Source organism: Mediannikoviicoccus vaginalis (assembly GCF_928097925.1).
GTDB lineage: Bacteria > Bacillota > Clostridia > Tissierellales > Peptoniphilaceae > Mediannikoviicoccus > Mediannikoviicoccus vaginalis.
Map to the genome: position 1 here is coordinate 1,038,085 of NZ_CAKMRI010000001.1, position 115,343 is coordinate 1,153,427.

At 35.4% G+C, this 115,343-nt stretch carries 105 protein-coding genes, 1 tRNA gene, 1 other RNA gene, 1 pseudogene and 3 other annotated features (1 of these 111 running past the window's edge); of the genes and pseudogenes, 22 read left to right on the forward strand and 86 right to left on the reverse strand.

Annotated elements, in window-relative coordinates; translation table 11 throughout:
- Positions 1-790: 790 nt before the first annotated feature.
- The 8 genes from ffs to L6651_RS04885 all read right to left on the reverse strand — a co-directional run bounded on the left by ffs (position 791) and on the right by L6651_RS04885 (position 8,888).
- An RNA gene (gene ffs / locus L6651_RS04850) (signal recognition particle sRNA large type) lies at positions 791-1,057 on the reverse strand.
- Positions 1,057-1,147: transfer RNA gene (locus L6651_RS04855), tRNA-Ser, on the reverse strand. The genes ffs and L6651_RS04855 overlap by 1 nt, the downstream gene beginning before the upstream one ends.
- Before the next feature lie 134 nt (positions 1,148-1,281).
- Positions 1,282-3,453, reverse strand: a complete 2,172-nt coding sequence (locus tag L6651_RS04860; RefSeq protein WP_237036870.1) for a cell wall-binding repeat-containing protein — start codon at positions 3,451-3,453, stop codon at positions 1,282-1,284.
- Positions 3,454-4,802: 1,349 nt separating this feature from the next.
- Positions 4,803-5,117, reverse strand: a complete 315-nt coding sequence (locus L6651_RS04865) for a type II toxin-antitoxin system RelE/ParE family toxin (RefSeq protein WP_237036871.1) — start codon at positions 5,115-5,117, stop codon at positions 4,803-4,805.
- The gene (locus L6651_RS04870; protein ID WP_237036872.1) at positions 5,107-5,391 is read right to left on the reverse strand and encodes a type II toxin-antitoxin system RelB/DinJ family antitoxin; all 285 of its coding nucleotides are present in this window, start codon (positions 5,389-5,391) and stop codon (positions 5,107-5,109) included. The genes L6651_RS04865 and L6651_RS04870 overlap by 11 nt, the downstream gene beginning before the upstream one ends.
- Before the next feature lie 2,023 nt (positions 5,392-7,414).
- Entirely contained in the window at positions 7,415-7,969 is a 555-nt protein-coding gene (locus tag L6651_RS04875) for a hypothetical protein (RefSeq protein ID WP_237036873.1), read from the reverse strand.
- A 52-nt stretch (positions 7,970-8,021) separates the two neighbouring features.
- A complete protein-coding gene (locus tag L6651_RS04880) occupies positions 8,022-8,633 on the reverse strand; it encodes a PepSY domain-containing protein (protein ID WP_237036874.1) in 612 nt (203 codons plus the stop codon).
- A gap of 15 nt (positions 8,634-8,648) precedes the next feature.
- Entirely contained in the window at positions 8,649-8,888 is a 240-nt protein-coding gene (locus L6651_RS04885; RefSeq protein WP_237036875.1) for a glutaredoxin family protein, read from the reverse strand.
- Between the two features lie 152 nt (positions 8,889-9,040).
- On the opposite strand from L6651_RS04885, the gene L6651_RS04890 reads away from it, so the two are divergent.
- Entirely contained in the window at positions 9,041-10,510 is a 1,470-nt protein-coding gene (locus L6651_RS04890; protein ID WP_237036876.1) for a UDP-N-acetylmuramoyl-L-alanyl-D-glutamate--2,6-diaminopimelate ligase, read from the forward strand.
- A gap of 1,695 nt (positions 10,511-12,205) precedes the next feature.
- Positions 12,206-13,384, forward strand: a complete 1,179-nt coding sequence (locus tag L6651_RS04895; RefSeq protein WP_237036877.1) for an ISL3 family transposase — start codon at positions 12,206-12,208, stop codon at positions 13,382-13,384.
- A gap of 188 nt (positions 13,385-13,572) precedes the next feature.
- Here the strand turns inward: L6651_RS04895 and L6651_RS04900 are convergent, their stop codons facing one another.
- The 4 genes from L6651_RS04900 to L6651_RS04915 form a co-directional block, all read right to left on the reverse strand.
- Positions 13,573-13,893, reverse strand: a complete 321-nt coding sequence (locus L6651_RS04900; protein WP_331473704.1) for a YerC/YecD family TrpR-related protein — start codon at positions 13,891-13,893, stop codon at positions 13,573-13,575.
- An 11-nt stretch (positions 13,894-13,904) separates the two neighbouring features.
- Positions 13,905-15,575, reverse strand: a complete 1,671-nt coding sequence (locus L6651_RS04905; protein WP_237036878.1) for a formate--tetrahydrofolate ligase — start codon at positions 15,573-15,575, stop codon at positions 13,905-13,907.
- Between the two features lie 193 nt (positions 15,576-15,768).
- The gene (gene typA / locus L6651_RS04910; protein WP_237036879.1) at positions 15,769-17,595 is read right to left on the reverse strand and encodes a translational GTPase TypA; all 1,827 of its coding nucleotides are present in this window, start codon (positions 17,593-17,595) and stop codon (positions 15,769-15,771) included.
- A gap of 73 nt (positions 17,596-17,668) precedes the next feature.
- A complete protein-coding gene (locus tag L6651_RS04915) occupies positions 17,669-18,049 on the reverse strand; it encodes an ATP-binding protein (protein WP_237036880.1) in 381 nt (126 codons plus the stop codon).
- Positions 18,050-18,226: 177 nt separating this feature from the next.
- On the opposite strand from L6651_RS04915, the gene rd reads away from it, so the two are divergent.
- Entirely contained in the window at positions 18,227-18,388 is a 162-nt protein-coding gene (gene rd, locus L6651_RS04920; RefSeq protein ID WP_237036881.1) for a rubredoxin, read from the forward strand.
- 1,430 nt (positions 18,389-19,818) lie between these two features.
- Here rd and yihA read toward each other — a convergent pair.
- From yihA to gltX, 8 genes are all read right to left on the reverse strand, one after another.
- Positions 19,819-20,424 (reverse strand): ribosome biogenesis GTP-binding protein YihA/YsxC, encoded by a 606-nt coding sequence (gene yihA / locus L6651_RS04925; protein ID WP_237036882.1) that lies wholly within the window; start codon positions 20,422-20,424, stop codon positions 19,819-19,821.
- Between the two features lie 11 nt (positions 20,425-20,435).
- A complete protein-coding gene (locus L6651_RS04930; protein ID WP_237036883.1) occupies positions 20,436-20,939 on the reverse strand; it encodes a ferritin in 504 nt (167 codons plus the stop codon).
- A 121-nt stretch (positions 20,940-21,060) separates the two neighbouring features.
- Positions 21,061-21,327, reverse strand: coding sequence for a PspC domain-containing protein (locus L6651_RS04935; protein ID WP_237036884.1), 267 nt, complete (start codon positions 21,325-21,327; stop codon positions 21,061-21,063).
- Position 21,328: 1 nt separating this feature from the next.
- Positions 21,329-21,838, reverse strand: a complete 510-nt coding sequence (locus tag L6651_RS04940) for a dihydrofolate reductase (protein WP_237036885.1) — start codon at positions 21,836-21,838, stop codon at positions 21,329-21,331.
- Positions 21,839-21,848: 10 nt separating this feature from the next.
- Positions 21,849-22,679 (reverse strand): thymidylate synthase, encoded by an 831-nt coding sequence (thyA, locus tag L6651_RS04945; RefSeq protein ID WP_237036886.1) that lies wholly within the window; start codon positions 22,677-22,679, stop codon positions 21,849-21,851.
- A gap of 9 nt (positions 22,680-22,688) precedes the next feature.
- Positions 22,689-24,089, reverse strand: a complete 1,401-nt coding sequence (gene cysS / locus L6651_RS04950) for a cysteine--tRNA ligase (protein WP_237036887.1) — start codon at positions 24,087-24,089, stop codon at positions 22,689-22,691.
- Between the two features lie 32 nt (positions 24,090-24,121).
- Positions 24,122-24,306 (reverse strand) — a binding site (T-box leader).
- On the reverse strand, positions 24,281-24,802 hold the full coding sequence (locus L6651_RS04955; RefSeq protein WP_237036888.1) for a hypothetical protein: 522 nt from the start codon (positions 24,800-24,802) through the stop codon (positions 24,281-24,283). Its footprint overlaps the feature before it by 26 nt.
- Before the next feature lies 1 nt (position 24,803).
- Positions 24,804-26,282: a glutamate--tRNA ligase gene (gltX, locus tag L6651_RS04960; RefSeq protein ID WP_237036889.1), complete on the reverse strand. Its 1,479-nt coding sequence runs from the start codon at positions 26,280-26,282 to the stop codon at positions 24,804-24,806.
- A 179-nt stretch (positions 26,283-26,461) separates the two neighbouring features.
- On the opposite strand from gltX, the gene L6651_RS04965 reads away from it, so the two are divergent.
- The 3 genes from L6651_RS04965 to L6651_RS04975 all read left to right on the forward strand — a co-directional run bounded on the left by L6651_RS04965 (position 26,462) and on the right by L6651_RS04975 (position 30,622).
- Positions 26,462-28,486: a cell wall-binding repeat-containing protein gene (locus L6651_RS04965; protein ID WP_237036890.1), complete on the forward strand. Its 2,025-nt coding sequence runs from the start codon at positions 26,462-26,464 to the stop codon at positions 28,484-28,486.
- 124 nt (positions 28,487-28,610) lie between these two features.
- Positions 28,611-30,455 (forward strand): cell wall-binding repeat-containing protein, encoded by a 1,845-nt coding sequence (locus L6651_RS04970; protein WP_237036891.1) that lies wholly within the window; start codon positions 28,611-28,613, stop codon positions 30,453-30,455.
- A gap of 29 nt (positions 30,456-30,484) precedes the next feature.
- Positions 30,485-30,622 carry a hypothetical protein gene (locus L6651_RS04975; RefSeq protein ID WP_237036892.1) on the forward strand — a complete coding sequence of 46 codons (138 nt, stop codon included), beginning with the start codon at positions 30,485-30,487 and terminating at the stop codon, positions 30,620-30,622.
- A gap of 48 nt (positions 30,623-30,670) precedes the next feature.
- Here L6651_RS04975 and purH read toward each other — a convergent pair whose 3' ends face one another.
- The 23 genes from purH to L6651_RS05090 all read right to left on the reverse strand — a co-directional run bounded on the left by purH (position 30,671) and on the right by L6651_RS05090 (position 54,698).
- The gene (gene purH / locus L6651_RS04980; protein ID WP_237036893.1) at positions 30,671-32,185 is read right to left on the reverse strand and encodes a bifunctional phosphoribosylaminoimidazolecarboxamide formyltransferase/IMP cyclohydrolase; all 1,515 of its coding nucleotides are present in this window, start codon (positions 32,183-32,185) and stop codon (positions 30,671-30,673) included.
- The gene (purN, locus tag L6651_RS04985; protein ID WP_255784624.1) at positions 32,173-32,787 is read right to left on the reverse strand and encodes a phosphoribosylglycinamide formyltransferase; all 615 of its coding nucleotides are present in this window, start codon (positions 32,785-32,787) and stop codon (positions 32,173-32,175) included. Before purN ends, purH begins: the two co-directional genes overlap by 13 nt.
- A complete protein-coding gene (gene purM / locus L6651_RS04990) occupies positions 32,777-33,799 on the reverse strand; it encodes a phosphoribosylformylglycinamidine cyclo-ligase (protein ID WP_237036894.1) in 1,023 nt (340 codons plus the stop codon). Before purM ends, purN begins: the two co-directional genes overlap by 11 nt.
- Positions 33,800-33,807: 8 nt before the next feature.
- On the reverse strand, positions 33,808-35,085 hold the full coding sequence (locus L6651_RS04995; protein ID WP_237036895.1) for an amidophosphoribosyltransferase: 1,278 nt from the start codon (positions 35,083-35,085) through the stop codon (positions 33,808-33,810).
- 1 nt (position 35,086) lies between these two features.
- On the reverse strand, positions 35,087-35,563 hold the full coding sequence (purE, locus tag L6651_RS05000) for a 5-(carboxyamino)imidazole ribonucleotide mutase (RefSeq protein WP_237036896.1): 477 nt from the start codon (positions 35,561-35,563) through the stop codon (positions 35,087-35,089).
- 150 nt (positions 35,564-35,713) lie between these two features.
- The gene (locus tag L6651_RS05005) at positions 35,714-36,400 is read right to left on the reverse strand and encodes a phosphoribosylaminoimidazolesuccinocarboxamide synthase (protein ID WP_237036897.1); all 687 of its coding nucleotides are present in this window, start codon (positions 36,398-36,400) and stop codon (positions 35,714-35,716) included.
- A 307-nt stretch (positions 36,401-36,707) separates the two neighbouring features.
- Positions 36,708-38,171: an IMP dehydrogenase gene (gene guaB / locus L6651_RS05010; RefSeq protein ID WP_305067695.1), complete on the reverse strand. Its 1,464-nt coding sequence runs from the start codon at positions 38,169-38,171 to the stop codon at positions 36,708-36,710.
- A gap of 72 nt (positions 38,172-38,243) precedes the next feature.
- Positions 38,244-38,864, reverse strand: a complete 621-nt coding sequence (locus L6651_RS05015) for a GntR family transcriptional regulator (RefSeq protein WP_237036899.1) — start codon at positions 38,862-38,864, stop codon at positions 38,244-38,246.
- A gap of 69 nt (positions 38,865-38,933) precedes the next feature.
- Positions 38,934-40,208 (reverse strand): L-cysteine desulfidase family protein, encoded by a 1,275-nt coding sequence (locus L6651_RS05020; protein ID WP_237036900.1) that lies wholly within the window; start codon positions 40,206-40,208, stop codon positions 38,934-38,936.
- Between the two features lie 362 nt (positions 40,209-40,570).
- Complete coding sequence (locus tag L6651_RS05025) at positions 40,571-41,848, reverse strand: YkvI family membrane protein (RefSeq protein ID WP_237036901.1); 1,278 nt, start codon at positions 41,846-41,848, stop codon at positions 40,571-40,573.
- A 237-nt stretch (positions 41,849-42,085) separates the two neighbouring features.
- Positions 42,086-43,663: a cell wall-binding repeat-containing protein gene (locus L6651_RS05030; RefSeq protein ID WP_237036902.1), complete on the reverse strand. Its 1,578-nt coding sequence runs from the start codon at positions 43,661-43,663 to the stop codon at positions 42,086-42,088.
- A 111-nt stretch (positions 43,664-43,774) separates the two neighbouring features.
- On the reverse strand, positions 43,775-44,332 hold the full coding sequence (locus tag L6651_RS05035; RefSeq protein ID WP_237036903.1) for a hypothetical protein: 558 nt from the start codon (positions 44,330-44,332) through the stop codon (positions 43,775-43,777).
- On the reverse strand, positions 44,333-44,590 hold the full coding sequence (locus L6651_RS05040; RefSeq protein WP_237036904.1) for a helix-turn-helix transcriptional regulator: 258 nt from the start codon (positions 44,588-44,590) through the stop codon (positions 44,333-44,335). It lies immediately after the preceding gene.
- Positions 44,591-44,740: 150 nt separating this feature from the next.
- A complete protein-coding gene (locus L6651_RS05045; RefSeq protein ID WP_237036905.1) occupies positions 44,741-45,847 on the reverse strand; it encodes a transglutaminase domain-containing protein in 1,107 nt (368 codons plus the stop codon).
- Positions 45,848-45,916: 69 nt separating this feature from the next.
- Positions 45,917-47,653 (reverse strand): proline--tRNA ligase, encoded by a 1,737-nt coding sequence (locus L6651_RS05050; RefSeq protein WP_331473705.1) that lies wholly within the window; start codon positions 47,651-47,653, stop codon positions 45,917-45,919.
- 50 nt (positions 47,654-47,703) lie between these two features.
- Positions 47,704-47,896, reverse strand: a binding site (T-box leader).
- 32 nt (positions 47,897-47,928) lie between these two features.
- Complete coding sequence (locus L6651_RS05055) at positions 47,929-48,816, reverse strand: zinc ribbon domain-containing protein (protein WP_237036907.1); 888 nt, start codon at positions 48,814-48,816, stop codon at positions 47,929-47,931.
- A 99-nt stretch (positions 48,817-48,915) separates the two neighbouring features.
- On the reverse strand, positions 48,916-49,932 hold the full coding sequence (locus tag L6651_RS05060) for a sensor histidine kinase (protein WP_237036908.1): 1,017 nt from the start codon (positions 49,930-49,932) through the stop codon (positions 48,916-48,918).
- Between the two features lies 1 nt (position 49,933).
- Positions 49,934-50,620: a response regulator transcription factor gene (locus L6651_RS05065; RefSeq protein WP_237036909.1), complete on the reverse strand. Its 687-nt coding sequence runs from the start codon at positions 50,618-50,620 to the stop codon at positions 49,934-49,936.
- Between the two features lies 1 nt (position 50,621).
- Positions 50,622-51,299, reverse strand: a complete 678-nt coding sequence (gene phoU, locus L6651_RS05070; protein ID WP_237036910.1) for a phosphate signaling complex protein PhoU — start codon at positions 51,297-51,299, stop codon at positions 50,622-50,624.
- Between the two features lie 8 nt (positions 51,300-51,307).
- Entirely contained in the window at positions 51,308-52,063 is a 756-nt protein-coding gene (pstB, locus tag L6651_RS05075; RefSeq protein WP_237036911.1) for a phosphate ABC transporter ATP-binding protein PstB, read from the reverse strand.
- Entirely contained in the window at positions 52,064-52,891 is an 828-nt protein-coding gene (gene pstA, locus L6651_RS05080) for a phosphate ABC transporter permease PstA (protein WP_237036912.1), read from the reverse strand.
- Positions 52,884-53,768: a phosphate ABC transporter permease subunit PstC gene (gene pstC / locus L6651_RS05085; RefSeq protein WP_237036913.1), complete on the reverse strand. Its 885-nt coding sequence runs from the start codon at positions 53,766-53,768 to the stop codon at positions 52,884-52,886. The genes pstA and pstC overlap by 8 nt, the downstream gene beginning before the upstream one ends.
- Positions 53,769-53,777: 9 nt before the next feature.
- Positions 53,778-54,698 carry a substrate-binding domain-containing protein gene (locus tag L6651_RS05090; RefSeq protein ID WP_237036914.1) on the reverse strand — a complete coding sequence of 307 codons (921 nt, stop codon included), beginning with the start codon at positions 54,696-54,698 and terminating at the stop codon, positions 53,778-53,780.
- Between the two features lie 165 nt (positions 54,699-54,863).
- Between L6651_RS05090 and L6651_RS05095 the strand changes: the two genes are divergently transcribed.
- Genes L6651_RS05095 through L6651_RS05105 form a run of 3 tightly spaced genes read left to right on the forward strand, consistent with a single transcriptional unit; the run spans position 54,864 to position 57,399 of the window.
- Complete coding sequence (locus tag L6651_RS05095) at positions 54,864-55,517, forward strand: response regulator transcription factor (protein WP_237036915.1); 654 nt, start codon at positions 54,864-54,866, stop codon at positions 55,515-55,517.
- Positions 55,514-56,824, forward strand: coding sequence for a sensor histidine kinase (locus L6651_RS05100; protein WP_237036916.1), 1,311 nt, complete (start codon positions 55,514-55,516; stop codon positions 56,822-56,824). Before L6651_RS05095 ends, L6651_RS05100 begins: the two co-directional genes overlap by 4 nt.
- Positions 56,825-56,838: 14 nt before the next feature.
- Entirely contained in the window at positions 56,839-57,399 is a 561-nt protein-coding gene (locus L6651_RS05105; protein ID WP_237036917.1) for a hypothetical protein, read from the forward strand.
- Between the two features lie 25 nt (positions 57,400-57,424).
- Here L6651_RS05105 and L6651_RS05110 read toward each other — a convergent pair whose 3' ends face one another.
- From L6651_RS05110 to L6651_RS05135, 6 genes are read right to left on the reverse strand one after another with little or no spacing between them, the layout of a single operon-like run.
- A complete protein-coding gene (locus tag L6651_RS05110) occupies positions 57,425-58,801 on the reverse strand; it encodes an ABC transporter permease (RefSeq protein WP_237036918.1) in 1,377 nt (458 codons plus the stop codon).
- Positions 58,802-58,812: 11 nt separating this feature from the next.
- Positions 58,813-59,454 (reverse strand): ABC transporter ATP-binding protein, encoded by a 642-nt coding sequence (locus tag L6651_RS05115; RefSeq protein WP_237036919.1) that lies wholly within the window; start codon positions 59,452-59,454, stop codon positions 58,813-58,815.
- 9 nt (positions 59,455-59,463) lie between these two features.
- Positions 59,464-60,741 (reverse strand): ABC transporter permease, encoded by a 1,278-nt coding sequence (locus L6651_RS05120; RefSeq protein ID WP_237036920.1) that lies wholly within the window; start codon positions 60,739-60,741, stop codon positions 59,464-59,466.
- A gap of 11 nt (positions 60,742-60,752) precedes the next feature.
- On the reverse strand, positions 60,753-61,628 hold the full coding sequence (locus L6651_RS05125; RefSeq protein WP_255784627.1) for a 4Fe-4S binding protein: 876 nt from the start codon (positions 61,626-61,628) through the stop codon (positions 60,753-60,755).
- Entirely contained in the window at positions 61,621-61,773 is a 153-nt protein-coding gene (locus L6651_RS05130) for a CD1871A family CXXC motif-containing protein (RefSeq protein WP_237036922.1), read from the reverse strand. Before L6651_RS05130 ends, L6651_RS05125 begins: the two co-directional genes overlap by 8 nt.
- Positions 61,774-61,775: 2 nt before the next feature.
- Complete coding sequence (locus L6651_RS05135) at positions 61,776-62,924, reverse strand: TlpA family protein disulfide reductase (protein ID WP_237036923.1); 1,149 nt, start codon at positions 62,922-62,924, stop codon at positions 61,776-61,778.
- A 183-nt stretch (positions 62,925-63,107) separates the two neighbouring features.
- Positions 63,108-63,341, forward strand: a binding site (T-box leader).
- Positions 63,342-63,416: 75 nt separating this feature from the next.
- On the opposite strand from L6651_RS05135, the gene L6651_RS05140 reads away from it, so the two are divergent.
- A complete protein-coding gene (locus L6651_RS05140) occupies positions 63,417-64,565 on the forward strand; it encodes a uroporphyrinogen decarboxylase/cobalamine-independent methonine synthase family protein (protein ID WP_237036924.1) in 1,149 nt (382 codons plus the stop codon).
- A 63-nt stretch (positions 64,566-64,628) separates the two neighbouring features.
- Here the strand turns inward: L6651_RS05140 and L6651_RS05145 are convergent, their stop codons facing one another.
- The 5 genes from L6651_RS05145 to L6651_RS05165 form a co-directional block, all read right to left on the reverse strand.
- Positions 64,629-65,462 carry an SH3 domain-containing protein gene (locus L6651_RS05145; protein ID WP_237036925.1) on the reverse strand — a complete coding sequence of 278 codons (834 nt, stop codon included), beginning with the start codon at positions 65,460-65,462 and terminating at the stop codon, positions 64,629-64,631.
- Positions 65,463-65,519: 57 nt separating this feature from the next.
- The gene (locus L6651_RS05150; protein ID WP_237036926.1) at positions 65,520-66,431 is read right to left on the reverse strand and encodes a 1-phosphofructokinase family hexose kinase; all 912 of its coding nucleotides are present in this window, start codon (positions 66,429-66,431) and stop codon (positions 65,520-65,522) included.
- 8 nt (positions 66,432-66,439) lie between these two features.
- Positions 66,440-67,585 (reverse strand): zinc ribbon domain-containing protein, encoded by a 1,146-nt coding sequence (locus tag L6651_RS05155; protein ID WP_237036927.1) that lies wholly within the window; start codon positions 67,583-67,585, stop codon positions 66,440-66,442.
- 69 nt (positions 67,586-67,654) lie between these two features.
- A complete protein-coding gene (locus L6651_RS05160) occupies positions 67,655-68,221 on the reverse strand; it encodes a hypothetical protein (protein WP_237036928.1) in 567 nt (188 codons plus the stop codon).
- 12 nt (positions 68,222-68,233) lie between these two features.
- Positions 68,234-70,594, reverse strand: coding sequence for a glycogen/starch/alpha-glucan phosphorylase (locus tag L6651_RS05165; protein ID WP_237036929.1), 2,361 nt, complete (start codon positions 70,592-70,594; stop codon positions 68,234-68,236).
- 124 nt (positions 70,595-70,718) lie between these two features.
- On the opposite strand from L6651_RS05165, the gene L6651_RS05170 reads away from it, so the two are divergent.
- From L6651_RS05170 to L6651_RS05190, 5 genes are read left to right on the forward strand one after another with little or no spacing between them, the layout of a single operon-like run.
- Positions 70,719-71,789, forward strand: a complete 1,071-nt coding sequence (locus tag L6651_RS05170) for a D-alanine--D-alanine ligase family protein (protein ID WP_237036930.1) — start codon at positions 70,719-70,721, stop codon at positions 71,787-71,789.
- Positions 71,789-73,171 (forward strand): UDP-N-acetylmuramoyl-tripeptide--D-alanyl-D-alanine ligase, encoded by a 1,383-nt coding sequence (locus L6651_RS05175; RefSeq protein ID WP_237036931.1) that lies wholly within the window; start codon positions 71,789-71,791, stop codon positions 73,169-73,171. The genes L6651_RS05170 and L6651_RS05175 overlap by 1 nt, the downstream gene beginning before the upstream one ends.
- Positions 73,171-73,605, forward strand: a complete 435-nt coding sequence (locus L6651_RS05180) for a DUF188 domain-containing protein (RefSeq protein ID WP_237036932.1) — start codon at positions 73,171-73,173, stop codon at positions 73,603-73,605. The genes L6651_RS05175 and L6651_RS05180 overlap by 1 nt, the downstream gene beginning before the upstream one ends.
- A 1-nt stretch (position 73,606) precedes the next feature.
- Positions 73,607-74,524: an ABC transporter ATP-binding protein gene (locus L6651_RS05185; RefSeq protein ID WP_237036933.1), complete on the forward strand. Its 918-nt coding sequence runs from the start codon at positions 73,607-73,609 to the stop codon at positions 74,522-74,524.
- Positions 74,524-75,756, forward strand: coding sequence for an ABC transporter permease (locus tag L6651_RS05190; RefSeq protein ID WP_237036934.1), 1,233 nt, complete (start codon positions 74,524-74,526; stop codon positions 75,754-75,756). Before L6651_RS05185 ends, L6651_RS05190 begins: the two co-directional genes overlap by 1 nt.
- 111 nt (positions 75,757-75,867) lie before the next feature.
- On the opposite strand, the pseudogene tnpA reads toward L6651_RS05190, so the two are convergent.
- The 3 genes and pseudogenes from tnpA to L6651_RS05205 all read right to left on the reverse strand — a co-directional run.
- Positions 75,868-76,311, reverse strand: a pseudogene (gene tnpA / locus L6651_RS05195) (IS200/IS605 family transposase); the annotation flags it as partial.
- A gap of 193 nt (positions 76,312-76,504) precedes the next feature.
- Complete coding sequence (locus L6651_RS05200) at positions 76,505-78,592, reverse strand: heavy metal translocating P-type ATPase (RefSeq protein ID WP_237036935.1); 2,088 nt, start codon at positions 78,590-78,592, stop codon at positions 76,505-76,507.
- Between the two features lie 3 nt (positions 78,593-78,595).
- Complete coding sequence (locus L6651_RS05205; protein WP_237036936.1) at positions 78,596-78,919, reverse strand: ArsR/SmtB family transcription factor; 324 nt, start codon at positions 78,917-78,919, stop codon at positions 78,596-78,598.
- Between the two features lie 127 nt (positions 78,920-79,046).
- Between L6651_RS05205 and L6651_RS05210 the strand changes: the two genes are divergently transcribed.
- Positions 79,047-80,525, forward strand: a complete 1,479-nt coding sequence (locus tag L6651_RS05210; protein WP_237036937.1) for a cell wall-binding repeat-containing protein — start codon at positions 79,047-79,049, stop codon at positions 80,523-80,525.
- Between the two features lie 26 nt (positions 80,526-80,551).
- Here the strand turns inward: L6651_RS05210 and L6651_RS05215 are convergent, their stop codons facing one another.
- From L6651_RS05215 to tpx, 13 genes are all read right to left on the reverse strand, one after another.
- Positions 80,552-81,259 carry a ferric reductase-like transmembrane domain-containing protein gene (locus L6651_RS05215; RefSeq protein WP_237036938.1) on the reverse strand — a complete coding sequence of 236 codons (708 nt, stop codon included), beginning with the start codon at positions 81,257-81,259 and terminating at the stop codon, positions 80,552-80,554.
- Between the two features lie 64 nt (positions 81,260-81,323).
- Positions 81,324-86,504, reverse strand: coding sequence for an FMN-binding protein (locus tag L6651_RS05220; protein ID WP_237036939.1), 5,181 nt, complete (start codon positions 86,502-86,504; stop codon positions 81,324-81,326).
- 456 nt (positions 86,505-86,960) lie between these two features.
- Positions 86,961-87,206, reverse strand: coding sequence for a glycine zipper domain-containing protein (locus L6651_RS05225; RefSeq protein WP_237036940.1), 246 nt, complete (start codon positions 87,204-87,206; stop codon positions 86,961-86,963).
- 135 nt (positions 87,207-87,341) lie between these two features.
- Positions 87,342-88,277 carry an arsenosugar biosynthesis radical SAM (seleno)protein ArsS gene (gene arsS, locus L6651_RS05230; RefSeq protein ID WP_237036941.1) on the reverse strand — a complete coding sequence of 312 codons (936 nt, stop codon included), beginning with the start codon at positions 88,275-88,277 and terminating at the stop codon, positions 87,342-87,344.
- Positions 88,277-88,615, reverse strand: coding sequence for an arsenosugar biosynthesis-associated peroxidase-like protein (locus tag L6651_RS05235; RefSeq protein ID WP_055078058.1), 339 nt, complete (start codon positions 88,613-88,615; stop codon positions 88,277-88,279). The genes arsS and L6651_RS05235 overlap by 1 nt, the downstream gene beginning before the upstream one ends.
- Positions 88,616-89,050 carry a C-GCAxxG-C-C family protein gene (locus L6651_RS05240; RefSeq protein ID WP_237036942.1) on the reverse strand — a complete coding sequence of 145 codons (435 nt, stop codon included), beginning with the start codon at positions 89,048-89,050 and terminating at the stop codon, positions 88,616-88,618.
- The gene (locus L6651_RS05245; protein ID WP_237036943.1) at positions 89,047-90,000 is read right to left on the reverse strand and encodes a heterodisulfide reductase-related iron-sulfur binding cluster; all 954 of its coding nucleotides are present in this window, start codon (positions 89,998-90,000) and stop codon (positions 89,047-89,049) included. Before L6651_RS05245 ends, L6651_RS05240 begins: the two co-directional genes overlap by 4 nt.
- Positions 89,997-90,665 carry a TIGR04283 family arsenosugar biosynthesis glycosyltransferase gene (locus tag L6651_RS05250; RefSeq protein WP_237036944.1) on the reverse strand — a complete coding sequence of 223 codons (669 nt, stop codon included), beginning with the start codon at positions 90,663-90,665 and terminating at the stop codon, positions 89,997-89,999. The genes L6651_RS05245 and L6651_RS05250 overlap by 4 nt, the downstream gene beginning before the upstream one ends.
- Positions 90,662-91,324 carry a TVP38/TMEM64 family protein gene (locus L6651_RS05255; RefSeq protein WP_237036945.1) on the reverse strand — a complete coding sequence of 221 codons (663 nt, stop codon included), beginning with the start codon at positions 91,322-91,324 and terminating at the stop codon, positions 90,662-90,664. Before L6651_RS05255 ends, L6651_RS05250 begins: the two co-directional genes overlap by 4 nt.
- The gene (locus tag L6651_RS05260) at positions 91,287-92,003 is read right to left on the reverse strand and encodes a TVP38/TMEM64 family protein (RefSeq protein ID WP_237036946.1); all 717 of its coding nucleotides are present in this window, start codon (positions 92,001-92,003) and stop codon (positions 91,287-91,289) included. The genes L6651_RS05255 and L6651_RS05260 overlap by 38 nt, the downstream gene beginning before the upstream one ends.
- A complete protein-coding gene (locus L6651_RS05265) occupies positions 92,000-92,629 on the reverse strand; it encodes a TIGR04282 family arsenosugar biosynthesis glycosyltransferase (RefSeq protein WP_237036947.1) in 630 nt (209 codons plus the stop codon). The genes L6651_RS05260 and L6651_RS05265 overlap by 4 nt, the downstream gene beginning before the upstream one ends.
- 42 nt (positions 92,630-92,671) lie before the next feature.
- Complete coding sequence (locus tag L6651_RS05270) at positions 92,672-93,424, reverse strand: rhodanese-like domain-containing protein (RefSeq protein WP_237036948.1); 753 nt, start codon at positions 93,422-93,424, stop codon at positions 92,672-92,674.
- Positions 93,425-93,516: 92 nt separating this feature from the next.
- A complete protein-coding gene (gene tpx / locus L6651_RS05275; protein WP_237036949.1) occupies positions 93,517-94,017 on the reverse strand; it encodes a thiol peroxidase in 501 nt (166 codons plus the stop codon).
- 141 nt (positions 94,018-94,158) lie between these two features.
- Here tpx and L6651_RS05280 point away from each other — a divergent pair, with 141 nt between their 5' ends.
- The gene (locus L6651_RS05280) at positions 94,159-95,256 is read left to right on the forward strand and encodes a sulfurtransferase (RefSeq protein WP_237036950.1); all 1,098 of its coding nucleotides are present in this window, start codon (positions 94,159-94,161) and stop codon (positions 95,254-95,256) included.
- Positions 95,237-95,632 carry a hypothetical protein gene (locus L6651_RS05285; protein ID WP_237036951.1) on the forward strand — a complete coding sequence of 132 codons (396 nt, stop codon included), beginning with the start codon at positions 95,237-95,239 and terminating at the stop codon, positions 95,630-95,632. Before L6651_RS05280 ends, L6651_RS05285 begins: the two co-directional genes overlap by 20 nt.
- A 29-nt stretch (positions 95,633-95,661) precedes the next feature.
- On the opposite strand, the gene L6651_RS05290 is transcribed toward L6651_RS05285, so the two are convergent.
- The 10 genes from L6651_RS05290 to L6651_RS05335 form a co-directional block, all read right to left on the reverse strand.
- Positions 95,662-96,183 carry a DUF2156 domain-containing protein gene (locus tag L6651_RS05290; protein WP_237036952.1) on the reverse strand — a complete coding sequence of 174 codons (522 nt, stop codon included), beginning with the start codon at positions 96,181-96,183 and terminating at the stop codon, positions 95,662-95,664.
- 123 nt (positions 96,184-96,306) lie between these two features.
- Positions 96,307-96,585, reverse strand: a complete 279-nt coding sequence (locus L6651_RS05295; RefSeq protein ID WP_237036953.1) for an HU family DNA-binding protein — start codon at positions 96,583-96,585, stop codon at positions 96,307-96,309.
- A 135-nt stretch (positions 96,586-96,720) separates the two neighbouring features.
- Positions 96,721-97,899 (reverse strand): SurA N-terminal domain-containing protein, encoded by a 1,179-nt coding sequence (locus L6651_RS05300; protein ID WP_237036954.1) that lies wholly within the window; start codon positions 97,897-97,899, stop codon positions 96,721-96,723.
- Positions 97,899-101,426, reverse strand: coding sequence for a transcription-repair coupling factor (gene mfd, locus L6651_RS05305; RefSeq protein ID WP_237036955.1), 3,528 nt, complete (start codon positions 101,424-101,426; stop codon positions 97,899-97,901). The genes L6651_RS05300 and mfd overlap by 1 nt, the downstream gene beginning before the upstream one ends.
- Positions 101,427-101,441: 15 nt before the next feature.
- On the reverse strand, positions 101,442-102,017 hold the full coding sequence (gene pth, locus L6651_RS05310) for an aminoacyl-tRNA hydrolase (RefSeq protein ID WP_237036956.1): 576 nt from the start codon (positions 102,015-102,017) through the stop codon (positions 101,442-101,444).
- Positions 102,018-103,406, reverse strand: a complete 1,389-nt coding sequence (gene glmU / locus L6651_RS05315) for a bifunctional UDP-N-acetylglucosamine diphosphorylase/glucosamine-1-phosphate N-acetyltransferase GlmU (protein ID WP_237036957.1) — start codon at positions 103,404-103,406, stop codon at positions 102,018-102,020.
- A gap of 143 nt (positions 103,407-103,549) precedes the next feature.
- Positions 103,550-104,389 (reverse strand): class C sortase, encoded by an 840-nt coding sequence (locus tag L6651_RS05320; protein WP_237036958.1) that lies wholly within the window; start codon positions 104,387-104,389, stop codon positions 103,550-103,552.
- Positions 104,376-105,239 (reverse strand): class C sortase, encoded by an 864-nt coding sequence (locus L6651_RS05325; protein WP_237036959.1) that lies wholly within the window; start codon positions 105,237-105,239, stop codon positions 104,376-104,378. The genes L6651_RS05320 and L6651_RS05325 overlap by 14 nt, the downstream gene beginning before the upstream one ends.
- Positions 105,239-106,126 (reverse strand): class C sortase, encoded by an 888-nt coding sequence (locus L6651_RS05330; RefSeq protein WP_237036960.1) that lies wholly within the window; start codon positions 106,124-106,126, stop codon positions 105,239-105,241. The genes L6651_RS05325 and L6651_RS05330 overlap by 1 nt, the downstream gene beginning before the upstream one ends.
- A gap of 54 nt (positions 106,127-106,180) precedes the next feature.
- Complete coding sequence (locus tag L6651_RS05335; protein WP_237036961.1) at positions 106,181-107,101, reverse strand: MSCRAMM family protein; 921 nt, start codon at positions 107,099-107,101, stop codon at positions 106,181-106,183.
- A gap of 248 nt (positions 107,102-107,349) precedes the next feature.
- On the opposite strand from L6651_RS05335, the gene murC reads away from it, so the two are divergent.
- The gene (murC, locus tag L6651_RS05340; RefSeq protein ID WP_237036962.1) at positions 107,350-108,738 is read left to right on the forward strand and encodes a UDP-N-acetylmuramate--L-alanine ligase; all 1,389 of its coding nucleotides are present in this window, start codon (positions 107,350-107,352) and stop codon (positions 108,736-108,738) included.
- Between the two features lie 9 nt (positions 108,739-108,747).
- On the forward strand, positions 108,748-109,776 hold the full coding sequence (locus tag L6651_RS05345; protein WP_237036963.1) for a threonine aldolase family protein: 1,029 nt from the start codon (positions 108,748-108,750) through the stop codon (positions 109,774-109,776).
- Positions 109,777-109,808: 32 nt separating this feature from the next.
- On the opposite strand, the gene L6651_RS05350 is transcribed toward L6651_RS05345, so the two are convergent.
- A complete protein-coding gene (locus L6651_RS05350) occupies positions 109,809-110,234 on the reverse strand; it encodes a deoxycytidylate deaminase (protein ID WP_237036964.1) in 426 nt (141 codons plus the stop codon).
- A gap of 117 nt (positions 110,235-110,351) precedes the next feature.
- On the opposite strand from L6651_RS05350, the gene L6651_RS05355 reads away from it, so the two are divergent.
- On the forward strand, positions 110,352-110,783 hold the full coding sequence (locus L6651_RS05355) for a hypothetical protein (RefSeq protein WP_237036965.1): 432 nt from the start codon (positions 110,352-110,354) through the stop codon (positions 110,781-110,783).
- Positions 110,784-110,811: 28 nt separating this feature from the next.
- On the opposite strand, the gene L6651_RS05360 is transcribed toward L6651_RS05355, so the two are convergent.
- Genes L6651_RS05360 through L6651_RS05370 form a run of 3 tightly spaced genes read right to left on the reverse strand, consistent with a single transcriptional unit; the run spans position 110,812 to position 113,581 of the window.
- The gene (locus tag L6651_RS05360) at positions 110,812-111,570 is read right to left on the reverse strand and encodes a heparan-alpha-glucosaminide N-acetyltransferase (RefSeq protein WP_237036966.1); all 759 of its coding nucleotides are present in this window, start codon (positions 111,568-111,570) and stop codon (positions 110,812-110,814) included.
- Positions 111,571-111,578: 8 nt separating this feature from the next.
- Complete coding sequence (cls, locus tag L6651_RS05365; RefSeq protein WP_237036967.1) at positions 111,579-113,114, reverse strand: cardiolipin synthase; 1,536 nt, start codon at positions 113,112-113,114, stop codon at positions 111,579-111,581.
- Positions 113,111-113,581 (reverse strand): pyridoxamine 5'-phosphate oxidase family protein, encoded by a 471-nt coding sequence (locus L6651_RS05370; protein ID WP_237036968.1) that lies wholly within the window; start codon positions 113,579-113,581, stop codon positions 113,111-113,113. Before L6651_RS05370 ends, cls begins: the two co-directional genes overlap by 4 nt.
- 131 nt (positions 113,582-113,712) lie before the next feature.
- Between L6651_RS05370 and L6651_RS05375 the strand changes: the two genes are divergently transcribed.
- Positions 113,713-114,006 carry a hypothetical protein gene (locus tag L6651_RS05375; RefSeq protein WP_237036969.1) on the forward strand — a complete coding sequence of 98 codons (294 nt, stop codon included), beginning with the start codon at positions 113,713-113,715 and terminating at the stop codon, positions 114,004-114,006.
- A 50-nt stretch (positions 114,007-114,056) separates the two neighbouring features.
- Here L6651_RS05375 and L6651_RS05380 read toward each other — a convergent pair whose 3' ends face one another.
- Both L6651_RS05380 and L6651_RS05385 read right to left on the reverse strand, forming a co-directional pair.
- Entirely contained in the window at positions 114,057-114,563 is a 507-nt protein-coding gene (locus L6651_RS05380) for a hypothetical protein (protein ID WP_237036970.1), read from the reverse strand.
- Between the two features lie 94 nt (positions 114,564-114,657).
- A protein-coding gene (locus tag L6651_RS05385) for an NAD(P)/FAD-dependent oxidoreductase (RefSeq protein ID WP_237036971.1) crosses the window boundary here: on the reverse strand, positions 114,658-115,343 show its 3' end. The gene runs 880 nt beyond the window's last position; the window shows 686 of its 1,566 coding nt (coding positions 881-1,566); its start codon lies off the right edge, out of view; the stop codon is at positions 114,658-114,660.

Below are 115,343 nucleotides of genomic sequence, written 5' to 3' on the forward strand. Positions count from 1 at the left end.
GGAAAGCCAAAAGCTTTCCTTCTTCTTTACCATAGGGGTCTCGGGGTTACCCCGAGTCGTTGGGAGGTAAAGGAGGTTTTAAAGGGGGATAGGAACCGTACGAAACGGTGCCTTTTCCCCCTTTGTTGATTAAAATGATAAAATATATTAAAAATAAAAAAGTTGTAGGTCACGGACCTACATAACAACTCAGGAGACTTAGACGGACAGTTTTTAAAAAACTGTCCGAGATCTTTCGACTCCAAAATTTCTTCGAAATTTTTTCGCTCAAGATGACACACGTGGGGTTATCACATTTCGTAAAACAAAAACATACAAAACAAAACTAAAAAATAGAAGAAAATCCAACAAGATTTTCTTCCTCTTACTAAGCAGGTTTTCAGGACGGCCAGTCCTGAATCGTTTGGAAGGTAAGGAAGTGGGGATTTCAAGGGGAGAACGTTAGAAACCATACGAAAAGGTTTCTTAGTTCTCCCCTTGGTTAAACAAGATAATGGATTAGAAATAAATAGGTAGTAGGGCAATGCCATACAAAATTCACTTCGATATAGTTTTACGGAAACTTTCTTAAAAGAAAGTTTCCGAGATTCTTCGACTTCAAAATTCCTTCGGAATTTTTTCGCTCAGAATGACAGTGCTGGCAAGCATCAAACTTCGTAGGGCTTAGCCCTACATTACAATGCCGTAAGGCATATAAAATAAAAACCTATATTAGAAATAAAAAGGTAGTAGGGCAATGCCCTACAAAATAAAAAATGGAGATAAAAAAAGAACCCTAAGGTTCTTATGTACGCACTCTCCCGGCTTTGACTCCCTACCTCTTAACGTTACTTATGTAGTTAGCTCGAAATAGGCTACCTTACGGCACATAGAAATGACTACTTATGGCTGCTTCGTTCCCGATCTGACCAGGTTCATAGGTTTCTATTGCGTAAGACCCACTTGTCAACACCACTTGCATAAGGCTGACTTAAATTGTAAAGAGCCGGGGCCGGGAATTCGACCCTGCTGTAGCGATTGCAGGTTCAGGGCATCGCTAGTTCCCCGTCTAGTGCATGGCGGAGAATGAGGGATTTGAACCCTCGAGACGCTCATCACGCCTACACGATTTCCAATCGTGCTCCTTAAGCCGCTCGGACAATTCTCCAAGTACAGATTTTAATTATAGACTAAATAGAACAAATTGTCAACTGACTATTGCTTTGTGCAACACAACTGTTGCTTATAAGAAAAAGAAAATCCACTGAGGTTTCCCCCAGTGGATTAATTTTTTAAATTTGATTACTTACCAACAATAATTTGGTCTAATTCTTTAGCAATTCCTTCAGAAACTGATGAAGTACCACCAACTATAGTAATTTCAGTCATCTTGTTGTCTCTTAGATATTTAGCTAAGTCTTTACCTAGAACAGTCTTAGATTCTGATAATAAGATAGGAGCTTTAATCTTCCATCCTAATTGACCAGCTGCTAATGCGTCTGCAAAGTTAGTTCCGTCTACTATGATTGCTTGTCCAGCGTTCATAAAGTATTGATCAGCAACTGCCATTGCAGTTAATTGTCTATTTTGTCCCTTTAATCTTTGAACATTTGAAACAGTGATTTGTGCATAAGCCTTTTCAGAAACTGCGCCAGTACCACCAACTACAGTTACTTCTTTAATACCATAGTCTTTGTTTTCAATAGCATCTTTTACTACCTTTGGAAGGCTGTCTTTTGATGTTAAAAGAATTGGTCTAGCATACATAGCTGCTGGAACAGATGCAACTAATGCGTCTGCAAAGTTTTCTCCAGAAGCTAGGAATACATTTCTAACATCTCCTTCTTGAACTTTCATATTTTGACCATTCTTTAAGAAATGTTGTAATACTTTTACAGAAGTTTCATATCTATTAGTTCCTGCAATTCTTTCTGTCTTAAGACCTATTTTTTCTAATTCGTCTTGAACAGATCCTGAAATTGCACTGTTACCACCAATAATAGTAACCTTTTTAGCTTCAACATCTTTTAGATATTCAGCAACTGTCTTGTCTAATTTAGAAACACCATTTAATACTAATGGAGCATGTTTTAATCCAACAAGTCCGTTAGCAACTAATGCGTCTGCATAGATATCTCCAGAAGCTAATATAACTTCTTTTTGAGGTCCTTTAAATGAGTTCTTAGCAACTTCTACAGAAGTAGCATATCTGTTTGAACCTTTAATTCTATTAGTATGGATTCCACCTTCTGGAATTAAAGTGAATTTAACATGCATTACGTTATCTTTCATTTCAACGCCTTCTAGTGTTGCATATTGAGGAACTCTATATCCTTCAGCTTTAACAACAGCTACTCTGTTGTAAAGTGGTATATTTGTAAAGTAACCTTCTCTAGCTGTGTTTGTAGCATCTAATACTCTAATGAAACTAACAAGGTCTGGGTTTTCAAATACTGCCTTACCTTCTTCATTTGTAGTTTGAGTAGCTAATACCTTACCAAATGATTCTTCTTTTTGCCATTCAGTAGTATTACCTTGAAGTTCAACTGTTGCTCCCTTTAATGGAGTTAAAGCTTCTTCACCGTGAATATCTACCATTCTGTTGTCGCCTTCTACAGTTACAACTAATTTAGTAATTACATCAACAGGTCTTAAATATGCAGCTCTATCGCTTGAATTTCTATTAAAGTCAGCTACTGCTACAAGTTCTCCATTAACAACAAAACCTACAACAGTTGTTGCGTATTTACCTTCGCCAATTGAGTAATCAGCTGCAGTTGCAAGTTCTTGAACTTTTTCTTTAGTTAAACCATATTCACCATATTTGTCAGTTTTTCCTGTGAAAAGAGCTTTTCTATCTGTATCTACAAGATATCCTCCATCTTTTCCAGTATAAGCAGTTTTATCTTCGTTTACTTTTAGTGGAACAATGCTGAAGTCTTGGAAAGGAGCTGTCTTTGCATCTTTAGTTAATGTAGTTACAACAAAGAACTCTTTTGATTTTGGTTCAACATATAAATCAAAGTGATATTCTTCTTTAAGTTCTATTGGCTTACCATTAGGATCTGTATTAAATGAGTATTTCCATTGAGTTCCTGGAACAACCAATTTAGCATTATATGCTTTTTCATTAGACACATTTGGATTCATATCTCCAACAACTATAGTATAAGTCGCTTCTGGTAACAGTGGACTTTTTAATTCAAAAGTATGTTTTCCATTTTCTGTAACGCCCCAATCAACTTGTTGGAAATCTTTTCCTTCCTTGCCTGTTTTGTCAACATAAAGCGTAACTTTTTGATTTACACCGTCGAATTTGCCATCTTTACTAGCTGAAACATTGATTTTTACTGTATTGTCTTTTTTAGTTTCAGACTTAGCTGCATCTTCTGTGTTAGCTAATGCAGGAACAACAGCTGTAAAAATCATAGCAAAAGCTAAAAGTAATGACATTATCTTATTGCTTTTTTTCATGATTAAAAATCATCCTCCTATAAAAATTTTGTTCAACTTCTATGAACCTTGGAAGTTAAACTTTGCTTTGCACCCATTGAAGGGGCTTTAAAAGTACACCTTCAATGTACTACGTAGTTATAAGCCAAGTCCTCTTCTTTGATCCTTTGAAGTTGTTTGCCCAAAAGCATAGGCATATAATAAACAACTTTCGTTGTTATTACCTTTTTCAATAGAGTTAAAAGCTCTAACTCTATCTTATGGGTATTATACCATAAGTTCTAAGTTTTTAAAATAGTTATTTGTTCTATTTTAAAATACTTAACTAAAGTCCATGTAAAAGTTTATTATTGAACTTCTTCTCTCTTATATTATACCTCATTTTTGGAGTCTAAAACTTTTTTTATATTTTTTTTGTGGGTCATTTATTAAAGCAATTTGCTTTATCATGTTATCTTGATATTTATAGTATAGCAGTTTGTGTTTTTTTCGCAAGTTGTAATTGTTACAAAATTCTTACATTTTATTTTTTACGTAATTTGTAACCATTTTGTAACTACTTTCCTTCTTTGGTATGTTACTATAATAGTAGTAAATAGGTCAATTTTTGTTCATCCTCCCAAATGTGAACCAAGACCTATGGGCCCGAGAAATCGGGTCCTTTTTTTTGAATTTTTTTGAAAAAATTCAAACTTTAAAAGTTATTTTTATTTTGGTTTGTAGGGTTCTACCCTACGACTTTTTTATTACTAATAAGTTTTTTCTTTTAACCAAGGGGAGAACTAAGAAACCTTTTCGTATGGTTTCTAACGTTCTCCCCTTGAAATCCCCTCTTCCTTACCTTCCAAACGACTTGGGGATATCCCCAAGACCCCTTTTGGAAAGTGGTTGGAAAGCTATGGCTTTCCTTGTTGTGCCTTCGGCACGTTATTTTTTTGTTTTGTAGGTTGATGACTACGACTTTTTTATTTCTAGTATATTTTTTCTTTCTAATCCCAGGGACAGGATGAAGGGGACCCAAGATTTCCCAACATATCCTATCCCTGAAACCCAACCTTTTACACCCTTAAAACGCTTGGGGATACCCCAAACCCCAATGTAAGTTGTAGAAAAACTTGTTGGATTTTCTTCTGTATGTATTGTTTTGTTTTGTGTAATCTTATTTGACTATATTCTTATTTTCCAAAAGTAAATCACAATATTTGAGATTCTTCGACTCCAATTTTTTTGTGCCAAAAAAATTTTCGCTCAGAATGACATTCAGGTAAGTAAATCACTATACTACAATTAAAGCATGTTGCAACTATAACTATTAATAAAAATGATGAGGAAGTTATTAAAAGTGTCCTCATCAAAATTATTTTATTACATTATTTAATTTTATTTTCGTAATCTTGCTTGAAGTGAAATATCTTATCGATAAAAACATTGTTTTGTTGGATTCTATACAAAATAAAATAATCATGTTTAGAAAAATTAAGTCGTCTGTATCCTAGTTCTTTAAGTCTTAAGTTATCGCATAGCTTAAAACTTCCTGCTGAATGGCTTAGCTTTTGAATAATTTCAGAAAAATCATTCATAATACTTTCGGCAGCTTCTTTATTTTTCTTTTCAAACAGAATGTATTTAATGATATTGTCTAAATCTATTTCTGCTTCTTTTGTAAGTAAAACTTTATATTCCATATTTTTCTTTTAGCTCTGATACCACTTCAACAGCTTCTTTATATTCTCCTCTTTCTGCTGATCTACGTGATTTTTCTAATAGTTTTAATATTTCTTCTTCTGTTAGTGTTTCGTTTTCTGTTTTTCTTTTTATTTCAAATGGTATTCCATTGTTTGAAACGGCTTGTGTTAAAAACATTCGGATTGCTGTTGTTGTATCTAGTCCTAGGTCTTTAAATAGTTCATCTGCTTTATTTTTTAGTTCATCGTCTAGTCGAAGTTGTATATTTGCCATGTTTTCCTCCTTGTTTTAACTAGATATTATCAAAGTAGCATTGCTTTGTCAATTCTTTTGTAATGATATAGCAGTGGATGGGTCACTTTCCCACAGGAAAGTATATCAAAGTGTTTTTTGTTTTTGTTTTGTTTTGTATGGTTTCACCCTACGACCTATTTATTTCTAATATATGTCTTCTTTTTATTCCACCAAGGGGGACAAGGCACCGTTTCGTACGGTTCCTATCCCCCTTGAAAACCCCCTTTACCTCCCAACGACTTGGGGATATCCCCAAGACCCCTTTTGTAAAGCGATAGGAAAGCTAAGGCTTTCCTGCAATTTTCTTAGTTTTGTTTTGCTAGATTTTATTTTATTTTGTATTTATTTCTAGTCTTTTTATTTACTCTCTTGAGATTCTTCGACTACAAAATTTTTTTCAAAAATTTTTCCGCTCAGAATGACATTCAGGTGAGTGTTTCGCTATATCACAATGAAAGTGTGTCGCAACTTTAATTATTAATTAAAATGATGCGAAGTTTTAAAAAGCTACTTTATTTTTACTTATCACAGGAAGTATTAATTTTTTTCATTCTATTAAATTATATTTAAAGGGGTCGATTTAGACTCCTTTATGATTTCTTTCGTCTCTCAATTTTATTTATAAATCAAAAGACCCGACTTGGTCCGCATTGTTAAGAGGCGTGTCGGGTACTGTTAGTTATTATGATAGGTCAATGTTTTTGCTTTGTCAATTATTTTTTACTAAATATTTCCATACCACACCTATTGCATTTACGCTTTAATATCAACTTTTGAACGCGCGTTTGTAAAGTTTGGTGATTTTTGGGAATATGTAAAAGTGTTTGATGCTGAATTTTAATACTCCTCGAATTCGAAGGGGATTTAAAATTGGTGGAAGTTTGTTAAACTTAGAAAAACATATTATGGGGGTTTAGCGTGAACTTTCTGCTAGAAAGTTCACGGGATGTTTCGACTCGCTGTCGCTCGCTCAACATGACACAATTGGGGATAATATTCCTAAGAATAAAAATGAAGGATTTGCATGCCGTGGGAGTTGTCACCTCCGGTGACACTTTCCTAACGGAAAGAGAGATTCTTCGACTACAATTTTTACTTCGTAAAAATTTTCGCTCAGAATGACATAGCGGAGAACTTGAAATTCTAGAAAAGTTAAAAACTTACGAAATACAATTATAAAAATAGAAGAAAATCCAACAAGATTTTCTTCCACTTATATTGGGGTTTGGGGTATCCCCAAGCGTTTTAAGGGTGTAAAAGGTTCGGGTTTCAGGGTAAGGATATGAGGGGAAATCGCAATCCCCTTCATCCTTACCCTGAGATTAGGAATGAAAATGTTGGTAGTAAAATGATTTGTTAAGTTTGTTAAACTTAGAAAAACATATTATGGAACATTAACGAACACTTTTTAGGAAAAAGTGTTCGAGATTCTTCGACTTCAATTTTTGCTTTGTAAAAATTTCCGCTCAGAATGACAGAGCGAGGGACTAACATTTCTAGAAAAGTTGAAAACTTACAAAATACAATTATAAAATTAGAAGAAAATCCAACAAGATTTTCTTCCTCTTACTAAGCAGGTTTTCAGGACGGCCAGTCCTGAATCGTTTGGAGGGTAAGGAAGATGGGATTTCAAGGGGAGAACGTTAGAAACCATACGAAAAGGTTTCTTAGTTCTCCCCTTGGTTGAAAGAGAAAGTGGATTAGAAACAAAAAAATTGTAGGGCTTTCACCCTACAAAATTCACTTCGATATAGTTTTACGAAAACTTTCTTAAAAGAAAGTTTCCGAGATTCTTCGATTCCAAAAATTTCTTTCAGAAATTTTTTTCACTCAGAATGACACACGTGGGGCTATCACATTTTGAGTATGAACTCATAAAGCAAATGCCGTAAGGCAAATAAAACGTAAAATAAGCCTAGAAATAAAAAAGGTTGTAGGGTATAACCCTACAAACCAAAACAAAAAAAATAAATTTTTCATTGAAAGTTTTTTAAAACTTTCACTACTTTATCCCTAGATCCTTCTCAACATTGTAATATATATCCCATGGATGCTCCTGGTCTGTCTCTATTATCCCACTAAACACATACTTTCCATTTTCTTCATAGAGTCTCCAGTGTTTAAAGTGGATATTTTCTTGGTTTTCATATTTCTTATTGTAGTCTTCCAAGGCTCTGTCATAAATCTTGTCCATATTCTTCAGTATCTCTTTTGGAATTGGTTCGCCCTTTGACGAAATTCTCCTGGTGTGTGATTCGTCCTGACTATCGTTTGTATATTTGGCTCTTACTCCATTTTCGGAATTACTTAGTAGCTCAAAGTTATGTTTATCATTTTCCGTGTCATAGGAATAATTTATGGTGTCAAGGGGTAATTCGTAGTCCTGGGTGAAATCTTTTATAACCGCATTGGAATACTCTTCCATTTTGTCCATTATAATATTTTCCTTACTCACTGCTGGCGTAAGCGCAGCCTGTGTTGGGTCACTATTTATATCTACGCCCTTACAGCCCACTAAGAGAAATATACTCATTATAAAAACGAAAAACTTTTTCATATCCCACCCCTATGTAAAAATAGTATTAGGCCTACACCTAATACTATCCTATTTAAAATTCGTTAACTACATTGTATTTATACTCTGTAGTTTTGTTGCCTGAAACTACTTCGGACTTAAATTCTAGAACTCCGTCATCAAATTCAAGTTCCCATTCTTTGGCAATCATATTGTCGGTTCCATTTGCACTTGCAAATTCATCTAGTGATTTATTAATCATTTCATCTATCTTTTCCAAGTATTTTTCATCAATGGCAGTGAATGCATCGTCTTCATTTTCTGACTTAACTTTAGTTTGTCCTGATTTTGCGTCAAGTTCTAATTCGTGTTCCATTCCTTGTTCTCTACCAGTAATGTCATATTGATATCTGTCATCGTAGTCGTATGACACGCTTGTGATTTGTGCGTTTGGAAACTCTGTTTTAAACTTTTCAATAGCGTCATTTACGCCATATTGCTCTTCATGTTGTCCTGCTGCTTCATTTGGTTCGTTAGCTGCTTCTGTTCCTTCTGTAGCTTCTGTATTATTAGTTTCATTTTGAGTTTCAGTTACAGCTGGAGCGTCAGTTGTATTTGCATCATCTGTTGTAGTTGCAGGCTTATCACAACCGGCTAAAAATACGGTTGTTGCTAAAATTCCTGCCAATATTATTTTCTTATTCAAAAAATCACCTTCCGTCTATAATAATTCTGATTTTAAAAACGCAATGATATCGCTAGATTCGTACATAGGTTTGCCATCAACAAAAAGACATGGAACTTGGTTCATTCCACCTTCGTCAACAAGTCTTTTCTTGGCGCTATCATCTTTAACAATATCTAGTAATTCGATTTTATCTCTTAATTCATGTTTGTCAATAAATCTAAATACCTTTTGACAAAATGGACAGCTGTCCTTATAAAATAATTCTAATTTCATTTAACTCCTCCTTAATCAGTGTCCTTAATTATATACCCTTTGTAAATTCAAATAAACAGATAAAGCAAAACGTAGACATTTTGTAACAATTCGGTTGTACAATTTTAGCAGCATCTATTAAAATAGAATTAAGAAGCATAAAGGAGTTTGAAATGAATATAGAAGAACTTTTAAATCATATCCACTACATAGAGGTGGAAGGTGATAAAAATAAAACTTTTAGCCATATAACCCTGGACTCAAGGGAAGCTACTGATAAAAGTATTTTTATAGCTATTGAAGGCTTTAAAACAGACGGACATAAATTTATAGAAAAGGCCATAGAAAATGGATGTAAAATTATCGTCCACAAAAAAGACGTGGAAATGGAAGAGGGCGTCACATATATAAAGGTAGATGATGGGAGAATGGCCCTTGCAGAAATATCAAAGGCCTATTACAATAACCCGTCAAATGAAATGACCATTGTGGGAATAACGGGCACAAATGGAAAGACTACAACCACATTTATATTAGAAAGCATACTTAGACAAGGAAAAATTAAAACGGCAACCATAGGCACCATGGGGCTAAAAAAGGGAGACCAAACTGAAAACCTTGGCAAAACCACTCCAGAGTCAAATAAACTACAGGAAATATTTTTTGATTTAGTAAGTGAAGAATACCAAGCTGTGGTAATGGAAGTGTCATCCCACGCCCTAGAACTTAAGAGAGTGGAAGGAACAGACTTTGACTACGCTGCCTTTACAAACCTAACCTATGAACATCTGGAACTACATGGCACTATGGAAAACTACTACCAGGCTAAGAAAAAACTATTTGCCATGACAAGTAAGGAAAATATAATAAATATCGACGACCAATACGGCGAAAGGCTATACAATGAATTAAAAGAAGAAGGAAAAAAAGTATTGTCCTACTCCATGGAAAAGCCCGCGGAAATAATGGCAACAATAGAACACATGGATCTAGAAAAAACTATCTTTATATATAAGGAAGGAAACATTGAAGAAAAACTAGAAATTCCAATGGCAGGAAAATACAATATCTATAATACTATGGCGGCGGTGGCAATAGCCCTTAGGATGAATGTAGATATGGATGACATAAAAAAAGGACTACTAAACTTTGAGAAGCCAGAGGGAAGATACCAAGTTGTAAAAAATAATCAAGGACTAAATTTGATAATTGACTTTGCCCACACCAGCGACGGCATGGAAAGCATAATAAAATCGGCAAAGGAAAACTTCCATAAAAATACCATCGTGGTGTTCGGAGTGTCAGGAGCAAGAACTGTAGAAACCCAAGAAGAAATAGGAAGAGTTGTTGGAAATATTGCAGACTACTCTATAGTCACAAAAGATGACGAAATTGAAATGGAAGTAAAAGACATTTCAAAAAACATAATAAGGGGAATAGAAAAGTCTGGAGGAAAGTACGAGTACTTCCCGGACCGAGAAAAAGCCATAGAAAGAGCAGTGGAAATGGCAACAAGTGACGACGTGGTGTTGTTTTTAGGAAAGGGAAATGAAAAGTTTTTCAAAACCCTAGGTGGAAGTAAAGTACCATATGACGAAGAAAAAGCCGTAAAAGAGGCGTTAAAAAAGAGAGGGAAAAAATAAGTTTTTTCTTTACTTTCTTGAAGAAAGTAACAAAGAGAGGGGAAAGTTTTTTTAGAAAAAACTTTAATTTTAAATTTTGTTTTTTGGTTTGTAGGGTGAAAGCCCTACAACTTTTTTATTTTTAATATAGCCTTTTGCTTTATATGCCTTGCGGCATTATTATGTAGGGCAATGCCCTACGACCCATTTGCTTCTAGTAAATTTTATTTTTTTATTATACCAAGGGGAAAAATAACCCCCGCTCTGTCATTCTGAGCGGAAATTTTTGCTTTGCAAAAATTGAAGTCGAAGAATCTCGAACATTTTTTTCTAAAAAAGTGTTCGTTAAAGTTTCATAATATGTTTTTCAAAGTTTTATAAACCTTGAGTAATATCTTTATACAATTTGATTTTTCCTATTTCCAGGGTAAGGATGAAGGGTGGAAAGTTTTAAAAAACTTTCTATGAAAAATTTTGTTTTTTGTTTTGTAGGGCAATGCCCTACGACCTTTTTATTTTTAATCCACTTTTTCGTTTAACCAAGGGGAGAACTAAGAAAATTTCGTATGTGGTCTCAGTTCTCCCCTTGAAATCCCCTCTTCCTTACCTTCCAAACGATTCAGGACTGGCCGTCCTGAAAACCTGCTTTGTAATAGGAAGAAAATTTTTTGGATTTTCTTCTGTTTGTAATATTATACTTTGAACACTATTAGATTATTAAATTTACTCTGTTCCTCTAACATATACTTAGTAATGAGATTCTTCGACTACAAAATTTTTTTCAAAAATTTTTCCGCTCAGAATGACATGGCGAGGTGTAAACACTCCCAACTACAGTGCCGAAGGCACAAACAGAAAATCCAAAAAGATTTTCTACAGCTTACATTGGGGTTTGGGGTATCCCCAAGCGTTTTAAGGGTGTAAAAGGTTCGGGTTTCAGGGTAAGGATATGAGGGGAAATCGCAATCCCCTTCATCCTTACCCTGAGGTTAGAAAAAATAATATTGATAAAATAAAAATTAGTAAGTTTATAAAACTTTGAAAACAATTCAGGATACTTAAGCGTGAACTTTCTTGTGAAAGTTCACGAGATCCTTCGACTCGCTACGCTCGCTCAGGATGACAAAGCGGGGTGAATACGCTTCGTACAAAGAAAACATACAAAACACAACTATAAAAATTGTAGGAAAGCCCAAAGCTTTCCTACTTCTTTACCATAGGGGTCTCGGGGTAACCCCGAGTCGTTGGGAGGTAAAGGGGGTTTTCAAGGGGGATAGGAACCGTACGAAACGGTGCCTTTTCCCCCTTGGTAGAATAAAATGATAAATTATAATGAAAATAATATGGTTGTAGGTCACAGGCCTACATAACAATTCAGGCTACTTTTACATTTGCTTTTCGTTGAAAAGCAAATGAGATTCTTCGACTACAAAATTCCTTCGGAATTTTTCCGCTCAGAATGACAGTGCCGGCAGGTATCAAACCTCGTAGGGTGAAACCCTACAAAAAGAACAAAAATTTTTAGTTTGAATTTTTTCAAAAAATTCAAAAAAAAAGAACCCATATGGGTTCTTTCTTTATTTCGGAACAAAAGAAACTGTTGGGGGGGTATGAATAAACATACCACCTTAACAGTTTTTTAAATAAAAAAATTGCACTTACTCTACAAATCACCTAAAATAAAGTCACCACAACCAAATAAAGGAGGTAAAGTAAGTGCAAATAAATAATATCACAAAGCTTGTGGGAATAAAAGGTTTAGAATTAGGAAAAGTAGAAGAAACAGAAGACAAGATAACAATAACAGGTAAATGTAAGAAAAGACCTAAAACATGTCCGTGCTGTGGATCAAAAAAGATAGAAATACATGACCATAGACATCAAAACATAAGAGATTTACCATATAGAGATAAACAAGTAGTATTAAAAATAGACGTACGAAGATTTAAATGTAGACAGTGCAATAAAAGATTTACAGAATCTAAACCATTCGTATCAAAACATTGCCAAATAACAACAAGACTCAAAAGAAGAGTATTAGAAGAATTTAAAAATAAAATATCCATCAAAGATATAGCTAAAAAATTTTATATTTCACCCAAAACAGTTACAAACATAATAGATACCATAGAAATAAAAAGATTAAAACTAGGAGAAGTACTAAACATAGACGAATTCAAAGGAGACTCAGGAGGAGAAAAGTATCAGACAATAATAGCAGATAGTCAAAATAAAAAGATATTAGACGTACTACCAACAAGGAAATTTGATTACCTAGATAAATACTTTAGTCAAATACCAAAAGAAGAAAAAGACAAAGTAAAAATCTTCGTAAGCGATATGTATAGACCATACAGAGATATAAAGAAAAAACACTTTCCAAACGCAAAACATCTAATAGACAGATATCACTTCATAAGACAGGTAACATGGGGATTTGAAAACACAAGAATAGCAGAATCAAAAAAGATGAAAAAACAAGAAAGAACACACTTTATGAGAAGTAAATCCCTACTAACAAAACCAATGATAAAACTACACGAAGATGAAAAAATAAAAGTATCAATAATGTTAGAAAGAAACGAAGAAATAAGAAAAGCATACCTAACAAAAGAAACCTTCTACAACCTAGTAATGAAGAGCGAAAACAAAGAGAAAGCACAAAAAAACATACAAGGTTGGATAGAATACCTGTTAAAAGACGGATCCATTAAGTGGAGAGCCTGTTTAACAGCCTTTAAGAACTGGATAGACCCAATATCTAATAGCTTTGACTACGAATTCACCAATGGGTACGTAGAAGGAATGAACAACAAAATAAAAGTATTAAAGAGAATAACATTTGGAATTAAAAATTTCAAAAGATTTAGAAATAGGATATTAGCACTCGAATAATATACATAAATTGAATAAAAGAATTAGCTTTTAGGAAAAATAAGCCTATAGGCTTATTAAGTGAACCTAAAAACAGTAAAAAGTGACTATTTAGATAGGTCTTTTAAAAGTAAGTGAATAATGATGTATAAATAAGAGGAGATGCCAACTTTATAGGTTAGCATCCCCCAATGGATTCTTTAGAACCTTTATTTCTTTCGTTTTGCTTCTAAGTCTCTTTTTATAAGCTCGTCTAGAACAAGTTCATAGCCTTCTGCTCCATAGTTAAGACTTCTATTTACTCTACTTATTGTAGCTGTTGAAGCTCCCGTCTCTTTTTCTATTTCGTTATAGGTTTTTCTGATTTTTAAAAGTTTTGCAACTTCTAATCTTTGTGTTATTGAATGAAGCTCTCTAACTGTACATACGTCTTCAAAGAACTTGTAACAGTCTTCTCTACTTTTTAGCATCATTACTGCATCAAAGAAATCATCTAATTGTTTGCTCTTTAGCCTAGACTCGCTACTCAAAATATCACTCCTTAGAATAATCCAACTATTTCGCCTGATTCTAATACGTCAATATTGTTAGCTGCTGGAACTTTTGGAAGGCCTGGCATTGTCATTATGTCTCCTGTTAGGGCAACAACAAAGCCTGCTCCTCTTGAAATTCTCAAGTCTCTAACTGTAATGCGGAAGTCTGATGGTGCTCCTAATAGTTTAGGGTCATCTGAGAATGAATATTGTGTCTTAGCCATACATACTGGATAGTGGTCAAGGCCAAGTTCTGATATTTCTTTTAGTTTTCTCTTTGCTTTTGTTGTGAATTCTACTCCGCTTCCACCGTATATATCAGTTGCGATTTTTTCTATCTTTTGTTCTATTGTCATATCTTCTTCGTATAAGAAGTGGAAGTTATTTTCATTTTCGTCAATCTTCTTAACTACTGCTTTAGCAAGGTCTTCTGCGCCTTCGCCACCTTTTGCCCAAACTTCTGCAAGAACTGCTTCTGTTCCTGAATCTTTTGTTAATTTATCAAGAAGTTCTAGTTCTTTTTCTGTGTCTGTTGGGAAACGGTTAATTGCTACTAAGCATGGAATACCATACTTGTGCATGTTTTGGATATGTCTTTCTAGGTTTGCAAATCCTTTTTCTAGTGCTTCAAGGTTTTCTTCGCCTAGTTCGTCTTTAGCGCATCCACCGTGGTGTTTTAATGCTCTAACTGTTGCAACAATTACTGTACAGTCTGGTGTGATTCCGCCTAGACGACATTTGATGTCAAAGAATTTTTCCGCTCCTAGGTCTCCACCGAATCCTGCTTCTGTTACTGTGTAGTCAGCAAGTTTCATTGCAAGTTTTGTTGCTACTACTGAGTTACATCCATGTGCAATGTTTGCGAATGGTCCACCATGTAGTATTGCTGGTGTGTTTTCTAATGTTTGTACAAGGTTAGGGTTAATAGCATCTTTCATTACTAGTGCTACTGCTCCTTGTGCCTTGATGTCTTTTGCATATACTGGTTTTTTGTCGTATGTGTATGCAATAAGGATGTTACCGATTCTTTCTTTTAAGTCTTCAAGGCTTGTGCTTAGACATAGTATAGCCATTATTTCTGAAGCTACTGTTATATCGAAACCGTCTTCTCTTGGTACTCCGTTTGGTCTACCACCAAGTCCTACTACGATATTTCTTAGTGCTCTATCGTTCATGTCTAGAACTCTCTTCCAAAGGATTCTTCTAGGGTCAATTCCTAGTTCGTTTCCTTGTTGTAAGTGGTTATCTAGTAGTGCAGAGATTAGGTTGTTTGCTGTTGTAATAGCGTGGAAGTCTCCTGTGAAGTGCATGTTGATGTCTTCCATTGGAACTACTTGTGCATATCCACCACCTGCTGCTCCACCTTTTATACCAAAGCTTGGTCCTAGTGAAGGTTCTCTTAGTGCAGAGATTGCTGACTTACCTATTCTGTTAAGTCCCATTGAAAGTCCAACGTTAACTGTTGTCTTTCCTTCTCCTGCTGGTGTTGGGTTTATTGCTGTTACAAGGATTAGTTTTCCGTCTTCTTTGTCCTTGTATTTTTCTAAAAGTCCCAAGTCTAATTTTGCTTTGTAGTTTCCATAAAGGTATAGATCTTTTTCTTCAAGACCTAGACGTTTACCAACTTCAACTATAGGTTCCATCTTAGCTTCTTGTGCTATTTGTACGTCTGTTTTCATTTGATAAATAACCTCCTAATATTTGTAGTTAAACTTTAGTATATTTACTAAGTCATTCTCTATTTATTTACCCGATAAAAGATACTTTAATCAGTTTATAAATTAAAGTCTTATACTTTAATTTGTTAAAAAACTCGGTTTAATATCTACAAACTTATTATACTTGAAAAAGTGAATTTAATAAAGTAATGTATTAGTTTTTATTCTTTTTTGATTTGTATCTTAGTTCTGAGTTTAATATTTTCTTTCTTATTCTAAGGCTCTTAGGTGTTACTTCTATTAGCTCGTCTTCTTCTATAAATTCTAGTAGCTCTTCAAGGCTTAGTATTCTCGGTGGTGAAAGTCTTAGGGCTTCGTCTGCTGCTGAGGACCTGATGTTGGTCTGTTGCTTTCTCTTGCACACGTTAACTTCGATGTCTAGTCCCTTTGGATTTTCTCCTACGACCATTCCCTCGTACACATCTTCCCCTGGTTTTACGAATAGCACTCCTCTTTCTTGTGCCGCGTTTAATCCATAGGCAGATGTTACTCCTGTTTCGAAGCATATTAGGGATCCTGTAGGTCTGCCTGGAATGTCGCCTTTTTTCTTTGCGTACTCTTTAAGTTCGGAGTTGATTACTCCTGTGCCCTTTGTGGTGGATATAAATTCTTGTCTATATCCTATTAAGCCCCTTGTTGGTATGTCGAAAACTAGTCTTGTGTAGCCACCTTTTGATGGTTTCATGTCGATTAGTTCTCCCTTTCTCATCCCAAGTTTTTCTATGATGGCACCGACATATTCTTCGTCTACGTCTATGGTCACTCTCTCGATTGGCTCTAGGGTAACTCCGTCTTCTTCTTTATATAGTACTTGTGGTTTTGAAACTTGAAACTCGTAGTCTTCTCTTCTTAGGTTTTCTATTAATACTGATAGGTGAAGCTCTCCTCTACCGCTGACTCTGAAAGCGTCGGTGGAGTCTGTTTCTTCAACTCTTAAGCTAACGTCTGTTTCCAGTTCTTTAAAGAGTCTATTTCTAATTTGTCTACTGGTTACATATTTTCCTTCGCGGCCTGCAAATGGACTGTCGTTTACTAAAAAGTTCATTGCAAGGGTCGGTTCTGAAATTTTTGTAAATGGTATTGGATCTTCATGTTCAAGGTCGCAAATGGTGTCTCCAATATTTATGCCTTCAACTCCTGTAACGGCAATTATATTTCCCGCCGTTGAAGACTGTACTTCCACTCTGTTTAGTCCTTGGAACTCATATATCTTTGTTATGGTAACTTTTTTATCAACTGATTTGTCGTAGTAGTTTAAAATATGAACTCTGTCATTTACTTTTATTGTTCCAGAATCTATCTTACCTATTCCTATTCTACCAACGTAGTCGTTGTAGTCACTTGTGGAAATTAAAAGTCTAAAGGCTTCTTCCACATTGCCACTTGGTTCCGGAATGTATTCGATAATCTTATCAAGAAGGTACGACATGTCATCTGATGGGTCGTTGTAGTCTTCGCATGCAAAGCCCTGTCTTGCTGAAGCATATACTATTGGTGAGTCAAGGTATTCTTCTCCAGCATCAAGTTGGATGAATAGGTCTAAGATTTCATCTACAACCTCTTCTGGCCTTGCCTCTGGTCTGTCAATCTTGTTGATACATACTATTGCAGGTAGATTTAATTCAAATGCCTTTTTTAATACAAACTTAGTTTGTGGCATTGGTCCTTCAAATGCATCTACAACAAGAACAACTCCGTCGGCCATGCTAAGCACACGTTCCACTTCGCCACCAAAGTCGGCGTGTCCCGGTGTGTCGATAATATTTATCTTGTAATCCTTATAGTCTACGGCGGTGTTTTTGGAAAGTATTGTTATACCTCTTTCCTTTTCGATGTCGTTACTGTCCATAACTCTGTCTTGAACAGCTTGGTTTTCTCTAAATACACCACCAGTTCTCAATAATCCGTCTACTAATGTTGTCTTGCCATGATCAACATGGGCTATGATTGCAACATTTCTTATATTTTTTTTATTTGCCATTAAAACACTTCCTTACTTTATCCTTTGAAATTATACCATAAAGAAGGACAAAATAAATAGTTGTGGGCTATTTCTATATCTGTAGCTCCACAACTACTTCATTTTTATTATAAACTATTTTGTCTGCTATATGTTCAACGATAAAAAGACCCCTACCATTTGTCTTAGTAAAATCACTACAGCTACACTTGTGGCCCATTATGCCACTGCCCTGGTCCTTTACTTTTATTGTAACCTTATCGTCGGATAGCACGGCACATAGTCGAATGAGCTTATTGAAATTTTCCATATTGCCATGTTTTACTCCGTTTACCATGAGCTCTGTAACTATTAGTCTCAAATCGTAGAGCGTTTTTTCATCTTGTAAATATGAGCTTATATCTCCCATGAAGCGCATCGTCATATCGTTGATGTTCTCCATGGTCCCCTTAGCCGTTTCTTCAAATCTGTACATAATAACCACCTATGTATTAATTACCCAAGTAGTTTATAAACTAACAAGCCCGTGGAATAAATTTATTCTTTTGATGAACTGTTAGGAGCAGGAGAAAACGTATTTACAAAAAAACTTGTTTAAAAGAAAGATTTGGGGTATAAATATATTGACAACAAAATTATAGGGGGTGTCTTTATGAAAAGATATGTATGTCAACCATGTGGCCATATTTACGATCCAGCAGAAGGAGACGTAGATAACGGAATTGAACCAGGTACAGCATTCGAAGATCTTCCAGAAGATTGGGTTTGCCCTATCTGTGGAGCAGGTAAAGATCAATTCGAACCTGAAGAATAAGAGGTAAAGAGAGGAGAAGTCCTCTCTTTTTTATTCTCTGCTTTTAGTTTGGTTTGTAGGGTTATACCCTACTACTTTTTTATTTCTAGTATAGGTTTTTGTTTTATTTGCCCTGCGGTATTGTTATGTAGGTCTATGACCTACGACCCATTTGCTTCTAGTAAATTTTATTTTTTTATTATACCAAGGGGGAAAATAGGAACCGTTTCGTACGTTCCTTTCCCCCTTGGAAACCCCCTTTACCTCCCAACGACTTGGGGATATCCCCAAGACCCCTTGTGTAAAGTGGTAGGAAAGCTAAGGCTTTCCTGTTAGTGCCTTCGGCACATAATGCATTTTGTACATCTTCTACCTAGGAATGTAATACCCCAGGTACTGTCATACTGAGCGAGCGACAGCGAGTCGAAGTATCTCGAACACTTTCTTTTAAGAAAGTGTTCGTCAAAGTATCATAATATATTGTTTTGTAGGGTTATACCCTACGACCTATTTATTTCTAGTATAGTGTTTTGTTTTATTTGCCTTACGGCAAACTCTACAAAGTTTTAAAAACTTTGAGTAATAATATTTTACAAAATTTTCATTCTCAATCTCAGGGTAAGGATGAAGGGGATTGCGATTTCCCCTCATATCCTTACCCTGAAACCCGAACCTTTTACACCCTTAAAACGCTTGGGGATACCCCAAACCCCAATTTAAATTGTAGAAAATCTTGTTGGATTTTCTTCCATACTCACATAGGGGTCTCGGGGTTACCCCGAGTCGTTGGGAGGTAAAGGGGGTTTTCAAGGGGGAAAGGAACATACGAAACGGTTCCTTTTTCCCCCTTGGTGGAATAAAATGAAATAATATATTGGAAATAAAAAAAGTTGTAGGTCACAGACCTACAAAACAAAATTAAATAAAACAACTATGTAAATTAGAAATAAAAAAGTGGTTGGGCGAAACCCTACAAAACAAAAAAATGTGGAAGTTATTATCATCTATATGCTAATAACTTCCACTACTTATGGTTACTCCAACATTCACTTTTAGGTTCTATCACAACTATCAAATCCTTTCTTTTTAAATTTTCACTGATCTTTTAAAATCCTCTGATTATCTGTAATAACATTAGGATTATATATTAAAAACCGAATACCAAGCCTTCTCTTAAAATACTTTTTATATAAAGTTCGACATCTCGAACTAAATACATTTTCGTATATCTTTTTTAATTTTAGTTGGGTAACCATTTAATGGTTATCGGTTTGTATTATATTAATACCCACAAATTTTATTTCAAACAAAAAACCACATTTTTTTGCAATTTTTTTCTTATTTGTTACAATATTTTAATAATTTAACGTATTTAAGTGATTTTTCAAAAAAAGAAAGAACTCCCCGCAGGAGTCCTCTCTCAAAAAAGAAGAAAATCATGAAAAAGCCATTTATTCTTCGAAACCACTACCATATTTCAAAATAGCTTCGAATTGCTCGTGTACCAAGTCCAAATTTATTTTATTATCTGAACTAAATGGTATTATTAAATCTCTGTCTTCTATTTGAAGTACTTTTGCAATATTTTTTACATATTGTCCATGTTTTGATTTTGCTATTTTGTCCGCCTTATTTGCAATTACAAATCCTGTAAAGCCAATTTCTTTTATCCAATTGTACATTTGCTTGTCCTGTGCCGTTGGATCGTGGCGAATGTCTACTAATAGAACTGTTTCGTAAAGATTTGTTCTATTGTGAAGGTAGGTTTCTATGATTTTTGCCCAATTATCTTTTTCTGATTTGGATACTGCTGCATATCCATATCCTGGTAGGTCCACAAGTCTAAACTCATGATTTATATTATAGAAGTTAACTGTTCTGGTCTTGCCAGGTTTTGAACTGGTTCTTGCCAGGTTCTTTCTATTTATAAATGCATTTATAAAACTTGATTTACCTACATTTGATCTACCTGCCAGGGCAATCTCCGGTAGATTGTTTTCTGGATATTGTTCTAATGTGGCTGCAATTTTTTCCAAATCAGCGGTTTTTATTTTCATTATGCTTGTGATTATGCTTCTGGACTAAATTTTCTTTGAGCAAGTTCTGCGTCAAATTGGAATAGTCCTGCTGGTGAGTCGCTTATTCTTTCTAGTGTAGCAATAAGGTCGTCAAATGTTGCTTCTTCTTCAACTTGTTCTGTTAGGAACCATTGTGCTTGAATTTCAGTTTTGTAATCTGGAACTTCTTTTGCTTCTTTCATTATTTCAACGAAGTTTGCAGTAACTTGTTTTTCATGGTCAAATGCGTCTTTGAAAACTTCTAATAATGATGAGTACTCTGCTTTTGGTTCTGAAATTTTTGTAAGTTTTACACAATATCCAATGTCTAGTAGATAGTTTTCTAATTTGCTTGCATGGAACATTTCTTCTAGTGCTTGTTGATGGAAGAAGTTTGCAACTCCTGACCAGTTTTCTTTTGCTGCCCATAGTGACATCGCTTTATAGATGTACGCTGATTCTATTTCAAAGTTGTATTGTTTGTTTAGTAAGTCTAATAATTTTTTGTTGTTCATAATATCCTCCTAGTAATTTTATATGACAAGTCTTTCTTGCCTCAGTGTTATATCTACCCCGAGAATAGTTATTTAAACATTTTTCCATTAAAAAGGGTTCAAGGGGCACTTGAACCAAATTTTAGTCTATGTCTATATAGTCATCATCTTCTTTTCTTTGTGAATAGCTATTGTCTTTAATGTTTGAGTCCTCTGAATAGATGTCTTCTTTCCATGGTAGAACTATGGCTGCTATTATATACATTACTAGACCTGCAAAGTAACATAGTCCTAGCACTGCTGTAATTATTCTAACTATGGAAACGTCAATGTCAAAATATTCTGATAGTCCTAGGCATACTCCTGACACCATCTTTCCTTCTCTTACTTTGTATAATTTTTTCTTCATTTTACACCCCTATATCTTTTACTTTTTTATTTTTATACCAATTGAAGTTATATGAAATACCTTCCCAGTTGTAGTTTATGGTGCTGTTTTCTATTTCCCAGTCCTCATGTTCGTCTAGGTTTGGAAAGTAGCAGTCCACGTCGGGAAAGTCTTCTTGTATCTTTGTAACTATGCACTCATCGCAGTAGTCTAAAAACTGTTTATAGATAGAGTCTCCTCCAATAATCATAACTTTATCCGCATCGTATTTTTTTATTTCTTTTAGTGCTTCTTCTAGGCTCCTTACGGTTATTACATTTTCTCTTTCGTCCATGCTCCTTGAGACTACGATGTTAGTTCTATTTTTTAGTGGTCTTCCTCCCGGTAGTGACTCCAATGTGTTTCTACCCATAACCACAACTTTATTTGTCGTCTGGTCTACAAAGAATCTCATGTCGTCGGGAATTGAAATCAACATGTCGTTGTCTCTTCCTATTCCCCAGTTATTGTCTACAGCTACTATAGCTTTCATCTTTCACTCCTTAAATTGCCACGGGTATGTCTTTTATTTGAGGTCCCGCTTTGTAATCTATAAGTTTAAAGTCATCTGTTGTAAATTTATAGAAATCTTTTACATCTTTGTTAATCTCAAACTTCGGTGCATCAAAGGTTTCTCTTTTTATAAGCTCTTCTATAATCGGTACATGTCTGTCGTATATGTGCGCATCGGCAATTACATGGATGAGCTCTCCTACTTCAAGGCCTGAAACTTGTGCAAACATGTGTACTAGAACTGAGTACTGTACAACATTCCAATTGTTTGCAGCTAAGATGTCCTGTGAACGCTGGTTTAATATGGCGTTTAGTTTATTTCCTGTAACGTTGAAGGTGACTGAGTATGCGCATGGATAAAGCTGCATCTCGTGTAGGTCTTCAAAGTTATATAGATTTGTCATAATACGCCTTGAATAGGGATTGTGCTTTAAGTCGTAAAGCACTCTGTCAACTTGGTCAAACTCTCCTTCTTTATACTTATGTTTTATTCCAAGCTGGTAGCCATAAGCTTTCCCAATGGTCCCTTCTTCGTCTGTCCAACTGTTCCAAATTGAAGACTTAAGTTCGCTTACTCTGTTTGATTTCTTTTGCCAAATCCAAAGTAGTTCGTCCACTGAAAGTTTCATTGGGGTTGGTCTAAGGGTTAGAATTGGAAACTCCTTAGACAGGTCATATCTATTTACAACTCCAAATGTTTTAATAGTATGAGCCGGTGTTCCATCTTCCCAATGTGGTCTTACCTTTTGCTCTTCGGAAGAATATCCATTTTCTAATATGTCTTTGCACATGTTTATAAAAATATCATCAGCTCTACTCATATAACTCTCCTACTTTATTTTTTCCCAAGTAACACCTTGTCTTGTGTCTTTTAATTTTATACCCATTTCTAATAATTTGTCTCTAATTTCGTCGGCCTTTGCGAAATTTTTTTCCTTTCTGGCGTCGGTTCTCTCTTGTATCATCTTTTCAACGTATTCGTCTAAGTTGTCGTCTTTTTCTTCTCTTTGTAAGATTCCAAGAACGTCTGAAAATTTATTTAATGTGTTTAGTATCTTTTCCACAATTTCTTTTGAGGAATTTTCGTCAAGGTTTGTGTTCGCAAATTTTATTAAATCATAAACGGCAGTTATTCCATCTGCTGTATTAAGGTCGTCGTCCATGGCAACTTCAAAATTATTAACGATTTTGTCAATTTCACTTGAAAGTTCTTCGTTAAGTTCTCCAGGGCTTGCATTTGCTAAAAGCTCTTCTAATTTTTTCTTTCCGTTGTAAAGTCTTTCTAGACCATTTTTTGTCGCCTGCATAACCTCCTTGCTAAAGTTAATTGGCTTTCTGTAATGAACTGAAAGTAACCAAAATCTTACAACTTCAAGGTCGTACTCTTCTCTAATGTCGTTTAGTAAAAAGAAGTTTCCCTTGGACTTACTCATCTTTTCGTTGTCAACTGTAATCATGGAGTTGTGCATCCAATAGTTTGCAAAGTCCTTGTCGTGTAGCGACTCTGACTGTGCGATTTCATTTTCGTGATGTGGGAACTGTAAGTCCTCTCCACCGGCGTGTATGTCGATGGTGTCTCCAAGGATGGACTGGGACATTACTGAACACTCTAAATGCCATCCCGGTCTACCCATGCCCCATGGTGACTGCCATGCTGGTTCCGACTCTTCTTTTCTCTTCTTCCAAAGGGCGAAGTCCATGGCGTTTTTCTTTTCAGATGAAACTTCTATTCTCTTGCCCGCTTGTAATTCTTCAATATTTTTTCTTGAAAGCTTTCCATAGTCCTTGGCCTTTGTAATGTCAAAGTATACATCTCCATCAACATTATATGCTATGCCCTTGTCTTCAAGGCCCTTTACAAATTCTATCATCTCTTCTATATATTCCGTTGCCTTTGGATGTATGGTGTCCTTTTCGTCAAAGTTAAGTTCGTTTGAGTTGTCAAGGTATGCGGCGATGTACTTCTTTGTTATTTCTTTGAAGTCGACCTTTTCTTCCTTTGCCCTCTCAATTATCTTGTCGTCAATGTCTGTAAAGTTACTTACATACTTTACATCATAGCCCTTGTACATAAAATATCTTCTTAATGTGTCAAACACCACCATTGGTCTAGCGTTTCCAACGTGGATGTAGTTATAAACCGTAGGGCCACAAACGTAAATACCCACCTTGCCCTCTTCTATTGGTACAAATTCTTCCTTTTGCCTTGTCAATGTGTTATATACTTTCATCTTTCCTCCTATAAAAAAAGTCTCCTGCAATTGCAAGAGACGAATTATCCGCGGTTCCACTCTATTTGATTAGAAATCTATTCCACTTAAAAGTTCTAACGGTTCAACCGGAATGTATTAAATTCTCATATCAGGCGCATATCTCTGAGTCGGATTAAAGCATTTCACCAAACTGCTTCTCTCTAAAAATCCTAGTCAGTTTTTTCCTGATTTTCCTGACTATATTCAATTCTTAAGTTTTTTACATCCTTGGCTTTGCCTCGCATAACTTCAAGGATGATTCCCTTTTCTTTTACATCTATCTTTTTAACTTTGTCAGACACAACTTCGAATGAGTCGATTGAGTTTTTGTCAGTGTTTCTTCCAAACACTAAAATCCAACCGCTTTTGTCCGTACCATAGTAGATACTGCTGACAACGTCATCTTTTTCTTCTTCATATTTTTTTCTATATCTGGACTTAAATAGAAAATCTTTTTCAAAAACCATAACCTTTAAATCTTTTTTGTCTTTAAGATCTTCCGCAACGAAGAATAAAATGTCTTCTACTTTTTCTGTCTTTAAATCCTTATAGGTAAGGCCGTCAATAACTCCTGAAGTTATTTGGTCATAGCTATAGGTTTCGTTGTACTTGTTAAAAAGCACAAATGATGCAAAGAACAGAGCTATTAGAAAAAAGATTATAAGAAATCCTGTAAGCACTTTGTTTTTCATATTATGCTCCTTGTTGGAATTGGTTTAATCTATTTTCCAGGCCTTCTTTCCCAAGTATTTGAATTATATTTACCAGTTCCGGTCCATGAACATTGCCTGTTAACACGGCTCTTACCGGCATATATAAATTCTTTCCCTTAACTCCAGTAGCCTTTTGAATTTTTTTCATAATGGTCTTTGCAAACTCTTCGTCAACTTCGTCAATTTGTGAAAGTTCTTCTTTAAAGGCTTCTACAAGACTTGGAACCTGTTCTCCTGACGCCATTTCAATAGCGTCTTCTTCAACTATTTCTATTTTGTCTTTAAATAAAAATTCTGATTGTTCAACAATTTCTGAGAACTTGTGAATTGATTCTTGGAAGGTCTGTGCTATTAGTTCAAGTTTTTCTTGTGAAAAATCTTCGTTTATTAGACCAGCTTCTAACATATATGGTTTTATATACTCTACAAGCTTTGGTATTTCAAGGGCCTTTACATAATGTGCGTTGACCCAGTCAAGCTTTTCGCTGTCAAATACTCCACCGGATTTTGAAACTCTGTTGAAACTAAATTGTTCAATAAGTTCATCCATGGAAAGTATTTCTTCATTTGTTTCCGGAGACCATCCCACAAGTGCAAGGTAGTTTATAAGTCCTTCTGGAAGGTAGCCCTTCTTTCTAAAGTCTTCCACTGAAGCGTCGTCATTTCTCTTGGAAAGTTTTTTACCAGATTTATTTAATACAGTTGGTAGATGCACATATTGTGGTGCTTCCCATCCAAAGGCTTCGTATAGGAACACGTGTTTTGGAGTTGATGGTAGCCATTCGTCCCCCCTTACAACATGGGTTATGCCCATTTCGTGGTCGTCTACAACTACTGCGAAGTGGTATGTTGGAAAACCATCTGACTTAATAAGCACTTGGTCGTCCATATCGTCTGTGTTAATTGTAATTTTCCCCTTTATGGCGTCTTCAAAAGAGATGTCCTTGTTTGCAGGAAGTTTCATTCTTACAACATGTTCTTCTCCATTTGCAATTCTCTCTCTAGCTTCTTCAAGGGAAACTCCTCTACAAAAACCGTCGTACTTTGCAATTTTTCCGTCGGCCTTTTGAGCTTCTCTTATGTGATCAAGTCTTTCCTTTGTACAGAAACAGTAGTAGGCCTTTCCCTCTTCAATTAGCTTTTCAACATATTTGTCATAGATGCCTTCTTTAACTCTTTCTGACTGAATATATGGCTTGCAGTCTCCCACATTAATAATGTTTCCATCTTCATCTAGGCTAACACCTTCGTCAATGTCAATGCCCGCCCATTTAAGTTCCTTTATAAGGTTTTCGATGGCTCCTTCCACATATCTTGTTCTATCTGTATCTTCAATTCTTAAAATAAATTTGCCCTTTTGTCCACGAGCGTATAAATAATTATATAGTGCAGTTCTAAGTCCACCAATATGAACATAACCTGTTGGACTTGGTGCGAAACGTAATCTAACTTCTTTCATTTTCTCCCCTTCTCTAAATATCAAATAACATATATAACAATTTTATCTTTAAACACAAGTTTTTGCAATGGTGCAGGGGCAAAACCTTTCATTATTGCATACTTTAATGAAAAATTTTATGAAAAAAGGTTTTCTTTTGTTGTATAATGATATTGAAAGTACTAAAGGAGGAAATGCAAATGAATAAAAAATTTTTAGCTGTGCTTTTAGCAGGATCAATGTTAATTCCTGCAGGTAAATCAAACGCATCACAAGGTTTAAAGGTAGAGAGAATCAGTGGAGCAAACAGATATGAAACAGCTACTAAGATTTCACAAAAATATTATGAAAAATCTAAAGTAGTTGTAGTTGCAAGCGGAGAAGTATTTCCCGATGCCCTTGTTGGAAGCACATTGACCATTCAAGAAAAATGGCCACTACTTTTAACTGGCTCAAAAACACTTAACGAAAACACTAAGAAAGAACTTGAAAGAATAAAACCTGAAAAGGTATATATTCTTGGTGGAGAGTCAACAGTGTCAATGGACGTGGAAAGAGAAATTTCAAAGTCCTACCCTGTTGAAAGAGTTTCAGGAGCAAATAGATATAAGACTTCTGAAAAGATTGGCGAACTTAGATACAAATTACTTGGCAAAGAAATTGCAAAGGAAAATATTACAAACTATGTAGCAGATGGAGAAAAATATCCTGACGCACTTGCTGCAGGTCCTCTTGCAGGAAGAAATAAAGAAGCTAAATTTAGCAAGTTAAATCTTGCACCTTCAACAAAGGATATTGAAAACGCCGTTATAATCGGTGGAAAAAGTTCTGTAAAGGGTGAAGAAAGAAGAATTAGTGGTACAAATAGATACCTTACTTCACTTGAAGTTGCAAAGGAATACAAAAAAGAATTTGGCGAACTTGATAAAGTAATCATTGCAAGCGGCGAAGACTATCCAGATGCACTATCAGCATCATCAGCTGCAGCACAACTTAACGCACCTATAGTTCTTGTTACAAAGGACGGAGTAAATGAACAAGTACTTTCATTTGTAAAAGAAAACGCTAAAGAAATTGTAGTTGTAGGTGGAAACAGTTCAGTTTCTGAAAACAATATTATAAATATGCTTTATGGAAAGGACTCAGCCCTTTCATATGCCCTAGGCAAAATGCCAAAGGAACTACAAGATGCAAAGAATAGACCAGCACTAACTGGAAACGAAAAGTTAGATATAATAAATCTATTTACTGCTGGAAATAAAGTTTCTGAACTAACAAGAGTTATCACTAAGGAACAAGCCCTTAAGGTACTTTCCCTTGAAGCTGGCGAATATGACGAAGCAGTTTTAAAGGCAGCTGCTGCATATAAATTAGGCTCAAATGTTGAAGCTGGAACTTTAAAAGATTTCATTAAGGGAACAGAATTAAAACCAATTATCGACAAAATGGTTAAGGGACTTGCTTCAAATAACGAATTTAAGTGTAACATGAAGTCTGGAGACATTTCAAATCCATATGTGGCATTTGAACTTGGTAAAGAGTACGACAAGGCAAAAGTGTTAACAAATAACGACGCTTTTAGAGCCGGTGTTGAACTTATTACAAAAAATGTAGCTACAGGCTTTAACATAATCTCAAAGGACTATGCAAACTCATTTGATAAGAGCAAAACTTTTGTTTACAGCCACGACTCAATTGCAAATGTAAACCAACTATTAGCCATCCTAAGAATGGAAGGTATTAAAGGTAAAGTTGCCATAGAACCAAAGTCTTCTGCATATGAATATAGAAAAGAATGGGGCGAACCAGCTCCTGCAACTGACAAGTATGAAGTTGTTAAGGTAAAAGACGACAAGATGGTTGCAAACTCAATCGAGTTTAATATCTATATTGAATTTGAAAACAAAGAAGATATGCAAAAACTTGATAAAATAGTTATTGCAAATGCAATGAAGACAAAGGATATGCCTAAAGGCGAAAACAGAATTGCAGACTCATGGTGGGTTCCACTATATAGTACAACTGCAGAAATGGGCGAAGGCTACGGAAACCTAATCGACAATAGAATAGAAAAAGACAATCTAATCCTTCACACATTTACCCTTGAAAAAGATAGCGAAAAAGTTATTAAGACTTTAAATGAAACTCTAAAGGGAAGCACTGCAACTGCAGAAAAGATTTGGGTGAACAATCCATTTATAGATTATATTAAAGGTGAAGACTAGACCTAGGTATAAAGAATAATCGGCATAAGAGAAATCCTATGCCGATTTTTTAATGTAATTTAATCCCCCTTAAAATAGTTTTATATTGTATAATGTTATTAAAGTACTAAAGGAGGAAGTTAATATGAATAAAAAAATTTTAGCTGTACTTTTAGCAGGTGCAATGCTTATTCCTACAGGAAAAACAAAAGCATCTGAAGTTTTAAAAGTGGAGAGAGTCTATGGCTCAAACAGATATGAAACAGCCGTTAAATTAATCGACAAATACGGCAAGGAAGATGAAATTATTATTGCAAGCGGCGAAAACTTTGCTGACGCATTGGCAGTTGGACCACTGGCATATGACAAAGATCTTCCTATATTATTAGTTAGACAAAATGATATACCAAAGGCTACTAAGGACAGACTTAGTAAAATGAATATATCAGAAATCACTATTGTCGGTGGAGAAAGTTCTGTATCAAATAAAGTGAAAAACGAACTTAAGGCGGACAATGTGAAGAGAGTTGCTGGAAAGACAAGAACCGAAACAGCTCTTGAAATAGATAAAATTAGAGAATATCCAAAAACAGGTAAGACAATAGGTTTATACAACGCCTATGCTGATGCGGATGCTCTAGCGGCTGGTCCGTTGGCAGGTCAAAGAAAAACTCAACTATTACCTCATGTAAATGCACCAAGTCATTACTACAATCAAAAGATTAATTATATCTTCGGTGGAAAAACTACAGTTCCAAGTAACTTAACTGATGTAACAAGATTTTCAGGCAAGACTAGATATGAAACATCAGTAGAAATCGCTAAGGAATATGTAAAAGATAATGCCGAAACAAAAAATCTTATTATAGCAAGTGGACAAAACATGGCAGATGCTCTAACATCAATTACAGCTGCAAAGGAATTAAAAGCTCCAATCTTGTTAGTAAAGCAAAGAGAAATACCAGAAGAAACAAAAGCATTTATTAAAGACTTTATTGCTAAGTCAAAAGGTGACGCTAAAATTCATATAGTTGGTGGTAATTCTTCAGTAGGTGTGGAAGTTGTTCTACAGCTTAACGCTATTGCTAAGGAAGTTGAAAATGGAATTCTCCTTGAAGAAAAAGCGGCAAAGATTAAAGATTACTACAACAACAAATTAGATAGAGATTTAATTAATGAAGAATTCTTAAAGCTAATAAATGACCTTAGAGCTAAAAATAACGTAGAGCCTTTAACAATATCTAAAGTTAACAAAGAAGGTTCTATTAAGAGAGTTCAAGAATTAGCCGCAGCAGGAATTAATGGACCTTTCCATGGTAAGCATCATGTAAGACCTGATGGAAGTGAATATTCTACGTTGTTTAATGATAAAATTGACGGTAAATCAAAATTCGAAAATTTAGGTGTTGAATGGGTAGATGTTTATAATTCAAATAAAGAAAATAAACTCTTATTCTCAAGTGGGTCTGAAATAAATGAAAAATCAGTAGCTAAATCTTTTTTCGATGCTTGGTATAACTCTCCAAAACATAAAGCTAACATGTTAGGAAAAGGGTTTAAAACAGTTCGCTTAGAGTCTTACTGTGGAGATTTAAGTAAAACATATAAAGGTTTCAGTTTTATATCTGGTACTTTAATGCTAGATAGTATGACTGAAGACGAATTGTTAAACGGTCCAAAGAAACCAGAAATATTAAGCAGGGCTGAACTAGAAAAAGCAATTAAAGACGCAAAGGCAATTGACCTAACAAATAAAACTGATGAGTCAAAGCAAGCTTTAACAGATGCCATAACTAAGGCTGAAAAAGTTCTAAAAGAATCTGCAACTCAAAAAGAAGTGGAAGATGTAAAAGTACTTTTAGAAAATGCTGTAAAAGGTTTAGAGGAAAAACCTGAAGTAAAACCAGATGAAAAAGAAAACGAAAAACCAACAGAAAATAAAAAACCTGATGAAAACAAAACTCCAACCACTCCAAAAACAGAACCTTAAATATCATTTAAACTAAAAAAGGTATTAAAATGAAAAACATTAACCAAATTAACGATGTGGAGAGAAAACTTAATGAAGCAGATGAGTATGCTGAAAAAAATTCCACTCGTTTGGAAATAGATGAAGTGGTAATGGAACTTAAGAAGGTTATAGAGAACTTAAAATAATTTTTATAAATTTTAAAATCGGCATAAGAGAATTCCTATGCCGATTTTTTAATGTCTAAAATGTCTTGTGTGGGTAAATACAATTGCCATATCGTGTTCGTTAGCATAATCTATTACATCTTGGTCCTTCACTGATCCTCCTGGTTGGATTATGGCAGTGATTCCCTTTTCATGTAATAGTTCCATTGTATCTACAAAGAAAAATCCGTCGGAAGCAAATACTGCGCCCTTTACTTTTTCTCCCGCTCGGTCTAGTGCTTCTTCAACGGCCCACGCCCTCATGGTCTCTCCTTGTCCAATGCCTAGGGTCTGTCCGTCCTTTGCAACTACAACTCCATTTGATGCGACGCTCTTTGCACACTTCCATGCAAATTCAAGTTGTTTTAATTCTTCTTCACTCGGCTTTCTATTTGTTACAAAGTCAAGTTCGCCGGTGTATAATGTGTCATCCACATCTTGAACTAAAATTCCATTTAGAACTTGTTTTATCTGTTTGTCTTCAAGTTTTACTTCGTTCATGTTGGAGATTTCTATTAATCTAATATTTTTCTTTGCTTCAAGAATTTCTACTGCTTCCTTTGAGAAGGATGGTGCTGCAATTACTTCCAAAAATATTTCTGACATCTTTTGGGCAGTGTCCTTGTCAACTTCTCTATTTAGTACGATAATTCCACCGAAGATTGAAACTGAATCACATTCGTAGGCCTTGGTGTAGGCTTCATAAATATTTTCTCCAACTCCAATGCCACATGGGTTTGTATGTTTAACTGCAACAACACATGGTTCGTCAAATACTTTGTTGGCTTTGAAAGCACCGGTTAAGTCGTTTAGGTTATTATATGAAAGCTCTTTGCCATGAAGCTGTTTTAATTCTAGTTTTCCAAATGGTGTGGCATCTTCGTAGTAGGCTGCCTTTTGATGTGGATTTTCTCCATATCTAAGCTCTTGAACTAGTTCAAATGACTTGTTTAATTTTTCAGGAAACTCTTCTTCTGTCTTTGTGTTAAAGTAGTCGGCGATTAAACTGTCGTAGGTGGCAGTTAATTGAAAGGCCTCTTTTGCAAGTTTCATTCTGAAGTCTTCCGTGTCTGTCTTTTCTTTTAATCTCTTTATAACTTCGTCATACTGACTCTTGTCTGTAACTATTAGGCAGTGCTTATAGTTCTTTGCACAGGCACGAATCATGGATGGACCACCGATGTCGATGTTTTCGATTGTATCTTCGTGGCTTGACTTCTTTGCAATCACTTCTTTAAATGGATATAGGCTATTTACCACCATGTCGATGGACTCTATGCCCTGTTCTTTTAGCGTCTTAACATCTTCTTCGTTGTCTCTTCTAAATAAAATTCCACCGTGGATAAATGGATGTAAGGTCTTTACTCTACCTCCAAGTATTTCGGGAAAGTTTGTAACTGAAGAAACTTCTTTAACAGCTACTCCTGCCTCCTTTAATTTTTTAAAGCTACCTCCAGTGGAGATAATCTCCCATCCTAAATCTTCCAGCTCTTTTGCAAATTCAACTATATTTTCCTTGTCATAAACAGAAATTAATGCTCGCATTTTTTCTCCTTTATATATACCATATGTCCTTTTACTTCCAGTCTGTCTTCACAAAAATATTTACAACTCTTTACAAGTAGTGGATGCTCTTGTTCAAGAATCCTTTTAGCCAAGGTCTTGTAGTCGTCATCTTGCTTTACTTCAACTACCTTTTGAAAAATTATCGGTCCACCATCTGCAATCTCGTTTACAAAGTGGGTTGTGCATCCAGAAACTTTTACACCTCTTTCAATGGCCGCCCTATGTACATGTTCGCCATAGAACCCTTCGCCACAAAATGAAGGGATTAGTGAAGGGTGTATGTTTATAATCTTGTTTTCAAATTGCTTTATAAAAGACTTTGGAAGAATTTTTAAATATCCCGCAAGAACTATTAAGTCAATTTTTTCTTGTTCCAGGAGATTTTTTATTTTTTCAAAATCCCTTTCCACAACTGTTTTAATATTATTTTCTTCCGCCCTTTGTAACACATATGCCTTAGGGTTGTCGGATATGATTATCCTGACAACCCCGGCAATTTCATTTTGTTTACAAGCATCCATTATGGCTTGGGCGTTGGAGCCTGATCCCGATGCAAGTATTGCAATATTTTTAGTACTCAAGGCAAACTTCCCTATTCCCTTTTTCTACAGTTCCAAGTTCTATAAGCTCTTCATCTGTGTTTTCAAAGAAGGCTTTAACTTTTTCGCTATCTTTTTCGTTCACTGCAAAGACAAATCCAATTCCCATGTTGAATGTGTTATACATCTCTTCTCTTTGGATGTTTCCCTTTTCTTCAATTAATTTAAATATTTCAGGAATTTCAAAGTCCTTAAGATTTATTTTTGCCTTTGTGTCTTCAGGTAACATTCTTGGAACATTTTCATAAAGTCCTCCACCTGTTATGTGGCACATTCCCTTAACTTCAACTTCGTCCATTAGGGCAAGCATGGTCTTAACGTAAATTCTTGTTGGAACTAGCAGTGCTTCTCCAAGGGTAGTATCACCAAATTTGTCGCTGTACTTAAGTCCTGCAGTCTCTACAACTTTTCTCACTAGTGAAAATCCGTTGGAGTGAACTCCAGAAGATTTTAATCCAAATAGAACATTTCCCGGTCTAATGCTACTACCAGAAATAATTTTGTCCTTGTCTACAATACCAACTGCAAAGCCAGCAAGGTCATAGTCGTTTTCTTCATACACTCCTGGCATCTCCGCAGTCTCGCCACCGATTAGTGCACAGCCTGCCTTGTAACAGCCTTCTGAAACGCCTTCAACGATTTGTGCCATCTTCTCTGGTACAACCTTACCTGTTCCAATGTAATCAAGGAAGAATAGTGGTTTTGCACCTTGGCAAAGCACGTCATTCACACACATGGCAACGCAGTCTTGTCCAATTGTGTTATTTATTCCAAGTTCCCTTGCAATAAGTACCTTTGTACCAACTCCATCGGTTCCAGAAACTAGTACGGGATTTTTGTAATTAAATGATCCGATATCATATAATCCTGCAAATCCACCTAGATCTGTTAGTACGTTTTTATCATGGGTCTTCTTTACCATATCCTTAATAAGGTTAACCGTTTCGTAACCAGCTTCTTTATCAACGCCGGCTGCTTTGTAATCTATTGACATATTTCCTCCTATTTATTTTGTTCAAGGGGGTTATACCCGCCAAAATATTTTTCGTAAAAGTTTCTATTTCCACAGGCTTCTCTAATGCCTTCAATTGATAAAAATCTTAATGAGTCACATCCTAACATCTCTTCCATCTCTTCAATGGTATTGTTGGCAGCAATAAGGTCGCTCTTGTCGGGAATGTCGATACTTAGGTTTTCATTTTCAATTACCGGTGGTGACGAAATTCTAATGTGGATTGACTTTGCTCCTGCCTTTTTAAGTATATCTACAGTTCTCTTGATGGTTGTTCCCCTAACGATGGAGTCGTCAACCAAGATAACATTCTTTCCACGGATGTTTTGTTTAATTGCGGCAAGTTTTAAATGAACGGAAAAGTTTCTCATATCTGCGGAAGGGTTTATAAAAGTTCTTCCGATGTATCTGTTTCTTACAATTCCCTTTTGATATGGAATGCCTGACTCTTTAGAATATCCAAGGGCCGCAATCATCCCAGAGTCCGGTGCGCCAATTACAATGTCTGCGTCAACTGGACTTTCCTTTGCAAGGGTTGCTCCCATGTTGTATCTAGCTTTGTAAACGGAAAGTTCGTCGATGTATGAGTCCTCTCTTGCAATGTAAACAAGTTCAAAAAGGCATAGTGCGTGGTCCTTTTCCTTTGCAAAGTGGGATGACTCTCCGTATTGATCTACGATGTAGATTTCACCAGGTCTTAGTGGATGAACATTCTTTGCGTTAATGGTGTCAATGGCACAGGTTTCCGATGCCACCACAATAAAATCTTCGGTGCTTCCAATGGAAAGTGGTTTTATACCATAAACATCTCTAAAGGCAATCATCTTTTCATTGTCCATGTATATAACTGAGTAGGCTCCCTCTAGGCTTGAGATGTATTTTGAAAGTCCCTTTTCTCTATTTTTTAATTTTGTAACAAGCTCTCTCATTTCGAAGTCTTCGTTGATTATCTTTCCATCAATTATAATCATGGCTTCGCCGTCGATGTCGTAGATGATTGGCATTGTCTTTGAATTTACATCGTCATCTTTAAAAGCGTATTTGCAATGAGCAAGGCCCTTGTCACCGCTTATGCTTGATACATTTTCGTCTGTAATGTTGTCGGAGATAAGTCCTTTGCCCTTTATCTCGTTTATCTTTTTATTATTGAAAAGACTTATTCCCATCTCCGCTTGGCCCCTATGTTGTAGGGCATGTAATCCATAATATAGGTGGGGAAATACATTTTGTTCCCCGTCTCTACTGTATACTCCAATTAATCCTGACATTTTAACCCTCGAATGTGTATTTGCTATCTAATATTTTTTGTTCCATGTCTTCCTTGTAATCTTGTAATTTCTTTGCAAGCTTTTCATCGGAAAGACTTAGTATTCTTGCAGCAAGTACTGCCGCATTTTGCCCACCATTTATTGCAACTGTTGCCACTGGAACTCCCTTTGGCATTTGAACAGTTGATAGTAGTGCGTCAAGGCCTTCAAGGGCTGTTGACTTTGCTGGAACTCCGATTACAGGTCTTGTGGTTGAACCTGCCATAACGCCGGCAAGGTGTGCTGCCATTCCTGCAATACCAATGTACACTCCAGTTTCTTCTTTTGTTTCGTCCATGTATCTAACTAGTTCTCCCAGTGCTCTATGAGCTGAGATAACTCTAACTTCATATTCTATTTCAAACTCTTTTAATGTCCTTACAACTTTATCTGCAATTTCCTTGTCAGATAGTGATCCCATTATTACAGTAACTTTCATCTTATCCTCCTATTTTTCTATTTCAAATAAAAAATAGCCCAAACAGGAAGGTCGAAACCTCCCCGTCCAGGCTTTTGTCCTTTCGGTGTCAGCCCTAAGGCCTTGTACCGCTCGGTCCTGTGCGTAGCCCGGATCCCTAGGTACTCTTTCTTATTTAATGTCTAAATATTTTGAAAGTTCAAGTGGTTCAATATATGTGTCGCCTTTGTAGGCTCTCATATTTCCACCGGAAACTTCATCTATTAATACAATTTCATCTGTACCATCAACCATACCATATTCAAGTTTAATATCGTATAGGTCTAGTCCATGTTTCTTCAATTCATCTTTGATTATGTTTGAAATTTTTACATTTAGTGCTACGATTTCTTCATATTGTTCAGCTGTTAAAATGTTTAGCATAACAAGTGCATCTTTTGTGATTAGAGGATCTTCTCTTTCGTCGTCTTTTAAAGTGATTTCAGTATAGGCGTCAAGTTTTTGTCCCTCTTTGGCGTACTTGCCATATCTTCTAATAAAAGAACCAACTGCTACAAATCTAGTTATAACTTCAAGTCCATCACCAAATAGTTTTCCCTTTTTGATGTCCATTGTTCTTTCATCTAGGTTTGCAGAGATGTAGTGAGTTTTAATTCCCTTTTCCTTTAAGATTTCAAAGAAGTATTTTGATACTTTTAAACTTTCAAGTCCAGCGCCTTCTTTAGAACCTGCAACCATGTTGCCACCAGTGTCAAAAGATCCATCTGCTGTTCCTGTCATGGTGTCTTTGAATCTAAAGTAGCATCTTCCTTCTTCTTGTACAAAATCTTTTGTCTTTCCTTCTCTAATGTTTGCCATTTTTATCACCTTTCTCCTTGAAATAAAACGAGCCCAGAAGGGTAGGTTAAGCGAAACCTACCCCTCTGGGCTTTTTTCCCTCAGGTGTGTACCCTATGTAAGGGCATCGTACCGCTTGGTCCTGTGCTATCGCCCGGATCCCTAGGTACACTTTCGCTCACAAAATTAAATAATTTCATGAACTCGTTACGGATACATAGTATCAAGTTTAATTGTAGTCGTCAAGGATTTTTTTGCTTTTAACAATTCTTTTACAAGGCTTTAATTAGCTAAAAAGAAAACCCAAGGATTACCTTGGGCTTAATTATTATTTTAAAAAGATTGAGTAGTTTGGTGACTCTTTTGTTATTGAGATGTCATGTGGATGGTTTTCGATTAGTGAAGCTGAGCTTATCTTAACGAAGTGAGCTCTCTCTTTAACTTCTGGAATGTCCTTAGCTCCAATGTAACCCATACCTGCTCTTAGTCCACCAATCATTTGGTAAACTACATCTTCAACTTTGCCTTTGAATGGAACTCTACCTTCAACTCCCTCTGGAACAAATTTCTTTGTACCTGTTTGGAAGTATCTGTCTTCTGAACCTGATTTCATTGCACCGATTGAACCCATTCCTCTATACTCTTTGTATCTTCTTCCTTCGTATAGCACTTCTTCACCAGGAGCTTCTGAAGTTCCTGCAAATAGTGAACCGGCCATTATAACGTCGGCACCTGCTGCAATTGCCTTTATAATATCTCCAGAGTACTTAATACCACCGTCAGCTATAATTGGCACATCATATTCTACTGCTGCCTTAGAAGCTTCCATAATTGCTGTTATTTGTGGTACACCAATACCTGTTACAACTCTTGTTGTACAGATTGATCCAGGTCCGATACCAATCTTAACACAGTCTGCGCCAGCTTCGATTAAAGCCTTTGTAGCTTCGTATGTTGCAACATTACCTGCAATAACTTGAATTTCAGGATATTCTTCCTTAATTTTCTTAACTGCTTTTAAAACTCCTGCAGAGTGGCCATGTGCTGTGTCGATTGTAATAACGTCTACCTTTGCATTAACTAATGCGCTTACTCTTTCCATCATGTCAGCTGTAATACCAACAGCTGCACCTACAAGTAGTCTACCGTTTGAATCCCTTGCAGAGTTTGGATATTGGATAGCTTTTTCAATGTCTTTGATTGTAATAAGTCCAGTTAGTTTAAACTCGTCATTAACTATAGGAAGCTTTTCAATTCTTGCATTTTTCATTTTTTCAAGTGCATCGTCCATTGAAATATGTTCCTTACCAGTGATAAGTTTTTCCTTTTGTGTCATTACATTTTTGATTTCTTGCTCTAGGTTTTCTTCAAATCTAACGTCTCTATTGGTTAAGATACCTACAAGAGTCATTTCTTCATCTACAATTGGAACTCCTGAGATTCTATAATTAGCCATTACATCAAGGGCTTCTTTAACGCTATTTGTAGGAGATAGATAAAATGGGTCTGTTATAATTCCATGTTCAGATCTCTTAACTCTATCAACTTGTTTAGCTTGCTCTTCGATGGTCATATTCTTATGAATAATACCAATACCACCTTGTCTTGCCATGGCTATTGCCATTCTAGACTCGGTTACAGTGTCCATACCCGCACTCATTAGTGGAATATTTAGTTCAATCTTCTTTGTCAATCTAGTTTTTAATTCTGTTTCGTGGGGAAGAACATGTGACTCTCTTGGTACTAGTAATACGTCATCAAATGTTAAGCCCTCTCCTACAAATTTCATAATGCGCCTCCTATAATCTTGTAATTTTTTAATAGTACTTTAACAACTTTTCTTTTCTTTGTCAACAACCTAGGGTTATCCCTTCATAAAGTATTCAATATCTCTTCGAAGTTCTAAAACCGCCTTCTTTCTGTCCCTATTCTTTAGATAACTTAGAAATTCACTGTGCTGATGGCTATAGATGTCAAAGACTTCCCTCTTCCAATTATTCCAATAATACTGGGAGAAAACTAGCATTTGTTTTTGAAATGCATTCTCCAAAATATCATAAAAGTATTCATCATGATAAAAAGAAGCGAGAGTCAAGTGAAAATCCATGTTGGTGTTCCAATATGAAACTGGATCCTCCCTGGAAGCTTTTTCTAAATGTTCCATATGTAAGCTTTCAAGCTTTAAAATATCATCGTCGGTAATTCTATCCCAATACTCATCGAGATAACGCGGCTCTAAAAACTCTCTGAATTTTAAAATGCCGTCCAAGTACTCCTTGGAATAGTTTACCATTACATAGCCAAGCCTAGGTATACTTCTAAGCACACCTTCATTGCAAAGTTCAATAAGGGCGTCTCTAACGGGTGCCTTACTTATATTGTACTTCAGCATCAAATTTTTTTCATTTAAAATATCATCCTGATTGTACTTTCCCGAAACAATATCCAGTTTTATAGAGTTATAAACTTTTTCCCTTAATGTCATCTTTCTTTCCTTTGCTATTATAAAATAGGATTTGGTAACTATTATATACCAAATCCCAAAAAAAATTAATTAATTTTGCTCAAGCATGATTTCAAGTATTTTATCATCAGTATTCTTCATGCCTTCGCTGGCCATCTTGCCAATATTTTTTACAGTTGTATCACAATCACTTCCAACAATTCCGTCCATGTATTCAAATTCAATTCCCCTCTTTGCCATTTCTAATGCAAGAAGACCATTGTCCAGTGCCACTGCAATTTTTGATGCACAAGACGCCTTGGCACCGTCACAAACAATTCCCCCGGAAGTTGCTAAGGCATTTGTAAGAATAAATTCTATTTTTTCTTCATCAAGGCCAATTAAATAACCAATGGCACATGCAGCGGCAGATCCGGCAGACACAGCACCGCAAAATGCAGATAGCTTTCCAATATAATACTTTTGGTAAATTGCAATTAGATTTGAAACCATTAGCCCGCGGTAAAGTCTTTCCTTTGAAATATTTTCCTTTTCGCAAAATACGATTACAGGTACAGATGTAGTTATTCCTTGGTTACCGGAACCAGAGTTTATAACCACAGGCAGTGAGCATCCTCCCATCCTGGCGTCGGAGGCGGAGCATGCCATGGCCTTTATCTCGTCTTCAACACTTCCCCTGGTACTATTCTTTATAGTTTGACCAATCCTTGCGCCGTAGTCTTCACTAAGTCCACGCTTCGCAATTTCCATATTGGATTTGATTTGAAGGTCCAGTCTTTCAATTAACTCTGGAATATCATTTAGGTTAACATTATCTGCAAAGTCAATAATGCTTTCAACGGATAAAAAGGATCTGTCTTCAGCTTCGCTAATTTCGTTGTCGCTGTCCTTTTCAAATATAACTTCGTCATTCACTTTTATAAATGTAAAGTTGTCGTGGCTGTCTTCTATAACCACAGTAACTTTTTCATTTGCAGTTACAGCCTCTATTCTTATGTATAACATGTTTGGAACTTCTGCCACATGTGTATTTATAACTTTATTTTCAATTAGCTCCTTGGCATTTTTTATATCTTCATCGTTAATGTCTTCAAGTACTCTTAAACTCTTTGAAGAATTTCCTCCAATGATTCCAAGGGACACTGCTGTCAATATTCCCTTCATACCTTGAGAGTTTGGTACCAATACCGACCATGCATTTTTAATAATATTTTTAGAACAGTACACCTCTATGTCTTCGGGCTTTGCAGTTAAATACTCTCCTACCTTCGCGGCACAAAGAGCAATGGCAATAGGTTCGGTACAACCAAGTGCCTGCTGTAATTCATCAAGCAAAACTTTTTCAAAATCCTTATAAGAAACCATACTTCCCTCCTGTTGGTATTATTATTAATCATATCAGCAAAGCGACGATATTTCAAGGGCTTAAGTGTATTGGTTTTAGTTGTATCGATTAAAAAATCTTTAATCTTTTTTAAAATAAATAGAAAAATAAATGCAGCTTAGAGGTGATTTCTCCTAGGAGAATTTTACAAAACATAAAAAAACAGAGACAAATATTTCTAAATGTCTCTGATATAAAGTCCAACTTTGTGCGGTCACCTTATGACACAGTTACTTTTTGAGTTGTACTATAATTAGCGTTTATTATATTTCGCATTTTATAATTGTTCTTACCCGTAGTTTTATTATGGCAAGATAACTCTCGTTGTAAATATATTGATGCTTTAGTCATCAATATTATCTATATGTTTATCTATAGCTTGTCCAACATTTTCTTTAAAGTCATCATCTTCAGCAATAGATTGGTTTTTAAGCTTTTCTAATTCTTTAGAATCTTTATGTGAAAAATCTTGACCTGGATCTTTTTTAGCAAATATGAGATCATAAATTCTATTTCTTATTTCTGCTTCTTTTTTAATCTTTGATTTATTTTTAATCCAACCTAAAAATATAACAAGTATCAAAACTATTCCCATATACCCAATTATAGGGTACATGATAGCTATAAGTTTCTTAAATCCTGCAAATGAAAGTCCATATCCTGTAAGTGCAAGGATGGTTAAAGTTAAATTAAATTTCTTTTTATCATCGCCTGAAATTCTTCTCGCTAAAGCATAATATAATGAAATACCTGTATTGAAAATCATTCCATATATTACTATGGACATAAAACTTCCTAGTATCGGGTGAATGTTTGTGATAATAGCTTGCATTGGTAAGTCTGAATTTATAATATATGGAAGATTTGCATATAAAGTAAATGTTGCAACAGTAGTTATAAAACCTACTATAAAACCTCCAAATATACCTGCTGTTTTGGAAACTTTGTTATTAAATTCTTCCCCACCCAATACAAAAGCCATAGATACACCTGTAATCATACACATAGAAAAATAATTTAAACTTGATAATGCTACATTGTCAATGGCCCTGCTTAAATTTTTGGTCATTTCAGTAGATGTTTTTAAATCTACATCAACCCAAAATATTGTATAAATGGTGCCCATAATAATAAAAATTATTATAAATGGTGTAAAAGACCCTATTACAGCTGATACTTTTTCAAAATCAAATTGACTTACTATCAAAATAAGTACTACACATATTAAAGCCCCTATCCAGCTAGGTATACCAAACTGTTGATTTAAATTCGATCCCGCTCCTGCTATCATTACAAAACCTATAACAAAGCAAGTAATCATAAGCGCTATATCCAATAATTTTACAATTAAAGGATGAGTCATTTGTTCTAAAACTTCACTATGTTTAGTAGCTAAGAAATGTGATCCCATTGATAATATAATGTAACCGAATGCTACATGTAAAAGTCCCGTAACCACCACTGCTACAAGTCCTGGAACACCAAATCCTACAAAGTATTGTAAAAGTTCTTGTCCTGAAGCAAGTCCAGCTCCAGTCAAAACTCCCACATACGCAAAAGCCATGATAATAGCTCTTTTTATTCTATCTTTTCTAATATTTGTTCTTAGTTGTTCAGTCATGTCTCCCCACTTCTTTTTTATTAACATCTATCAATAATAGCAGAAGGCTTGTATTAATGCAAATTTAGATAGTAAACAGCAAAAGAAAATATGGAAATTGATATGAAACAAATCCTATACTTATAAAAATCATTACTATAATGATAAATATTTGTAAGTATAACTGCTAAAAGTTCCAGAGAAAATCCTGCTATCTCCTGAAATAAAAAGAGCAGCGTTACACTACTCTTTTATTCTTTATTCGAAATAAATTCCTTCAATTTCAATTGGCCCATTCTTTCTAAGTTCAATTATCTCATCATCGGTATATGAACTAAATATTTGAACTCCTATCATGGTGTATCTGCCTGGTGCCTTTGGATAAACAGGTTCAACTCCCTTTCCACTTTCATTTATTTGAACGCCAAGATTCATTGTTTTAAATTCAGGATTTAACATATTTGCCCTATGGCCCGGTGAGTTAGACCACAGTTCAAAAAATGACTTAGCAATATTCGCTGGATTATTAAAATCTCTTGAGTTTGTTGCGGCATAGAGTTTTCCATTTTTATAATTAGTAATGAAATAAATTATATTTTCTCCAGTGCCCAGTCCTTCTTCAAAGGCAGTGTAGAAGAAAGTTCCATTAGGTCTTACATGTGGAATTCCATTTACGGCAATATTTCCATACTCCGCCATTTCAGATGCACGTAACATGGTCTCTTTTCTATTTAATTCAGAAGCAACCAGTGGTGAAGCTCCATTGTCCGCCCTAAGTTTATTTACAAGTTTGATTAACTCTGCTTCTATCGCTTCAAGAGATACTTGTTCACCATTATTAAATTTAGATTTAAAATCGGTGGATTTTGGTTTTGGAGCAGGCGCTTTTGGCTTATAAACATCTTTTAGTTCTTGCATAACGCCATTTGAAACAGATGACGTTCCACCAATAATTACAGCTTCTTCAACCTTATTGTCCTTAATAAAGTTTCTTACTTCTTCTGGAAGGGTATTGCTCCTAACTAAAAGTATTGGTGCGTTTTCTGCTTTTGAAACTATGGATGATGATAATGCGTCTGGGTAGTCTTCTCCTGATGCGATTACTACTTTCTTTACTCCACCGTTTACTTCTGCAAATTGCTTTGCTATTTCTACGGATGTTACGTATCTATCTTTTCCTGAAAATCTTTTTTCAACTTCTCCAGTATATTTAACTGTGCTTTTTCCTCCAAAGATATAGCTTGGATTATTTGCTTTTTGTACTGGTATTAGTTCTAGTTTCATCGCTCTTGCCAATGGCCCTGCTGACAAAGCGTCTGGATAGTTAAATGCGTTGTAGATTGATTCTTTTTCTAGTGTGGTATTTTCTTTTCTTAGTTCGTTTACTTTAATGGAAGTTTCTATTCTGTCTTTTCCTGCAACTCTTTGGCTATTTGGTAATGCACCTAGTTGTGTTTCTGAAACTGATGATGTTCCTCCTAGCACATATGTGTTTGCAGGGTTTATTCTATTTATTTCTTTCTTTACTACTGCCGGTGTTTCTTTTGCTGATGTTAGAAGTATTGGCGCGTCTATCTCTCCTGATAGTGGGGAGCCTGATAGTGCATCTGCATAGTTTTCTCCTGATGCTACTATGACTTTACCTCCAACTATTGCATAGTCTTTTGAAATCTTTACTGATGTTTCGTATCTGTTCTTTCCTGCTATTCTTTCTACTTTTACTGTTGGTACTTGCTTCGTCTCTTTTGTTTCTTGGGCAAAGCTTGTTCCTATTGTGGAACCTGCAATTGCCACCGCCAGTGTTAGTGCAGTTGTCTGTTTGATTATTTTTTTCATTCTCTCCTCCGTAAAATGTTTTCCTAATGTTTAGGTATTACTACATATATTTTTTATTATTATATCATATAAGCGTTATGAATTGGATAATAAAAAACACCTATGAAAATCTCATAGGTGTTTTGGATTAAATATCATTGTGGATCCGATTATTTTTTTGTCTAGTAGTACTTCTTCGTGTCCCCTCCATCCATAGTGACAAATGTATTTGTCACCTTTCTTTCCATAGATGGTTACTGCGTGGAATATAAATTTATTCTTTTTGTTCTCGTCTCTTATATATCCAAATGCTATTACTGGATAGCCCTTTAGTAGGCTCTTTTCAATGCCACCGCTAAATAAATTATAGCTTGCTCTACCCTTTAGTCCATATTTTTTAAGATATTTGTTGGTGGCAATGCTAATACTTCTTGCCCAACTCCTATCAAAGTTTGCAAAACTTCGAAGTTCGTCTTGCAAATTATATCCATTTAGCAAAAGCTTGCCATCTTTTAAAAACTTTTCAGGGATGTAGCCTCCTCTTTTCTTCTGCCAGTAGTTTAATAGGATGCAGGCGGCGGTGTAGCCACAGGTTCCTGTAATATTTCTAGGGTATGGGCTATGCTTTATAATTTCTGCTTGGGGTATGTAAAAGCCCTCTTGAGAGCTTGTTTTTTCCAAATTCTTCATTTAGATTTTCTCTTTATGATCATGATGATGTTCATCATCAGTACATGGACATTGATATTTTCCTGTACCATCTAAATCAAACACCTCATATAGACATTTGTCCAATGTTTGTGCAATTTGTATTGCAAGCTTTAAATTTGGAATAGTTTTTTCATTTTCAATTTTGTTTATACTAACTCTCGAAACTCCTACTCGCTTTCCTAAACGATGTTGTGACAGTCCCAAAGGCTTTCTAAATTCTTCGATTCTGTTCTTCATACATACCAACCTCTATTTTATATGTTATATTATAACTACCCAATTTTAATATGATTACACTTATTTTACTTAACTTTTTTAATTTATTTTATAAAGAGTTATGGCTATTCATAAAAAAGTGCCAGAATTTTCTTCTGACACAATTTTCTATTATTTTGCTTTTTCCCAGTTGAATTGGTAGATGAAATCATCTGCTTTGTAAAAGTCTAATGCATTTCCATCTATTTCTGCATATGGATAACCGAATTGGTTAAGTGGTTCGCCAGCTTGTTTTGGTTGTAGGTTAATATCTCTTCCTGTTGTAAAACCAACTCTAACTGCGTCCCAGTTTCCATAGAAGTAATCTTTTAATTCAAGTGCTTCTTGGCTGTCCTTTTCAAGATTGTCTGTTAGACATCCCTTTAATACGTCGGCAATGTCTATTGGGAACCAGCCAGTTCCTGGTTGATAGTATTCAACCCAGCAGTGTTGTGACTTTGTTATGTCCGCTGTGTCGTCCTTGCTTAGTCTAACTCCAAATGTTTCTCTTGCAGGGATTCCTGTTGCTCTACACATTGCCACAAATACTGAACCTATGTCTGTACATTTACCAGCTTTTGTTGTAAGAAGTTCGTCAACATCTCCTTGTCCACAGCCTATAACGTCGTTGTCTCTAATCATATTTTCATAGATCCAGTCATAGATTGCCTTTACTTTTTCTTCAACGGTGTCTTTGCCTTCAACTATCTTCATAGCTTCTTCTTTAATTGGTCCGTTGATATTAAGTAATTTTGAATCTTTAAGATATTCTTTGAATTCTTCTGTGTTGATTTCTTCTTCAGGTTTGATTTCAGGTCTTAAAGCTTCTTTTCTAGTTACGTCAAAAGAGTAGCTAACCTTCTTTTCTTTTGCTTCTGGTTTGAATTCAACGTATATCATCTTGTTTCCAAGTTCATCTTCTTCAACAGATGCTGTTCCTACTTCATCATCAATTGTTATCTCTTCGTTTGAGATGTTTTGATATTCATCTGACTTTGCATATGGAATCCAAAGTCTTGCAGATTCTTTTGCGTCATGGTTTGAAAGGTCAAAGTTTTGAGTTACCCTTCCTGAAAGCTCTTCCGCTTCCTTTGGCTCTTCTGTTTCTTCTGTTTCTGCTTCTGTTGCCGCTTCTGTTTGTGGTGCACTTGTTTCTTCAGTATTTTCTTTATTGCCACAAGCTGTAAATCCTACTGCAAAAGAAAGCAAAAGTGCAACTAATAATAATTTTTTCTTCATTTCTGCCTCCTAGAAATTTTTTGAGATATCAAAACAATAATAATATTTCGTTAATTATTATTTTACTTTCTATCTGTAGAAACTGTCAAGGCACTTCAAAGATTTTGAAATCTCCTTCATTACTTCTTCAATTGCTTCTTCGCTGGTAATGTCTTTATTTTCCATTTCTCTTCTTGTGGAGTATTCAACTATATTTTCTCCAGCTCTCTTACCAACTGTTATTCTAAGTGGAATTCCGATTAAATCTCTGTCGTTAAACTTAACTCCTGCTCTTTCTTTTCTGTCGTCAAGAATTACTTCGACGCCTTTCATTCTAAGCTCTTCGTAAAGTTTTGTTCCCAGTTCCATTTGTATTTCGTCTTTAGTGTTAAGCACAGAGATTATTACATGGTATGGTGCAACTATTAGCGGCCAGATTATTCCATTTTCATCGTGGTTTTGTTCAATGATTGCAGTTACAGTTCTTGTGATTCCAATTCCGTAACTTCCCATGTAGAAATATTGTTCTTTTCCATTTTCATCTAAGAACTTTGCATCGATTGCCTTTGAGTACTTTTGTCCCAATTGGAATATATTTCCAACTTCTATTCCCCTTGCAGACTTAAGTGGCTTTTTTGTTTCAGGGTCTATGTCTCCCTCTCTAATCATAAGAAGATCTTTAACAACTTCTCCATCAAAGTCTCTCTTGAAGTTTGCATTCTTGTAGTGGTAGTCCTTTTCGTTTGCACCGATTACAAGATTTTTCATCTTAGTAACTCTCTCGTCAATAAGAATTCTAACATCTTCTGGTATGTCTGAAGTTGGTCCTGTAAATCCTGCAACTGAGTTTAATCTCTCTTCTATATCGATGTCTGTCATCATTTCAATTTCGTGTTCAGGCACCTTTAAAAAGCCTACAAGTTTTGCCATGTTAAGTTCTCTGTCCCCAGGGATTATAACTACTACTGGCTCTCCTTGTACCATTAGGTCAACCGCCTTCGCACAGTGACTCTCTTCTACCCCTGTAAACTTAGACACATCTTCAATGGTCTTGCAGTTTGGCGTAAATTCTTTTGATAGCTCTTCCTCTGCCACATCTTCTTCGTTAATTTCATAGTACACAGGAGCCTTTTCATCTGTCGCGGCAAACTCTGAGCCTTCACTGTAGAAGATTACTCCTTCTCCAGTTTCAGAAAGGGCAATAAATTCGTGGGAGTTATTTCCACCCATGGCGCCACTGTCCCCTGCAACAACTTTATAGTCAAGCTCTAACCTGTTGAAAATAACTTCATATGACTTCCACATATTTTCATATGCTTTTTCTAAATTCTCTTCGTTGGTGTCAAAGGTGTAAGCATCCTTCATTATAAATTCTCTAGATCTGTTTATACCAAATCTAGGTCTCTTTTCATCTCTGTATTTATGTTGAATTTGATAGATATTTAATGGAAGTTGTTTATAACTCTTTAGCTCGCCCTTAACAAGGTCTGTAAAATACTCTTCCGCTGTTGGTCCAAGGCAGAACTCTCTATCATTTCTGTCTCTAAGTTTAAACATCTCTGGGCCAAAGGTCTCCCATCTTCCAGACATGTCCCAAATTTCTCTTGGTTGTAGTGCAGACATAAGTATCTCTTGGGCTCCGAAGTTATCCATCTCTTTCCTAACAACATTTTCAATTTTTCTTACAACTCTGTATCCCATTGGTAGGTAGGTGTAAATTCCAGAAGCACTTCTTCTTATCATTCCACCTCTTAAAAGCAGCTTATGGCTTTCAATTTCTGCATCTGCCGGATCTTCTCTTAGAGTCGGCATATAAAATTTAGACATTTTCATTTTTATTTCCTCCTAATATTTATTTCAAATAAAAAAACCTTCCACCAGAAGGCGAAAGGTTACGCGGTACCACTTCTTTTAAATTAAATTAATAATCACTCATAAGCTATAAGGCACAACCCTGCAGTTTTCACTACAACCTCCAAGACAGGTTCCCCTAACTACACCGAAAGTTTTCACCAACCACTTTCTCTCTAAAGGCTTTATTAAAGTACTATTTCTCTTCACAGGTAGAACTATATTATCATAAGAATAACTTTTTGCCAACACTAAAGGGGCATCTCGTTAATCTTCTTTTTCCATTTTCTATTTGAAAGGCTTGCAACAATCATAAGGATAATCCATCCAATTAGGGTCCAACTTATTATTATGGAGAGTATTAAAAGTAGAAACTTTGCCTTACCCTTGCATTTAAAGAATGGCACTAGTAAAAATAGTAACGCCAAGAATAGCATTACATAAAATAGCACCAGTGGTATGGCATTAAAGATTCCAAACCTCTGTCCTAAAAAGTTTTGTATGGTCTCTCCGGCAAAGTAGGAAAAGGCCCCGGCAATAACTATGATTAAGATGTTGAATACATAGTGAAAGACTGTCCTTCTTCTATCCATCTTACGAATTTCTTTTAACTCTTCCTTGGACACAAAGCCTTCAGGCACATAGTCAGTTGAAAAGTCTTCCTTAACTTCGTAGTCTCTTGCTCTTTCTTCCTTAACTCTCTTTTCTTTTTTAGGTTTTTCCTTTTTGCTCTGGGTAAAAAGTGGAGAACTACTTTTTTCATCGTAGATATTTTTTGATTTGTTTTTATTCATGTCTTCAAACAGATTGTAGTTTGTTCTTTCAAAGAGCCTTCTCTTCTTAGTGTCTTCCAGGTCATCTTCCAAAGCACTCTTTACATTTTTTGTATTTAAGTTGTCGGTAAAGTCCCTTTCAAACACAGGCCTTTTATTTTTACTCTCTTCCTTTTGCCTCTCTTCTTCCCTTTTATAGTCGCCAAGAAATTCACTAAAGTCATATTTTGATTTTTCTTTTTTATTTTCCACCACTTCAAAGTATTCAGAAGCTTCATCTTTTTTATCTTCTTCTATGGGCATGCCACAATTGGTGCAAAATTTATAGCCCTCTTGTAATTCTTCGTTGCAAAATTTACATTTCATACAATCACCTTTTATATTTATGACTCAATTATATACTGAAAAGTAAAATGTATAAAGATAAAAGATGAAAATTTCAAAAAGAAATTTAGTTGCTATAAGTTACATCGGTCTTTCCTTTGGAAATGTAAAAATAAATTCAGATCCTCCACCTTGAGCGTTTTTAACTTTTATATTTCCATTATGGGCCAGGGCGATATGTTTCACTATGGAAAGGCCAAGCCCGGTTCCAGAATTTTTCCCTCTGGACTTGTCGGCAACGTAAAACCTTTCGAAAATTCTTTTTTTATCCGCTTCTGAAATTCCGATTCCATTGTCTTTTACTCTTATAACCGCCTCGTCAAGGTTTGAGTACACGGTTATCTTTAACTGTCCCCCAACCTTGTTATACTTAATTCCGTTTGTTAGGAGATTGCTTAGTAAACTTTTTATCTTTTCCCTATCGGCATTTACCAAAACAGGGTCTAAGTCCTTTATTATTTTTACTTTCTTTACTCCAGCCATGTTCTTTATATCTTCGATGCACTCTTCTGCCAAGGTCTTCAAGTCAAACTCTTCAACTTCTAAACTAATGGCTTCCTTGCCCGTGTACTTGGATAGGGCAATTAAATCGGTTATTAGTTCAAGTTGCTTCTTTGCATCTTCAATGATTACTCCCGCAAACTCCTTTGCCTTTTCGTCCTTAGCGATGCCCTCATGAATCATCTCCGCGTGACCGATTATGGATGTGAGGGGCGTTTTTAGTTCGTGGGTTACATTGGCAGAGAACTCTGAACGAAGTTTCTCCATGGCTTTGTACTGGGCCATGGAAAACATGGAGTTTCCCTTTTCATTTTCCAAAATATCTAAAAGTTTTCTTATATCATCATCGTATTTTACATCTAGATTGTCATCGTTAAACACTTCGGAAATAATTATGGCAGAAATATTTTTAGGATTATACTTTGCCTTTTGATTTTTAAGTAAGAAATAATTAATAATTGCGCAGAGCAGCAAAATAAGACCTGATATTAAAACCAGATCTTTACTCGCCTTTAAAATGTAGTCAAATAATATTTTAAACAGCAAAAACAGACCAAGGTATATTGGCCCAAGTTTTTTTAAAATGCTCTTATCCATTTTATTCTCCGTCTACGATTTTATAACCTACATTTCTAACCGTTACAATATATCCTTCTCTCCCCAGTTTTTGCCTTAGGGTCCTAATGTGAACGTCGATGGTTCTAGTTTCTCCCTCGTAGTCAAAGCCCCAAATCTCCTCTGTGAGCTTTTGTCTTGAAAGGACTATGTTTTTATTTTCAATTAAATAATGTAGTAGTTCAAACTCCTTATAGGTTAGTTTTATCTTTTCTCCAGCAACTTTGACAACTCTTTTGGATAAATCCATTTCAATATCTCTAAATATTATTTTATCTTCTGACTCTTCGGTTTGACTTTTGCCATAGCGTCTAAGAACTGCCTTTATTCTTGAAATTAATTCCATAACACCAAATGGCTTATTGACATAGTCGTCTGCCCCCATGTCGAGACCTCTAACCTTGTCAATCTCTTCATCCTTGGCAGTGACCATTATGACTGGTATGTCCTTGTAGTTGTCGTCACTTCTTAATGTCTTTAAAATTTCGTAGCCGTCCATACCTTCAAGCATTATATCAAGTAGAACTAGGTCGGGCTTTTCACTTTTAATTGCTTCCAAAAATGGAACTGCATCGGGAAAGCCCTTTGCTTTAAATCCAGAGTTTTCTAAAGCATATATAACCAAATCCCTTATATTGTCTTCGTCTTCAACTAAATAGATTTTTCTCATATTATCCCAACTTATTCCCATGTGGTAAGTGTTCCACATGTTGTCCTGTAATTGAATATTCCACCCATTCAGATATATTTTCAGCATGATCTCCAATTCTTTCCAAGTACTTGGCAGTCATAAGAATGTCCACTGCATACTCGGCAGAAGAAGAGGTGTCTGCACCTTTTATTTCTTGAATAACTTCTTGTCTAACCTTGTTAAATAGTTCATCAACCTTGTCATCATGCTCTCTTATACTGTCAACCAGAGATAAATCTCCAGTAACGAAGCTCTTTAAACTCTCCTTTAACATCTCAATGGAAAGGTCCGCCATCTTCATGATGTTGTCATAGGTCTTATCTTTAGTAATTTCAGGAATTGTCATTACTATCTCTGCAATGTCAACAGCATGGTCTCCAATTCTCTCCATGTCTGTAACCATTTTTAAAGCAGATGATATTAGTCTTAAGTCGCTTGCCACTGGCTGTTGTCTTAGCAAGAGCTTTAATGCTCTCTCTTCAATTCTCTTTTCATATTCGTTTACATCATAATCATTTTCCATAATGAACTTTGCCTTCACCAAGTCCTTATTTCTAAATGACTTTATGGCCTCTACGATTCTAACTGAAATGAGTTCGCCCATCTCTGTAAGTTCTTCATTCAGGGTGTTTAATTGTTCATCAAATTTACTTCTCATTTCTCCTCCTAGCTGAAACGTCCTGTAATATAGTCTTCTGTTCTCTTGTCCTTTGGAACGCTAAACATGGCTTCTGTATCGGAAAACTCAACCAAGTCTCCCAGTAAAAAGAATCCTGTCTTGTCGGAAACTCTCGTAGCCTGTTGCATGTTGTGAGTAACTATGACGATGGTGAATTCTTTTTTCATGTCGTCAAGCAGTTCTTCAATCTTTGATGTTGAAATTGGATCCAGTGCAGAAGTAGGTTCGTCTAGTAAAATCACTTCCGGCTCAACAGCCATTGCCCTTGCAATACATATTCTCTGTTGTTGTCCACCAGATAAAGCTAAGGCAGATTTGTTTAACTTGTCCTTTACTTCGTCAAATATTGCAGCTTGTCTTAGTGACCTTTCAACAATTTCATCTAACTGCTTTTTATTTTTTATGCCATGTGTTCTCGGTCCATAGGCAATGTTGTCATAGATTGACATGGGAAATGGATTTGGCTTTTGAAAAACCATACCGACTCTTTTTCTAAGTTCGTACACATCCATCTCTGTGAAAATTTCCTTGCCATCTAGGTATATGTTACCCTCTTTTCTATAGGACGAAACTAGGTCATTCATTCTGTTTAAACTCTTTAATAAAGTTGATTTACCACAGCCGGATGGGCCTATAAAAGCCGTAACTTCATTTTCTCTTATTTCCATATCCACATTTTTTATGGCGTGAAAGTCACCATAATATGAATTAAAATTTTCTATTTTTATTTTCGTTTTGTTCATCTATTTATTCCTTCCAAGTTTATTCGCCATTAAAGTTGATAGTCCATTGATTAATAATATTAAAATCAAAAGTATTACACCGGTGGCATAGGCCTGATTAACATTCATCCCTTCAGATGAAAGTGCATACATGTGTAGGGCTAAGGTTCTACCACCAGAGGCAGGTCCAACAATTTTCTTTGGAACTTCTGCAACTGTTCCCGATGTAAATAAAAGTGCTGCAGTCTCTCCGACAATTCTTCCTATACCAAGTATAACACCTGCAAGGATTCCTGGCATGGCTGTAGGTAGTACGATTCTTACAATTGTTCTAACCTTTCCTGCTCCCAGACCAAAACTTGCGTCCCTAAGGGATTGTGGAATTGCAATAAGCGCCTCTTCCGTACTTCTCATTATAAGTGGAAGAATCATTATTGCAGTTGTCATTGCTCCTGCCAGTAGTGATATGTTCCATTTTAAATATATAACGAAGAAAAGCATCCCGAAAAGTCCATAGACTATTGAAGGGATTGCTGACAAAGTGTCTGCTGTTACTCTAACTACTTTAACGATTTTATTTTCTTTATCCGCATACTCCGCCAAGTAAATTGCTGTCATTATTCCCAGTGGAACTGCTACGATTAAAGACAGTAGTACCATAATTAAAGTATTTATTATGGCTGGAAACATGGACACATTTTCACTGGTGTACTTAAGTGAAAATAGTTTTGGTTCAATATATGGTACTCCTCTTATAAGTACAAAGGCTATAACGAATACCAAACTTAAAAGGGTTAGTATGGAAAAGAAATATACGAAAAATTTTAAAATCTTTGATGATTTAGTCATGCTTTATCCCCCTGTTCTTACTAATTACAAACAATAGGTTGATTAATAGTATGAATATGAATAGCACAGCTCCCGTTGCTATAAGTGCTTCTCTGTGAAGTTCTGCAGCATAACCCATTTCCGTAACTATATTCATAGTCATTGTCCTAACTCCTCTAAAGAGTCCTCTTGGCATTCTCGGTTGTCCACCTGCAACTAATATAACCGCCATGGTCTCTCCTATGGCTCTACCCATTCCTAAAATAATTGCAGAAAGTATTCCAGACTTTGCCGCTGGAAGCACAACGGTAAAGATCGCTCTCTCCTTTGTTGCACCAAGTCCAATTGCACCTTCGTAATAACTTTCGTCAACTGCATTTATGGCAGCTTGTGAAAGAGATATAACTGTAGGAAGTATCATTATCCCTAAAATTATAATTGCAGCAAGCATGGTAAGACCATTGCCATTAATAAACTTCGCTATTAGTGGAACTACCAGTGTAAGTCCAAAGAAACCGTAGATGATTGATGGAATACCTGCCATCAAGTTAATTCCCGCAGTGAATGTTGAATGTAATTTCTTTGGGCAGTACTTCGCCATGAATACGGCAGTGAAAAGCCCTGTTGGAACTCCAATTATAAGTGCTCCCAGGGTTACATAGAAACTGGATATAATAAATGGAAGTATCCCAAAACTTGCAGGATTGGCAGTAGGGGACCATTTGGTCCCCAAGATAAAGTTTTTTATTCCGATTTCTTTTATAGTAGGCAGCCCTCTAGAAAAGATGAAGAAGCAAATCACTAGCACAGCAAGTATTGATGCGCATGCGGATACTAGCGCCACATACTTAAAAGTATTTTCTTTTCTGTAAAACTTTTTTCTATTTTTATCTACCATATTATCACTCTATTTTACGTCTTCCCAGTTTTCAATTTCTCCTAGATAAACTGATTTTAAATTATCAAGTGAAATATTTTCAACGCTGTTGTCCTTGTTTACAACTACGGCTATACCGTCCATTGCTATAACAACTTTATTTAAATCTTGTTCACTTTCCTTAAGTTCTCTAGATGCCATACCGATTTGTGCAATGCCATCTTTAACTGATTGAACACCAGTTGTTGAGTCGGACATGTTTACTTGAATCTTAACATTTGGATTAATCTTTCCATAAGCTTCAACTAATTTTTCCATTATAGGAGTTACTGATGAAGAACCTGCTATTGCTATTGATCCTGCTGCGCTTTCATCTGGAGTGTAGTCCTTTGCTTCAGGGCTCTTTACATAACCTTCTTCTTCAACAATCTTTTGTCCTTCTTCACTTAGAATGAAACCAATGAAGTCAGCTTCTGCTCCAGTAGGTTCTTCTTTTGTAACAATGTTAAATGGTCTTGCTATCTTGTAGCTTCCATTTGCAACATTTTCTGCTGTTGCTTCAACGTCATCAACCTTTAGTGCCTTTACTGTGTCGTTTAATGAACCAAGTGAGATATATCCTATTGCAGATTTTTCTCCAGCTACAGTTGTCACAACTGCTTCAGTGTTATTTTGGATTACAGCTTCAACTGATGTTGCGTCGTTTCCATCTGCGTCTTCTACTTTAACTAGTTCTACGAATGCTCCTCTTGTTCCTGATCCTTCTTCTCTTGAAACAACGGAGATCATTCCTTCCATTCCACCGGAAGTTTCGTTTCCAGCTTCTTCTGTTGCTGTTGTGTCGTTACCAGCACCTTCTGTTGAATCAGTATCTGATCCACCTTTTCCACATGCAGTAAATAATAATGTTACTGCTAATAAAATTCCTAAAAATTTAAATTTCCCTTTCATTTTTTACCTCCAACTTTATTGTAAGTACAATATAACAAGGCTTTGTTAAATGAAAAGTAGAGATTTGTTAAATCCATGTTAAATAAAAACAAATAAAATGTATTTGATTTTCTTCATCTTGGCAAATTTAGTATAATTAAAGTAACAAACCAATTGGAGGAGTTTATGAAAATTCTCATTGTTGAAGATGATCAAGTAATAAGAGAAGGTGTAAGCGAATACTTAAAAGAGTTCAGATACTCTGTGGAAGAAGCCGCCGACGGTAAAGAGGCTTTGGAAAAATTCGACTCTAGTATAGACCTTGTTATTTTAGACATTCAAATACCATATATAAATGGACTGGATGTTTTAAAGGAGATTAGAAAGAAAAGTGAACTTCCAATTTTAATTCTAACTGCATTTAGTGATGAAGAATATAAGATTGACGCATTTACAAATTTGGCAGACGGCTATATTGAAAAGCCTTTTTCCTTGCCACTGCTAAAGGTTAGGGTGGACAGCCTAATAAAAAAATATTCCGGTTCGGCGGAGAAGTTTGAGTATAACGACACTGAAGTAAACTTCACTAGCTATACTGCAAAGCTTCGTGGTAAGGAAGTGGATATGAATGCAAAGGAGCTTGAAATACTTAAGTATTTGTTAGAGAACCAAGGCCAAGCACTGACCAGGTCACAGATAATAGATAATGTGTGGAAGGAAACTGACGAGATTCCCTTTGATAGAGTTATAGATGTATATATAAAAGAGCTTAGAAAGAAGTTGGAGCTTGACTGCATTGTAACCATAAGAAATGTTGGATATAAGTTGGAGAGAAAATGAAAAATTTAAAAATATTTCCTAAAATGTTTATACAGATTTTTTCCTTTCTTGCAGTAATAATTCTCTTAATCCACTCACTGGTGTTTTTTATCTTTCCAAAGACCTATTTGGAAACTAGAAAGGAAGAAATTACTGAAAAGGCAGACGAAATCTCTTTAAACTTAAATGGCAAGGACCTAGCCTCAGTAAAGCAGTCTCTGGATTTTTATTCCAAGAGCAGCGACATAAAGGCCTTTGTAAATGACAATGTAAAGGACAATGAAGTTCCCATTGAAAACAACATCGGCATCGACCCAAGTAGTGACAACAACTCCTTAATCATCGAGGAAAGGGAGATTGTTTTAGACAATTTTGAAAAAGTATTTGTCCAATTTGTCTCCACTGCAAATATGAAAAAGGATGCCAAGGAACTTAGTTTGAAATTTTTACCATTTTCCCTTTCCATTTCATTTCTATTTTCAATAGTTGTGTCTTTGATATATGCAAAGGCCATAAAGAATAATATTCAGGAGATAAAAAATGTTACTGATAAGATGATGGAACTTGATGAAGGCGCAAGGTTAAATGTGGATTCTAAAAACGAAGTGGGAGAACTAAAGGATCAGATTAATAATTTATATTTTACTCTCCTTGATTCCATTGACGACTTGGAAATTAAAAATAAAGAGATTTTAAAGCTGGAAAAATTAAAATACGACTTCTTTAGAGGAGCCTCCCACGAACTTAAAACGCCACTGGCAAGCCTTAAGATAATACTTGAAAACATGAAATATAACATTGGAAAGTACAAAGACAGAGACTACTACATCGATAACTGCATCGAAATTGTAGACGGACTAAACCAAAATATTTCACAAATACTTTCCATCTCATCACTGGAACATTTAAAGGACGACGAAGAGACTTTAAGAATCAATGATATTTTGGTAGACGTTTTAGATAAGTATAAGGTAATGGCAAATCAAAAAAATATTGCCATTGAAAATGGTGTGGCAGATGAAGAAATTTATATCGGTAGATCCGCCCTAAAAATTATTTTGTCCAACCTTGTAAGTAATGCAGTAAAATATACTAAAGAAGGTGGCTTTATTAACATAGGCGTTGTTGACGATTGGTTTTATATTGAAAATAATTTTGAAAGTGACTTTGACATTGACAGAATTTTTAATGTGGAATTTAATTCCAGCAAAGAAAATAGCAACGGCCTTGGACTATATATAGTTAGAAATCTTTTACTAAATTATAATTTGAGCTATGATGTATCAAAGACGCAAGAAAAATTTATTTTTAAAATAGAATTGCAATAGCGAAAGGAGTTAGTATGTATATTTTAGAATTGTATCAAGAAGGTATTTCAATTGAACTGGCAACATTTAATAGCATTGAAGAAGGCAGAGAATTTATTTCAAAGCTTGAAGGCTATAAATGTGTTGAGGAAGATGGATTTTTATATGAATCAATCAAGTTAGACACCATACCAAACTATTTAGAGCTGGAATTTAATAATAATATTGTTCCAATAACAAAATTTATGTTTGTTGGCGAAGGGGATATAGATATCTATTGGAAGGAAATTCCAAACTTGTCAAAACCTGGAAACGGACTAGTGGACGGAGTTACAAGGGTAGACGCCTACGCCATTGAAAATAATGATGTGAAAAGTTATATCGAAAACCGTGAGAAGGTTTTTGACGAAGCAAAGAGCTATTTAGAAGAAAAGGGCTTTGAAGTTTCAAGAAGTTATTTTGGTTCAGAAGATGGCGAAGCCATATTGTATAAGGAAAAAAATAGCGATGACTGGCACTTCTTAACACATTTAGACCCAATGTTTTGTGATGTGGATGATGTTAAGGCTGCAGTGGATGAATTTTTAGAAATGTAAAAGGTCGGTGCAATGCACCGACTTTTTAATTTGTATCTATTAATAAATCTTTAGGATTTTTCTTTAAAATTTTTGTAGATGATATTACAAGTGAAATTAAAAGCACAAGGGACATAAATATAACCACATATACTATTGACTTTGGCATTATATTTACATCAAGACTTGTAAGTGTCTTGTTAAATCCGTCTACTTCTGCTCCTCCACCAAGTTGGCTGGATGAAGCTTGTTTTGCAACTTGCTTTGCGATGTCGCCGGTAACTTTTTGTAAAATATTATTTCCAATCATCTTGCCTGTGTAGTCTGCCAGGAAGTATGATCCTATAAAGGCAGGTATGGAAATAAATAGTAATTCAATTACAAATTGTCCAAAAATCTTTGCCTTTGAAATTCCTAGGGAAAGTAGTACTGCAATCTCTTTTTTTCTTGCATTCATCCACAATAGTAGTAGCAATGAAACAACAATTCCTGCAAATATTAGTGATCCTGCAAATAATTTATTTGCGATTCCGTATATGCCTGAGATTGATTGTTGTAGTAGTGGATAGTTTGATGAGCTCTTTATTAGGTTATACTCTCTCCAGTTAATGTCAAGCTTTCCAAGATTTTTTATAACCTTGTCTAGGTCCTTGTCGCCCTTAACGAAGAATGTGGCATCTTGGTACACTGCTGTGTCTTCTGTGTTGCCATAGACTTTTGCAGCTGTGTCGATGTCTGTTATTAAAGTGTTTTCGTATAATTCCTGTGCTGCAGTTACTCCACCTTCGTTGTGACCATCAAATAGCCCTTTTATTTCAACTTCAACAGTTTCGTCTGCGCCCTTTTCGTTGTCCGCATCAAATAGATTGGATTTTATTTTTAATTTGTCTCCAATTTTTAAATTATTTTTTGCAGCCAAGTCCTTATGCATCAAAATTTTATTTTTATCTTGAGCTTCTAGGTGATTACCTTCAACTAATTTATATGCTCCAGAAACGAATTTGGTTTCCTTTGATGAGTCGTTAACCCCTGTTAGCATAACTGTTCTACCGAAGTTCTTTGCTCTTTCTTCAGACATACCTGCACGGGTTTCATCTGTTTCGATAATGTCGTGGTCCACAAGGTCTGCAACGCTGTTAATCCTCTTAACATAGTCGTCTATGCCCTCTGCCTCAGCTATCTTTTTTATATCTTTGCCCTTAACATTACCGCCACCTCTTGGTGTTCCCATGTTGACCTGTCTATTTATCTCCATGGAAAAACTATTTGTAATATTTCCAAAGGTCTCTTCTGAAGCTCTATCGGTAGCATCTTTTATTGATAAACTGATTAGGCTCAGTGTTGACATGGCCAAGATAACCAAAAGGATTATTAGTGATTTTAAACTCTTTCTTGTTACATATGCAAAAGCATTTTTAATCAATTCTATACCTCCTAGTTTCTTCTTATCTCTTTTAATTTTTTGTTGTCAAGTTCTAGTACAACATCCGCCGCCTTGGCAACTTCCTTGCTATGAGTTACAACTATTACACATTTGTTTCTCTCCTTCGCAAGTTTCTTTAACACGTCGATTATTTCTCCCGCCGTGCCGTCATCTAAGTTTCCAGTAGGCTCATCGGCTAAGATTACTGGAGCCTCTGATACTAATGCCCTTGCTATGGCAACCCTCTGTTGTTGCCCACCGGAAAGTTTCATAACATTTCTCTTTACTTGACTCTTATCAAGGCCAAGCTCTAATAGTATATCTTCAGACGCCTTGCTATTTACAAGTCTTATATTTTCCAGTGGTGAAAGGTAGTCTATTAGGTTATAGTTTTGAAAAACCAGGGAGATATTGTTCTTTCTATGATTACTATATCCCTTTTTTTCTATGTCTTCACCTTCAAATAAAATCTTTCCACTCTTCGGCTTGTCAAGACCTGCCAGTAGTGAAAGAAGCGTGGACTTCCCCGTTCCCGACTTACCGATTATGGCATAAAATTGTCCAAGTTCAAACTTTTGATTTACTGATGACAAAACTTTTTCCCTTGAATTTGCATAACTATATGTTACATTTTTTATTTCTAATACGTCCATTCCATTCTCCTAACTTATTTTTGATAATATTTTTTTTGGTTTCTTTATTAAAATCATTAAAGATGCAATTAAAACTGATAGTATGATAATACTTAGAAGTAACCCATAGCTTTGTAAAAAAGTAATAAGGCTTTCTGCAAAGTTTCCACTCTTTAGCATGCTATCTGTAACAGCACCAGCACCTTCTGAATTTATAAAGCCACCGATTATTTGACTCAACATAATGTTACCAAATAGCAGTGAAAAAACCGTTGCAGGTATTGAGATAAATAAAAGTTCCAGTATAAACTGTCCTACTATTTTCGCCTTGCTTACACCGATGGATAAAAGTATTCCTATTTCATAGATCCTCTCCCTTAACCAAAGTATTAGTATTAGAGAAAGTACCACAACCCCACCAATCATTATGGCATAGGTCATTATCTTTATAATATGTTTTATTCCCGTTACGGACTCTAGGGCTTCTTCAAAGGCATTTGAGTCCTTTTCTAAATTATAATCTTCCCATGTCACGTCAATTTCTTTTATTTTATCCATTGCAGATTCCATCTTGTCCGCAGTTTCTGAAAATAGGGAAACTTTATTTACAATTTTACTGTCGCCACTTCTTCCTATGGCACTTTGAGCTCCCTCATAGTCAACAAAAATATTGTTTTCGCTAAAGTCGGAAGACATTCCAGTGTACATTTCCTGTTTCTTTCCAGAAAATATTCCAACGATTTCAAATTGCTCTTCTTTATTTGAATCAACTTTTCCAAGTTCAACAAATTCTAGACCTATTTTATCATGGAGTTTCAAATTATTCTTCTTGGCAAACTCTTCGTGTACTAACACTTTGTTAACGTCACCCTTTTCGATGTGACGTCCCTCTTTAATGGTGAACACGCCACTGCTAAAAAGTACATTTCTCTTTGTACTAGTAGCTCCCTCCACTGCCATTATGTTTTTAAACTCACTTGGTAGGTCTTCCCTTTGAACTTTTTGTTCACCTTCCACAACCTTTGCCCCATTTGGCACTGCAAGGCCGAAGTATTGGTACACCACTTCGTCAATTTCCTTTATTTTTTCAATGTCTTTAAACTTATTTGCTTCAAAATGTCCATTGTCCTTTCGTGTGAGCGCCAGTGAGGAGTTGGAAGTTTTATAAAGGGACTCTTCCATCTTCCCACTGGACTTCAACACACTTAAACTAGAGTATAGACATGAAAGCACAATTGTTAAGATTATAAAGACGATAATTGTACGATTCTTTTTTCTCGTAACATATCTTAAAGCATTTTTAAACACTGTAAACTCCTTTAATTTTTGAATTTATAGTTGATAGCTTGTACTGGACATGCGTTTTTACATCTTGCACATCGAATACATTCTAAGTGATTGCAATTTTTCACTGGATCCACATTCATTTGGCAAACTCTTTTGCACTTGCCACAATTAATACATTTGTCTTTGTCCACATTATATCTGAACACTGAAATGGGATTAAATACTGAGTAAATTGCTCCAAGTGGGCAAATGTACTTGCAGAAGGGTCTGTAAATCATAATTGAAAGTAATATTGTTATGATTAAGATTGTAGCCTTCCAATAGTATAAAAATCCGATTGCACTCCTCATTGTCTTGTTCTTTAACACAAGTGGGATTCCACCTTCAAGCATTCCCACAGGACAGATTAGTTTACAGAAAAATGGCGACCCCTGTCCTAAAACATCGACCAAAAACAAAGGTAATAATATTACAAAGACAAGTAAGATTACATATTTTAATTTTCTTAAGTGCTTGTCGTACTTAAATGTTTTTATCTTTTTGAAAAATGGAATTTTGTATAAAAGGTCTTGTACAAGTCCAAAAGGACATAGCCATCCACATACAAATCTTCCAACTAGTGCTCCTATAAAAAATAGAAATCCAACTATGTAGTAACTAAATTTAAAATTCGAATTTCCTATTACTGCTTGTAGCGACCCTATGGGACAGGAGCCTTTGGCCCCAGGGCATGAATAACAATTCATGCCTGGAACGCAAATCTTCTTTAAATTCCCACCGTAAATTTTTCCGGTTTTATATCCTTCGAAGTAGGAGTTGGTTATTAAAAACCAACATGACTGAAAAATATGTCTTATAGAGTCGTGTATTTTATATTTATTTTTCTTACCTCTATTTAATTTATCCAATTCCAATACACTCCATACATATTCTTATGGCCTTTTCTAATACAACCTTCGCTTCTCCAGTGCTGTAACCATAGTAAATCATACATGCACCAACGGCTAGAATAGCAAAGCTTGTAACTCGGCTCTTTAAAATTTTTTCTTTCATATTTATTTATTTAAATTTTCTAATTCTTTTTCTACAATTTCTTTCCAAGCTTTTAAGTCGTGTGAACCTGAATAGGTTTCTCCAACAATCTTTCCATTTTTATCAATGAAGAAAGTTTCTGGTAGTGCTTGGATTCCATTTAATCTTCCATTAAAGTTAGTCTTGTCTGGCATTAGGAATGGATAATTTACCTTTGTCTTTTCTTGGATTGTCTTTGCCTTTGCAATGGCGTCTTTGTTTTCACCACCGTCATCCATAGTGTCTGTAACAATTCCCACTACATTAACGCCCTTGTCCTTCATTTCTTTTTGAAGTTCCACTAGATCAGGAATTTCTTTTATACAAGCTGTACACCATGTTGCAAACACATTAACCATTGTAAGGTCGTAGTTTTCGTAGTCTTTCTTTGAAAATTCTTTTCCGTTAATATCCTTTGTAACTACGCTACTAATGTCTTCAACAGAACTAGAACCAAATGCTTCTGTTCCTTCTAAGTCAGTTTTTTCTTGTAGTACAAAACCATTTTCCGGTCTTTCTTTCTTTTCTATGATTTCAATTTCTGTGTTTTCAAATTCCTTAGCAAATTCGCTTCCCTCTTTAACACTTAAATAGTATTCGTATTTGCCATCTGATGATTCACCGATTTTTTTATGGCTGTCACATCCTGTGATTTTAGAAATTTCTTCTTCAGACATTCCCTTTTCAAACATTCCTATGGTAGCAACTCTTTCAAGTTCTTCTTGCCATTTTTCAAATTCGTCACCCATCTTATTAACTTCAGCATTTTTTTGCTCTTCAGTCATCTTGCTAAAAGTTAACATCGCATATCTTAATTCTTTGTCTATTGGGCTTTGGTCGTCGGACATATTTAAGTTTTTGTTTTTAATTTCTGTTTTAATATTTTCTGGAAGTTTGAACTTAAGTCCTAAAAATTCATAAACATATTCGTCCTTTGCTTCAATTCCATAGTCCGCTGGTTTAAAAGTTTCGTTTTGTCCCTTTTGGTCTGTGGACATTCCTGCTTTACCTGGGTCAATAGCTTCCCCTGCTGCACTTTCATTTGTATTTCCTCTTCTTTGGCATCCCATTGCAGTCATAGTTAAAGTTACTGCAAGTAGTAGCGCTGCTTTTTTTAATAAATTCTTCTTCATTTTGCTCCTCCGCATTAAATCTCGTAAGTAAATTTTTGTAATTCATTTTTGATTACAAACATATCTTACAGGAGTTTTATGAAACGTTTATGAAATGAAAAAATATTTTTGAATTTTTTGAAAAAAATTTTTTTAAAATTTTTGTTGACAAAAATAAAAACAGCCCCTATAATGAATTTAGAAATAAAAACGTTGATGAGAAAAGTAGGTTTTTGAAAAGCTCTACAGAGAGACTACGTATGGTGAAAGTAGTTGAGTAATAGGAAACTGAAAATGGCCTCTAAGTTGGTTGTCCGAATTTTTAAGACAATCCGTGTGCGCACGTTACAGCGATAGGGTATGATTGTACCTGAAGAGTTATTAATTGTGAGATTAATATAAAATTAAGGTGGTAACGCGAGTAACTTCGTCCTTTTTAAGGATGAAGTTTTTTTTATATAAATTTTGCCCTCAACCTTTTATTTCTAAATATTTTTTATAAAGGAGCTAATTATGAGCAAAAGATTTTTAACAGTAGGATCATTACTAAGAGAAGAGGAACTTTTAAAGTTCAAGGAAGAAATTAAGAAGAGGGATGATATAAAATATCCATTCTACGATGAAATTGAAGGTTATAAGGAAGAAGAGGACAGAGCTATTGCAAAGGTAGTTGAAGAACAACAGAAACATGGCCTTGTTGAAATAACAGATGGAGAATTTTCAAAATCCCTATGGCATCTTGACTTTGTGTGGGGTCTTCATGGTGTTGAAAGGCGTCTGGCACAGTCCGGCTATCTATTTAGAGACAAGGGTAACACTGGAGTTTATGAAACAAGAAAAGATATTGGAATAAAAATCACCGACAAGTTAAATGGAAAGAACCATCCATTTATAGATCACTTCAAAAGATTAAAAGAACTTGCTGGAGATGCAACTGTAAAACAATGTATCCCTTCACCATCTCATGTGTTTGGCGAGCAAGCCCTATTTGGTAATTTAAATGGCGGATACTACGACGGAAAGGTAGAAGAATTTAAAGAAGATTTGAAACAGTCTTATAAGGACTTCTTGAAAGAATTTAAGGAAGTCGGTGGAGAAATAGTTCAATTTGACGACTGCTTATGGGAAATTTTCTCCGATGACAATAACAATGCACCAATTTCAGAAAATACTGAAAAACCAGGCGAAGACTTGGCATATGAATTTATCGACTTAAACAACGACGTTATTGCATATGGTCACGAGCTTGGACTAAAAGTTTACACCCACAACTGTAGAGGAAATTATGAATCAAGATCTGCCAGTGACGGAACTTATGAATCAATTGCCCATCTATTCTTGGAAAAGCAAAACTATGACAGATTTTATCTTGAATGGGACGACGACAGAGCAGGTTCAATAGATGCACTGAAAGTTTTCAAGAACAAAGACTGTGAAATAGTTCTAGGTCTATTATCAAGTAAGACAAATACCCTTGACGATGAAGAAAGAGTTTTAAATCTATTGGAAAAGGCAGCGTCAATAATAGACAAGGATAGACTTTATCTTTCACATCAATGTGGCTTTGCTTCATGTGACGAAGGTAATGAACTTACTATTGAAGAACAATGGGCTAAGATTGACCAAGGACAAAAAATCGCAAAGGAATTTTGGGGAGAATAATCCATACCCACACCTCCTTTCATATAAAAAATACCCCGGCCTAGGCTAGGGTATTTTTATTTTTTATTGTAATAATTTTCCAGAAATCCATGCTTCCACTTGCTTACCGTCCTTTGACTTGGTAATTGTTCCATAGCACCAGATTCTATTTCCATCATTTTTTATTTTCTTTATTTTTATTACATCTCCCTTAATTGCAAGGCCAACAACTCTTCCATTAAGGTCTGGCTCTGCCCTTAAGTTTGATCTTTGTGCCTTTATCTCCACTGTCTTCCCAACCCAGTTCTTTGGGCTTTCAGGAAGTTCTTCGGTTTCAACATTTGAAGAATTTATATTTGTGTTGCCATTTTCTTCATCTGTATCTTCGTCAGGGGCTTGTAAGTTCACTTTAGAAAGAAGTTCATTTGCCTTTTCAGAGTCACCAACCACCTTTACATAGTCTTTTAATATTGACGATGCAAAGTACACATTGTCATCTTCAATGGCCTTGTTCACTTCTGAAATAATATTATCTTCCGCCTCTTTTAATTTTCCGTTGGCCTTTTCATAATATCTAGAGTCCTGTCTATCTATTCTCACAAGGATTTTTATGGCAGAAAGGTAGTCCCCTTCTTCAAGTTTTGTTTCACCTTGATGATATATTTTTGACTCTGACTTTAGCTTTGTTGTCTCTTCTCTCTCTTTTTGATATTTCTTGTCGCCTGTCTTTGTGTAGAGTCTAGAGTATATGGTAGAAGCTGGACCAAAGTCTTCATCGTTTACATAACTCATAGCCTCTTCTTCAAGCTTTTTTATACCTGACTTGTTTACCGCATAGGATGAGATTATGGCAATGATAATTATAAATATAATTGCTGCAATTCCTATTGCAAATTTACTGGATTTTTTTAAATTCATATAAACCACCTAATCTTATTATACTAATGATACTACAATTTTGCACCTCAGGTAAAGTTAACATCTTTTATGAACTACAATTTCTTTTGCTAATTTGTCTATGTCCTCTCTCCTTGCCAAGTCTTTGCTAAAGGCAGTTGCGGTGGCACAGGACATGGCAATCTTGAAAGACTCTTCCAAGTCCGCAGTTCTTATATATGTGGCAATAAAGCCTGCAATCATAGAGTCCCTAACGCCTTCAGTCTTTACTTCGTCACCCTTTACCCCTTCGCCTCTGTAGACGCAGTCGCCACTAAAAAGATAGGCTCCGTCTTTGCCAAGGGAAATTATTGCATGCTTTGCTCCCATTTTAAGTAGTTCTTGTCCATATTTAATAAGACTTTCTTCGTCTTCAATCTTTGTATTAAAAATCTCTTCCACATCGGAAATATTTGGCTTTATCATAAGAGGGCCACGTTTAATAAATTCCTTCAACTGACTTGGATAGGCATCAACTATAAACTCTGCCTTATTCGCCTTACATATTGAAATTATTCTATCTAGAATGTCCTTATCCACATTTGGTGGAAGGCTTCCCATTAATATTACAGTGTCCCCTTCTTGAATTCTAGAAATAAAATAAAGTAACTCCGTCTGTTCATTAAAGGAAATATTTGGTCCCTTTCCATTTATAACAACATTTTGATTGTAGACTTTAATATTGATTCTGGTCTCGTCGTCAATTTCTATAAAGGAAGTTTGGATGCCTTCCATGTTGAGCCACTCTTTTATAAATTCTCCAGTGTGTCCACCAAGAAAGCCTGTGGCAACTGAGGGCATACCCATTCGTCTAAGTACCCTTGCCACATTTATGGCCCTTCCACCTGGCACACGAAGTTCTGTCGTCATTCTATTTTTGTGATCTTTCTCAAGTCCATCAACTTCGATTATAAAGTCCATGGACGGGTTTAAGCTGATTGTATAAATCATAAATTCACCTACAATTTAGATATCATCATGGTTACAATTGGTCTAAATATAATAATGCTCAACAGTTCAACTCCAAGGACAACGGCAGTTGAAAGTGCAAGATTTTTTAAATCCCTCTTGTTTTTCCACTTGTCCATTAAAATTCCCTGTAATATTAAACTTTCTAAAACCATAAATATAATAAAGAAGAGAAGGGACTTGCCTTTTATTCCATAGCCAAGTATGATGCCAACTCCTGGAACAAAGTCCACTAAGATATAAAATAATAACCTCATTACGCTATTGATAACGGCAAAGGTAATGATTTTAGAATATTTCTCTTGATCTTTAACCTCTTTAATCAAATTCCATTTATTAAATGTCATGATTAAGTATGGTTTTAATATTATCATGCCCAGTGCAAATACAGATACCACTATGGTTATTAAAAATCTATTTACACTTAGGGTTTGGGTTGGACTTGATTTTCTTATTACTTCCGTATTAGTCACTAAGATGAATAGTGTTGAAAGTATTATAAAGAAGTCTTTGTAAAAGCCTCCCGGCGTTGCAAGAAGTTTCATAAAGCTTCTTAGTGGATTAAAGACAGTTTTCATGGTCTTGAAATTTATTTCTGCAAAGGTCGCTTTCAAATCCACTGGAGAGTTGTCATCGGGGCTATGCATATATTCCTTTGCCCTGTTAAGACTTTCTTCCTCCCAAGTTCTTTGACTGTCTTCCTCTTCTTCTATAACTTCTTCTGTCTCTTCCGCAATTTCTTCTTCAGAAACTTTTTTATCTTCAACAACGTCAGAAGTTTTTTCATCCACTTCATCAAATACTTTTTCGCTTTTTACTTCATCTAAGGGGTCCGTTTCAATAACTTTTTCTTCAGAAACTTTTTTATCTTCCCCATTGAAGTCGTCTTTATTTAAAATTTCAAAGCTTTCCACTTCTTCTTCATTTCTTTGAAAGTTTCCAGCATTTCTTAAAATCTCTTCAAACCTTCTGGCCTTTTCTTCTTTAGTCTCTGGTTTTACTTCTTCTTTTAAAATTATCTCGTCTTTTTCTCTATCTGAATATTTATCTTTATAAAATTCGTTTATATTAAGTCCACACATGGGACAGAATTTTGAATTTTCAGGAATTTTTTGGCCACATTCTGGGCAGTACATAAAATCACCTCGTTAATATTATAGCACTATATTCAGTGCATTTATTATTCGTTGATTTATTGTAACCTTCTACCATGTTATGCCAAACTTTCCAGAGTGAGCATTTTGGACCATCTGTCCTAACACATCCATGGAGCTATCTAAGGACCAGTCAACTTCTTCGTGCATAATCCTAATTACGGTATAGCCCTGCTTGGTGGAAACTATGTCCACCAAGCTGTCCTTTAATGCATTTGGAAGTGCATTTGTAGAATTATCTTGTACCTCATCACATTTTTTCATCCAAAACTTTCTTGGGTATCCAAGCTTTAAGTCTTTTGGATAATTGGCTAGTGAAATTTTTCTGTCTTCTGTGAACTTACCATTTCCGTCATAGACGAAAACCATCTTCTCCTCTTCACAAAATGCAGTGAGCATTATGTCGTCCCATAGCTCTTCCAGGTCTGACATTTTGTACTTGTTGTCAAATGCAGCAAGAATATTTTTTATATCCTCGTCATGCTCTATTTCCTTTTTTAAAAAATCTAGCTTTTTATTGTATTCCACATTGCCGTTGAAGTAGATTCGAATGGTCTTCTTCCATGCCTCAATCTGTTCCTTCTCGTCATGCTTTCTATTAAAAATACTACTTGTCATTTCTACTCTCTTCTATATGTTCCAAATTTCTTGAGCATACTCTCTAATGGTTCTGTCGGAGGAGAATTTTCCTGCGTTTGCAATATTTTTCAAACTCTTTCTCGCCCAATCTCTCTTGTCTTTATATGCTTCGTTAATTCTCTCATGAGCCTTTCTATATTCGTGGAAGTCATAAAGTACATAGTAGTTGTCCGCGTGTGGATCTTTTTCATTTACTAGGGCATTATAAATTTCCAAGAACATATATGATCCATTGTCATTTATCTCGTCAGATAAAAGTGTGTCCACTGTTCTCTTTATAATTGGATCTTCTTCATAAAGCTTCCTTGGGTTATAATCCTCTGCAATGTCTCTAAGCTCTTCAACGGTTGCTCCGAATTGGAAGTTGTTTTCAACTCCCGCCTCTTGGAATATTTCGATATTTGCACCGTCATAGGTCCCAAGGGTTAAGGCTCCGTTAAGCATAAACTTCATATTGCCTGTTCCAGAAGCTTCTTTTCCTGCTGTTGATATTTGTTCAGACACATCACATGCAGGATAGATCTTTTCTCCATAGGTAACTCTAAAGTTTTCTACGAATACAACCTTTATCTTTTCAGATACAACAGGATCGTTGTTAACAAGCTTTGCAACTTCGTTTATGAATTTTATTATAGACTTTGCTCTAAAATATCCTGGAGCCGCCTTTCCTCCAAAGATAAATGTTCTCTTTGGCATATCAATTTCAGGATTTTCTTTAATTGTGTGATATAGATAAACGATGTGAAGGGCATTTAAAAGCTGTCTCTTATACTCGTGAATTCTCTTAACTTGAATGTCGAATATTGAATCAGGGTCAATGTCAATTCCCTCGTTTATCTTTATATACTTCGCAAGTTTCTTTTTATTATTTTGTTTTATATCCCAAAGTCTATCTAGCACTTTGTCGTCATCAAGATATTTTTCAAGTTCTTTTAGCTTTGATAGGTCCTTTGTCCATGAGTCGTCACCAAATAATTCTGTAATATAATCGGAAAGCTCAGGGTTAGAGTATAATAACCATCTTCTTGGTGTTATTCCATTTGTCTTATTTAAGAACTTGTTTGGATATAGTTCATAGAAGTCCCTTAATGTTTCATGTTTCAAAATTTCTGTGTGAAGTCTTGCAACGCCATTTACTTTTATTGAAGTGTGGATTGCAAGGTTTGCCATCTTCACAACTCCGTCAGAACATATTGCGAGGTACTCTATTTTTTCATCATCATAATTTTTTGCTTGTAATTCAAGTCTAAATCTTCTATCTATTTCCTTTATGATTTCAAGGCATCTTGGATTTGTAGTATCAAGTATGTCTTCTGACCACTTTTCCATGGCTTCTTCCAAGATGGTGTGGTTTGTAAACGCAAACACCTCGCTCGTAATCTTCCATGCGTCGTCCCATGATAAAAAGTTTTCATCCATTAACACTCTCATCAGTTCTGGAATTGCCATAACTGGGTGAGTGTCGTTTAATTGAATAACATGATACTTTGAAAAGTCCTTGAACTTTATGTCCAGTGGGAAATTCTTTTTATATCTTGCTACCATGTCTTGAATTGAAGCAGACACGAAAAAGTATTGTTGTTTTATTCTTAATATCTTTCCTGCTTTTTGTGAGTCGTTTGGATATAGAACCCTAGTTATATCTTCTGCTCTATTCTTTTGTGACATTGAATCGTCATATTGGAAGTTGTTAAACTTCATAAAGTTAAATCCATCAACGGCTTCCGCTTGCCATAGTCTAAGTGTATTTACTCTGCCCGATCTATAACCTATTACAGGGCTGTCATATGGAACAGCATATACCATTTGGTCTTTAAACTTAACTATCTTAGTATCCGCTTGTCGTCTAATGGACCAATTGTCTCCAAGGGATGTCCAGTCGTCTCCCTCTTCCATTTGGAATCCACCTTTGAAGGACTGTTTGAAAAGCCCTTGTGAATATCTAACACCATAGCCTTCCAGTGGTAGGTCTTCCGTTGCGGCAGACTCCATAAAGCATGCAGCAAGTCTTCCAAGGCCACCATTACCAAGTGCCGGATCTTCTTCCACATCTTCTACGGCGCCAATGGATACGTTTAAGTCATCTAAAGCTTCTTTTACTTCATTGTATATGCCATAGTTTAATATATTGTTTCCTAAGGATCTTCCTATTAAAAATTCCGCAGAAAAGTAATAGGCCTTTCTCTTATACTTATCTTCTTTTGTAGTTTTAATCCAATCGTCATTTATATCGGACATAATCGCCAGTGATAGTCCGTCATATTTTTCAACTGTGCTAACTTCATTTACATCTTTACCTGTTTTATATTTTATAAGTTGCTTTGTGGTTTCTAAAATTTTATTATCTTTCAACCTTATCTCCTTAAATTTTTTTCGGTAATTGTTTACCCTTACCCTCTATTATAATATACTTAAATTGAAAAGACATCAAAATTATAGTATTATAAAGCTATTCAAGGTGATAGGAGATAAAAATTTGAAAAATATATTTGTAATTTACGGTGGAATATCCGTAGAGCACGAAGTATCCATACTTTCTGCGCAAAATGTAATTAATGGACTTGATAGAAAAAAATTCAAGGTGTTTCCTCTTTACATAGATAAAAAGGGTCGCTTTATTTCATATGGAGAGTGTAAGGAGATTATAAAGGACTATAACGAACTTAAACTTGAAGGTACTGGCACTGTGTCTTCTTCCATAGCAAAGTTTTTACAAGAGGACTACAAGGAAGGCGAAGAAAATGTATTCTTTCCAATAGTCCATGGAACCTATGGAGAGAATGGAGAATTGCAGGGCTTTTTAGAAATAATTGACGAGCCATATGTAGGGAACTCTGTTGTGGCTTCTGCAATCTGCATGGACAAGGCCTTTTCAAACCAACTCTATGAAGAAAATAAAATTCCTCAAGCGAAGTTTAAAGTCATGACCAATCTTTCCTATAAAGCTGACCTTAAAAATAAAGATGAAATTATAGAATATCTTGGTCTTCCTATGTTTGTAAAGCCATGTAACTCCGGTTCTTCCATCGGAATTACAAAGGTTCATAATGAAGGCGAATTAGAAGATGCAGTCTTGGAAGCACTAAAGTTTGATAATAAAATTTTATTGGAGGAAGCTGTGGTAGGTGACGAGCTTCAAGTCTCCGTAATTGGAAACGAAAATCCAATAGCATCCCTTCCAGGAGTTTCAAGAGTGCAACAAGAATTTTATAATTATGAAAGCAAGTACTTTGACGACAGAACCATTCACATAGTTCCATTTGAACTGGAAGATGGAGAAACTGAAAAAGTACAGGAACTGGCAAAGAAAGTTTATAAACTTTGCAACTGTTCTGGCTTTGCAAGGGTAGACATATTTTTACGTGACAGCGACAGGAAGATGCTTGTAAATGAAATTAACACTGCCCCTGGCATGACCAACCACTCCATGAGCACCATGCTTTGGAAGGTCACTGACGGAACAGAGTTTCCACAGCTTTTAGAAAAATTAATTGATTATGGAATAGAAAGGTACAATAAGGATAAGGAACTTATAAGGTTAATATAATGATTGAAAGAAAACTTTTAGATATTGCAAGAATGTGTGATGGAGAACTTTATAACATCTCACATGGTGACATAGTTATTAAGGGAGTTTCCACCGACAGTAGAACCGTTGAAGAGGGCAATCTCTACATCCCTATTGTTGGAGAGAAGTTCGATGGCCACGACTTTGCCTTCGACGCCCTTGACAAGGGAGCTGCTGCAATAATTTGGGAGAAGAAGAGATTTCTTCCAAGAAACGACCTTCCAGTAATCATAGTGGAAGACAGTTTCAAAGCCATGACAACTCTTGCAAGAAGTTATAGACTATCTTTAAAGTGCAAGGTGGTTGCACTTACGGGAAGCAATGGCAAAACCACCACAAGGGATATTATTACAGGACTTTTAAAACAAAAATACAAAGTTCAATATACAAAGAAAAATTTTAACAACGAGTATGGCCTACCAAAGACAATTTTCGAGCTGGACGAGGACCTAGAAGTTGCTGTGTTAGAACTGGGAACTGAAAAGTTCGGCGACATTTCACTTCTTACTGACATCTGCAGACCGGACTACGCAATTATTACAAATATTGGCGACTCACATCTGCTACAGCTAAAGACAAAGGAAAATATTGCAAGGGCAAAATTAGAAATCCTTGAAGGTCTAGATGAAAATGGAATATTTTTATATAACTACGACGATCCCGTTTTAAAAAAGGTAGTAAAGGAGTTTAAACTTCCTGAACGAACCTTTACCTATGGTACGGACAAGGACTGTGACTTTGTAATAGAGCCTGGCATTGCAGATGCTTCTGGAACCACATTTACAATAGACAATCACATCTACACAATTCCACTGCTTGGACAACATCAAATGTATAACGGTGGTATTGCAATTGTAATTGCAGAGTTCTTCAAGCTGGACTACCCTTCCATAGCAAAGGGACTTACTGATATAGAGCTTACGGGAATGAGAAACGAGCTTATTCATCAAAAGAATTTCGACATCTTAAACGACTCTTACAAGTCAAACCCACAATCCCTTGAAGCTTGTTTAAGAACTGTTTATAGCTTAAAGGGCTACGACAAAAAGATTGTTGTCCTAGGAGATATGTTGGAGCTTGGCGACGAAGAAGTCCAGTTTCACAAAGATATTGCACAGGAGCTAGATCCACAACAGCTGGACTATGTTCTTACAATTGGAAATCTAGCTAAAAATATTTCAGACGAGGCTAAGGAAAACTTCCCTGAGAGCACTTGTTTCCACTTTGACTCAAAGGAAGAATTACTAGATAAGTTAAAGGAGATTATAACGCCTAACACCTTAGTTATGGTTAAGGCTTCAAGGGCAATGAAACTTGAAGATATAGTAAGTGGCCTAATTGAATTTGAAGGTACATTATAATGATAATTTATGTTGATGGGGATAGCTGTCCAGTTATCCCCATTATTAAAGATATTTGTAATAGTAGAGATATAAACTACAGGGTTATCTCCGACTACAATCACAATTTAAAAGTTCCTGAAGAAAATCTCTTCATCGTGGACTGCGAACAGGACGAGGCGGACTTTTACATTGCAAATAGAATAGAAAGCGGAGATTTTTTAATCACAAATGACATGGGACTTGCATCAATGGTACTTGGTAAAAAGGTCAATGTATTAAATTTTAATGGCGACTCTGTAAACCTAAATAATATTGATGTATTTTTATTTCAAAGACATGTGGCATCAAGGGAAAGAAAAAATAATATCTATAAAAGTAAATTTAAAAAGAGAACAAGGGAAGACGACGAAAGTTTTAAAAATTCTCTTTTGAATATTTTAGATGGGAGGTAATATGAGACTAGAACTAAATAATATTTGTAAGTCCTTCTCCGAAAAAGAAATTCTACACAATGTTAGCTTTGATGTGGAAAGCGGAAGGGCAATGGGCTTCTTAGGAAGAAATGGCGCAGGAAAAACAACTACTATCAGAACTTTAATGAATGTTTTTAAACCTGACAGTGGGGAAATTTTGTTAGATGGCAAGAAGTTTAAGCGACGTGACCACAAAATAGGATACTTACCAGAGGAAAGAGGACTTTATGGAAAGATTTCAATCTTAGATCAACTTGTGTATCTCGGTGAGCTTAAGGGCATGAGTAAAAAAGCTGCCCGTTCTTCTGCTAAAAACTTACTTGAAACCGTTGAACTAAGTGAATACATTAATAAGAATCTGGACACACTATCAAAGGGAAATCAACAAAAAGTACAAATCCTTCAAGCTGTTATTGATGATCCTGATATTGTTATCCTTGATGAACCCTTTAGTGGACTGGACCCAGTCAATGCTTCTGTATTAAAAAATATAATTAGAGATTTGATTTCTAAGGAGAAAATCGTAATTTTTTCAAGTCATCAAATGTCCTATGTAGAAGAGTTCTGTGATGATGTAACTTTTATTAAAAGTGGCAAAATCATTCTCTCTGAAAATTTAAATAATTTACAAAATAGATATAGAGAAGGCAGATATAGAATAAATTTGACACAGGATTTAAGTAATGTAGAAGATATTTTAAAAGCTGCTGGGGCCCAAGATGTAAATAGAGATAAAAAATCTTTTGTAGTTAATTTGGAAAACGGGAATTCAGATATGTTTTTAAAAAACTTGTTGACAGAGGGTCTGTCAATTAAAAGTTTTTCCGACTATATTCCTTCACTGGAAGATATTTTTATAGACTTGGATAAAAAAGATAGTTTAGGAAAGGACGAATAATGAGAGATACTTTTACTATATTTTCATTTGAATTAAAAAACAGATTAAAACAAAAAACTATAATAATAACTACTCTTATCTTTGTACTTCTTGCTTTTGCAACTCCATTTATTCCAAGAATAGTTTCTTCAGTAAAATCCTCCGAGGACAAAGATTCGATTAATACTTCTAAAACTAAAATTGGATATATGATAAATGACGAAAATGTGGATAAAAACTTTGTCAAAACATCAATTAATGGATTTGACGCCGTTGAATTCGAAGATTTAGACTCAATGAAAAAAGCCATTAGCAACGACGACATCGAATCGGGATTTTTATTTAAAGGAGAAAGTTCTGTAGATGGTTATTATAAAAACCAGGGCCTAGGAGTTGATGACTCCAGTAAAGTTCTTATGGAACAGGGTGAAAGCTATTTAAAAAGCAAAAAGCTTGAAGAACTAAACATAGGGCAAGGGGAATATGATGAGGTATCAAATATAAAACTAGAAATCAATCCCATCTCTTTAGGTAAAAATGCCAGCACTGGATTCTTAACAGGATATATTGGAATGTTCATAATGTATATGACTGTTATACTATTTGGAAACCAAGTTGCAACTTTAGTTGCTAGGGAAAAGTCCGATAGAACCATGGAGATACTTATAACTACTACAAAGCCCACTGGACTAATTGTGGGAAAGGTATTTGCTACGGCTGTATTGGCCTTAGCTCAAATGTTACTTATAATCCTTGCCATGTTCATCGGATATAAGTTAAACAAATCCTTCTACCCTCCAGAGCTTTTAGATATGATTACAGCTTCACTAAATCCAAAGTCCATCATAGTATTCTTAGTCTACTATTTACTTGGTCTTTTACTATATCTCTTTATCTTCGCATCCCTTGGAGCACTTGTTTCAAAGGTGGAAGAGGTTGCAAATGCTGTAGGTCCTATCTCTGTCATAATCATAGTGTCATTCATTTTGACAAGTTCTTCAATGTCAAAACCTGATTCTACAATATTGAGGGTTATATCATTAATACCTTTCTCAAGTCCTATAGCATTTTTTACAAGATACAATTTAATAAGTATTCCTGTTATGGATTTTGTGATTTCTCTAGGACTGTTAATATTATCTATAATAATATTTGCCTACCTGTCAATCAGAATCTATAGACTTGGTACTTTGAATTATGGAAATAGAATAAACTTATTTAAGGCAGTTAAAATGCTCAAAGATCAAGATTAAATAATCATCCCCCGGCATAGCCGGGGGTTTTTCACATGCGGCCCAAAGGGCCTGTATTACAAGCCACGCCTCAAAGGCGTTGGTCGATCTGCCACTTGCAAACTTTACTTGCTACCCTTTAAAAGGGTCAACTACATCAAATGTTAACTGCTCGCTTAATTGGTCTGTCTTAAGTTGATTTCTTATATATTCTTCTATTTTCTTTGCATTCTTTCCTGCTGTATCTACATAATATCCTCTACACCAAAATTGTCTTCCCCTATATTTGTACTTTAAATTCCCCCACCTTTCATATATCATTATGCTACTTTTACCTTTCAAAAAACCCATGAAGCTTGATACTGATATTTTTGGTGGTATCTCCAATAACATATGAATGTGATCGGGACAAACTTCCGCTTCTATGATATTTACTTCTTTCCAACTACATAATTCTCTTAATATTGCTCCTATTTCTAGTCTTTTTGATCCATAAAATTCTTTTCTTCTATATTTTGGTGCAAATACTACATGATATTTACAATTCCATTTAGTATGTGATAAACTATGAGTGTCATTTAACTATGTCATTCAATACCTCCTTGATTTTTTATTTTGCAGTTGGCAGACCGCAATTTTATTATATCATTGAGGTATTTTTGTTTGGTTATCATCGCTAAAGCTATACTGAACCCCCAGTCTAACTGGGGGTTTTCTTATACAAAAATAGACCCTGCAAAACATCAGGGTCTATTACTTTATTCTTTTATCAGTTTTTCTTTATAAACATAATCCTTAATGAGTTAAACACTGCTATTATTGACACTCCAACGTCTGCAAATACAGCTGCCCACATATTGGCATGGCCCATTACTCCAAGTATCATTACAATAAATTTAACTCCCAGGGCAAATACGATATTTTCCATTGAAATGAGTTTTGTCTTCTTGGAAATTCTGTGGAATAGGGAAAGTTTTTTAAGTTCACTTCCCATTAAGGTAACGTCTCCCGACTCAATTGCCGCGTCACTTCCAAGTTCTCCCATTACAATTCCCACATCTGAAATCCTAAGCACTGGAGCGTCGTTAACTCCGTCTCCTACAAAGGCAACTCTTCCTTCTGCACTCTCTTTGATTTCGTTAAAGGACTTAACCTTGTCCTGTGGTAAGAGACCTGCCCTATATTCATCAAGGGAAAGCTTTCCTGCAACTTCCTTTGCAGCAAACTCTCTGTCTCCTGTTAGCATAATAAGTTTTTTTATGCCCTGCTCCTTAAGTTCTTTAATAGCGTCTTTGGCGTCCTTCTTTATGCTGTCTGCAATTTCAATATGTCCTAAAAATTCTCCATTTTTAGCAACATATATCATTGTGCCTGAGCTTTCCACTTCTTCAACTAAAATTTTATTTTCTTTTAACAACTTGCTATTTCCTAAAAGAATTTCTTCTCCTTGAAGTTCTCCACTAAGGCCCTTTCCAGGAATGTCTTTAATATTTTTTATATCTAGATTAACTTCATCTTTGTAGTAGTCTCTTATGGACTGAGCTATTGGGTGGTTTGAATGTTCCTCCATCTTTTTAACTATGGATAAAAGTTCTTCCTCGGTGCAGGACTTTGCCACCACATTTGTAACTTTAAATGAACCTTCTGTTATTGTTCCAGTCTTGTCCATTATGATTGTATCAACCTTAGACATGGACTCTACATAGTTTGAGCCCTTAACTAAGATGCCATGTTTGGAGCTTACACCAATTGATGCAAAGTATGCCAGTGGAATTGATATTATCATGGCGCATGGACATGAGATTACTAAAAAGGTCAGTGCTGTGTATATCCACTTTTTAAATTCCTGATTTAATACAATTGGAGGGAAGATTGCAATTACAATTGCCGCTATAACTACAATCGGTGTGTAGTAACGGGCAAACACCGTAATGAAATTTTCCGTTTCTGACTTCTTCTTGGATGCATTCTTCACAAGGTCCAGTACTTGACTTACCGTTGAGTCCTTGTATTCCTTTTGTACCTTTGCCTCAATAACACCTTCGTTGTTAATGGATCCAGAAATTATTTCATCACCTACAGAAACATTTACAGGCATTGACTCCCCTGTTATTGAAGATGTGTCTAGGGAAGTCTCTCCTTTTACAACCACTGAATCCACAGGAATTTTTTCTCCAGGAAGTATTCTTATAATGTCTCCAAGTTTTAAAACTTCAGGCTTTACAACTTCAGTCTTTCCATCTACAACTAAATTGGCAGACTCGGGTTTCATCTTAACCAAGTTTTTAATTGACTTGGTGGAGCTGTCCACCGCCTTGTCTTGTAAATATTCTCCAAGGGTATAAAGTAACATTACCATGACTCCCTCTTCCCTTTGCCCAATGACAATGGCACCTAGGGTGGCAATGGTCATTAAAAAGTTTTCATCAAAAATCTGTCCCTTTGTTATATTTATAAAGGCTGTTTTTAGAATTGGAAAGCCCACAACAAGATATGCTATAAGTTCAAGTGCAATGTTAAGGGTATTGTTCTTGTCCTTTATTAAATAAGCCACCGCCATTAGCACTGCAGAAATTGCCATGGTGATTAATTTTTTCTTTGACTGTGGCTCTTCCTCTTCCTCTTCATCTTCTTCTATTTCATCCACAACTCTAAATCCAGTTCCCGGTTCAATCCTATCCACTATCTCCTTACAATCTTTAAGGGTCTGTTCATAGTTTCCATCTTCCGTTTCCAAATTCAAAGTGCTATCTATTACATTTACATTTGCAAATTTTACATTTGGAAGATTTTGTATCTCCCTTTCAATTTTCGCGCCGCAGTTGGCACATTTTAATCCATCTAATTTTATTTCCATAATCTACTCCATAATGTGGTCAAGACCACTAGTTATAATTTCACTTATATGTTCGTCATCTAAGCTATAGTAGATGACCTTTCCTTCTCTTCTATTTCTAACAAGCCTCGCATGTTTTAAAAGCCTTAGTTGATGACTAATGGCAGATTGTCCCATATCAAGTACATTTGAAAGATCAGAGACACATAGCTCGCCCTTACCAAGGGTTAAAAGTATTTTTAACCTTGTGGAGTCGGAGAACATCTTGTAAAAGTCCGCCAGGTCATAAATATCTTCTTCTATTGGGAGAGACTCCTTCGCCCTTTCTATATTATCTTTATTATCCATCGAACCTCCTTTGAATATATGAACAACTGTTCATTTGTTATTTTTATTTTACCAATTCAAAATTTTTTTGTCAATACCTTTGCAATCCTTATTGCAATAGATTATTATATCTGTAAGGGAGGATGAAATGAAAAATAAATATTTTAGAAAATTAATCGCGATTTTACTTTGTGTATCTTTCTTGATACCACTTAGTTCAAAATCATTTGCAGCGGAATCTGCAACACCTATACTAGGTAAATCCACAACTACAGTTCACGAAATGAAACTGTGGGCAAAATCAAGAAATGCAAACCAATTGTTTATAGACTTGGCTCCACTATACTATTCAGTTTCAGTAAAGAGAGGCGTGGATCCTGCAGTAACCTACACCCAATCCGCAAAAGAGACAAACTTTTTAAGATTTGGTGGAGTACTAGACGCGTCCTACTTCAACCCATGTGGACTTAAGACAACAGCGGGAGGCGGAGACAAAGACGCATCAGCCCATACTAGATTTAAATCATGGGAAGAAGGAATTACAGCACAGGTTGATCACTTGGCGCTTTACGCTGGAGCAAATGGCTATCCTAAGACTGACACACCGGACCCAAGACATTTTGATACAATTTGCGGCAAGGCTCCAATGGTGGAAGACTTAGGTGGAAGATGGGCTCCAAGTAAAAACTACGGCATTGAAGTAGTTGAACTTATGAAAGAGCTGTACACATTCCCATACTCAACTGTAAAGAGAATTTCTGGAACTTCAAGATTTGAAACTTCAGCATTAATAAATAAAAATGCAAATGTGGATTCAGATATTGCAGTAATTTCAAATGGGCATTCATTCCCTGACAGTATTGCAGCGTCAATCCTTGCAGGTAATTTAAATGCCCATCTACTATTAAGCGACCCAGGAAGAGTTACTGGAGAAATTGCAAATAGAATAAACACCGGAACGATTTCAACTGTTTATCTTGTAGGTGGAAATAATTTGCCAGCATCCTATGTAGATACACTAAGTTCAAAGGGAATTGAAGTTAAATATTTAAAGGGAAAGAGTAGATATGACACTGCAGTTAAAGTTGCAGAAGAAGACAGCTCAAAGGACATAGTGTTCTTGGCAAATGGTGTTTTATTCCCAGATGCCCTTTCAATTGCAGGAGTTGCAAAGATGAAAAATGCAAATCTGCTATTTACTGACGGAAAGACTTTAAACGAAGATGTAATGAATATAATTAAAGATGCATCAGAAGTTTATTTAGTTGGTGGAGACAATTCAGTATCTAAGGAAATTGAAAATAAAATAAGAAATGTGGTTTCATCTGTTTCAAGAATTTCAGGAAAGACTAGATATGAAACCTCTGTGCAAATTGCAAACAACTATTACAGCAATCCTGAATATGTACTACTAGCATCCGGCGAAGACTTTGCAGACGCCCTTTCAGGAACGGCACTGGCAAATAAATTAAATGCGCCAATTGTTTTAAGTAAGAAGACACAAGCACCAAACGAACTTATATCTTACTTGAAGTACAAGAAGATAAATACACTTTATATTCTCGGTGGAAATGGTTCCGTTGGTAGTGCAGTGGAAAGACAAGTAAAATCAGTATTAGATGTATAAAAATCTCCCATGCGGGAGATTTTTCATTATGCAGGCTCTTTCGCCTTTATTATTCTCTTTTCCTCTCTTATTCCACTTAATGCATACTTTCTTAATCTTAGTACAAGATAGGTTACATAAACCAATGTGTATACAACAATGGAAAACTTATTTTTTTCTACATCCATTGAGAATAAAACCATAACATGAATATAGATTAGCATGTAAAATAGATAGGAAAATCTTTGAAGTCTTTTCCAATTTTTTGCCCTCATTTTCTTTCTAACACATTTAAAAGAAGTGATAAAGAGTGGAATCATTAGGATTATCAGCACAATGCTGATTATTGAAGCCACCTTAACTTGTATCGGCATAAGCTCTGGACTTTTAAAAAAGTTCACAAAATATCTTACTCCGAATAAAATATTATGGGTTAGAGCCATTAAACAAGCTATTATGGACATCTCTCCCCTAATTCTATAAAATCTTTTGGTAATATCATTATGCTTTGTAAAAACTCCAAGATACATAACGATAATAAAAATAGAAGTTGAAATAACACCTCTTTGGAAAAGGTCCACATAGAATTTTAAAACCGGATCTAATTTTTGATAATATCCACTGCTATTAATAAGTAACATACCTAGAATTACTAAATAAAAACCTATATAAAAAGTCTTTGTATACTTTTTTAAAAGGTTGGCAGTTAAATAGAAAAAAACTCCAGTAATAATAAGTGCTGTAATTAAATTCATTAAATCCTCCTAGTTAAAGATGCATAACGCCTTTAAATCAAGGCGTTATGTCTTTAAATATTAATTATTCAACATTTACCTGTATGGATTTTGTAACCGACTTATTTGAGGCAGTAGTTGTGAATTTTATTCTTACAATGTGAATGCCCTTTTTGTTCATATTCGGTCCTTTCACAACTTCCATCTCCACTCCATCATCTGGTAAATTCGTTACTAATTCCATATACTCTTCAAGAGTCGGTGCTTGGTCATTAAGCCTTTTATTAATTCGCGTTAATGAAAACTTAGGCTCGAATTTATCATCATTGTCAACACCTTCATCATAAGCTGAATAACCATCTTTGTCCTTATCTTGATAAACAACAAGTTTTATTATTCTTTCAATATCTTTATGGTCTTTTACGCCATAAATACGAATGATATATTCTTTAGTTTCTCCATCTAAAAATTCTTCATCATCTATCTCAACTTGACCTTGAATTTTTCCTTCTTCAGCATAGTACTCTAATCCTTCTGGTAAATCGAAAACATCAATGTCTGTTACTCCATCTTTAGCCTTTACTTCTACATCTATTTCTTGATAGTTAAGAACTTTTTCACCAAAGTCTATATCTAGTACATCTTTCCCAACTATTTTGTAGTGATCTTGATCTTCTTCATCTGGTATAGAAGGCTCTTCAACTTCTTCGTTCTTAAAGATTATATATATAGCAGATTTCGCATTAATATTTTCTTTATAAGCTTGATCTATTGGTAATAATCCAAACTTAAAATCATATTCGTCAATTTCATGAATACTTTCATAGATGTATTCTTTTCCGCTTATGGATGTGATTTTACACTTAACTTTCTTTCCTAAATCATCCTTGTTTATCTTTACAGTTTGGCTATTGGATATATTCTCTCCAGATTTTTCTGGATTTTCAACCTCTGTCCAAGTTTCACCATTATCAAAGCTATATTCCATTTTCGCAATATAGTCTGTGCTATAGCTTTCAAAGAATATTGCAAATTCTGCACTTCTCTTCGAACCTTTGTGCTTTATTTTGGCTATTAATGCTTGTTGCTTCATTTCTTCAGGAAGTTCCTCGTTATTAGATAGTACCTTTCCAGTATCTCTATCAGTAATTTCTATTCCTTTATTCTCAAAATCCTTGTATGAAACTTCTTCTCTTTCGCCGCTCTTTTGAATTAATGCAACTTTTACTCCTAAAAGATCTAAAGGTTTAGACTTGTCTAGTCTTAATAGGTTCTGACCAGTGTAGGGATTTATTTCATTTGGATTGATTACTTGTATTTCATCAATTGTATTTCCTGTCTTATGATCATTTTCAGAGAATTCCAAAGCTTTGTCTACTGATAAAGCAATTCCTCCCGTTGTTAAGGTTGCTCCAGAAACTGCATCCATCATATTTCTACAATTATGCTTAGCTCCTAGATACTCTCTTATTGCTGGAGATACAAATTCTGCCATCCTAGTATCTTTAATTTCGTCCGCTATTTCTTTACCCAGTAGTTCTTCAGCCTTCTTTTGATGATCTTTTGCTTTTACAATTTGATCAAGGTATTGTCTATGAAGCTTTAAGATGGCTAGGTTTCTCTTACCCATTTCACCTTTTAAATAAGGAATAGCCTTTTCAGCCATGGTCCTGTATTGTTCTCCGCTGTATCCGCTTTCACCAATAAATTTAATATCCACGATTTGACCATCTTTTATAGTAACTTTGGTCTTAACTGGACCTCTTGCTTCATCATAACCATCACCATGTCCTGTAAATGTACCTGCTTGTAGTTCTTCTACCCTAGTCAGTTTTTGTATATCTTTTTCCACTAGTTCATCTATACTAAGCTTAGGTGCAGGACTTAGTTTTATTCCAACGGCAGTCGGTCTAGCTACTCCAGTTACATGTTTGGAAATGAATCGTATTTTTGCTATGGTTTGTCCAGCAGTAGAATTCATATTTGGTTTTCCAACAACTTCTATTGTAACGGATCCATCATCTGGAATGTTTTTAAAAAGGGATTTGTATTCTTCTATTGTTGGCTCTGGGTCACCGATATATTTATACAGAATTTTTTCTGTGTAACTTGTGCCTTTAAATAGTGCAGTAAATTCGTTTGCACCTTTTTCTCCCTCTTCGTTGTCGTCAACTCCATCTCTGTCCTTGTCTTGGTAAAGTGGCATCTTAATAGCTCGTTTAATATTTTTGCCATCTTTTGTCCCATAAAGTGTTATTTCTATTTCTTTATATGGTTCGACAAATTTATCATCTGCTATTTCCATTTGTCCTACTATATGGTTGTCTTGTAGCTTTAATCCATTTGGTAGGCCTTCAATTGAATTTATGCTTACTCCTTTTCCAAGCTTTATTGGTACGTCTTTTATTTTGCTGTGGTTTAGGATTTTGTCTGTAAACTCTATGTCTAGGTCTCCTGCTCCCACTTCTTCCGCTGGTCCTTGAGGTTTCTGCGGTTCTGGCATAGGTGTAGAAGTCTTCTCTTCTTCAATAGTAATCCATACTGCAAACGAAGCATTTTTGTTATGAGTGTATGAATTATCTACACAATCTAGCTTTAATCTTTCAAACCTAATTGTATCTTTAGTTTGATAGCTATAAACCTTGCCTTTTTCACTGGTTGTTCTAACCAAAATGGTTTTTCCTAAAAATTCTTTCTTAACCTTTATAGTCTGGTTATCCGAAATATTATTTTTATTTTCATCAGCCTTTTTTGGATTTATAACTTCTATCCAAGTTTGACCTTTATCAAGACTATATTCCATTTTGTTTATAAAGTCTTTACTGTAGTTTCCAAATTTTATAGCAAGTTCAACTTTTCTCTTGGACTCTTTATGAATTATTTCCGCATTTAAAACGTGTTTGTTCTTGATTTCATCAGAAAACAACATCTTATCTTTAATTTCAATACCATCTAAACTTTTAATTTCAATATTGTTTTTAGCAAAATCTTGATAAGAAATAATTTTACTTTCCCCATCTTTGTATACTAATTCAACTTTAAAATCTGTTAAGTCCAACGGTTCATATTTATTGCAAAGCAGTTCTGCTTTATGAGTATAAACATTTTTTTGTATTAAGGCGTCCTTGTTAATAACAATTTTTATAGACTCTAAATTGCTACCGGTTTTTGCATCGCTTTCTGACTTCCCTATTGCGTCATCTACAGATCTTGCCATCCCTCCGGCAGATAAAGTCGCTCCTGATACTGCTTCAAATATATCTCTTGAATTATGATTTTCAATAAAATAATCTCTTACAACAGGAGAAATAAAATCTATTTTTGTACTGAAAATTCTACTAGCATAATTTTCTCCAATAATCTCTTTAGCTTTTTCCTTCGGATTGTTTGCTTTTGAAATCAAGTCTACATAGTCCCTATGAAGCTTCATTACCGCAATGTAACGCTTAGCTTCTTTAGGATCTTTAAAGAACTTAATTGACTTAATGGCTTTCTCTTTAAAACCTGTTACATCATCTGGATATTTTCCGTTATCATCAATTAAAGTAACATCTTTTATTTGTCCGTTTTCAATTTCAACCTTAGTTTGAATTTTTCCGCTTCCAGTATTATATCCATAACCATAACCTGTGTATTCACCAGAAACTAGTTCGCCTTTTCTTGTGATTTCTTTAATTGCTTCTTCATTTTTCTTGCGTATAACATCACGTGGGTTTGTTTCTTCACTTTCCCCCGGAGTTGGTTTTTCTCCTGGAGTTGGTTTCTCTCCTGGGTTTGGTTTTTCCCCTGGAGTTGGTTTTTCCCCTGGAGTTGGTTTTTCCCCTGGAGTTGGTTTTTCCCCTGGAGTTGGTTTTTCCCCTGGAGTTGGTTTTTCTTCTGGCGTCTCCTCCTGAGTACTATTGTCTATTGCATTTTTTAGAGCATCTCTAACTGCCTTTATTATTCCATTGCTTGAGTAAGTTGCTCTTGACACAGAATCTACATCCGTATTATTTCTTCCAATTAATCTATTTATTACGTCCCTCGCCATGCCAAAGTATGGATAATCTTCTCCATGATTTAACACTTCTACAGAAGCTATCTTTCCATCTTTTACTTTTACAGAAACTTTTATAATGCTTCTATAACCATATGCGCTTCCTTCATAACTTCCATCTACTAGCCTAATATTCTTATTAACATCTGGTCTAGGTGATCCTCCCGGACTTGGTCCAGGGCTTGGACTCGGACTTGGATTTGGTCTAGGACTAGGTCTTCCTCCACCTGGATTTGGTTTTACCTTAGCATTTGGTTTTAATTTTTCTTTCTCCATGCTATCCTTTGAAGGATTTACAAGAGCCTTACTAAGGGCTTCATTAACTGCATTTATAATTGCATTGCTAGAATAGGTCGCTCCTGAAACAGAATCCACATCTGCACTGGTGCCTCCTATCATAGCATTTACCACACTTTTTGCTCTACTAAAGTATGAATAGTCCTCGCCATGACTTAAAATTTCTACATTTGAAATCTTTCCTTTTTCTATGGTCACTAAAACTTTGACATAGCTTTTAAATCCATAGGCAGAGCCTTCATATTTTCCGTCTTTGAACAGTCCATCTTCTATAATTTCATTTGGAGTGTTATCTCTTACTCTAGGTTCAGTAGGCACATTGCCACTACCTCTGCTAAACCTTCTTTTATTTCGAACTCTTTGACGGTTTTTGTTAAGTACATTTCCATTTCTTCTATTGCTCTTACCACTTTTATTGCTTCTAGAAGATTTTCTACCTGAAACTTCGCTTGAACCTGCTTTTTCTAAGGCTATGGAAACTGCCTCTTTCAAAGCGTCCGATGAGATAGTTGCACCGGAAACCGAATCAACGTCAGTGCTGTTTCTATCTATTATGTCATCTAATACGCTTAAAGCGTATTGGAAGTATTCAGGAGTTTCCGCTTGGGAAAGAACTTCTATATCAAAAATCTTTCCTGCTCTTATGATTACCCTTACAGTTATGTCACTACTGTAGCCCCTGGCAGTTCCTTCGTATTCACCATCTTGAAGGTTACCACTGCTAGCTACACCTCTTGAAGAATTTTCATCTTCCATTTCTCTCTCTAATTCCTCATTATTATCTTCACCTTGAGATATAGTTAAATTATTTGATTTCCTTGGAGCCTGTTGACCCTTCGCTCCAAGAGACATGGTCGTAAATACTATACCTCCAGTGATACTAAGAACGAGCAAGCCGATTAAAAGGGCTTCTAAACTCTTCTTCCTTGTCATTGAAACCTCCTGTAAAATTTTTTTTAATTACAGCTAGAGTATTAGGATTATGTAATCTATTAAATTCTTTTAAGTTTTAGATTTTAAACTTAGTCACTAATTTAAAATCGGTTTTCTATCTTAGGTTTATTTAAGTTGTACTGCTAAAAATAATAAAGATTAATTTTCGAAAACCTTTTTATAATTACATAGCCACTTTAATAAACTCTAACTTCTGTAACCATATTTATGATATTGATTTCTGTTATCAATGTCAATCTTATATATGTTTATATATATTATCTTTTTGTATTCTATTTCCTATGTGTTTTGCAAGGTTTATCCACTTAGATGTAACTAGATTTTATTTTTTTAGAGCTTAGATAATTTTTATTGAATTTTTTTGAAATTAGATTTATTCTCTTAGATATTTTAAGACTAAATAAAAAAAATCTTTCATTTGAAAGATTCTTTTTATTATTTTTTTATATTCATTCCCACAACCATTCCAATTAACATTCCTATACTTGTGCCAATTGCAATGTTTTCTGCGCCCCAGGCTGTTCCTACGACTGTACCAAGGCACATTCCTATGGCCATACCCTCTGCCATGGCGTTGTCATCTTCTTTATTACTTTCATCTTTGTTTTTAGATTTCTTTATTATGTAAACCACCAATATACATACTAAAATAAGTGGCAGTAATATTCTAAGTATTTTCATTTTGCCTCCTTGGTTAAAACTTAATTTAATTTCCATAATAATTTTAGCATATATTTTAAGCTTCCTCAAAATGAAAATAAAAAAGACGACAGAGTTCCATCGTCTTGATAGCTAAACTTAGCTTAATGAACCACCTCAGGATGAACCTGCTCCCGCCGTACATCCATAGCAGTGACTACAGGTCATTACTATTCTCTTAAAGTCAAAGCCTTCTGGTATATTCTTTATATCTAATTTTCCTTCGCATCTTAGTCCCATACTTAAATTGAAGTCGCAGTCATAAATTTTGCCGTCCCAGTCCACTGATACGGCGTCAAGGCACATTAGGTTCTCAACTACTTCTTCATTAAAGGCAGACTCTAACTTCTTCATATACCTTTCGTAATTGCCTGATCTTTCAAGCCAGTTTCTAAAGCGACCTATGGGCATATTGGTAATTGAAAATAGATTATTAAATACTATTCCATAGTCTTCTTTTAGTTTACTTCTGTATACATTTTCTAAATCTTCTTGATTTCCTGGTAAAATTGCTCCCGATGGATTGTATACTAAATTTAATGGAAGCTCTGTTCCATATCCTAGTTTGTTTAGCTTTTGTAATATTATTATACTTGAGTCGTAAACACCTTCTCCCCTAACTCTATCTGTCTTAGACTTTTCATAGAATGGAAGGGATGCAAAGACTTCAACTCTATTTTCTTTTAAAAATTCTAAATCGTATCCATCTTCAAGATAGATTGATAAATTTGTCCTTACAATTATATTTTCTGCGTAGTCCCTAAGTTCTTCTATAAGATATTTAAAAACTTTTGACATTTCTGGAGCTCCTCCAGTTAAGTCAAGCACCTTAAAGCCCTCTCTTTTAAAAACTTCTACACAGGCCTTTGCTGTTTCTAAGTCCATGTCCTCTGTTTTATTTGGACTACATCTTAAGTGGCAGTGTTTACATGCTAGGTTACATATTCTTGTTAGATTAATCTGCATGGTTGATGGAGTGGAGTTTGCCACAAGTTCTCCTGCTCTTTCAAAAAACGGGGTTACAACTTCTATCTTTTCGTTTCTTTTTTCCATTAAATCTCCAGTTCATCCACTATTTTTGACATTTGAATTCCATGAGCAAGGGTTGCCCCTCCTGTTATTGCTGATGCCACATGAACTGCTTCCATCATTTGCTCTTTAGTGTAACCACTTTCTAAGGACGCAACTGTATATGCTTCGATGCAGTAAGGACATGAAACTGCGTGGGCAACTGCAAGGGCAATTAGATTTTTTTCTCTTGTTGTAAGTGCACCTTCTTCAAATACTGGTCCATAATACTTTAAGAAGCTATCCCAAAGTTCTTTTCCGCTTTCTCCAATTTTTCCATTATTAAAATCTTCTAAATCTTTTCTTTCAAAATAATCTCTCATTTATTTTTCCTCTAAACTTTCTATTATTTTTATGCTGTTTATAACTAGCTTTGGACAAACTGCTTTAAAGTCTGGATTTTCCTTAGCAAATTCCCTAACTTTTTCTGTGTCTCCAACATTTACTCCTAGAATGTCTTCGCAGCGTCTCTCGCTAGATATTTTTTCAAATTCTAAATCAAATTCCTTAAGCTTTTGTTTTAGAATTGATCTGTCACTATTTTCTAAGTCATTTCCATAAATTAGTCCAAGGGCCATGTATGCACCGGTTATGGCTCCACAAATGTCGCCCTTTCCCATACCTCCACCAAATGCGGAAGATATTTTAAGCGCCTTATTTATATCAAGGCCGTTTTTTTCTGCAAAATATGAAAATACTATTTGAGCACAGTTACATCCTTTTGAACTCATCTCTCTTTGAAATTCTAAAGCTGTCATCTATTCCTCCTGTAATTTCTAATTTGTAGACTTCCTTTTAAGAAACCTAAGGCTTCTTTTTCTTCTACATCCATTATCTCACATAAAATATGTCCAGTTACTTTAATTTCATTTCTCCTAAATCTACCGGAGCAGCTGGCACAGTAGGTAGTAACGGGAATGTCATAGTTCCTAAGTTTTTCTACAAAGCCATCTGCCAATTCTCGTTCCGTGCCAAAGGCAAGGCCGCCAAGGCCACAACACTGTACATTGTCAAAAGGTGTTTTTAGATTTGGTACAAAATATCTTATGTCTTCTAAGACTTCCTTTGTCTGTCTGTCAGGACATGGTATAAAGATATTTCTATCCTCTTCTATTTTTTTACCAATGCCAAGCTCTCTAAGCTCTTCATATATGGAAACAACTTCTATGTCGTAGTGCTCCTTAAAGAAGTAGTAACAGTTCATGCAGGCTGTAACTATTTTTTCTATACCTTTTTCTTTAAAAATACCCTCAAGCCTGTCCTTATCTTTTTGTATCCTCTTTTCGTCTCCCGTTTCATAAATGGGTTTGCCACAACAGTCTAGAGAGAAGTCTATACCATTTTCCATTAATACATCGATTAATGCCTTTGTGGTTTCAGGGTATTGCCTTGGAAATGAACAGCCTAAAAATAGTAGAGTTTTACTCTTCTTTTTAGAATTGTTTCTAAATATGTATGGAGATTTTTCAAATTTCATCATTCCAAAGCCTTTTTCTTCACCCATTCTAAGCTCTGTAGAAACATTTCTGCCATCAAGGTCTAGTGGGCACACCTGTTTACATACACCACATAAAAAGCAGTGATATTTTAAATCTTCACGTTTAGTATAGTCTTTTAAATTTAAGTCATACTTAGTTAAAAAGTCACAATTTTTTGTACATTTTCCGCATTCAATACATTTTTCATTTACATAATCTAAATAGCTCATCTTACATTCCGATACCTTTCTGCAATCTCTTCTGGCGCTACTCCCTTTCTATACATGTGTTGGTACTTTTGCATCTTATACATAGTTTTTAACATGCCACCCTTTTCAAATCTAATTGATCTTGTAATTATCTTTGAGTTACATTGTCTAATTTTAATTCCCCTTTTCTTTATATCCATGGAAAGTTGATAGTCCTCCATTAGTGGAATTTCTCTATATCCTCCTAGCTTTTCAAAAAGCTCACGAGTTAAAAATATCCCCTGATCCCCAAAGGCAATGTTTCTATATCTAACTCTAAAACGAGACATATAGCCACATATTTTCATTAGTGGGTGGTTTGAGTCAAAGTATATTTTCAAACATCCTGCGGGGCTAATTGTTATACTCTTTTGAACTTCTTCAAGAATATTTTCTTCTATAATGCTATCTGCATGTAAAAACAAAAGAATATCTCCATTACACTTTTTTACTCCATAGTTCATTTGCTTTGCCCTTCCCTTTGGCGCAAGGAGTATGGTCTCTTCTGGATATTTTTCTATTAATTTTTCATCTTCTTCTGTTATAACAAAAAGCAGCTCATAGTCTCCTTTTAGTTTATGTTTTTGAGCTAAAAAGTTTTTCAAAGCTGCTTCATCTTTATATACAGGTACTATAATGGAAATCATAATTTTCCCTTTTTCTTTAAATATTTTGTCAACAGATTTGCCAGTATTACTAAAACTACCATAAACACAACTGATAGGACAAATTCTTTTGACTTGTAATTTATTGCCTTGTCACCCATGTTTAAATAAACGGCTGTGCCTGGCATAATTCCTAAAATTGAAATTATTATATATTTTTTTAATTCAATGTCTAGTAATCCCGACATGTAGTTTATTAAATTATATGGGATTATTGGTGTAAGTCTAAGCACAAATAAATAAAATCCAATATCCGTCTCTTTTGATGCAATCCTCTTTTTTACATCTTCACTTAAATGTTTATCAAGATATCTATCAACTTGTTCTTTTCCAATGTACTTTGCAATTAAATACATTAAAATACAGTTTATAGACGCTCCAATAATTGTGTAAAAACTTCCCTTCCACACGCCAAAGGCAAGGCCTCCTGCTAGGGCCAATATGGGAACAGGAAAAAAGAAGATTGGCAAAATTGAAAATAGCAAGATGTATATAAGAGGAGCAAAAGCCCCTCCACTTTTAATTATAGCTCTAACCCTTTCAAGTGGTAGATATTTTATTACAAAAAATGATGCTACCACTATAAAAATCGTTAGTACTATCTTAATTAACTTTTCCAGATTTTTTTGCTTGCTTTTCATTATATATCTTCTTAATCATAAAAATTATTACGGATAGTGCAAATAGACAAAGCAGTCCTATTACAAGGGTCTTTGCAGATCCACTTAACTCTCCTACTTTAGAATAAATTATTGTAGCAGGAAGTTGTCCAAGGCCTGTTGCTAAAAAGAACTTCCCAAATGCCATAGGTGTAAGTCCCGCTGCATAACTTACTGCGTCAAAGGATACGAATGGAAGTAATCTACATACAAGGATTGTGTAGTTGCCATATCTTTCGAAGAATACGTCCACTGACTCAAGAGCTGTTTTAGTTGCAATCTTTTCAACCACATCTCTTCCTAATATTCTAGCAATATAGAAACACATTGCCGCTCCAACCATGGCAGATGACCATGATAGGATTGCACCCTTCCACCATCCAAAAATTGCTGCGTTTGCAAGTGTAATAAAGAATGCAGGAATAGGTGAAATGATTGATTGTAAAATCATTAAAAAGAATGATATTACAGCTGCATAAGTGCCATATCCTCTTATATATTCAATAACTCCGTCTAAGTCAAGCTTAGTAAGTGTCTTTACTGCACTATTAACGCCAGTGTTTACTCTTGGCACAAAAAAGTAAACAAGGACACATGCTAAGACTACAACAAGTAGTCCTATACGCTTTTTGCTTGCACTAGACATCTTTTTCTCGTTCATTTAACTCTCCTTTCAAATTCATCAATATCTTTTTTATTTCCTGTAACTTTATAAAAGTCCTCTATTTCATCAACATCGTATATCTCTTTAAGAAGCCCATATGTAAGGCCATCTTTTTTTATTCTATCAATTAAATTGTCCAACACCTTGCCATGGCTTGACTCTGCCTCTTCAAAAGGTGAAACTTCCTTTTTCTTCATTCCAATTAGACAGTACCCTCCATCTTCAACCGGGCCAAGTACAATATCTTTTTCTTCAAGTACTCGAAAGGCATTTTCTAAATACTTTTTGTCTATGCCAATAAGGTCAGATCCAAGGAGTATAACACTGTCATATCCTAGGTCTAGTACATCAAATATTGCATTTTTCATCTTTTCATTTAAGCTTTTTCCCTGTTGAGCATAATATTTATTTTCACCTATAAGATTAGAAAGAATTTCTCTTTCTTCCATGGGATTAATGTAAATGAATGTGTCAATTTTTGTTTCGCTTATGCTATTAAAAATAGACTTTAGTATTATTTCATGAATCCTACATGCCTCTTGTTTAGAAAAATCCTTCAAGAGTCTCGTCTTCGTTTGCCCTGGTATGGGAACTCTTGTAAAAAATATAATTGCTTTTTTCATGATAAAAAAAGACTACTCCCGAAGGAGTAGCCATATACTACACTATTTTACTAATTCGTAGTCGTATTCCTTAGTTCCTTCAAGAACGTTGTATACTTCGTAGCCCTTTTCAGCAAGTTCTGTAGCTACTTCCCCACTCTTATTACCTGTGAAGCAATAAGCTATAACCGGTTTTCCTTCAGGAATCTTGTCCATATTTTCTTCTACTGCGTCAAATGGAACTGAAACAGCGCCGTCAATATGTCCTTCGTCATAGTCCTTTGCAGGTCTAGCGTCAACTACAGTTGCATTTTCTTTCATTTCTAAGAACTTCTTAGCTGTAATGCTTTCGAAGTTTGATAGGTTTTGGTATTCATACTCTTTAACACCAGCTGCATTAGTAAGATCTTTATATCCATTTTGTGCTAAAATTTCAGCTGCTTCTCCACTCATTCTTCCTGAGTTGCAGTATAAGATGATTGGAGTTTCTTTGTATTCTGCTAGTACTTCTGGGTTTTCCTTGATTTCATCAAGAGTTACGTTAATAGCGTGTTTTAAGTGTTTTTCCTTGTATTGTTCTTCAGGTCTAACGTCTACTACTAATACGCCATCTTTCTTCTTGTTGTCACCTTGAATAGCGTCTAGCTCTTCACCAGTCATTGTCTTTACTTCAGCTACGTCAGCTGTTTGTTCTTCAGTCGCTTGTGCTGGAGCTTGTGTTCCAGCTGTTTCGTTTGGTGTAGCTGGTTTGTTACATCCTGTTAAGCCAAATGCAGTAACAACCGCTAAACCTAATAATATTTTTTTAAATTTCATTAAATTTGCCCCCTATTTTCTTTTTATGCATATATGATTATATCATAAAATATAAAATTCACAACGTTTTTTAACATTTATTGTTGTTATGTTTAAGCTAATTTTTTTACTTCTTCAAATGCCTTATCAAAGTCTACAGCGTCTCCTGATTCAGGAACATATTCTGTATAAGTTATTTTACCATCTTTATCAATTACTATTATACCCCTTGCAAGTAACATGTTTTCCTTCATTAAGAAACCATATTTTCTTCCAAAGTCATGGCCATTGTAATCAGAAACTGTGGCTATGTTGTCAATTCCTGCAGCTGCACAATATCTTTGTTGTGCAAAAGGTAAGTCTACAGAAATAGTTACAACCTTAACTCCATCACCAAGTTCTCCCACCTTTTCATTAAATGTTCTTGTTTGGATGTTACAAACTGGTGTGTCCACTGATGGAATTACTGAATAAACTACAACCTTTCCTCTATCTTCCTTTGAATCATATACAGATAGGTCATTGTTTATAGCCTTAAATTCTGGAGCCACTTCTCCAACCTTTACTTCTTCTCCTTCAATTGTTACGGGTGTACCGCCAAATGTTACTTTCATTTTATTACCTCCATTTTAATTTCTTTTCAACATTACTTATTATACCCCGACAATGAATTATAAAACTTTTTTAAATTTTTGTTTAAGAAGTTAAAATAGGGTAAAATATGATTTGAATAAAAATAGAAAGGATGAATTTATTTGAAAAAGTATTTTAAATTATTTGCAATTGTAGCATTAATGGCTTTTACTTTTACAGCTTGTAATAAGGCAAATGACGTTGAACCATATGCTACTGAAGGCACACAAGCAACTGAAGCTGAAACTGAAGCTACAGAAGCTGATGACAATGCAGGCGTTGAAATACAACCTGTAGTTGAAGAAAAAAGAGTTTATGTTGATGTAGACTGGGCAAAGGACTTTTTAGACAAGACAGATAAAAAAGATTATGTTCTTGCAGAAGTTACTTGGGGAGAAGAAAAGGATAGCCCTGACTATCTAACTAAGCACATCCCTGGAGCAATTCACATTAACACCGATTTAGTTGAAGAAGGACCAATTTGGAACTTAAGATCTCCAGAAGAACTTGAAAAGAACTTTTTAGACTTAGGTATTACAGCTGACAAGACTCTTTTAATCTACGGTCCTGACACAGGTGCAGATAGAGTTGCACTGGCAGCACTTTATATGGGAGTTAAAGACGTTAAGATAATCGATGGTAGACTTGCTTCATGGGAAGCAAAGGGACTTCCAACTGAAGAAGGTTCTGTTAAACCAGAATCTGAAACAGACTTTGGTGTAAAGACACCTGCTCACCCAGAATATATATTAAGTCTTGATGACGCCGTTAAAAAGTTAGAAGACGACAAGGACTTTGAACTTGTTTCCGTAAGATCAAAGGAAGAATGGCTTGGTGAAACATCAGGTTATTCATACATTCCAAAGGCTGGAGAACCAAAGGGTGCAAAATGGGGAGACTCTGGACAAGGTAATGGTGGAATGGAAAACTACTGGAACGAAGACTCAACTGTTAGAAACTTTGAAGAAGTGGTTGCAAAGTGGAAGACCAATGGAATTAACCTTTCAAACGATATGTCATTCTACTGTGGAACCGGCTGGAGAGCTGCAACACCATTCCTAATGATGTACGAAAGAGGCTACGATGTAACTCTATTTGACGGTGGATGGAATGAATGGCAAATGCATGATGATTTAGAAGCACAAGTTGGTGACCCAAACTCATCAGATGTTAAGTATGAAAAGGTAGGAGACTTATCAAATGATAAGGCAGCGAAATAAATCCTATATAATAATTTCAGTAATTCAAGTGCTACTTATAATAGTGGCACTTGTATTCAATTATTTTTCCTTAAACAAAATGGGCCTTATGAGGCATATGGTCTATAGGAACTATGTACTTGATGGTATGAATATAAAAATATATTTTTGGCTAATAGTTGCTATCTTAATATTTTCAGTTTTTCTTTTGCAAAAGGGCAAGAAAACTAAAATAACTTCGGATCATATTTTTATGTTTCTGTTGATTGTTGTAATAGCACTGCTATTCAATCAACTTATTCCAAAGTTTAAGTACGACTACTACTATCAAGGATTTTTGTTCACAGCCATAGCAGTATTACAGATTTTTAAATTAGATATGCGTTTAAAAAAATAATCCAAGGATTTCTCCTTGGACTTTTTTTATTATACAAATGCCACCTTGTTTTTAATGAACACATCCCAAATATAAACTGCTATGGCCATTAGTAGTTTAAAATCTTTTTCATGTTCAACTTGAATTTCCATCTTTTCATATGGCTTGAAACCCTGTTTCAAAGATTTTATCCTTCCAAGGCCTTCAACGTAAAATTCTTTTGCTCCCTTAGGCAAAGACATATGCTCTTCTATATTTTTATAGTCAAAGTCTATTAGTATGTCTGAACCTTCAAGTCTTGAAACAATATGTCCCGTTTCCTTTTCACCTTCAAAGAAAACATATTTCTTGTCTTCGCTGTAGAAATGTCTCTTTATTCTAAGAATTTCTTTTTTAGTTTCATCATAAAACACAAACTCCGCTCCCCTTGAAACGGTTTCGTTTACAAATGCATCAAAGTATGATCCCGGGTCGCCAACCTTTTCGCCAACAACAACTAGACTATCATCTTCTGCTTTATAAACTTTGAATCTGTCATTTACATATTTGTCAATTTTAATTTCGTATATCATCTCGAGCCTCCTGGACTTTATGTATTTATTTTAGCATATAAAGCATAATTAAACTATTTCGCCATGATGTATTTTGTAAAAATTTCAAAACAAAAAGCAACTCCTAAGAGTTGCCTTACTGAATTACTTATTAACTGCTTCTTTTAATGACTTTCCAGCCTTGAATACTGGTGCATTTGATGCAGGAATCTTAATAACTTCTTCAGGATTTCTTGGGTTTCTTCCTTCTCTAGCTTTTCTTGCTCTTGATTCGAAAGTACCAAATCCTACTAATTGAACTTTTTCTCCATCTGCTAGAGTTTCAGTTACTGTTTCAATAAATGCATTTAATGCTCTTTCTGATTCAACTTTAGTTAATTGGCTCTTTTCAGCCATTTTGCTTAATAATTCTGCTTTATTCATTTATTTCCTCCTAATATTCTCTTGAATGTATCATTCTTTCTGATTATATCTAAATAAAAGCAAAGTTTCAAGGTTTTATGCTATTTTTTGTAATAGTTTTTAATTTTTTATTACCTCTCCACTTAATTTATTATTTTATTCTGTAGCCTCTTCTTTTTCCTCTATTACTCGTGGTCCATCTGTTGCATCTTCATTTTGTGTTTCCTTAGGACCTATCTTACTGAAGTCAAAGCTTGCAATTGCTTTTGCAGCGTCTTCTACAACCTTGCCATCTTTGTCGAAGAATTCAACGTCAATCTTGTCAGTCTCTTCTTGTTTGAATTTAGAAATTTCTTCTTCTAATACCATGTCAACGTACTTAGCCTTAATTTGGTTTTCGTAGAAGTCCTTGTCAAGTTCGTCAAATGTAGTTGCCTTTGAAATCTCTTGGATTATGTGGAAACCAAATTGTGACTTAACAAGCTCTTGGCTAACTTCGCCAGGGTTCATAGCTGCAACTGCTTCTGCAAACTCTGGAACCATGTCTGCGCCATTAAAGTTTCCTAACTCTTCAGCTCTTATAGCTGTTCCTGAAGCAGTTTTTTCTTCTTTTTCTTTGTAGTCTTTGAAGGAAGCTTCAAATTTATCTTTGTCGCTCTTTACTTCATCAAGCTTCTTTTGAGCTTCTTGTTTTATTTCTTCAATCTTTGCTTCGTCTGTTATTTGTTGACCATTTTCATCCATTGTTGAAAATAGAATGTGGTTTGCATTGTAAACAGGAAGTAGAGTGTCTTTGTCTTCTTCTATCTTCTTTTTGATGTCTTCGTCTTTTGGCTTAAACTTTTCTTTTAATTTTTCGTCAAGTTTTGTTAAATAGTTTTGCTTTTCAAAAGATTTGTATTGTTCTTTTCTAAACTCTTCTTCTGTTTGTCCAGTGTCTTTTAAATATTTTTCAAGGGCTTCTTCTCCACCTGCTTGTTCAATTAGGTTGTCAATTGAAGCATTTACTTCTTTGTCAGTAACCTTGATTCCTTCTTTTTTAGCAAGTGAAACTGTCTTTTCTTGCATAACTAAAGAATTTAAAATTTCTCCTCTGATTCCTGCAACGGCCTTTTTGCCTTCTTCTGTTTCTTCATCAAAGTTTTGAGCTTGTCCAAACATTGCCATTTGCTCTTTATAGTAGTTAAAGTACTCCTCTACTTGGTCGGCTGAAATATATTCATCTCCAACCTTTGCAATTGCATTTGCTGGTTTCTTTCCTGCCTTACCACATCCCGTTAATAATAATGAGGTGGTAAGTACTCCCATTAATATTTTTTTTGTAAAATTCTTCATTAATTACCTTCCTTTTTCTTATTAATATTATCAAAGTTTAAAATCAGAACTAAAAGTCTTATTACTGGTTTTAAATCTTTAGAGTTAACAAATATCTTTGGATTTTCACCAAGGTCAAAGTTCATGCTGTCTTCAAAGTTTTCGCTAATATATTTTAATTCATCCAAATTGAGTTCTTTCTTATCACTATACTCAAGGCCAAAGGAACCTTCTTTTTCAAACACTCTTATGAAACCTGCCTTTGCACTGTAAGACTTAGTTAGGGCAATGTCCATAATATTTTGAACAGGCTTTGGCAAGTCGCCAAACCTATCTATAAGTTCTTCAATGAGTTCGTCATAGTCATTTTCATCAATTATGGATGCAATCTTTTTATACATCTCTATCTTTTCACTTGCGTCGGAGATGTATGAGGATGGAATGTATGCGTCCATCTTAATATCCACTTCAACTTCCGACATTCTGACTTTGTTTTTGTTCTCTCCTCTAATTTCTCCTAGAGTCTCCTCTAATAGTTTAACATAAAGATCGTAACCTATGGCGGAAATATGTCCAGATTGTACCTCTCCTAAAATATTTCCCGCGCCTCTAAGCTCTAAATCTCTCATGGCTATCTTATACCCAGATCCAAACTCCGTAAAATCTTTAATGGCCATAAGCCTTTTTTCTGCCACTTGAGATATACTCTTGTTCTTTTCATAGGTGAAATATGCAAATGAAGTTCTGTCGGACCTTCCTATTCTACCCTTAAGTTGGTATAACTGCGAAAGTCCCATCCTGTCTGCGTTATATACGATCATGGTGTTTACATTTGGTATGTCCATGCCCGTTTCAATAATAGTGGTGCAAAGGAGAATGTCATACTTTGCATCTTCAAAGTCAAGCATTACATTTTCCAATTCCCTTTCCGACATCTGTCCATGGGCAATGGCAATTCGAGCGTCTGGAACTAGCTCTTGTAGTTTATATGACATCTCTTCAATGTCTTGCACCTTGTTGTAAACAAAGTACACCTGGCCCGCTCTGTCCATTTCTTTTAAAATGGCATCTCTAATGATCCCTTCATTGTACTCTATAACATAAGTATTGATTGGAAATCTCTCTTCAGGTGGTTCGTCTAAGGTGGACATGTCCCTTATTCCCACTAGCCCCATCTGTAATGTCCTTGGTATTGGCGTTGCAGAAAGGGTCAACACATCTACATTTTCCTTTAAGGCCTTTAGTTTTTCCTTGTCCTTTACTCCAAACCTCTGTTCCTCGTCCACGATTAAAAGACCAAGGTCCTTGTACACCATGTCCTTTGATAGTAGCCTGTGGGTTCCTATTATTATATCCACAAGACCTCTTTCAACGTCCTTTATAATCTTTTTTTGCTGGCCTGGTGTTCTAAATCTTGAAAGCATTTCAACTTCCACAGGGTAGTCGCCAATCCTCTGAATAAAGGTATTGTAGTGTTGCTGAGCAAGGATTGTAGTTGGCACCAGAATGGCAACTTGCTTTTCGTTCATAACTGCTTTAAACGCCGCTCTAATGGCAACTTCCGTCTTTCCATATCCAACGTCACCACAAAGCAGTCTATCCATTGGCCTCTTGGATTCCATGTCCTTTTTTATTTCCGCAATTGAACGAAGTTGGCTTGGAGTCTCTTCATAAATAAAGTCCTCTTCAAACTCCCTTTGCCAATTGCCGTCCTTGTCAAAGGCAAAACCTTCTAGCTTTGACCTCTTTGCATAAAGCTCTACAAGTTCTTGTGCAATGGTCTCCACTGATTTTTTCGCCTTGAGTTTTGCCTTTTGCCACTCAGCTCCGCCGAGCTTGTTAAGTCTAGGTCCCTTGTCGGAGCCTGTTCCAACATACTTTTGAACCAAATTCATCTGGTCTGTTGGAATATATAATTTATCATTACCTCTGTAGGTAATAACTAAGTAGTCTTTCTTAGTGTCCTGTACATTAATCTGTTCAATGCCTTGATATTGACCAATACCATGGTTTTCATGTACCACAAAGTCTCCAGCTTCAAGGTCAGAGTAGTTTATTATTTCAGAGGAGGTCCTCTTCTTTGCAGTCTTCTTTGAACCTCTCTTCTCCTTGCCATAGATTTCCCTAGTGGTTAAGCAAGTGAACTTAAGTCTTTTATATTCAAAACCCCTGGGCATATTGGATGGAAGAATATATATCATTCCCGTCAAGAGCTTTGAGTCAAAGTCTTCCACAATGGTCGCGTTTAACTTTTTGTCTTGACATAAGTTTAGTATTGAAATTGCCCTGTCCTGCGAACCGGCAAAGATTACAAACTTTTCTCCCCTAGTGGTGTGACTATGGATGTGATCTTGCAACACATCCATGTTTCTATTGAAGCTCATGGCTTCGGAAGATTCTATAAGAATTTCCTCTTTCGGATCTAAAAGCCTTGTCTTTTTTAAAAGTGGCGTTACATTTAAAACGGTGTTGTCCATAATGGATTTTATAATCTCTTTAAACTCTATAAAAATATCCTCATGGGTGATAAACACCTCGCCTTTTTCCATTCTATAGGCAATGTCTTCCTTAAAAATCTGATTGATTTCGCTATTTCTGTCGTACACTCTAGATATGTCATCCACAATAATTACAGAGTCCTTTGGAAGATAGTCAACTATGTTATTGTAGTCCACTTTCTTCAAATAAGGCACAACTAAGTCCGGATTTGAAATCTCATATCCGTTTTCTATATACTCTAAAATGTCGCCATACTTTTCAATCAGCTTGTCCTTGTCCACTCCATACATAGTGGAGCGCTCTGCTATATCAAGGTCTCTACAAAGTCCCTTTATAATCTTTTGTCTAATCTTTGAGTCAAGAATTAATTCCCTTGCAGGAACAACCTTGACCCTGTCTATCTTTTCAACCGATCTCTGGTCAGAGATGTTGAAGGTACGCATGGAATCTATTTCATCATCAAAGAGCTCTATCCTTACAGGATATTCTTCCTGTATTGGATAGATGTCCACAATTCCACCTCTAATGGCAAATTGCCCTCTGCCTTCGATTATGCTTACTCTCTCGTAGTTTAACTCTATTAATTTTTCCGAAAGCTCATCTAAGTCCAAAGTCTTTTCAACTTCAATCTCCAAGGTCATGTTCTTGTAGCGATTTTTCTTTGTAATTTTTCTTTGAATGGCCCTGGAGCTTGCAACGGTTATGAAGGGACGCCCCTCCATAAGCCTATTTAACACCTTAAGCCTTTGATCTTCGTTCTTCTTTTCTAAGGATGAAAAGTTGTAGAAGTTCAGTTCAATTTCTGGAAAATGTTCAACTATACTTGAGTCCACCACTTCTAAGTCGTCCACAAGTTTTTTTGCTGCCGTCTCATCTTCAGTGACGATTAAAATATTTTTGCCCTCGTTTTTATAGATTGAGTAAACTAAATGATATAAATTTTCCTTAACGATTCCATGAAGATATATTGAATTTTTTTCAAGTTTTAAGCTTTCTGAAAGTTTTTGGTATTCTGTTAAATTTTTTAGTGTATCTGTAAAAAAATTCATCTCTTCATCCAATCACTATTCACTGTGGTTAATGCCATTGTAAAGGTTCATGGCATCATCCTGTCTGTCATCTATTAATAATTCAACAGCCTTTGCTGCGTCTTCTATTTCTAGATCTAATATTTTTTGTTCTTCTTGTGTAAAATTACTTAACACAAAGTCCGCCAGGTCCATTTGCGGAATTTTTTTCCCTACGGAAATCTTTACCCTTGGAAAGTCCTGTGAGTTTAGATGGTATATTATGGATTTCATTCCATTGTGACTTCCCGCCGAACCCTTTTGTTTTATTCTAATACTACCCCAAGGTATGTCGATGTCGTCAGTTATGACTATAATGTCTCGTGGGGAAATGTCATAGTAATTTGCACAGTCTAACACGGCCATTCCCGAATTGTTCATGTAGGTAAGTGGCTTCATAAGTATTACCTTCTGCCTTCCAATGCGTCCTTCGCCAATGCCCGCCCTAAACTTTTCTCTGTTTATGTCGATACTATTTCTCTTTGACAGTTCGTCAATTGTCATAAAACCGACATTATGTCTATTCTTTAAATATTTTTGTCCTGGATTTCCCAGTCCTACTACTAATTTCAATTACTTCTTTTTATTCCTTTCCTCATGTCTCTTAACCCATCCTGGGATATTTGCCTGTTGGCCCCTTTCAATGGATAGGTCGCCACTAGAAACATCCTTTGTTATTGTTGATCCAGCAGCAATGAATCCCTTTTCTCCGATGTTAACTGGAGCAACTATATTTGCATTTGAGCCTATAAATGCTTTGTCTTCTATCTTTGAACGATGTTTATTAATTCCATCGTAGTTTACAAATATTGCACCACAGCCTATATTAATATGTTCTCCCAAGTCTGCATCTCCCACATATGCCAAGTGGCCCGCCTTTGTAAAGTTACCTACAGTTGCATTTTTAACTTCCACAAAGTTTCCAATGTGAACATGCTTTCCAAGTTTTGAATTTGGTCTAAGATGTGCATATGGGCCAATGTCTGTGCCCTCTCCCACATGGCTTTTTTCTATAACGGAAGATTTTATAATTACACCGTCTTCGATGGTACTGTCGCAAATTGTACTGTCACCAATTATTACACAGTCTTCACCTATGGTAGTGTCCCCCATAATCTTTGCGCCAGAATGAATAATGGTGTCTCTACCGATTTTCACTCCATCTTCTATAAAGATATTTGAAGGGTTTTCAAGTACAACGCCCTCTAGCATATACTTTTCATTTATTCGTTTTCTTAAAACCTCTTCCGCCTCTGAAAGTTGAAGCTTTGAATTTATTCCATGAACTTCCTCTTCATCAGGGATTTGGAAAGTTAAAATCTTTTCTCCATCCTCTCTAATGATTTGGAAGATGTCTGTTAAATAAAGCTCTCCTTGGTCGTTGTCGCTATCGAGCTTTGAAACGGCATTTTTTAAAGCAGCTCCATTTACAATCATATTAGCAGAATTGTATTCTTTTATTTTTAGTTGTTCCTCTGTACAGTCCCTATGCTCAACTATCTTTAAGAAATATCCTTCTTCGTCTTTGATTATTCTGCCCAATCCCGTAGGATCTTCTGCAACGGCTGTTAGTACTGTTGCCACAGATTTCTTTTCATTATGGTAGTCCATAAAGTTTTTCAAAGTCTCTCCCCTTATTAGTGGAGCGTCCCCTGTAAGGATTAGAACAGAATCGTCATCTGAAACTTCATCTAGTGCAAGACTTACTGCATAGCCCGTTCCATATGGAAACTCTGGACCAATTTTTTGTTCCTTAATCACAAGTTCTTGGTCTTTGAAAAGCTCTTCTAAATCATTTTTGTTTTTTCCCGCAATAAGTACTTTCTTTTTTACATCGCACTCATCACATGCGTCCATAACATATTTTATCATCGGCTTATTAATAAGTTTGTGAAGCACCTTTGAATGTTTTGATTTCATTCTAGTGCCTTCACCTGCTGCCAATATTATTGAAATATTCAAAATATTACCTCCATAATTCAATTCATATTAATAATATATTTATTTCGATGAATTGTCCACCTGAAACCTCATGTTTAATACAATTACTACTTATTTTACCCTTTTAAACTTTAATGAAAATTAAAAAGGCAGGTTGCCCTGCCCTATCTTCTTATAAGATATTTGATTAATTTGTATAAAAATCTTAAAAACATCAATAATAGTACTGCCGTTACGCCGTAAATAATATACTTTGTGCTTTTAACGGAGCTATCAACTTCCACTTTCTTCACAACTACTTTCTTTTCGCTGTCAATCTCTTCATCTTCTTCAGGCACCCTTACACAGTTTACAAGAAGTCTCTTTGGACTTGGTGGTCTCTTTGGTTCACAGGTTAAAAGAGTTAGCATATCCACATTGTCCACTGGCTTTAGTTTCTCCCATTCGTATGGAAAGATTATTTCGCTACTGTCCACCACATAGTCAAGTACCTTGTCACCTCTATACACATACACATGGTCCCCCTTCTCCAAGAGGTCAAGGTGAAAGAACATCAAGTCCTTGTAGTAACCACGGTGGCCTGCAATAACTGAACGTCCCTTTTCTCCCACTGGAAGATGTGTTCCATCTATATGCGCCGCTCCCTTAGCAAGATGTCTAACGGAGGCGTCCAAGTATATGGGCATCTTTATATCCAGTTTTGGTATCTCTATGAATCCAAACTCCTTATCGGGATTATTTTTATAAATTGAGTACTGCCTCTCATAGTCCTCGTCTGAGAATGGATCCACAAAGTTAATCTCTTCGTTATCGATATTCTTATTATATTTTTCTATGTTTTTTTCTATTTTATCATCTTCTTTAACTGAGGTTTGAATATATTTTTTTAATTCCTGGGACTTTGTAATCTCCGTGTAACTCATGTTTAAAAAGTTCGATAGAGGAAGTCCTATTCCCACTAGGATTAAAATATATCCAAATATTTTTCTCTTACTTATCTTCATCTTTACTTATTTCACCTATTTTTTTATTAAGAAGCTTCACTTCTTTCTTTAAGAATATAAATATTGCAAGAAGCACTATTGTTATTGGCACAGAGAACATCAAGTAATCTTTATATTTTACAAATGAAGTCACGTCTGAACCCGGTCCAAGTATTTGAGGATTATAAGGTATTCTATGACCTCTAACAAGTAGCCTATGTGAATTTATCATGTATGGCGTACAAGTTAGTAGCGTCGCATAGTCCTGCCCTTCTACAACAAGTACATCTTCAAAGTCAGAAGGTTCTACAACCTTTATCTGATCCACTTCATATGCCAAAACACCTTCGATGTTATGAATATAAAATTGATCCTTTTTCTTTAGTTTGTTTAAGTCTGTAAATAGTTTTGCAGTAGGAAGTCCCCTATGGGCAGTGATGACGGTGTGAGTACTTGCTCCACCAACTGGAAGGGACGTGCCCTCTAAGTGACCAGCGCCCTTTTGAAGAATTGACTCTGAAGTTCCTGCATAGACGGGAATATCCTGATTTATTGCAGGTATTTCAATATGGCCTATCTTTTCTTCAATTTCAAGCATCCTCGCATATTCTTTTATCCCCTCTTTTTCCTTTTCGGTGTAGGGGTCTGCAAGCTTTGAAGGGTCTAGGGTCTGATTATATGCCCTTGCAAGTTCAATCCTTTTTAAAATCTCTTCACTTGGTAATTCCTTTGCCTTCTTGTCGAAACTTGCAACCTCTTTCCCACTTTCAACTCTATAGTACATTCTAGATATGATTGGATAGAGCATAATTGCAAAGCCCAATATAAAGACTATGATAAAGGGAAGCTTTTTAGTTTTCTTTTTCTTCATCACTGGCTACCCCCATGTTTAGACTTTATATCTTTTAAAGTTAGCATTAATTTTTTTCTCTTGTTAAAGTACTTAACATCTAAGTAGATTAAAACAACTATAAGGGCAATATCTACAAAGAATCCATACTTATATAGAAGACCAATTCTACCAGTTTTTTGCATTTCTGCTGCATCAGCTGGATTGTATTCAATTCTATGTCCCCTCACAAGAAGTCTGTGAGTGTTTATCATTATAGGCGTACAAGTTAAAAGGGTTGCATAGTCTTCTCCCTTAACTATTAACAAATCTTCAAACTGACTTGGTTCAACTATTTTTATTTGGTCTACCTCGTAGGCAAGAGTCTGTTCCAAGTTATGTATGAAGAATTTATCTCCTATTTTTAATTGTGATAAATCTGTGAATAGCCTTGCTGTAGGAAGACCTGAGTGGGCTGTTATAACTGTGTGAGTGTCAAGACCTCCTATGGGAAGTGAAGTTCCTTCCAAGTGGCCCGCGCCCTTTTGAAGAACCTCTTCTGCCGTTCCTGCATACACGGGAATGTCCACGTCTATAACGGGAACTTGAACGTGACCAATCTTTTCGTGAAGCTCTAGCATCTTGGCATAATTTTTCACCCCTTCTTCCTGTTTCTCTTTTTCGTAGGGGTCTTCTGTTATAACATTATTTAATTTGTCATTATATCCCTTTGCAAGTTCAATTCTTCTTTTTATTTCTTCATCGTCGAGTTTTTTCTTTTCGTCATCGAAGTTTCTAACTTGTTGATCCGCCTGAACCCTATAATAAAGTCTAGAAACCTGTGGATATAACAAAATTAAAAATCCCACTATGAAAATAAGGACAAAGGGAAGCTGACTCCTCTTTTTCTTTTTAGTTTTCTTTTCCATTTTTCTCCAATTCAGTCCAATAATTAGGAAAAGAGTGCTATATGCACTCCCTAATTATTCCTTAATCAATTTTTTACCGATGTAGAATAGCAAAGCTCCTGCAAGTATCATAACTATTAGAGTTATATCTCCTGTCTTCGGAACTTTAATCTTTTTCTTTTTTTCTTTCTTTTCGGTTTCCTTCGGTGTTGTTTCCTTAGGCGTAGTTTCTTCCTTGTTGTTCTTTATAACAATTTCAAACTTATCCGATTCTTCAGAGATTTCAAACTTAATAGTTTCTGATAGCACTTTGTAACCTTCTGGAGGTATTATCTCTTTTAGATAATAAGTTCCATAAGGTAAACCTTCCACCACAAACTTTCCTTTACTGTCAGATTTTACAATGTATGGCTTGCCATTCACTAAATAATCTTCATAGTAGTCGCCCTTTTTAACGTTGACTTTGAAAACCGCATTCTTTAAAGGGTTTTCTCCATCGCCGTCAACCTTTAAGAAATGATATTCTCCTGTAGGCTCTGTAGGCTTTGTGGGTTCTGTAGGTTCTGTGGGCTTTTTAATCTCAACTTTCGTTTCGATTATATCATCATCCATTGGAATAAATATAAAAAAGGGAGCTGTTTTTTCTTTTTTATCTCCTACTTCTCTTACATAGTAGGTTCCCTTTTCAAGATTTTTTACAACTATCTTACCGTTCTCGTCAGACTTATCAGTTGTAAAATTCACTTCGTACTTTTTGCCTAAATCACTATCTTCAATCTCTCCAAGTTCTTTTAACTTTTTAGTTAAATCTTCCTTTATCTTTTCATCAGATATCTTCCAAAGCTTAAGTTGTCTATCTTTAAGCTCTCTTTCAGTAGGACCTTTTTTAAGATGAATTTCGATTTGATTTGAAGCCTGTACAAAAGATGCGGATGAAATTATAAGTAAGAATGATGCCATTAGAATGAACAAGAACCTTTTACTTACATTTCTCATTTCTATCTCCTAAAAATATTACGTTGACAATTGCTATAATTAATTTCTATTTAATTCATATTTTAATTCATTTCACGTTTAAATGCAATGAATATTTGAAAAAATTCAGGTTTTTTGTCAGTTTTTCCTAATTTTTTAAAATATCCATCTCTAATTGTTACAAAATTTCAACAAATCGCTTTTTAAAGCTTCTTTCCTTTAATCTCAACGTCCTATTATGATATAATACTCTTGTTTAGGGGGAAAATATGTTTAATTTTGATTATAAAGATAAAAATATAAAAAAAGTTCACTTTATCGGCATCGGTGGAATTTCCATGAGCGGTATTGCGCAGCTTTTAAATTTTCATGGCTATGAAGTTTCGGGATCTGACAGAGATGACTCTGAAACCTTGGATAATTTAAGAAGCCTCGGTGTAAAGGTTCATGTTGGGCAAAGAAAAGAAAATATTGAAGACCCAAACCTAGTTATCTACACCGACGCCATACTAGATGACAATGAAGAACTTGTTCGTGCGAGACAGCTTTCCTGCCCTGTGGTATCAAGGGGAGTTTTTCTAGGCGCACTTATGAAAAATTATAAATACTCCATGGGTATTTCAGGTTCCCATGGCAAGTCCACTACCACAAGTATGATTTCAAAAATACTTGTTGAGGCGGATGTGGATCCGTCCATACTACTTGGTGGTAAGCTAGATGAAATTCAAGGCAATATGCACAATGGCAAGAGCGAATACTTTTTAACTGAAGCCTGTGAGTTCAAGGGAAATATTTTATACTACTACCCTTCCCTTGCAGTGATTTTAAATATTGACGAAGACCATTTAGACTACTACAAAGACATAAACCACATTGTTAGTACCTTTATTGGCTACATGAAAAATCTTTCAGAGGACTCAAAGGCAATTATAAATATTGACGACGAAAACTGCCTTCCACTGTTGGAACATATAAAGGGCGACATTATTACCTTCGGAGTTGAAAACGAAAAGGCGACATATAATATAACCGATGTAGACTTTGACGAAGTTGGCCATCCTTCCTTTAACATAACAAGTGATAGAAATGGCTTTGGACGCCATCACTTCAACTTAGGCATTATTGGAAGATATAATATTTATAACGCAGCAGCTGCTATAATAACTTCATTTGAAACAGGTATAGACATAGAACATATTAAAAATTCAATTTCAAACTACCACAACCTTCACAGGAGAATGGAAGTTGTGGGAGAGTACAACGGTGCCATGATTATGACCGACTATGGACACCACCCAACAGAGATAAATGCTACAATGTCTGCACTGGGAGAACATAAGAAGGGCCGCCTTATCTGCGCCTTCCAACCTCACACCTACAGCAGGACAAAGCATTTGTTAAATGACTTCGCAAATTCATTCAATGACTGTGACGAGGTTATTGTAACTGAAATTTTTGCCGCAAGGGAAAAGTTTGATCCATCTATTCACTCAATCGACTTGGTGGAAAAGCTTAGAGAAAATGGAGTAAATGCCATCTATATAAAAACATTTGAAGAGGCATGCAAATATATTCGTGAAAATGTAAAAGAAGAGGACACTGTTATTACTACGGGATGTGGTAATCCAGATGTACTTGCAAAAATGATAGTAAAGTAGAGGTTAATTATGATTTATTTGAATTGCGATTATGCAGGTGGTGTTCATCCGAACATTCTTAAGAGATTTATGGAAACAAATGATGAAACTTCTGGAGTATATGGCTTTGACCACTACTCAGAAGAGGCGAAAAATAAGATTAAAGAGCTTTGTAACAACGAAGACCTGGATATCTTTTTTATTTCCGGTGGTACTCAAACAAATGTTGTTGCCATATCTGCAACTATAAAGCACTATCAAGCTGTTATATCATGTGACACTGGACACATTAACACTCATGAATGTGGCGCCGTTGAAAATACGGGACATAAAATTGTAACCCTTCCTAACAGAAATGGAAAACTTTGGGCAAAGGACATTGCAAAACTAATTGACGCTCACCATGTTCAAGGTATGGCAAGAATTCATGACGTTCAGCCGAGAATGGTATATCTATCTAACTCAACTGAGTTTGGAACCATCTACACAAGAAAAGAGATTGAAGAAATTTACCAAGTTTGTCAACAACATGGACTTTACTTATACATTGACGGTGCAAGACTGGGATACGCCCTTACTGCTGAAAATAACGACATAGATTTAGAATTTTTAGCAAGTCACTGTGACCTGTTCTACATTGGTGGAACGAAGATCGGAGCAATGTTTGGAGAAGCACTTGTGGTTGTGAACCCTGAAATAAGAAAGGACTTCCAATACAATTTGAAACTAAGGGGAGCTCTTCTTGCTAAGGGAAGGATGCTTGGAATTCAATTCTTAGAGCTATTCACAGACAATCTTTACTTTGACATTGCAAGAAATGCAAACAATCTTTCTACAAAACTTAGAAAGGCCCTAGTTGAAAAGGGATATGAACTAACTGTAAACTCTCCTACAAATCTAACTTTTGTAGTTATGAGCGACGAAAAATTAATGGAACTTTCTCAAGACTTCGCATTTGAAGTTATAAGCCGTCACGATGATTACTCAAAGGTTGTAAGAATTGCAACTGGTTGGGACACAAAGGAAGAAGACATTGACGCATTGATTGAAAGATTATAATAAAAGACACTCAGTTTTTACTGAGTGTTTTTTTATATCTTCAATTGTTCAACCTTAATATTATTTCTCTCTATAAGTTCCATTGCGTACTCGTCTATCCTATAGCCCTCTTCATAGTATATTTCAGAGATGCCCGCTTGAATTAACGCCTTTGTACAGTTTAGACATGGGAAGTGGGTAACATAGCACCTACATCCACCTACTTTAATTCCTTCCTTTGCGCAGTATAATAATGCATTCATCTCCGCATGGATTGTTGCAATACAGTGGCCGTCCCTCATGGTGTGACCAACTTCATCGCAATGTGGGTTTCCCGCAACGGAACCATTGTATCCAGTTGAAACTATTCTATTATCTTTATTTACCAACACACATCCCACATAGGCCCTGTCGCAAGTGCCCCTAGTAGCTACCATCTTAGCTAAATTCATAAAATATTCATTCCAAGAAACTCTCATAATCCCACTCCTTTTTTATATTGTATCATTTTATTACAAAAGTAAAAGATTGTTATGAATAATAATAAAATTTCCTTACATTTTAAAAATCTGTTATAATTTTTTTATGGAGGAATTATGAAGAAATTATTTATGATTATTCTTCTTGCAATAGTCTTTGTTTCCTGTAAAGGAAATGATAGTTTAAGTGAGTTAAAGGAAATAAAGATTGATCTTTCAAAAAATCCAAAACTTGAAAGCTTAATCAACGATATAAATAAAGATGATAACCACTCCGCCCTTATTTTAAATAAGGATAATTTTCTTTTCGTTTATAATAACCCCAATTCAAAGGTGAAGGATTATAAACTTAAAATTAATGAAGGAGAGCTTTACATAAACTTGGAAGATGAAGTTGCACATAACGAGCCTCTGCGATTTTATGAAGTTGCGGGAGGATCTCACACAGAAGAATACCTAAAAAAATATTCCTTTCCTAAAAAGATTCACATCTTAAAAAACGGAAAGGACTTAGAAGTTGTCTACTTTGAAAATGTAGAAGTAAAGTAGTATGTGGGGAAATCCAACATACTACTTTTTAAATTTCAATTCCACCATTAAAATAATATGAAAGCGCCACATATATTATTGGCTGGTGAATTATATAGAAGAAAAGTCTGTTTCGTCCAATAAATGTAATTGGGTCAAAGGACTTTTTCTTTTTTTGTGGCTTAAAGCTCAGGTAAATCTTTCCTAAAAAGTAACCTCCAATTAATAAAAATATCCACGGAAGTATCGGATAGTAATCCGCTGAACTAAAATTCTCCCCAGGAAAGCCTAGAAAGAAAAGGTATTTTAGTTCGTATAGCTTTTGTGGTAGATGAACTGCTCCTGTAGGAAAGTTTAAGTATCCACTTGTTACGGGCCAAAACACATAGAATCCAAACATGGATAGTATAAACCCTAAATAGCCGTTGATGTACTTTAGAATAAGCACTAAAAAAACCATTATTAGAGTACCAAAGGCAAAGAAGTGAATTATTCCAAAAACTATAAATTCATCGGGCATAAATAGATAGGTCAGTATAGAAATTGCCACTGCCACCACGGAAAGCTTTACAATTTTAAATATATATCTACTTGAAAAGTGTAGTGTCATTCCCGAGATGGTCATAAATAAAAATACTGAAACAAGTCTTCCATACTCCATCCACTGGGATGGAAAGAAATTAATATCTCGATTAAAAATAAATTTCAAATCGTATGCAAAGTGGAAAAACATTATAAATAGCATGGCAAGTCCTGCAACAAAATCTATTCCATTGTATCTTCCTTTTTTCTCTACTTTTTTATCCATAGCTTCTCCTATAGTAGTGGTGCAAATATTCTTAATACAGAGCCGGCTATCTTAACAGCTAAAAGTCTATCATTCATCTCTTGTAATGTCTTCCTTTGTGAAACTTCCATGGTTTCTATAAAGTCGTCTCTTATATCTTTTATAATCGGTGAGTCGAAGAACCAAATTCCATTTTCAAAGTGAAGATATAGTGAACGGAAATCTACATTTATGGTACTTACAACTGCCACATTGTCATCGGACACAATATTTTTTGCATGTATAAATCCCGGTTTGTATTCATATATCTTAACTCCCGCCTCAAGTAGTGGCTCATAGTAGGACCTTGTTACCATAAACACCATCTTCTTATCCGCAATGTATGGTGTGATAATTCTAACGTCTATTCCACCCTTAGCCGCATTTGTTAGCGCCGTTAACATCTCTGATGAAAGTATTAGATATGGTGTGGTTATATACACATATTTTTTTGCCCTGTAAATTATGTTTAGGTATGTGTTTTCTCCCACTGGCTCCTTGTCCCTAGGTGCATCTGCAAATGGTTGAACAAAACCTTTGTCTTCCACAAAGCCTTCCTCTTTAAAAAAGTCTTTTGGAAGATAGTCGTTGAAGTTTAAAAACTCATCGCTTAGCGAGTTCCACATGGATAGAAAAAACACTGTCAAGGACCACACGGCCTGTCCTTCAATCCTTACTCCAGAGTCCCTCCAGTGACCAAATCGAACAATTTTATTGATATATTCATCCGCCAGGTTTAGTCCTCCAGTGTATCCAATTTTTCCATCAATAACTGCAATCTTCCTATGGTTTCTGTTGTTGTGTTGAGGCAGTACTATATATTTTATAGGATTGAATACTTGATACTTTATTCCTGAAGCCCTTAGCCTATCTCCAAAGTCTCTTCCCATTTTGTTCATACAGCCGAAGTCGTCATAGATAAGCCTTACGTCCACGCCTTCTTCAATCTTTTGTTTCAATAGGGATACTAAAGTGTCCCACACATAGCCTTTGTCAATTATAAAGTACTCTAAAAAAATAAATGACTTTGCATTCTTTATGTCTTCAATTAAATCTTCAAAGTAAAGTTCTCCAAGTGGATAATACTTTGACTTTGTGTTTCTATACACTGGACAGCTTGCATAGCGTTCCAAATACCTACTTTGTAAATAGGCGTCGGGATTAGTTATTTCTTCCAATGTATTTTCTTCATTTGACATTAAAAAGTGAAATGAAGATGTTGTTGATGCCATTCCCTTCGATACACTCTCTGCAAATTTATTTTTTGCAAAGAATAGATATAGGAAAGAGCCAAAAAGTGGCAAGGTAAGTATTGGTATTATCCATGTTATCTTGTAATCAGGGTTGGTGTCTTTATTTATAAGCACAACCATTAACACAACGGAAAGTACAAATGATACAACATAAAACCATATAAAATTCTCTTTTAGAATTATGAACATCTCAACGATGAGTACCAATTGTATCAAGAATATTATCACCATTGGGAAAGCTCTTGAAGTAACTATTTTAAGTAATTTTTTCATTTCTTCGCCTTACCTCTAACTTCTTCCACATCTATTTTAAAAACTGAAGTTCTGTCTATTGCATTTCTATTGTATCGAAAGCCGTCATCTAAATGAAAACTATCACAAAGAACTTCTAATGCCCTCTCTTTTTCATCATACTCTTTTATTTCGTGAACAAGTCCATTTCCTATTACGCTGGAGTAGTTCATGGTGCAGTAGCCCCTTTCCATGTCCGTAACAAGTTCTAGGTCTGTGTCTGCTTCAAAGGAAACAAATGCATCTTCTTTTATATAATCATATTTTGTCCCCGTGGTGGCTCCGTGAAAATAGAGTATTATCTTTTCATCTTTATACTCCACTCCCGTATTCACAGGAAGTATGTACGGCGATTTTTTTCCATTAAAAGCAAGTATGGTCCTATCGGATCTTTTAAGAATATCCACTATTTCATTTATGTCTTTTACCTCTCTATCCTTTTTTCTCATAATACTCCTCCAATAATTACTTTACTTAACTATAACACAGGGATTAAAAGAATAATAGAATTTTTTTATAAAAAGTCTTGCATTTTTTTTATTTCATTATATAATCACTAGGTACAGTAAAGGAGAGAGAAATGAAAAAAATATTTAGCATAAGATTATTACTTGGATGTAAAGTGGATTCAAGGGAAGTTTTTGAAGAGGCTTTACTGCTGGTTAAATTAAATAATATTGATGATATACAGGAGATAATTACTGCATATATGAATGATTTAGAAGAAGAGAACGACAACAAAATCTTCAAATTAATTTCTCTTCTAGACTATTATGAAGTAACCGACGAAATAGAATTTTCTGTTCCATATCTTCAAATTTATTCAAGATTTATCGGCGAAGAAGAGCTTGAACTATATCCAGAATTCAATTAAAAAATTATAATAAAAACGGTGTGACGAAAATATCTGTCACACCGTTTTTTTTATTCTTTTGAACCAGTTTCAGTTGGTTTTTCTCCACCTTTTTCAGAGTTTGACTTTCCAGTTTCGTTTTCACTTGCCTTTGCCTTGTCGCCGGTAACATTTGGTGGGTTTTTAATTGGATTTACAAATGGTGACATTGTAACTTCACCTGTAAGAACATTTACATCTTTTTCTTCAATCTTACCAATATGTCTAATGGCAACTTCGTCCTTTTCTTTAAACAAGTCTACTGAAGCCGCTGAACCGTCTTTGTTTATTGGTTGGTAGTTTTCATCAGTTGTGTACTCATAGGTCTTTCCTCTAAATTTTTCGGGACTTTCTTCAAGTGCCTTTAGTACAAATTTAGTTTGTTCTCCAACTTTTTCCATAGATTCAATTTCCGCAAAGAAAACTGATGTCATCTTTTGTCTTTCTTCCGCCTCTTTTTCTCTCTTAGCATTGTCAAAGGCTCCAAACACTGAAATACCGATGATTAATGCAAAAATAACCGTAAAAAATTTCTTCATCTTTTCCTCCATAATAGCTTTATTAAATTCAAATAGCTTTGAATTTTAAACATAATTTATTTTACAGATTTCTCCTTTAATCAGGCTTAAAATATTAATCTTCCAAATAGGCCTTAGCTCCCTTTATTCCATCAACGGCGGAGCTCATTATGCCTCCAGCATACCCTGCACCTTCTCCAAGTGGATAAAGCCCTTTGGTGTTTATGGAAATAAAACTCTCCTTGTCCCTTACAATTCTAATTGGAGATGAAGTTCTGGTTTCAACTCCCGTTAAAACTGCATCTTTAAGTGAAAAGCCTTCAAGCTTTTTATTTAAGTTTATTATCGCTTCCTTTATTGCCTCATTAATTTCATCTGAATAGATTTCATTTAAATCTTTAAACACAGTTCCCGGCTTATATGTTGGAAAAACCCTTTTAAAATCGGTGGAAGTTCTGTTTTCAATATAATCTCCTACAAGTTGCACTGGAGCAAAGTAATTTTCTCCCATATTAAATGCAACTTCTTCAATTTTTTCTTGATATTCCATTCCAGAAAGAATTCCTTCTCCATAGTCCTCTTCATTTATATTTGTGATTATGGCAGAGTTTGCATTTTCAAGATTTCTGCTGTGGTAGCTCATTCCATTTACACATAGCCTATGCTCTTCAGAGCACGCCGAGATAACTCTACCTCCTGGGCACATGCAAAATGTATACACACCTCTACCCTTCTCTGTCCTATAGGTAAGCTGGTACTCCGCCTGTGGTAGAATAGGGTTTTCGAACTGGTCCCCATATT

Bases quoted from the DNA above. Each gene is read 5' to 3' on its own strand.
- L6651_RS04860 (WP_237036870.1), bottom strand. From the start codon at position 3,453: ATGAAAAAAAGCAATAAGATAATGTCATTACTTTTAGCTTTTGCTATG.
- L6651_RS04865 (WP_237036871.1), bottom strand. From the start codon at position 5,117: ATGGAATATAAAGTTTTACTTACAAAAGAAGCAGAAATAGATTTAGAC.
- L6651_RS04870 (WP_237036872.1), bottom strand. From the start codon at position 5,391: ATGGCAAATATACAACTTCGACTAGACGATGAACTAAAAAATAAAGCA.
- L6651_RS04875 (WP_237036873.1), bottom strand. From the start codon at position 7,969: ATGAAAAAGTTTTTCGTTTTTATAATGAGTATATTTCTCTTAGTGGGC.
- L6651_RS04885 (WP_237036875.1), bottom strand. From the start codon at position 8,888: ATGAAATTAGAATTATTTTATAAGGACAGCTGTCCATTTTGTCAAAAG.
- L6651_RS04890 (WP_237036876.1), top strand. From the start codon at position 9,041: ATGAATATAGAAGAACTTTTAAATCATATCCACTACATAGAGGTGGAA.
- L6651_RS04905 (WP_237036878.1), bottom strand. From the start codon at position 15,575: ATGAAAACAGACGTACAAATAGCACAAGAAGCTAAGATGGAACCTATA.
- typA (WP_237036879.1), bottom strand. From the start codon at position 17,595: ATGGCAAATAAAAAAAATATAAGAAATGTTGCAATCATAGCCCATGTT.
- L6651_RS04915 (WP_237036880.1), bottom strand. From the start codon at position 18,049: ATGTACAGATTTGAAGAAACGGCTAAGGGGACCATGGAGAACATCAAC.
- rd (WP_237036881.1), top strand. From the start codon at position 18,227: ATGAAAAGATATGTATGTCAACCATGTGGCCATATTTACGATCCAGCA.
- yihA (WP_237036882.1), bottom strand. From the start codon at position 20,424: ATGAAAATAAAAACCGCTGATTTGGAAAAAATTGCAGCCACATTAGAA.
- L6651_RS04930 (WP_237036883.1), bottom strand. From the start codon at position 20,939: ATGAACAACAAAAAATTATTAGACTTACTAAACAAACAATACAACTTT.
- L6651_RS04935 (WP_237036884.1), bottom strand. From the start codon at position 21,327: ATGAAGAAAAAATTATACAAAGTAAGAGAAGGAAAGATGGTGTCAGGA.
- L6651_RS04940 (WP_237036885.1), bottom strand. From the start codon at position 21,838: ATGAAAGCTATAGTAGCTGTAGACAATAACTGGGGAATAGGAAGAGAC.
- thyA (WP_237036886.1), bottom strand. From the start codon at position 22,679: ATGAGTAGAGCTGATGATATTTTTATAAACATGTGCAAAGACATATTA.
- cysS (WP_237036887.1), bottom strand. From the start codon at position 24,089: ATGAAAGTATATAACACATTGACAAGGCAAAAGGAAGAATTTGTACCA.
- L6651_RS04955 (WP_237036888.1), bottom strand. From the start codon at position 24,802: ATGAAAAACAAAGTGCTTACAGGATTTCTTATAATCTTTTTTCTAATA.
- gltX (WP_237036889.1), bottom strand. From the start codon at position 26,282: ATGAAAGAAGTTAGATTACGTTTCGCACCAAGTCCAACAGGTTATGTT.
- L6651_RS04965 (WP_237036890.1), top strand. From the start codon at position 26,462: ATGAATAAAAAATTTTTAGCTGTGCTTTTAGCAGGATCAATGTTAATT.
- L6651_RS04970 (WP_237036891.1), top strand. From the start codon at position 28,611: ATGAATAAAAAAATTTTAGCTGTACTTTTAGCAGGTGCAATGCTTATT.
- L6651_RS04975 (WP_237036892.1), top strand. From the start codon at position 30,485: ATGAAAAACATTAACCAAATTAACGATGTGGAGAGAAAACTTAATGAA.
- purH (WP_237036893.1), bottom strand. From the start codon at position 32,185: ATGCGAGCATTAATTTCTGTTTATGACAAGGAAAATATAGTTGAATTT.
- purM (WP_237036894.1), bottom strand. From the start codon at position 33,799: ATGTCAATAGATTACAAAGCAGCCGGCGTTGATAAAGAAGCTGGTTAC.
- L6651_RS04995 (WP_237036895.1), bottom strand. From the start codon at position 35,085: ATGTCAGGATTAATTGGAGTATACAGTAGAGACGGGGAACAAAATGTA.
- purE (WP_237036896.1), bottom strand. From the start codon at position 35,563: ATGAAAGTTACTGTAATAATGGGATCACTATCTGACAAGGAAATTGCA.
- L6651_RS05005 (WP_237036897.1), bottom strand. From the start codon at position 36,400: ATGGCAAACATTAGAGAAGGAAAGACAAAAGATTTTGTACAAGAAGAA.
- L6651_RS05015 (WP_237036899.1), bottom strand. From the start codon at position 38,864: ATGACATTAAGGGAAAAAGTTTATAACTCTATAAAACTGGATATTGTT.
- L6651_RS05020 (WP_237036900.1), bottom strand. From the start codon at position 40,208: ATGGTTTCTTATAAGGATTTTGAAAAAGTTTTGCTTGATGAATTACAG.
- L6651_RS05025 (WP_237036901.1), bottom strand. From the start codon at position 41,848: ATGACTGAACAACTAAGAACAAATATTAGAAAAGATAGAATAAAAAGA.
- L6651_RS05030 (WP_237036902.1), bottom strand. From the start codon at position 43,663: ATGAAAAAAATAATCAAACAGACAACTGCACTAACACTGGCGGTGGCA.
- L6651_RS05035 (WP_237036903.1), bottom strand. From the start codon at position 44,332: ATGAAGAATTTGGAAAAAACAAGCTCTCAAGAGGGCTTTTACATACCC.
- L6651_RS05040 (WP_237036904.1), bottom strand. From the start codon at position 44,590: ATGAAGAACAGAATCGAAGAATTTAGAAAGCCTTTGGGACTGTCACAA.
- L6651_RS05045 (WP_237036905.1), bottom strand. From the start codon at position 45,847: ATGAAGAAAAAATTATTATTAGTTGCACTTTTGCTTTCTTTTGCAGTA.
- L6651_RS05050 (WP_331473705.1), bottom strand. From the start codon at position 47,653: ATGTCTAAATTTTATATGCCGACTCTAAGAGAAGATCCGGCAGATGCA.
- L6651_RS05055 (WP_237036907.1), bottom strand. From the start codon at position 48,816: ATGAAATGTAAATTTTGCAACGAAGAATTACAAGAGGGCTATAAATTT.
- L6651_RS05060 (WP_237036908.1), bottom strand. From the start codon at position 49,932: ATGGATAAGAGCATTTTAAAAAAACTTGGGCCAATATACCTTGGTCTG.
- L6651_RS05065 (WP_237036909.1), bottom strand. From the start codon at position 50,620: ATGAGAAAAATCTATTTAGTTGAAGACGAAGACAATATAAGGGATTTG.
- phoU (WP_237036910.1), bottom strand. From the start codon at position 51,299: ATGAGAAGTAAATTTGATGAACAATTAAACACCCTGAATGAAGAACTT.
- pstB (WP_237036911.1), bottom strand. From the start codon at position 52,063: ATGAACAAAACGAAAATAAAAATAGAAAATTTTAATTCATATTATGGT.
- pstA (WP_237036912.1), bottom strand. From the start codon at position 52,891: ATGACTAAATCATCAAAGATTTTAAAATTTTTCGTATATTTCTTTTCC.
- pstC (WP_237036913.1), bottom strand. From the start codon at position 53,768: ATGGTAGATAAAAATAGAAAAAAGTTTTACAGAAAAGAAAATACTTTT.
- L6651_RS05090 (WP_237036914.1), bottom strand. From the start codon at position 54,698: ATGAAAGGGAAATTTAAATTTTTAGGAATTTTATTAGCAGTAACATTA.
- L6651_RS05095 (WP_237036915.1), top strand. From the start codon at position 54,864: ATGAAAATTCTCATTGTTGAAGATGATCAAGTAATAAGAGAAGGTGTA.
- L6651_RS05100 (WP_237036916.1), top strand. From the start codon at position 55,514: ATGAAAAATTTAAAAATATTTCCTAAAATGTTTATACAGATTTTTTCC.
- L6651_RS05105 (WP_237036917.1), top strand. From the start codon at position 56,839: ATGTATATTTTAGAATTGTATCAAGAAGGTATTTCAATTGAACTGGCA.
- L6651_RS05115 (WP_237036919.1), bottom strand. From the start codon at position 59,454: ATGGACGTATTAGAAATAAAAAATGTAACATATAGTTATGCAAATTCA.
- L6651_RS05130 (WP_237036922.1), bottom strand. From the start codon at position 61,773: ATGAAAGAAAAAATTTTAAAGAGCCGAGTTACAAGCTTTGCTATTCTA.
- L6651_RS05135 (WP_237036923.1), bottom strand. From the start codon at position 62,924: ATGAAGAAGAATTTATTAAAAAAAGCAGCGCTACTACTTGCAGTAACT.
- L6651_RS05140 (WP_237036924.1), top strand. From the start codon at position 63,417: ATGAGCAAAAGATTTTTAACAGTAGGATCATTACTAAGAGAAGAGGAA.
- L6651_RS05145 (WP_237036925.1), bottom strand. From the start codon at position 65,462: ATGAATTTAAAAAAATCCAGTAAATTTGCAATAGGAATTGCAGCAATT.
- L6651_RS05150 (WP_237036926.1), bottom strand. From the start codon at position 66,431: ATGATTTATACAATCAGCTTAAACCCGTCCATGGACTTTATAATCGAA.
- L6651_RS05155 (WP_237036927.1), bottom strand. From the start codon at position 67,585: ATGTACTGCCCAGAATGTGGCCAAAAAATTCCTGAAAATTCAAAATTC.
- L6651_RS05160 (WP_237036928.1), bottom strand. From the start codon at position 68,221: ATGACAAGTAGTATTTTTAATAGAAAGCATGACGAGAAGGAACAGATT.
- L6651_RS05175 (WP_237036931.1), top strand. From the start codon at position 71,789: ATGATTGAAAGAAAACTTTTAGATATTGCAAGAATGTGTGATGGAGAA.
- L6651_RS05180 (WP_237036932.1), top strand. From the start codon at position 73,171: ATGATAATTTATGTTGATGGGGATAGCTGTCCAGTTATCCCCATTATT.
- L6651_RS05185 (WP_237036933.1), top strand. From the start codon at position 73,607: ATGAGACTAGAACTAAATAATATTTGTAAGTCCTTCTCCGAAAAAGAA.
- L6651_RS05190 (WP_237036934.1), top strand. From the start codon at position 74,524: ATGAGAGATACTTTTACTATATTTTCATTTGAATTAAAAAACAGATTA.
- L6651_RS05200 (WP_237036935.1), bottom strand. From the start codon at position 78,592: ATGGAAATAAAATTAGATGGATTAAAATGTGCCAACTGCGGCGCGAAA.
- L6651_RS05205 (WP_237036936.1), bottom strand. From the start codon at position 78,919: ATGGATAATAAAGATAATATAGAAAGGGCGAAGGAGTCTCTCCCAATA.
- L6651_RS05210 (WP_237036937.1), top strand. From the start codon at position 79,047: ATGAAAAATAAATATTTTAGAAAATTAATCGCGATTTTACTTTGTGTA.
- L6651_RS05215 (WP_237036938.1), bottom strand. From the start codon at position 81,259: ATGAATTTAATTACAGCACTTATTATTACTGGAGTTTTTTTCTATTTA.
- L6651_RS05220 (WP_237036939.1), bottom strand. From the start codon at position 86,504: ATGACAAGGAAGAAGAGTTTAGAAGCCCTTTTAATCGGCTTGCTCGTT.
- L6651_RS05225 (WP_237036940.1), bottom strand. From the start codon at position 87,206: ATGAAAATACTTAGAATATTACTGCCACTTATTTTAGTATGTATATTG.
- arsS (WP_237036941.1), bottom strand. From the start codon at position 88,277: ATGGAAAAAAGAAACGAAAAGATAGAAGTTGTAACCCCGTTTTTTGAA.
- L6651_RS05235 (WP_055078058.1), bottom strand. From the start codon at position 88,615: ATGAGAGATTATTTTGAAAGAAAAGATTTAGAAGATTTTAATAATGGA.
- L6651_RS05240 (WP_237036942.1), bottom strand. From the start codon at position 89,050: ATGACAGCTTTAGAATTTCAAAGAGAGATGAGTTCAAAAGGATGTAAC.
- L6651_RS05245 (WP_237036943.1), bottom strand. From the start codon at position 90,000: ATGAGCTATTTAGATTATGTAAATGAAAAATGTATTGAATGCGGAAAA.
- L6651_RS05250 (WP_237036944.1), bottom strand. From the start codon at position 90,665: ATGATTTCCATTATAGTACCTGTATATAAAGATGAAGCAGCTTTGAAA.
- L6651_RS05255 (WP_237036945.1), bottom strand. From the start codon at position 91,324: ATGAAAAGCAAGCAAAAAAATCTGGAAAAGTTAATTAAGATAGTACTA.
- L6651_RS05260 (WP_237036946.1), bottom strand. From the start codon at position 92,003: ATGAACGAGAAAAAGATGTCTAGTGCAAGCAAAAAGCGTATAGGACTA.
- L6651_RS05265 (WP_237036947.1), bottom strand. From the start codon at position 92,629: ATGAAAAAAGCAATTATATTTTTTACAAGAGTTCCCATACCAGGGCAA.
- L6651_RS05270 (WP_237036948.1), bottom strand. From the start codon at position 93,424: ATGAAATTTAAAAAAATATTATTAGGTTTAGCGGTTGTTACTGCATTT.
- tpx (WP_237036949.1), bottom strand. From the start codon at position 94,017: ATGAAAGTAACATTTGGCGGTACACCCGTAACAATTGAAGGAGAAGAA.
- L6651_RS05285 (WP_237036951.1), top strand. From the start codon at position 95,237: ATGATAAGGCAGCGAAATAAATCCTATATAATAATTTCAGTAATTCAA.
- L6651_RS05290 (WP_237036952.1), bottom strand. From the start codon at position 96,183: ATGATATACGAAATTAAAATTGACAAATATGTAAATGACAGATTCAAA.
- L6651_RS05295 (WP_237036953.1), bottom strand. From the start codon at position 96,585: ATGAATAAAGCAGAATTATTAAGCAAAATGGCTGAAAAGAGCCAATTA.
- L6651_RS05300 (WP_237036954.1), bottom strand. From the start codon at position 97,899: ATGAAGAATTTTACAAAAAAAATATTAATGGGAGTACTTACCACCTCA.
- mfd (WP_237036955.1), bottom strand. From the start codon at position 101,426: ATGAATTTTTTTACAGATACACTAAAAAATTTAACAGAATACCAAAAA.
- L6651_RS05320 (WP_237036958.1), bottom strand. From the start codon at position 104,389: ATGAAGATAAGTAAGAGAAAAATATTTGGATATATTTTAATCCTAGTG.
- L6651_RS05325 (WP_237036959.1), bottom strand. From the start codon at position 105,239: ATGAAGAAAAAGAAAACTAAAAAGCTTCCCTTTATCATAGTCTTTATA.
- L6651_RS05330 (WP_237036960.1), bottom strand. From the start codon at position 106,126: ATGGAAAAGAAAACTAAAAAGAAAAAGAGGAGTCAGCTTCCCTTTGTC.
- L6651_RS05335 (WP_237036961.1), bottom strand. From the start codon at position 107,101: ATGAGAAATGTAAGTAAAAGGTTCTTGTTCATTCTAATGGCATCATTC.
- murC (WP_237036962.1), top strand. From the start codon at position 107,350: ATGTTTAATTTTGATTATAAAGATAAAAATATAAAAAAAGTTCACTTT.
- L6651_RS05345 (WP_237036963.1), top strand. From the start codon at position 108,748: ATGATTTATTTGAATTGCGATTATGCAGGTGGTGTTCATCCGAACATT.
- L6651_RS05350 (WP_237036964.1), bottom strand. From the start codon at position 110,234: ATGAGAGTTTCTTGGAATGAATATTTTATGAATTTAGCTAAGATGGTA.
- L6651_RS05355 (WP_237036965.1), top strand. From the start codon at position 110,352: ATGAAGAAATTATTTATGATTATTCTTCTTGCAATAGTCTTTGTTTCC.
- L6651_RS05360 (WP_237036966.1), bottom strand. From the start codon at position 111,570: ATGGATAAAAAAGTAGAGAAAAAAGGAAGATACAATGGAATAGATTTT.
- cls (WP_237036967.1), bottom strand. From the start codon at position 113,114: ATGAAAAAATTACTTAAAATAGTTACTTCAAGAGCTTTCCCAATGGTG.
- L6651_RS05370 (WP_237036968.1), bottom strand. From the start codon at position 113,581: ATGAGAAAAAAGGATAGAGAGGTAAAAGACATAAATGAAATAGTGGAT.
- L6651_RS05375 (WP_237036969.1), top strand. From the start codon at position 113,713: ATGAAAAAAATATTTAGCATAAGATTATTACTTGGATGTAAAGTGGAT.
- L6651_RS05380 (WP_237036970.1), bottom strand. From the start codon at position 114,563: ATGAAGAAATTTTTTACGGTTATTTTTGCATTAATCATCGGTATTTCA.